This window comes from Staphylococcus durrellii (genome assembly GCF_015594545.1).
GTDB lineage: Bacteria > Bacillota > Bacilli > Staphylococcales > Staphylococcaceae > Staphylococcus > Staphylococcus durrellii.
Genome location: NZ_JADIIO010000001.1, coordinates 403700 through 519042, shown reverse-complemented (window position 1 = coordinate 519042; position 115343 = coordinate 403700). Strand labels below are relative to the sequence as shown.

The window sequence follows — 115343 nt, the reverse complement described above, 5'->3', positions numbered from 1 at the left end:
ATCATTCGATTAAGAATATATTTAACGACTACTAAGCCATTAAAAGATAGTAATACGCTTATATTCATACAATTATTGACGCCCTTTGCGACATATTTAATAGCAGAACAATTTCATGCTTCAGGTATTATTGCCGTCGTTATTGCTGGCTTAATACATGGTTTTGAACGTGATCGTTTAATTCGTGCTCAAACAGAATTACAAATGAACTACAATCAAATATGGAATACTTTAAGTTATGTGCTTAATGGTTTTGTCTTTGTTGTGTTAGGTTACATCATTCCAAAAGTTGTCTCAGAAATAATTGCTCATGAACGAAATAACATTTCCTTTTTAATTATCACTACATTACTTATCGCCTTAGCAATCTATACCTTCCGTTTCATATGGGTATTTGCATTATATAAAGTATTTTATTATCCAAACAACATACAATCATACTTAGACGATGGAGAAGAACTACCAATTAGTAGGACTAAATATGCATTTACTATGACATTGTGTGGTATTCACGGCACGATTTCATTATCAATGGCATTGACTTTACCCACACTATTAGCAAATCATACACCATTTTATTATAAAAATGATTTGCTCTTTATTGCATCACTAATGGTCTTAATTAGTTTAGTATTAGCTCAAGTCGTTTTACCTTTAGTAACGCCATCAGAAATCAAATCAACCTCTTCATCTATGAGTTATCAAGCAGCTAAAATTTTTATTGTACAAAAAGTTATTTATCATTTTAAAAAAATGGCTAAAGCGCAAAACAATCAAAATTATCAAGCCATCCTTTCCGATTATTATGAAGAATTGTTCTTTTTATTAAACTTAGATCCTGATAATAAAAATAGTCAGGAGGTTCAACGACTAGAAAATATAGCTAGTCAGGTAGAAACTAAAACGCTAGAACAACTTATCGAGCAAGATAAATTAGATAAACAGACATTGTTAAACTATCGTGTTCTTCTTGAAAATACCAGTCAATTTAGAGAAGCGTCAACGACACACAAAGTAAAAACAGTGATTAAAATTTTAATCTTACGCTTCCGTGCAAAACGCCACAGTGACGATAATGAAATAGAACAATTTAAATCACATTATCAAGAAGTTAAAAATGTGATACGTACGATTAATCATCAAGTTACTATTCGCTTGAAGCAAGAACAAAATGATGATAATTATATAGAAATTAGTATTGTTTTAAATAATTATCAACAACGCTTATCTAATATTAGAGCTAAAAGTAAAATCAAAAAAGGACTGATTCCTACCCAAACTTCCGCACAAAAATTAGAAGGTCTCTATTTGCAAAGACAATTTTTAGATCAATTAATAGAACAGCAGAAGATTGACGACAAGGTGGCATCTCAAGTCCGTGAAAACATTAATTATAATGAAATCTTTATGTCTTCACATTAATATATCTCATCCCCTTATTATGAAACTTTTCTAGTTACATAATAAGGGGATTTTTGTATTATTTAGTTAAATTAATACATACTTCATTTATAGTTTTTTCAATTTTTTTATTAATATAAAAATGCTATAATTGTGTAAATTTAACTAATAAGGAGGGGCTGGTTATGGAATTTACAATTAGAGAAATGCGCGAAGAAGATAAGCATGGTAAAGCCATCGTCCATTATGAAAGTTGGATGGAAACATATACACCGCTCTCAGTAGATAACTATTTAGAAAATCTAGATCGACATCAATTTATACAAAAATCTTCTTCTCAAAATACGCCTACTCTTGTCGCTATTATCAATGATGAAGTCGTTGGATTTATATCTTTCGGTAAAACACAAAAAGAAAATGACAATGATGACTGGAGCGAAATTTTCGCAATTTATTTGCTCGAAGAGTATCAAAATCACATGATTGGTTTTGCTTTAACACAGCGCGCCCTTGAGTTATCATATCCAGACAATGTGACTTTGTGGGTTGTTGAAGAAAATGAAAATGCCATCGCTTTCTATGAACAGATTGGCTTCAAACGTACTAACAATACCGCTCCAGTATTTTTTGGAAAAACTTACAATGAAATTAGAATGGATTACTATCGTACAGAACATGACAACTAATAAAAAGCACCGTAGCTCACTTCTCTTGTGAGCTACGGTGCTTTTATTTAGCTATATTTATTATAGCCACTTTAGTTTACTTTCTTTTACATCCTTCGACGGTAGCAAGGCAATAATTACTAACATTAGTGTACAGATAAACGTTACTAAATTTAAAAATATAGCTATACCATTTGCTTGCACAACATCAAATGAAATATCTAAGACAAGTGATAATATAATTAAAATTAATGCTGTAGTTCTTTTACGTCCTGCATCATAAAATCTACGCATCGTTATGGCAACCATTGGGATAATATTAGCTAAAATAAAAGCCCCTACGAGTACGGACAATATAGCTCCAATAATAAAAGAGCCTGCAACAAAAGATGCCATACCAATAATCGCTACGACAAAAATAATTATTATATGCGTTAGTACAGGGATCCAAAAAGCTTGTCTATTAGATTTATTAGTAAAATCTACATACCTTTTCCAAAAATCTATGTATGCATTAACCATTTACAACACTCCATAAATTCATCTTAAGATAAATATAACTTAAATATTTTTTTGCGCAACTATTTACAAAAATATTGTTTTATAATTGTTTCTAACACAATAGGTAATTCTGTAAAAGCACTCGTCTTACTTAAACGTTCACTCACTTTATGCGCATCATTACCTCTAGGACCACACAAAATAATAGGTGCACTTATATTTTTAATAGTATCAAATGGTATATTATATGTATGATTGAAGCTAGGTGTATTATCAGCATATACTTCCATTTTATCTATACTAGCATTTAAGTTTAAATAGCTAGAATCGCTAATACCGTTAAAATAATTAATACGGTGCGTTGCACGATTGAATTGGCTATTATTAATCTCAGATACTGTTTCTATTATATCATTCACTATTGGTTCTTGAGAGGAATTGACCGCCGGATAATATGGTGGCGCAAAAAATGTCACTACAGCAGGTGTGATGTCGCGACAAATTTTCATTAGTTCATCAGCAATTTTTACACTCTGTAAATGTAATTCTGGTGTACTTTGTAGAACGCTATTGATTAAATCATCGATATGCTTTTGTCCATATTGCTTAACCGCATATGTTTTAAGTTGTTCGTATGTAACTACATTTATTTTAGAATCAAATTGCAAATTCTCTTGTTCTAATATATTGAGCCAATCACTTTCACAACGTTCTACAGCTTTTATAACCGTATCTAAAAATTGTCGATATAATGCCTGTGGGGTTTTATTAAATAAAAACATATTATATAATGCAAAAGTTCTAAATGGTGTCTGTACATCATATGCTTCTTTAATATCTTTATTAACTATAGATACTGGTAGTGGAGTGAACTCTCCCTCATATTGTTCTTTAAATTGACGATTATACTCAATAGCTTGAGTAATATAGCTATTCATATAATTTGAACTTAAACCACTCAAAGGATTACCCACATGTGTCTCTATACCATAACAAAGAACGCCTGGCATAATTTTACCTATTGATCCGCTATAAATAGAATGACTAGGATCTCCCGACTCTTGTTGGAATGTTGGCTCACTATTTAAATGTAACGCAATATCGAGATTATAAGCTTGTTGGTAATGTTCGATCATTTCTACTGCCTTCCGCATACCTGAAGAATTGACTTCTTCATCTGGCACCGTAACAAGTAATAAATTTACATTCCATTGTTCTGCGCTCGCTTTTTCAATCAATGATAAGTGCAACATTAAACCAGCTTTCATATCCATAATGCCACGACCGAATAAATAATCTCCTGAATTAAGGTCTTTAACTGCGGCGTCACTTAAATTACCACTATTTTGAGTAAATAATACTGATAACTTATCAGGGTCACACGCTGCCTCTTTATATGCTGTATAATCATCTATGCCTACAGTATCGAAGTGGCTAATTAACACTACGGTTTTGCTAGCCGACGCCCCTTTATAAAATGCCGTAACAAGTTCCTTATTATCCTCTGTCGTTGTTAATTTAATATATTCTTTATGTTGTTGAAAGTAGTCCAAATTTAACAATTTTCGTTCTACTAATTTAGGAAATGCTAACTCACCCGGAGAATTTGTAATCGTTTCTTGATTAACTAATTCCTTTAATAATTGTTCTCTATCCTCGTATGTTTGCCATAGTAGTCCCATAGCTTAATCCACCCCTTAGAAAGCGTTTTAATATGAGTATAATATTTTCTCCAATCATATAGCAACCAATAGCAAAAAGAGTTTAAGTAATATTAAAATGATGATAACTTTATAAGTCACAACATATTGCATTACTTAAACTCTCAATAAATTATTTAGATGTTACTTTGGTTTTTAGGAACAAATATAAAGACAGCAATGAAACCTAATATAGCTAATAAGGCATCAAAAAAGAAGCCATACATGGCACCAAGGTGCACATTATAGTGTGCAGCCATTACACTAAATACCGTAGCAGAAATTGCTACACCAAAAGAGTTACCTAGCGAAGAAGCCATTTTATAAATACCTGAAGCCACGCCCACTTTGTCTTCAGGCGCCGTAGTAACTGCTGTATCTGTCGAAGGTGTTGCATATATTCCTAAACCAATACCATATAATAAATACCCAATAATACATATTACGATATATACTAATGATGGTAGGAAAGTAAGGGAAATTAAAATTATTCCTATTGCATTTAATGCAGCACCCCATAACATTGGCTTTTTAGGTCCAACAGCCTGCATTAGTTTTTCACCAACTGGTATCATAACTAACACTGAAATTAAATAAGTGATAGACATTGCACCGGATTGGAATGAAGTAAAATGTAATCCAGATTGGAAGTACGTATTAGCTACAATAAGCGTACCCGCTACAGCGTTTAACATAAAATTGGAAATCGTTGCACCACTAAAGCCTTTATGTTTAAAGACTTGAAAATCTATGAGTGGATTAGTAATTTTACGCTCTACAATAATAAATATAATTAACGCTATGATAAATAATGCAATTAAACTTAAAATTAAAGGTGATGTGATTCCATAATGAGATGATTGTGTAATAATTAAATTGACACTTAACATAGTAATAATTAAAATCACTAAACCACTAAAATCGAATTTGGCATTTTTAGCCTTTTCAGTTAACGGTGCTTTCGTTTCTGGCGTATGTCTAATTAATACCATTGCAATGATTGTAACAATTATTGAAACGATAAAAATCGATCTCCATCCTAAATAAGTAGCCATGATGCCACCGAAAAATGAAGTAATACCACTACCGCCCCATGAAGCAATTGACCAATAAGTTAATGCTCTTTGGCGATCTTTGCCAACATAATATTCATTAATGACTGCTAATGTAGCAGGCATAATAAAGGCAGCAGATAATCCTTGTACACCTCTTCCAATAACTAATAACGAAGCTAAGCCATTACCAGGTATCACAATTAATATAGAACCGATTATGTTTAACACTAAACCGATATACATCATTTTCATTCTACCGTATCTATCTGCTAAGCCTCCAGTCCCAACGACGAACAAACCACATAACAGTGCAGTTAAACTCACAGCAGTACTTATCATGCCATCATTAGTATCGTATGACTTATGTAAGTCAGGCACGATATTAACTAATGATTGTGCAAATAACCAAAAAGTGATGACTGCTAAAAATATACCTAAAAGAAGTCTATTATCTCCTTTAAAGGTTCGAGACGTATCCATTCCATGTTTCCTCCTAAAGCTACTTATCACTTTACTCTAATTTAAAATAGTTATACACCTTTCTAAAACGGTGCTAATAAGCGCTCTAAAAAAGTCTACCGCTATTTCAAAATGCAATAAATAACTTATAAATTTTTCATAGAACTTTTTAAATAAGGTGTTACTTACCCTTCATTTAAAAAAGCTCATTTAAAAATAGTAACACTTTGGAAACTAAAAAGCTAAAATAAAAACTTTAAACATAATAAATTTATATAATTTAATTAAACAAAGTGTAATAATAGTTAATTTCAAATAAAATTACATATAATAACCTTTAAACTTCGTAAAATATAATTTAAAATCATCAAAAAGCCTATCAGATAACTACTCTGATAGGCTTTGCTTTAAATTTTATAATATTAAATTTTATATGAAATAAATATTTAAGCAGTCTTTAATCTTCGGTACACCATTCAATAACTTTTTTAATAGCTTTATCCCAATAAGCATAATCGTGTTGACCACTTTCACTCTCAAAATGATATGGAATACCTTTATTACCTAAATAATTAATAAATTGCTTATTATCATCATATAGAAAATCTTCCTTGCCACACATAATAAGTAGCTTTGGTATAGGATTTCGTTTGGCGACAGCTGCATCTACAAGGTGATAAATGTCTAAATCAGTTCCAGTTATATCACCTTGTTCACCCACAATGGCTTGTCGAGAAAAGTCATACCACTCAATATTTAATAATTGGTTAATATCAAAAACTGCAGATAAAGGGCATGCTTTACTAAATTTATCTCCTTCATTTAATGCAAATTTAATTGTGCCATAACCACCCATTGAGTGACCTGCAATATAATTATTAGCTCTGTCTTTGGACAATGGTAATATTTGATGGACATAATCATATACTTCTAAAATATAGTCGTAATAATTATGACCAAATGCCATATTACTATAAGCACTATGATCTGCACGAGGCATAATGATTGCTAATTGATGTTCATTAGCATACCTTTCAATACTTGTATAACGGATATACGTCGTTTCATCACTCGATAGACCATGTAATAACATTAAAGTTTTTAATGGTTTCGCTTCATCCTTAAAATTAAAAAAACTCTCATCTTCAGGTAAAATAATTGTGATATTTTGATGCATACCAATCGTTTTCGAATTATAATTTAGCGTCATAACTGCCAATATTAATCAACTCCCTTATATGTTTGATTCTGGTGTTGTAGGTGCGGGTTGTTTTTTACTTTTTTTGTTCGATGGATCTAAATTTTTTTCTAAGACTCTTAAAACAATATCAATAATTATAGCAATTAAAGCAATTGGAATCGCACCAGCAAGTATAAATGTCGTACCGTCAGTAGCATTTGTTCCTCGAATGACAATGTCACCTAAAGTAGGCGCACCAATAAATGAACCTACTGCTACAACACCTATTGCAACCACTAGTGCAATACGCAAACCACCTAATATGACTGACATTGATAACGGAATCTCAATCATTCTTAGAACTTGGTTTTTCGTCATACCCATTCCTTTACCGGCATCTTTAATGTTCACGTCAACGTTACTAATGCCAGTGTAAGTATTTTTAATTATAGGTAGTAAGGCATATAAAAATACCGTAACGACTACTGTCGTAGGACCTAAGCCCATAACAAGCATCAAAATTGCTAACATCGCAATAACTGGTACAGTTTGAATAATATTGGCTATCGAAATAACAGCCCAAGATAGCTTACTATACCTTGCAATAAATATCCCTATCGGTATACCTATAATAGCAGCGAATAATACACCGTATACAGACATTAGCAAATGTTTAATAAATAGTTCCCATAGGTAGCCAAAGTTAACAGAATAATATTCAATTAATTGATGTAATAAATTTCCACTCATTGATTATTGACCACCTTTCTTATTTTTTTCAAAGTAATTATGTTTCTTTAAAAATTCTTCTGCCACGACTGCGGGTTCTTGACCTTTACCGTCAGCTTTGTAGTTTAATTCTTGCATTTGTTTCGTTGAAATTTTACCTTCTAATTTCTCAATAGAAGGTTTAATTTCCGGATGTTTTTTTATTAGTTTATCTGTCACAACTGCACTCGCATCATAAGGTGGGAAGAATTTCCTATCATCTTTTAATACTTTCAAATCATATGCTGCAATGCGTCCGTCAGTAGAATATCCCACTGCGACGTCTAAATTTTTAGATTGAAGTGCATCATACACTAAACCGATTTGCATCGGTCTTACAGTTTTAAAAGAAAACCCATAATCCTTAGTAAATCCAGGATAACCATCTCCAGCACGACTTGCCCATGAACTATCGACACCTAATCGCAATTTATTACGATACTTTTCCAAGTCTGACACTGTTTTTAAATTATATTTTTTAGCTGTTTCCTTCGTTACCATAAATGCGTAAGTATTAGCAAAGCCATACGAGTTGAAGAATTTCTGATGGAATTTCTTTTTAAATCCTTCTTGTGTAACTTGCATAGCTTTTTTAGGATCTTTAATAGGATCTTCTTTTAAGGCGCCCGTTAAATCTGTACCCGTGTATCGTGCACCCGAAATATTGGCATCTCCATTAACTAATGCATTATGTTGAATTGTACTTGATCCTAAATTATTAATTAGTGTTGGTTGGATTTTACCTTTTGTATCATGTTCAATTTGTAACCTCACCATATGCGCCATGATTTGAGATTCACTATTTGCAACCGCAGTAATTTTCACGTCATCATTTGACTTACTATCTCCCAATCCAGGCAAGCCACATCCAGATAATAAAACTAGACATATGATGAGAATAAATAACTTGCTTTTTAAGTATTTCATAATGTCCTCCTTCAATTATCTAGATACTCTTAATCCTTTTGGTACTGCCCATTTTTCTATGAAAGACAGTATAAAATCTACGAAAAGTGCTAATGCCGTAACTAATACTGCCGCACTTACAATCATCAATGGATCATATAAATTTAGTCCATTGAACACAAAGTCACCTAATCCACCAGCGCCTACGTAACTTGCTAATGTAGCCCAACTAATTACGTATACTGAAGATAATCGTATGCCACCTAAAATGAGTGGTAATGCGAGAGGCAACTCAATATCTTTCATTAATTGAAAGCGCGTCATTCCCATACTTGTACCAGCTTCTTTTATATTTTTATCGATGTTTTGTACACCAAGTACAGTATTGTTCAAAATGGGTAATAGTACATAGATAAATAGTGCTACAATAGCTGGTGTTTTTCCTACACCAAATATTGGAATCATAATTGCTAATACTGCTAATGTTGGTATCGTTTGTAGTACACCAGCAATCATTAATACGATATTAGAAGTACGTTTTAATTTTGATAACAACACCCCTATAGGGACAGCAACAACAATTGCAATCAGTAAAGCAATGATAGAAATATAAAAATGTTCTATCGTTTTAGAAACTAACTGACTGCCGTTTTTAGCTAGAAAGTCCATCATTTCTTATCATCTCCCACATCTGCAGGTTCAATAATAGCATCTTTATTTTCCTCCGTAGCTATATCGCCCCATAAACTGTCATAAACGATATCAACTAAGTTTGCTCTTGTCACAAGACCGATTAACGTGTGATTATCTTTATCGACTACAGGTACATTACGCACATTTCTTTTTAAAATAGTGCGGACTGAATCTTGTAACTTACTATCGATACGCACTCTATAAATGTCTCGTTGCATCATATCGATAAGTTCTTTATTGTTTCTTAATCCTTGGTTTATGTCTTCGATATCTAAATAGCCTAATAAGCGATTCTTTTCACCGACTACAAAGATAGTATCCACACGTCTGTCACGCATTATTTCAACGGCGTCATTTAACGTACGGTCTACATTTACAGTAACCGGTTTAATCATTGCTTCTTCAACAGATTTCATATTCGGACGATCTTGTATTAATCTATTTTGACCAATAAAGTCACGAACGAAATCATTTGCAGGCTTACGTAAAATATTATCAGGCGTATCAAATTGTATGATTTTACCTTCAGACATGATACAAATTTTATCAGCCAATTTAATAGCTTCATCCATATCATGTGTAACAAAGATAAAGGTTTTACCTAGTTTTTGTTGTAATTCCTTAACTAAATCTTGCAATGTATCACGCGTAATTGGGTCTAAGGCGCCGAAAGGTTCATCCATTAAGATGATATCTTGTTCGGCAGCTAAAGCCCTTACAACACCTATACGTTGTTGTTGACCACCGGATAGTTGAGATGGATATCTATCTAAAAATTCTTCTGGTAAATCCACTAGTTTAATTAATTCTTTTGCCTTTGCTTCTTTTTTTTCTTGTGACCATTTTAATAATTTAGGTACGAGCACAATATTATCTTTGATTGTCATATGTGGCATTAGACCAATTTGTTGAATCACATAACCAATACTTCTACGTAGCTCAACACCATTCATTTTACTTATGTCTTTACCATTTATTTTAATTTGACCCTCTGTTGATTCAATCATGCGGTTAATCATTCTTAAAGCAGTTGTTTTCCCACTACCACTCGTACCAATAAAAGCTATAAACTCTCCAGCATCTATATCTAAAGAGATATTATCTACTGCTTTTTTTCCTCCAGCATAAACTTTTGATAAGTTTTTAATACTTAACATTGACTAGTTCCTTTCTATATGTAATTTGTCCCCTTAATAAGCAAAGAGTCATTGGTAGATGCATTACAAATTCAAGAATAAGTATAAACAAGATACGAATGACCCTTTTCTCGTTTTATGTGTCTGAGACAGTTATTACTATTTCTAACAATAATTATGTCTATATCAGATGAATTTTTATGTCGTTTAAATTTGCAAGATTAATTCATATTTGTATTTAATGTTATACTGTTCAATTAAAAAACTTTTTTATTACAACATTTAAATACATTATTATCATAGCCTTATTTCCTTTTAATTTCAATTTTATGCCCGAGTTCTGACGCAGAATCACTATCGCAAACTATATTTGCATAGTCATTTATAGCTGTTTTAATTTTTTTAGGGAATTCACTCGGTCTTTGTTTATTAGTATCCATCCCCATCAACATCACCTCATAAGTTGCACACTTCACTTCATCTTTATTTAGCAATGTCATAAAACAGTGAAGTCTTTTTTCGTCGTAATCTATCAAACTAACGTTCACCGTTACTTGGTCATATACTTTTAATTCTTTCAAAAACATAACATGATTTTCTAACGTAAAAACCGTATATGCTAAGTTTTCAATAGTATCTTTATCTAAACCTAAATACGCTAACCAACCATCTGTCGCGTCACTAAACACACGGTTATATGCTGCATCGTTCATATGATTGTTGTGATCTACCCAATCAACTTTTACATTTGTTTGATACTGATATAAAGCATGAGTCATATTAATACACCGACTGTCCGTTTGTTTTTTTCATTTTTGGAGTCTCTTCCGGCCAATATGCTTCTGCGAGTTTTTTTACTTTAACTAAAAACTCATTACGCTTCTTATCTAAATCTGACATTGAATAATCTTGGGATGTTGCTTCACAACCTTCGACAACACTGTCATATAAACTTTGAGTTAACTCTGGGGCAACTAATTTAGTCCACGGTTTTTTCAATGCAGGACCAAATTGTTTAAGCATATGGCGCATGCCTCCTTCACCACCTGCTAAATGGAATGTCATAAACGGTCCGTATTGCGCATATCTTAATCCTGCAGCATGGGTAAATGCTTTGTCTACCTCTTCAGTCGTTGCAATGCCATCATTAACAATATGCAATGCTTCTCTCCACAATGCTTCCATTAATCTATCTGCAATGTGACCTTCAATTTCATTTCTAACATGTAATACATCCATACCAATACTTTCATAAATCTTTTCAGCGATGATAGACGTTTCTTCCGATGTGTATTGTCCTGCCACAATTTCTACTAGTGGTAAAATATAGACTGGATGAAAAGGATGGGCCACGATAAAGCGTTCGGGATGTCTCAAATTTTGTTGTAATTCTGATGGCATAATACCTGACGTACTTGATCCTATCGTTGCTTCTGGACGTGCATAGAAGTCGATTTGTGTTAAAACTTTTTCTTTAAGTTCTTCAATTTCAGGCACATTTTCTTGTATATGGTCTACATCTTTAACCGCTTCTGATAAGGATTCAGTAAACGTCAGATTATCAATAGAAGCATTGTCATATACGCCTAATTCCTGTGCGTATGGCCAATTTTGTTTTACTTGTTCCAACATGCGTTCATAAGCACCTTCACTAGGATCTGTTGCTATAACTTCATGGCCATGTGCTAACATACGTGTTATCCATCCGCTACCTATTACTCCCGTTCCAACTACAGCAAATTTCATTTATAAATCTCCTTTTGGGTTTCTTAAGTTATAGTATTCTCTAGCCTCTTGAGGCGTCATTGGTTCGATATTCAACTCGCTTAATAATTTTTTGGCATGTTCCACGAGTTGTTCATTAGTAGCCTTAACGCCTTTTGATAGATATAAATTATCTTCTAAACCTACACGCACATTGCCGCCACGTTTCGCAGCTTCTTCTACTGTTGGTAATTGCAAGCGACCTATACCAAAGGCTGACCAAGATGCATTGTCTGGTATACGTGTTTTTAAATATTCAATCGTTTCTGAATCATTTTCTAGGCCCCACGGAATCCCTAAGCAAAATTGGAATAATGGTTGTCCATCAATCAGGCCTTCTTTAATTAATTGTTTAGCAAAGCTTACATGACCAGTGTCGAAACATTCTAATTCAGGTTTAACACCTGCTTGTTGTATAAGTGCTGCTTGTTTACGCAGCCAATTTGTAGGGCTTAAATAAACATCATCGCCCATATTGACACTACCGCAATCTAATGTACACATTTCGGGTAACAACTTACCTACTGGCTCGTGTCGTTGTTCTGGTGTTTGCATGTCCGTACCTTTACCACCCATTTCAGGATTTTCTAAATTTGGTATAAAGTCACCGCCACCGCCTGAAGTTATATTAATGATAATGTCTTCCTCAGCCACTCTTATTAATTCAACAACTTTTGTAAAAAAATCGATATTATGACTTAATTTTCCAGTTTGTGGATCTCTCACATGAATATGTGCTACCGTTGCACCAGCTTTAGCACATTTAATAGCCGAATCTGCAATTTCCTCTGGTGTGACAGGTACATTACTATTTTTATCTACTGTATCTCCTGCTCCTGTTAAAGCAACCGTTAGCATTACTTTGTTCATAATTTTACCTCCAAATTTGAATTAACATTGATTAGTGTACCAACCAGACGGTTAAGTTTCAACTTTACTTCAACAAAAAAAAAAGAGATAGTAAGCTACAATACTTACTATCCCCAAGTTTATAAAATTTAAATATTTATTAATCATTTTGCTTATGATACGAATATTCTGTCAATCGATTGAGTACGTCTTGACGCATTGACTCATCAATCGCATCGATACCGAAGATTTCCGACAGCCATAAACCATCCACTGCTAATCTATAAATCGTTGCATCGACATCATCCAAACCATCATGCTCGATTTTATATTGCCAGTCTTTATATGTTTTTTGCAATGGCGCCAATAGGTTACTATTAGTACCTTGCGCAGCTAACATACCGGATGTAATAGAAGCATTTTTCTTTTGGTGTTCTCTGGTTGCCTCTATAAAAGCACGTATCAATTTACCTTCTCCTACTTCCTCATCCATATGGCCATTCACATTCGTGCGATATAACTCATCTGCATAGTCAACGAGCCCTTGTATTAACGCCAATTTATTATTGAAATGATATAATAAACCACCTTTACTCACCCCAGCTCGTTTAGCAACAGCATCTAAAGTTAAATATTCAATCCCTTGTTCGTTCACAATCTCGGCCGCTGCTTCTAATAACTGAATGCGTTTAGATGTTCTTGCCATTTGCGTCCCTTCTTTCAGTGATATTTCATATTGTTCTAGTCATTCATACCTTTACCATTTAATATATGTTTCACGTATTTCTCAACGCGCTGTATTCTAGTCGCTGATTTTTTCCCTTGTCCAATATGATACATATATTGACGTTGTCTACCTGGAGTTAATTTATCGAAAGCAGTTTTTAATTCAGGCATGCTGTCAAATTTAGCTTGCAATTCTTCTGGCATCTCATAGTCTTCTGTTTTCTTCATAGGTACTTTTTTACCAGATTTTTCTACTTTTATGGCTTCTTCGATATACCACACAATTTCATCTTTACGTTCTTTTACTTCTTCTAAGCTTTCAAACCTTAATTGTCTAGCGGCTTGAACATTTTTTGTTTGTTGTATTAAGCTACTATATTTATCTTCCATAATTACGCCTTTTTCAAATAGTAACGCACAGTAATGTTTAAAGTCTTGTACGATAATAACGTTTTTATCATTTAATGTGTAACATGGGTGCATCCACTTGTAGTCTTCAGTAAGTTCAGATTCTAGTAGTAACTCTCTGAAAAATTTAAATTCATCCTGCCACTGTTTTAATTTATCAATAAACTTATCCACTTTATCGTTTGTCATTTTATCGCTCATGGTTTCCCTCCAACTGTCACGTAATTATAAGTTATTTATATCATACTACAGTATTAATTTATTGTTCCATTTAAAGTTATTTTACTTTAAAAATAAAATTTGCTTCATAATCAAATATAATCATTTTAAAAGCTATAATATAATCAAACTATATGAAAAAACCAAACGTCATCTTTAACGTTTGGTTCGATAAGCTATTTTTCTTAAGTTTATTTTAATCATTATTTACTACTTTATTAGCATATTTAGCTCTTGGCTTTAAGCTAATAATTATAATTAGTGCTAAAAATGCGATAATGGCTGTTACATATGTCGTCGCATGGATGCTTATTTTAGAAACAACCAATCCTCCGACAATACCCCCAATGCCTATGCCTGCATTTAAACTAGACATGTTCCAACTCATAACTTGGCTCGTGTCACCATCAACATGTTCAATGACACCACTTTGAACCGCTGGATTAGTACTCCATTGCATTACATTCCAAATAAATATAGTGAATAGTAACAAGATAGTTCCTGGTAGTACTAAATTTAACAATAACATCATGACAATAAATATTGTTGTCGCAATCGTCAACCAATATTTACTAGTCAATTTATCGGATAAAAATCCTCCCATTGACGTTCCCATAACGCCAGCAATACCATTAATCAATAATACAATCGACACAAAAGATAGAGTATGTCCATTTGATAGCATCAATGGATTAATGTAAATAAATGTTACTGAATTTGCTACTAATAATAAGAATGTAATACATAAATACTTCGTTATTTCAGACAAACTTAAAATACGTGATTGAGTTTGATGATGATTTGATGATGTAGCTTGAGTTACGTCTTCATTATGTTTACTTACAGGAATATAAATATACATTAATATTCCTACAATAACGCTAATAACAACAATAAAAACAAAAGTAAAACGCCATCCTACCCAATCACCAATAATCGTACCAATTGGCACCCCTAAAACATTCGCACCACTAAAGCCCGAATAAACAATACCAATCATCTTACCTCTATTTTGAGGTGAAGTCAGTAATGCCGTAAGTGCGAGAGTTTTAACAACAATAAGTGATGCAGCTGCTGAAGATAATATACGTCCTATTACTAATATCGAAAAATTAGGCGCTATAGCTATAATTAAATTCCCTATAATAAATATTAATAAAGTTATTAGTAATAACGGTCTCGCCGCAAATTTATTTGTTAACTTCACTAAAATAGGCCCTGCTATAGCAAAAGTAATAGCATATAATGTCACAAGTTGTCCTACAATTGGCTCAGAAACATTTAAATCATTACTCATTAAATTCATTATTCCAGCAACCATCATTTCAACCATGCCTACAATGAAGATGCTAAATATAAAAGTTGTCGTACGCATTATGGTCATACGGTTCCTCCTTTCAATTGTCATTTTTTCACATAACTCTTCCATTATAAACCATGCGTCAACAATTTTTGCAGTTACTTTAAAAGCCTAAAGAATAACATGCATAATTATATTTAGCGTTAATCTCAACATTAGTAATCTATATAAATAAAGACTAAAACACTCCTCCTGTTTCAGCCTTAATGAATATTATTTTGTTAAAAACTTAACGCTTAGTGACATGCATTGTTCTAGCAATAAGTTGATCGCGATAATTAAAGAATTGTCGATAACTAATATATGTAGCGATAAGTGCCGACATAATTGTTGCCGTTGTATGAATAAAAATAACCATAAGTTGGAATTTTATTGCATCTAGTGGCGGCATACCACCAATAATAAGTCCCGTCATCATACCCGGAATAGAAACGATACCATACGTTTTAACAGAATCAATCGTTGGTACAATGGCAGTTTTAATACTTTCACGAACAGTGGCTTTGGAAGCCATTTTAGGGTCTGCCCCTAATGCTAACTTTGCTTCTATTTGTTCTAATTGTTTTACAAACTCTTTGTCCATATTTTGGTAGGCAAGATTAATCGCAATTAAACTATTACTAGCGACCATTCCAGCTACCGGAATGACTTCGTTGGGTTTAAGACTGATTGCACCTGTAAGTGTCACACCAACTAATGGCAACATCACACCTACAAATATCGCTACAAATGAAACTAAAAAGACATGATGCATAACTGGAGAGGCACGATGAATCGTATTCCAAGAAGCATTAATGATAATAACTAATACAAATAAAAATAATATCCATATTTGATCCACATTAAATATGAAATGTAATAGAAAACCCAAAACTACAAGTTGCACGACCGCACGAACAGTAGCAATCAATAAATCTTTTGTAATATATAACTTCTCTTTAAAAGAGACAATTATTGGAAATAACAGTAGTAAGGCTGTTAAAGATAATGCTGTGACACTCATGATAAATTCTCCTCACTTTCTATTTTTCCATTTACTATTTTGATACGTTTACTAAAATGACGCATGCTTTGATCGTCATTATGCGTAATCCACATAATTGTAACGCCATCATTGGCTAGGTCAAAAATCATTTTTTCAATTATATCTCTATTTTTAGCGTCAAGTGCACTTGTCGCTTCATCAAGTAATAATATTTGTGGTATGTACATTAACTGTCTGGCGATAGTAATACGCTGACGTTCACCACCAGATAAATGTTCGACACTTGCGTTTAAATCATAATGCCCTAAACCTACATGCTTTAAAAGTTTTTTAGCACGCTTTTTATCAAACTTGTCATTTCGTACTCGTGCAGGAAAAGATAAATTTAAACCTATTGTTGGCTCAAATAGATCGCTTTGCTGTAATAAATAACTAACTTTCATTCTTAATTCTTCAGGTTTAATTTGTTCATAAGGTGTGCCATTTAATGTTATTGAACCTTTAGTAGGACTAATTAAATTACTCATAAGTCTAAACAACGTACTTTTACCACTACCTGATGGACCGATAACTGCAATAGTTTCACCTTTGTTAATTGTAAAACTTATATCATCAATAATTGTACGGTCATCCACTATGTATGAAACGTCTTCAATTTTTAACAATGTTTTTTCCTCCATATTCAAAAATGTTTCAACGTAACTTTCAATATTTTTCTATCAAAAAAGTCTATCAGTAACATTTAGTTTATTACTTAGTAATAACACTTTTTAAACCTGTTGAAACCTCTAACCATCATATATTAGAACTTCTATAGTTTATCTTATTAGTCGATAATTGTGCTTTACACTATTAAGTTTATAAACGCCATCTTTTAATTGTAAAAATTTATATATAATGTAATATTAAAATCGATGGGGAGGAATGACTATGACACTTTTAACAATTTTACAATTTATTGTAAATATTATTATTGTATTTTTTATACTTGGAGGAATTATTACTGCAGCTTTATTAGTTTTTAAAGATAAACGTCAAACCCAACATAGTGTGTTACGTAATTATCCTTTATTAGCAAGAATAAGATATTTCTTTGAGAAAATCGGACCTGAAATGCGTCAATATTTTTTCTTAGAAGATAAGGAAGGTAAACCTTTTTCAAGAAATGATTACAAAAATATTGTTTTAGCTGGTAAATATAATTCTAGAATGGCGAGTTTTGGGACTGAGAGAAACTATCAAGAAGGTTTCTATATTAAAAATACAATGTTCCCACACCAAACCTCAGAATTACGCATTGACCAAAGTGTACTAATCTCTAGTTTCATTTATAAAATAGATAACGAACGTCTTTTCGAGAGAGAGGAGCACCGAGAAGAATCACAAATAAATCCTTATTTTTTAGACGATTCAGATGAAATTATCATTGGACCTAAGTTGGCTCATCCGTTTAGATTAAAACGTTTGATCGGGCAATCTGGTATGAGCTATGGTGCTCTAGGTGGCAATGCTATCACTGCCTTATCTAAAGGTTTAGGTCAGGCAGGTACATGGATGAACACGGGTGAAGGTGGTTTATCAAAATATCATCTTGCTGGTAATACGAATATTATTTTCCAAATCGGGCCCGGTTTATTTGGAGTAAGAGATAAAGATGACAATTTCAACTTAGATTTATTCAAGAAATTAGCCGACTCTGAAGCGATTAAAGCATTTGAAGTAAAACTCGCTCAAGGCGCCAAAACACGTGGCGGGCATATGCAAGGCAATAAAGTAACAGAAGAAATTGCTAAAATTAGAAATGTAAAACCATGGGTAACGATTAATTCCCCGAACCGTTTCGATTTTATAAACAATACGTATGACCTTTTATCATGGATCGAACATTTACAAACAGTTGGTCAAAAACCAGTCGGCTTTAAAATTGTAGTAAGTTCTACTTCTGAAATCGAAACACTCGTTAAAACTATGGTAGAAACTAATATTTACCCTAACTTTATCACCGTAGATGGTGGTGAAGGCGGTACTGGTGCAACCTTCCAAGAATTACAAGACGGCGTAGGCTTACCATTATTTACTGCGCTACCTATCGTTTCAGGTATGTTAGAAAAGTATAAAGTCCGTGATAAAATTAAAATATTCGCTTCAGGCAAACTGATCACGCCTGACAAAATTGCGATTGCTTTAGGCCTGGGTGCAGATTTAGTTAACATTGCACGTGGTATGATGATCAGTGTTGGATGTATTATGAGCCAACAATGTCATTTAAATACTTGTCCAGTAGGCGTAGCCACTACAGATGCTAAAAAAGAAAAAGCGCTTATTGTAGAAGAAAAGAAATATCGTGTGACTAACTATATTACTAGTTTACATGAAGGTTTATTTAATATAGCTGCTGCCGTTGGGGTTAGTAGCCCTACTCAAATTAATAAAGACCACATCATTATTAAGAAACAAGACGGAACCGTTCAATCAATTAACGATTATAAGCTTAAATTAATAGATTCATAATTGATTTCATCATACAGAGACACTATCATCTCGCTTTATAAATTATATACAAGCTGATAATCATAACATCGTACTCGTCATACTATATGAACATTAATGGTTTTCAAAAAATTTAGTGCTACAATATAATTACATTAAAATATGGGGGGATTTCATGAAAAGCACAATAGAATTATTAAAAAATTTGACTGATGTAGATGGGATTGCAGGTCATGAAATGCAAGTTAAATCATTGATGCACGACTACTTAAAACCACTAAGTGATGAAATTATTGAAGATAACTTGGGTGGTATTTTTGGTAAAAAGAGTGCTACGAAAGGTAGCAAATCAATTATGGTGGCCGGCCATTTAGATGAGATAGGTTTTATCGTTACTCAAATTGATACAAATGGTTTTATTAAATTTACGCCAGTTGGTGGTTGGTGGAATCAAGTTATGCTTTCACAAAAAGTAACTATTACAACTGATAATGGCCAAAAAATCCGAGGTATTATAGGCTCTAAACCACCTCATGCCCTATCACAAGAAGCTCGCAAAAAAACAATAGACATTAAGGACATGTTTATAGATATAGGCGTCAAAAGTAAAAAAGAAGCGGAACAATTTGGCGTCGATATTGGTAATATGATTACACCCTATAGTGAATTCGAAACACTTGCTAACAATAAATATTTAACTGCGAAAGCTTTCGATAATCGTTATGGTTGTGCTTTAGCAGTCGATGTTTTAGATAACTTAAAAAATGAAGACATTAATATTAATTTATATTCTGGTGCAAACGTTCAAGAAGAAGTTGGATTACGCGGTGCCAAAGTAGCAACCAACAAAATTAAACCAGATTTAGCCATCGCTGTAGATGTTGCCGTAGCGTATGATACACCAGATATGTCACAATTAAGTGATACGTCTCTTGGCGATGGTCCAGTTGTTATTATTATGGATAGCAGTAATATTGGACATGTAGGTTTAAGCAAATATGTAAAACAAGTTGCGAAAAAACATAATATCTCGATACAATTAGACACTACTATAGGTGGAGGTACAGATGCCGGAAGTATCCACGTTTCAAACGAAGGTGTGCCTACATTAGCGATTGGTGTCGCTTTGCGTTATATGCATTCAAATGTTTCAGTCTTGCACACTGATGACTATAAAAACTCAGTTAATTTGATTACTGAAATCGTTAAATCATTAGATGATGAAACTGTTGAACACATTAAATGGTAAGTTAAGTTTTAATATCCAATATAGTCTGGAACATTAATTCTATATTCATAGCCTTTAAATGACTTTTAATTTGAAAGCACTTAAGGGCTACTTTTATTTCAATACTTCTTATGATATAGCTCGCTTTTCTAACGATATAACGGCTATTTTATGATTTCATTCGAATGGCAGCTCGGCGAATAAATACATGAAAATGCGTTTGTCGTAATGATATTAAACATAATACATAGTAGCTTAATGAGTTACAAAATTTCACAAAGACGAAATAAACGTCAATTTCTATAGAAATTGACGTTTATTTTTTAGTTCGAGTTGTTACTGTCATAGACTGTTTTTCATTATTTTATAGATTGCTTCCAACTATCGTCGCTTAACATCTCGCCAGGCCAAGTATAAGACATTACACCACCATCAATGGTAATTGTTTCTCCGGTAATAAATGAACTATCATCGGAAGCTAGAAATGTAACTAACTTACCTACCTCGCTAGGTTTACCTAGACGTCCTAGTGGTGTTACCCATTTTTGGTTGTCTCTAAAATCTTGCCCTGCTTTGTCTTCCTCAGAACCTACTAATTTATCTACTAAAGGTGTTTCGATCGTACCTGGAGCGATAGCGTTAGCACGTATATTTTCACGTCCATATTCTATAGCTGTAGAACGTGTAAAGTTGATAACCCCACCTTTAGCTGCATTGTAGCCAGAACGATTTAAATCTGCGGCTTGTCCAGAAAATGATGCCGTATTAATAATAGAACCACCGTTATCTAACATCAGCGGAATAAAGAATTTCGTCATTAAAAATGTCCCTCTTAAATCCACATTGATAATTTTATCGAATACTTCTATAGGGTATTCATGTATACGTCCTGCAGCATTATCAACGCCAGCATTGTTAAACAAAACATCAATGGCGCCATAATTTTCTTTAATACTCTTAGCAGCTCTTTCCACTGCGTGTTCGTCTGAAATATCTATATGATATGCCTTCACTTTACCGCCAGCATTTTTAATTGCATTTACTGTATCATCAAGATCGTCGGAAATATCAAATGCTAATACTTCTGCACCTTCTTCTGCCAAAGCTTCAGCAGACGCCCTGCCTATGCCAGTACTTGCGCCTGTAATAATTGCTATTTTATTATCTAATCTCCCCATCTAGATTCACTCCTTAAATTATGTCAGATATTATAGTCACTTATTTTAAAATTGCCTTTTTAACTTGTGAATAAACATTTGATACTTATAACCTCGTCTGTGCTTACTGATTTTTACTTTTAAATACTTAATATTCTAATAGATAGTATTTAAAAAGATAGATTTTTTAGAAAATTTTGTTTTTTTAACTTACGCTCTGATATACTTTCGATAAGTTTCAAAGGGGGAGGGGTTTTTTGAATTCTGATGTAAAGCAAAAAAAGTCACTTATGAATAATTTTTTGAATATCGTTGAGGGCGTTGGCAACCGTTTGCCAGATCCTAGCATTCTCTTCTTTTTAATGTGTCTTAGTTTAGCAATTCTTACATGGATCGTATCATTATTCCATATTTCAGTTAAGCATCCAGGCACTGGTAAAGTTGTAGAAATTAAAAATATTTTAAGTAGTGATGGTTTACAAATGATTTTAAATGATGCCATCAAAAACTTCTCAGAATTTCCTGCTTTAGGGTTAGTATTAGCAGTAATGTTAGGTATTGGCGTGGCTGAAAAAACAGGTTACTTTGATAAGTTAATGATACAAATTGTACATAAGGCACCCAAAAAACTTATCGTGCCTAGTATTATTCTTATAGGCATTTTAGGCAATGCAGCTGGTGATGCAGCACCTATCGTCCTACCACCTATTACCGCGATGGTATTTATTAAATTAGGCTATCATCCTATTGCTGGTTTAGCAATGGCATATGCATCAGCTATAGGCGGTTTCTCTGCCAATTTAATTTTGGGTATGACGGATGCTTTAATGTATTCATTTACAGAGCCAGCAACAAAAATCGTGTCAGATACAATACATATTAATGTTGCTATGAACTGGTATTTCATTGCAGCGAGCGTCGTCGTATTATTACCAGCCGTCTATTGGGTAACGATGAAATTAGTTATACCGAGATTAGGTACATATGATGATTCAAATTCAGATATTAGTACCGATGACTCTAATAATTCGATCACTCCTACACAGCAGCGTGCTGTATTTTGGGCAAATATGAGTTTTGTCGCATCAATTATTGTTTTGATTATTTTAGCCATACCTGAAAATAGTTTCTTACGTAATGCCAAAACAGGTAGTTTACTCAATGACGCCCCTATTTTAAATGGTGTTGGTTTAATTTTATTAATTATATTTTTAATACCTGGCATTGTTTACGGCGTAATTACTAAAGAAATAAGTAATTCAAAAGATTTAGGAAAGATGTTTACCGATTCTATGTCATCTATGGGGTCATTTATAGTTATCGTATTTTTCGCCGCACAATTATTGGCATTTTTGGAATGGAGTAATCTAGGTATTATTGTAGCAGTTAAAGGCGCAGACTTACTAAAAGGTCAGAACGGTGTTGTGTTAATAATCGGTATTATTATTCTTAGTGCATTGATTAATTTACTCATTGGTAGTGCCTCTGCAAAATGGGGTATATTAGCACCAATATTTATTCCAATGCTTATAATCGTAGGATTCCACCCAGCATTCACACAAATGTTATACCGAATTGGAGACTCAATCTCTAATCCAATCACTCCTATGATGCCATATTTACCATTATTGTTATCATATGCACAAAAGTATGATAAAAACATGCAACTTGGTTCATTAATCTCAAGTTTAATGCCGTACTCCATCGTACTCAGTATCGTTTGGCCAGTATTTATGATTATTTGGTATTTATGTGGATTGCCATTGGGCCCTGGAGGCCCTTTGCTTACCAAATAAAATGAAAACATTATATGATTAAACTTTGTTATAAATTAACTTATGATGATATATCAGTAACAGACATTAGTTTAGGCGGACAAACAGATGCTGGAGGCATAGCCGTTTCTAGAACTTCTAAATTAGTAAGTAAAATAATAATATCACCTATTTTATATGGTACTTAGACAGTACACGATAAATCTATGTACAACTATCTATATTTACTAGCCAATAGCGTACAAAATTTCGTTGAACCTTCAGCCGCTTCAGGATTTGAGAGGATAACTCAAACAGTACATCACGAACCTCATTTAAACGATAAAAGTACAACATAAATAGTTCGGACCACAAATGGTAACACGGCACCGGATAGTGACATGACTGATTATGCCACTTACAGCAAAACATTATTCTAAACTTTATGTAACTGTACCTATAATATTCTGAAAATTTATTGAATTTAAATAATAGTTGTGTTAAAGTGTAACTTATCATTTAACACTTTACTTCGGTAGAGAGTAAAAGTAAACGCAAAGGATGGTTTTATGACAAATTCGACAACTTTAATCGCAAACAAAGAAAAAGAACTTGCCTTTTTAAAGCATTTTGAAGTAGCAAATTTTGAACTTGTTGATTTCAGCTTTATTGAGTCATTAAAGTGGCCTACGCTCACTCAAGATGATTTACATCAAATGACAGAACGTAGCTTTTGGCAACATAACCATCAAATTTTTGCGTTACGTAATGACTTTACTGATCAACTATTACGCTATTACAGTCAATACCCAGCTGACTATGATAAAGTGGCGTATTCTGGGCCTATAATAAGAGATAATATCGTCAACACTCAACTTGGCATTGAGCATTACAATCCAACAGTCACTCAAATGCACAATGATTTTAATGTGTTTTACAACTATATTAAAACAAATTTAGACGATGACATTGAATTTATTATTTTAGGTCATTATCAACTTATAGATTTATTATTGAATGAGCAATATCAAGATGCAACGACTTTAAAATATATACAAGAGCGCAATATTTCAGCACTATCACAACTTTTAGGTACGGCGCACCCTATCATTCAATTGTTAACGACAAATACAACTGAACAATTAAATTTATTAAATCAGCTTTTCACGCCTGATCACACAACAATACAAGCATTGACGCGATGGGAGCAATTTTTTAAATCATTAGGCATTGTTAATATCCATCTAGATATTACACCTCAGCCACCACGTTCTTATTATAAAGGCGCATTTATGAGTTGTACGTTACAACGTAATAAAAACCAACAATTAACTGGTGGTTACTATAAAGGGACTCTAGAGGGGTTCGGATTAGGATTTATAATTTAATTTCGAGGGAGAGAAGACATTATGTTGACAGTTGCATTAGCCAAGGGCAGACTTTTAAAAAGCTTTATTCAATATTTACACGATAAACAAGAAACTAAAATCGTCGAAGCACTAGAAAATCGACAGCGCCAATTATTAATATCTGTGGAAGATATTCAATTTATTTTGGTTAAAGGTAGCGATGTACCTATATATGTTGAGCAAGGTGTAGCAGATGTCGGTATTGTGGGTAGTGATATTTTAGAAGAAGGCCAATACAATATTAATAATTTATTAGACTTACCTTTTGGAGACTGCCATTTTGCTTTAGCAGCTAAACCAGAAACTACGACATTTAATAAAGTTGCGACGTCATATGTTCAAACAGCCCAAAATTATTTTGAAAAGCAAGGTGTTGATGTCGAGTTAGTAAAACTATCAGGATCTATTGAGCTTGCATGTCTAGTTGACATGGTCGATGGTATCGTTGATATTGTTCAAACAGGTACAACACTTAAATCTAATGGATTAGTTGAAAAAGACGAAATATCCTCTATCAATGCAAAGTTAATTACGAATAAGCATTCATATTTTCAAAAGTCTAAGCATATAGACAGTTTTATAGAAACATTGGAGGTGTCTCTCATTGATTTTAAATAAAACTTCTTTTCTAAACTCAACAAAAGATACACCTGCATTAAATGAAGACTTATATCCATTAGTCAAAGAAATTTGTGATACTGTTAAACATTCTGGAGATGCTGCAATACGTAGTTATAATAAACAGTTTGATCAAGTCGACACACCACAACTTGCAATTTCGGTTGATACTATTAAGCAAGCATATAACCGTATAGATAGTAAACTTAAAAATTCATTAATACAAAGTTATGAACGTATTAAAGCCTACCAACAATCTATTAAATGGGAATCAAAGCGTGGACAAGAAGAGTGTTATGAATTATATCACCCACTGGATAGTGTAGGTATTTATGTGCCAGGTGGTAAAGCAAGCTATCCCTCTACCGTATTAATGACTGCAACACTTGCCCAAGTTGCCGGAGTTAAAAACATCATCGTTGTTACGCCTCCACAACAACAAGGCGTCCCAGACATAGTGCTTGCTGCATGTTACATTGCAGGCGTAAATTCAGTATACCAAGTTGGCGGTGCACAAAGTATCGCAGCTTTAACTTATGGTACAGAAACAATACCAAAGGTAGATAAAATCGTTGGTCCAGGTAACCAATTTGTTGCATATGCGAAAAAATATCTATTTGGGACAGTTGGTATCGACCAAATTGCAGGACCAAGTGAAATTGCCCTTATCATAGATAATACTGCAGATTTAGAAGCGATAACATATGATGTTTTTGCTCAAGCTGAACATGACGAATTAGCACGCACTTTCGTTATTAGCGAAGACTTAGCTGTACTTCAAACATTAGAACAGAAAATAAACGAAGCCTTATCAACAATAGAACGTCACGACATTGTAAAGGCAAGCATCGATAACAATCACTATCTTGTTCATGTTGATAATTTCGACGATGCCTGTGATGTAATGAATAACATTGCACCAGAACATGCATCTATTCAGACTAAAAATCCTGAAGATTTTTTAAATCATGTGCGTGATGTTGGCGCCTTGTTCTTAGGTTATTACTCTCCTGAAGTTATTGGTGATTACGTTGCTGGCCCTAGTCATGTGTTACCGACTAACCAAAATGCACGTTTTGCAAATGGCTTATCAGTAAATGACTTTTTAACGAGACATTCTGTTATTAATTTGTCTCAACAGACGTTTAATCAAATTCAACAATCTGCGCAAAACATAGCACATAATGAACAGCTTTTTAACCACGAACAATCTATCAAGGTACGTATTAATAAAGGAGAATCATGATGATTAGAATTAACAAAAATGAAAGCCCTCTAAAACCTTTATCGCAAGAATTATTAGCTTCAATCATCAGTGAATCTTCCTTTAACTTTTACCCAGATGATGAATATGAGCGTTTTAAACAAGCCTATGCTAAATTTTATGGTTTTGAAGCAGAACAAATTATTGCTGGTAACGGTTCAGATGAATTAATACAAAAGTTGATGCTCATTATGCCCGAAGGTCCCGTATTAACCTTAAATCCTGACTTCTTTATGTATCAAGCCTATGCAAATCAAGTTAAGCGTTCTATTCATTTTGTGAATGCTGAAGAAGATTTAACATTTAATTTAAATAAAATCATGACTGCCATCGATAATTACCAACCGTCATTTTTCATTATGAGCAATCCACATAATCCTTCTGGAAAACAATACGACGTTACTTTTTTAACTACTATTGCAGACAAAATGAAGTCAATCGGTGGATATTTCATTATTGATGAAGCTTATTTAGACTTTGGTGAAGCTTATGACGTCACATTCGCTGACCATGTATTACAAATGCGGACGTTGTCGAAAGCTTTTGCAATTGCTGGTTTACGCTTAGGGGTTTTAATCGGTACACCTACAACTATAGATAAAATTAAACAAATAGAACATCCATATCCGTTAAATACCATTACTTTAAATATTGCTATTTATATGTTCGAGCATACAACAGAGACACGTCAGTTTATTGAACATCAACGCTATTTAGCACAGCGACTTAAAGCTATATTCAATAATAATGTCGGAGATATTGTTCGCATTTTTCCATCTGCCACTAACTTTGTCTTAACAAAAGGAACTTTGGCACAACAATTAGGTCAATTTATTGCCGATAGAGGCTTTCAACCTAGAATTTATGATGAACCAGAAATGAGTGAATATGTAAGATATTCCATCGCAACTGATGAGCAATTAGATGAATTAACTCGAATTGTTCAAGATTGGAGGAAACAATATGAAATTTCAAAAAACGCGTAATACAGCCGAAACTAAACTTGATATTGCCTTATCAGAGGATGGTACTCAAAGTGATATCCAAACTGGTGTAGGATTTTTAGATCATATGTTAACGCTCTTCTCTTTCCATAGTAAATTATCACTTACAATACATGCCAACGGTGATTTAGAAGTTGACGATCACCACGTAACTGAAGATATCGGTATTGTTTTGGGCCAATTACTTCTAGAAATGATTAAAGAAAAGCAATCATTTAGTAGATACGCTACAAGCTACATTCCGATGGACGAAACTTTAGCTCGTACGGTTATGGATATTAGTGGTAGACCTTATTTATCATTTAATTGTGACCTTAGTAGAGAAAAAGTCGGTACCTTTGATACGGAATTAACAGAAGAATTTTTTAGGGCATTAGTTATTAATGCACGTCTAACTACGCATATTGATTTAATTAGAGGTGGGAATACACACCATGAAATTGAAGCCATTTTCAAATCATTTGCTAGAGCTTTAAAAGAGGCATTAGCAGATAACGACGTTCAAGGCGTTCCTTCTTCTAAAGGAGTGATCGAATGATTGCTATTGTTGATTATGGATTGGGCAATATTAAAAATATTCAACGCGCGGTTGAACATTTGGGTTATGACGCACAATTAACACAAGACGCTGAGATTATAAATCAGGCAGATGCCATTATATTACCGGGGGTCGGTCACTTTAAAGACGCTATGCGCGCGATTAATCAACGTCAATTATTGCCAATTTTACAAAATATAAATAATAAGCCAATGTTAGGCATTTGTTTAGGGATGCAATTACTGTTTGAACATAGTGCTGAAGGAGATGTCGATGGCCTACAATTAGTACCGGGTCAAATAGTACCAATCCAGTCACCCTATCCAGTACCTCACTTAGGTTGGAATAATTTGATTAGTGACAATAAACAATTAGAGCATGATGTTTATTTTGTACATTCTTATCAAGCAGAAATGTCAGCTAACGTTATAGCTTATGCAGATTATGGCACTAATATTCCTGGCATCATTCAATATGATAATTATATTGGTATTCAGTTTCACCCAGAAAAAAGTGGCGAATATGGTTTAGCTATTCTAAATCAAGCTTTACAAGGAGGATTTTAAATGATCAAGCTTTGGCCAGCAATTGATTTAATTAACGCAACAAGTGTAAGGCTTACAGAGGGCAAATATGACTCTGAAGAAAAAATGGCCCGTAGTGCTGAAGAAAGTATAATGTATTATAGTCAATTTGAATGTGTCGACAGAGTTCACATCGTCGATCTAATAGGTGCAAAACAACGAACGTCAGTCGAACAAGACTATATTAAGACGTTGCGTCAATTGACGTCGAAACCTATTGAAGTCGGTGGTGGTATTCGAACAGTTGAAACTATAGAGGCTTATTTCAAACACGGCATAGAATATTGTATTGTTGGCACAAAAGCTATTCAAGACTTAGATTGGTTAGCCAAAATTGCAAAACAATTTCCTAATCGTATTTATTTATCCGTCGATGCCTATAAACGAGCTATTAAAATTAATGGCTGGGAACAAGATGCACAGTTAGACCTCTTTGAACTAGTCGATAAGATTAATCATTTGCCTTTAGGCGGCTTAATTTACACAGATATATCTAAAGATGGACGTCTATCGGGACCAAATTTCGAAATTACTGGTAAGTTAGTACAACAAACAAATATTCCTATTATCGCTTCAGGCGGAATTAGGAACAAAGACGATATTAAGCAACTTGATGCGTTAAATGTTTATGCGGCAATCGTAGGTAAGGCTGCACACAATCCTCAATTTTGGGAGGGCTTATCTTGATTAAAAAAAGAATCATTCCATGCTTAGACGTCAAAGACGGCAGAGTCGTAAAAGGAATTCAATTCAAAGGATTACGCGATATCGGTAATCCAGTGGATTACGCACTTTATTATAATGAACAAGGCGCTGATGAATTAGTCTTTTTAGATATTTCTAAGACTGAAGCGGGTCATGATTTAGTACTAGACGTCATTGAAGAAACAGCAGCAAAACTTTTTATTCCGTTAACCGTTGGCGGTGGTATCGCTACTTTAGATGATATCTCTCAATTACTGAACCATGGTGCTGATAAAGTTTCGCTTAATTCTAGCGCATTAAAAAACCCTCAATTCATTAAAGAAGCCAGCGATAAATTTGGTAGACAATGTATTTGCATCGCTATCGATAGTAACTACGATTCAACATTAGATGATTATTTTTGTTACACACATGGTGGAAAAAAACGCACAGACAAACGTGTTTATGACTGGGTACAAGAAGTCGAGTCATTAGGTGCGGGCGAATTACTCATTACGAGTATGACACATGATGGTATGAAACAAGGATTTGATGTCACACATTTACATGAAATTGAACAACGCGTGAATATCCCTGTTATTGCATCAGGTGGTGGCGGAGAACCTAATCATTTCGTTGATTTGTTTAAGCAAACCGGTGTTTCTGCTGGACTTGCCGCGAGTATTTTACATGATAAAGAGACCACTGTTAATGAAATTAAATCATTTATGTCTGAAGGAGGTATTCCTGTAAGATGACACAACAACCTGATTTTAGCAAAGGATTATTGCCCGCAATTTTACAAGATGTAACTACAAAACAAGTACTAATGCTAGGTTATATGAATGAAGAAGCCTACCAAAAAACATTACAGGATAATGTCGTTTGTTTTTATTCTCGTTCTAAGCAACGCTTATGGACTAAAGGTGAAACTTCTGGTCACACACAAGAAGTAAAGAATATTTATTTAGATTGTGATCAAGATACGATTCTTATAGAAGTGATACCTAATGGACCAACATGCCACACTGGAAGCCAAAGTTGTTTTAATACTGATATTCCGTTCAGTGTGCAAGATTTAGGACAAACGATTACTACCAGCGCTAAATCTAACAAAGAAAATTCATATACTAAATATTTATTAGCAGAAGGCATCGAGAAAATTACTAAAAAGTTTGGTGAAGAAGCATTTGAAGTTGTTATCGGTGCAATGAAAAATGACCGTGAAGAAGTGACAAGTGAAACGGCAGACTTACTGTACCACTTATTTGTTTTACTACATGATTTAGATATAAACTTTGCAGAAGTAGAAAACGTATTAGCAGAGCGTCACAAACAGACTAACAATTTTAAAGGTGAACGTTCCGATATTAATAATTGGTAACGATAAAAAACGTTGAGCATATGCTCAACGTTTTTTATACTGGTCGTACAGTAACTTCATTTATATTAACATGTGCGGGTTGTTGTAGCGCATATATTGCTGCTTCGGCAATATCTTTAGGTTCTAATTTTTTACGTCCGCCCCAATCTGTACTTTCAGTCATTGAAGTTTCTACCATACCTGGTGAAATGCTTGTAGCTCTAACGCCTGTCTTAGCTAGTTCTTTTTCTAACCCTTGTGTTAACGTGTGCACAGCAGTTTTCGTCATGCTGTATAACGTGCTTTGCTTAGTCACTTCAAAACCTGAAATAGAGGCAATATTAATAATATGACCTGAAGATTGTTCTAAAAATTTTGGTAACACAGCATTTATGCCGTATAACATACCTTTAACATTAACGTCTAACATCGTATCCCAAGCGTCGACATCGCCATCTGTAACTGCAGATGACAACATTTGGCCAGCACTATTCACTAAAACATCAATTTTACCAAATTGTTCTTGAGCAAAATTCACTAAATTATTTACCTCTTCATTTTTAGTAACATCAACGACAAATGTACTCACTTGTACTTGTGTTTCCTCTTGGATGCTTGATGCCACTTCGTTGAGACGTTGTTCGTTTCGTCCACCTAATACGACATTCATATGTTGCTGTGCAAATGCTTGAGCAATGCCAGCACCAATGCCACTACTAGCACCAGTAATCACCGCTACTTTACCGTTTAAATTCATCATTTTACCTCCCTATTATACTTTACTAATTTAACACTACCACATATTCACTGCTGCAATCATTAATGAAGAATCAGCAGCAATAACTCTATTTGTAAATTACACAATTTAGTAATAAAGTAATAATTAGGATACTAAAATAAGGGGGTATGCTTATGAACTTTGAAGATAGAATTGCTGAATTGCGTGAACAAAAAGGCCGTACATCATTTGAATTTCATTTCAACGCACTTTTCACTGAACAAGAATGGATTAATTTACCACTAGAACAACGTAAATCACTTGAACGTGAATTTCGTATATTTGTAGATAAAAACGACCATATCCGTATTCCATTTGCTTCTGAAGACCATATCCGTATGCGCATGTATAATTCTTTATATGAATATAATGAAGTTAAACCCAATTTTAAAGCCTATGTATAAATGCACAAAACGTCAATTTCTATCGATATAGAAATTGACGTTTATGCTTTAGTCAGAAATATTTATGTCTCAGATTATTATTTTTTATCTTTTGTGCAAACGCGTTTTACCTTTTATAACCGAAATCTGGAATATTTTCCCAACGTTTTTTGAAGTAATGAGCAACTGCCTTAGGTCGACGTTCACGAGTAAAAATACCTTTTCTATTACCTTGAACACGAATTAAACCATTACTTGTTTCAAAATCTGCAAAGTTCCATGTATGCTCACCGATAAATTGAGGATATTTATCTACAACTTCATGGTTTGCTTCATAATAACGTACCTGATATTCCTCTGTGAACAAAATATCATCCGTAGCATGAAGCCCAACAACTGTATCTGCTCCATATTCTGTAAACATAATTGGTTTGTTAGGTTGTTTACGTCCCCACTCATCCAATTCATTTGCTAAGGCTGTCTTAGCGGCATCTAAATCTGCTGTTTGTGTATACCAACCATAATAACGATTAAGACAAAGTACATCTACTAAATCTTGTACTAGACAATTATTTGGTTGAGCCGTCAATAACGTCACGATAGTTACTGGTCTATTTTGTGGATCACACTCACGCGCTAAATTAACAAGTGGTTTGAAATACTCTTTAGCACCTTCTTCCATTGATGCTGGTTCATTAGCTACTGACCACATAACGACACAAGCGTAATTTTTATCTCTAGCTATCAATTCTTTAATAACACTTTCATGTGCTTCTTGGGTACCAATTTCTTTAAAAGTATTACGTTCACTAACACCTTCTAACACGGCATTAAAGTTCAAATGTACACCTACTGCTGTTGTCTCATCTATAACGACAAGGCCTTGTTCATCGGCCAAACGCATCATTTCTTCTGAGTAAGGATAATGTGATGTTCTAAATGAATTACCACCAATCCATTTTATTAAGTTGAAGTCCATCACATTTGCTACTTCATTCATACCTCGTCCATTGTAGTAAGTATCCTCATGTTTACCAAACCCTTTGAAGTAAAACGGCTCGTTATTTATTAAAAATTGTCCATCTTTGACTTCGACTGAACGAATACCAAATCTTTCAGTGTATTGATCCACAACTTCACCATTATTTATTAAACTTACTTCTAAGTTATAAAGATAAGCGTTTAATGGTTGCCATAAATGTGGAGATTGAACTTCGATTGTGCCTTTAGCACCAGTTGTTTCTGCAACGACATTTTGTTCCGCGTCTAATAATCTTACTTGTACATCGCTTTGTGTATTCGTTTCTACAGTGTAGTTCACGTTGGCATATGAAGGAAATACTTCAGGTACAACTGTAATATCTTCAATATACGTTTGAGGTGTTGTGTAGATTTTGACCGGTCGATGTAGTCCGGCATAATTAAAGAAGTCAAAGTTCGGCTCGTTTTTTCTCACTGTGTCACCATTTTTATTAGTTGATTCAGAATAAAAACCAACAGGCAATGTAGTTTCGTCTAAAATATTATTCACACAAACAGTTAAACGGTGCGTACCATGTGAGAATTGTTCATCTAATGCTACTTCAAATGGTAAAAAGCCGCCTTTATGTGAAGTAACTTCAACACCATCAATGTATACAGTAGCTTGGTGTGTCGCTGAACCAAAACGTAAAACCACACGTTCATCTTTCAATACTTTAGGAATTGTAAATTCACGTTCATACCATACATTACCCACGTGATTTCGAATTTCTTTAGTAACGCCTTGTTCGTTATAAGAACCTGGTACAGCCATCACTTTATTTGTGACTAAAGGCTTCGTCACATTTATAACCTCGCCAGCTTGCTCTAATTTAAAATTCCACATCCCATTTAAATCTATAATACTTCTATGTTCATTTGTAATTGGATATAACATAATAAATCCCCTTTCAATTTTTCAGATTAAATTTCTTCACGTAAAGCTAACTCTTTAACAATTTGGTTATGACGTTTGTCTGTTAAAGGATAAAATATTAAGAATACTACCATGCCAATAAGCGTAGCTATTCCAGGAACTGCAAAGAAGATAAATTTCATACCAAATAGTGTAGATGCAGTTTGTTGCACATTAGGCTGGTATCCTACTAGTGTTAAAGCTGAACCTGAAATCAATCCTGCTAAGGCTTGGGTGATTTTCCTTGTGAAACTATAGCTAGAATAGATGATACCTTCAGAGCGAATTCCAGTTTTCCATTGTTGATACTCAACTACGTCAGCTATAAATGCCCATGACACTGTAGTTGGTATTACTAGGCTCATATTAGACAAAGTATTGATCACTAAAAATGATTTTAAGTTACTTCCAAATACGGCTAAGTTCAGAAATTCAAAAATAAAGAATGCCGTTACACCAATTATAGCTGTCATTTTTTTACCAAATTTTTTACTTAAAATAGTCGTTAAAATTAATGCAGGTATTAACATTATAAAATTTAATGTACTAACGATACTTACTAAATTTGGTGAATCTAGTACGTATTGGAAATAATATAATTGCACTTGTTGTTTTAAAAATTGTGCCGTAATCGTTAACAATGTATAAATAACTAAAATAATAAATGGCAAATTTTTAAACAATGCCTTGAAAGCTTTTCTTCCCATGTTTTTAGTTTTAGGTTGTTCAATAACGTGTCGCTCTTTAGTTCCTTTATAACAAATCATATGAAATATAACGCCCGCTATACCTAATAGGCCTACTGCTATCGGGTAACCTATAGCATGATTAGGGAAGGCATTAACCATTGGAATAACTACGATACCGGCGATAAACAACGCACCTTGTGAACCTAAATTACGAAATACCGACAATTGTGTACGATCATCAGCGTTAAGTGTCATAGTAGCTGAAAGTGAACCATATGGAATATTAACTACAGAATAGGCAAAATTAAACAATATGTATGTCGTAAATGCCCAAACTACTTTTCCCGTATAGCTTAAATCTGGTGAAATAAAGGTTAATACCGTAAACATGGCTAACGGTATTGACCCATATAAAATAAATGGACGGAACTTTCCTTTACTCCCAATATGCCTTCTATTATCAACATAAGCACCCACACCAGTATCAAAGAAAGCATCAAAGATTTTAGAAAGGAAAAATACTAACCCCCCATAAACGCTAGATATACCTAAAATATCAGTGAAAAATTTAAGCAGGTAAATCTGACCCATATCAAACATCATGCCGTTTCCTAAATCACCAAAACCATATGAAAGTTTTTCTCTAAATTTTAATTTAGGCGCTTGAATTTCTTTGAAAGTACTTAATCTTCTGTTTTCAGATTTCAACTTTGCGACAACCATAACCTCACCCCTCATTAGCATTAAAGCATACTCTAAAAAAATGAATCGACATTTGGAAGCGGTTTCTTTAATGGTGAAAATTTTTTGTTTTAGAGTATCTTTATTTCTTCATCTCCCTTTAAATACCATTATATTTTGAAAATTGAGACAGTCAATCATAAAATAACAACGTTGTTATTTTATGATTTAAGATTTTATCTAAAAATGGCCACTCATTTACGTAGAAAATGCATGATGCACACACTTGTTCATAAATTATTTAGCTATTACAATAATTGTCTAAAAATGTTTCTCTTACTACTTTTTCACAATCGAAATATATCTATAAGATAATTTTTATGGCTTTTTTTATGACTTTATTGACTAAAATGATAAATTTTTTACATATTTAACGTAAAACGATTATTATCACATAAAATATTCATTTGGCGTTATAAATATTTTTGAAATTTAGCTCTATATTGCGTTGGTGCAAGATGATAATGTTGTTTAAATTTCTTACTAAAATAACTTGTTTGGTTAAAACCTACTTGTTTCGCTATGGATTCTATATTCGATGAAGTTCTTATTAATAAATCACTTGCCTTAGACATGCGCATATTAGTTATAAATTGTATTAATGAAGTACCAAGTTCATTGTTGAATACACGCGATAAATAAGCAGGGGCTAAGCCAACATAAGTAGCTAATTGCTCTAACTTTAATTCGTTCTTTATATTCAATTCAATATATTGCACTACTTTATTGACCTTTGGACTAAATGCGGTTGTTTTTACTTTCATTGCAGCTTCTGCATAATCCGTAATCATCGATTGAACCGTTTCATACATATTTCATAACTCGTTGTATCATCAATTAGAGCAGCATATTTTGTTGATAAGGCATCAATAGTTACCAATGCCACACCTGCACTTTCGACTGCTTTACGACATAATACATTAATAACAAATGCCTTGTATTTTGCATTTAATACTTCATCTCGTATACGCTTTAAACCTATTACTTTTGTATACAGCGTGCCCAAAAGTTCGTTTGCTTCATTTGTATTACCATTTTCAATAGCTATAAGCAAGCTGTTTTCAATATCATAGCGTCGCTTAATATCATCCACAATATATTGTTTTTGTAAGGTTTTAGATGCATAATCATCTTGATCTAGATGAAAATGAAAATCTATAGGGGCTACATCATAAATAAAATTTTTGTCTTTTATAAATTTGATTGCTAATCTGCACATTTTTTTCACTTTTATATAGCTACATAAGGGTATCTTCATAAAGTATTGTTTCAATACGTTTAGTTTACTCAAATTGATACTGTTATCACTCAACATTTCTCTACATTTTTGCTCATTAGGTCTTTGTTCCAAATATGGGCCCAATATATATAGCTCTTGTGCTTTATTATATTTAAAGATTAAATAGTTAACCCCAAATTGATTACAATAATGATATATTTTTTCACTCGACATATTTCCTAGGAAATTGTTTAATTCACTATTAAACTTTTTACTTTTAATATTAGTAAAAGGGGAAATTAATGTATGTGCAATATCTGATAAATTTGTAATTGATGTCCCCTCAAGCATTATTCCTAACAATTCTTGAGCATGTGCTTTTAATATTGGTAACTGTTCACTTCCCATTTAATTCACCTACCTTAATTAAGTCAATTATAACGAAAATAATTTATGAGGTGTTATTATAAATAAAAGCCCTAACTCAATGTTAGGGCTCTGTACTATAGCTACGCATAATACAATATTTATAAGACTAATAGATTTGCACTTACGCATAATAAGTGTGTTTCTATTCTACAATTAATTTCTATATTTTTGCAATAAAATTTCAAAATTTTATTATAGCATTACCCATTCTAAACGAATAAACTTAAGAATAATATAAATATAATGCCTGATACAGAGATAACTGTTTCTAATAAAGACCAAGTTAAAAATGTTTCTTTTACAGTTAAACCAAAATACTCTTTGAACATCCAAAATCCTGCATCATTAACGTGTGATAAGATAACACTTCCGGCCCCAATAGCTAATACGACTAATGCAATATTAACATCTGAATGTTGTAACAATGGCAATACAATACCAGTAGTTGAAATTGCTGCAACTGTCGCTGAACCTAAAGCAATACGTAATACAGAAGAGACTATCCACGCCAATAATATTGGTGACATTTCTGTACCTTTGAATAAATGTGCAATTGTATCTCCTACGCCACCATCAATAAGTACTTCTTTAAATGTGCCACCACCACCAATGATTAAGATCATCATACCGATTGGGTAAATGGCATTTGATACTGAATCCATAATTTCTGAATTTTTTCGCCCTTGCTTAACGCCCATTGAGAACATAGCAAAGATTACCGCAATAAGCATTGCAGTCCCTGCTGTTCCTATAAAGTAAATAAATCCTTCAAAACCATTTGTGGCCTTTTCATGTCCTGTGACTAATTGAACTATAGTTGAAATTAGCATTAAGATAACAGGTAAAATTGCAGTGATCAAACTCATTAAAAATCCAGGCATTTCACTCTCTTTGAATTCTTGTTGCGCGCCTAAAGATGAGATATCCCCTTCTCTTGTATAAGCTTTAGGTGTGAGTTTTTGTGCCATTTTGTTAAAAATTGGACCCGCAATTATAGTTACCGGTATAGCAATGATAATTCCATATAAAAGTACGTGTCCTAAGTTTGCATGTAATTCTTTTGCAATTACGACTGGTCCTGGGTGTGGTGGTAAGAAACCATGTGTAACAGATAATGCTGTAACCATTGGCAACCCAAGTTTTAGTTGTGAAACGTTAGCTCGTTTGGCAATCGTAAACACTAATGGTATTAATAACACTAAACCAACTTCGAAGAATAATGCTATACCTACGATAAATGCTGCAATGAGCATTGCCCACTGTACGTGCTTTTGTCCGAATTTATTTATTAAGGTATCCGCGATTCGAGTAGCACCACCACCGTCGGCAAGCAATTTACCTAAAATAGCACCCAAACCAAAGATTAAAGCAATGTGCCCCAGTGTACTACCCATTCCTGATTCAACGGTATCAATTATTTTATCTAATGGCATTCCTAATAGTATTGCCGTTACAATGGATGTAATGATTAAAGAAATAAATGTATTTAATTTCAAAAAGATAATAAGTGCAAGTAAAAATACAATACCAATTACCACTGTAATAAGTGGCCATATAGTTTCAAACATAAGTTAATCCCCTCTCGAAAAGTGTTTCATTAATTGTTAACGCTTTCTTTAGTTTTCAAAAATTTTTGCTTTAATTTGTTAAACAATAGCGAGGCGACACTGTTATTGTGCCACCTATGCTTCTCAAAACTTTTATTTCTCTGTTGTCATATTGTTACGTTGGAAATCCGCTATTTCAGCATAACGCTCTTCTAATGAACGACTTAAATTAATAAATATAGCAACCAACTGCTGATACGTTTGTACTTGCTCTTGATCAGGTTCGTGTTCATTAGTGGTACCGACCATATCTTCAATAATTGAAAAATCTTCAACTTCTCCCAATGCTTTCATACCTAGTACACAAGCGCCTAAACAAGAACTTTCATAACTTTCAGGGACACTTAAATGCGTATCAAAAATATCAGCCATCATTTGACGCCACACTTCACTTTTAGCAAATCCACCTGTAGCTTTAATTGATTTTGGTGTTTCATTCATAACTTCAATTAGTGCCAGATAAACAGTGTAAAGGTTATATAACACCCCTTCTAATGCAGCGCGTATCATATGTTCCTTTTTATGAGATAAAGTTAACCCAAAGAAAGATCCACGTGCGTCAGCATTCCATAATGGTGCACGTTCACCTGCTAAGTAAGGATGGAATATTAACCCTTCAGCACCTGGTTTAACTCTGCTTGCAATTCGAGTTAATACATCATAAGTATCAACACCTAATCGTTTTGCAGTTTCTACTTCACTAGCTAATAATTCATCTCGTAACCAACGTAAAATTACGCCACCATTATTTACAGGACCACCGATAACATAATGGTCTTCGGTTAAGACATAACAGAAAATGCGCCCTTTATAATCAGTACGTGGTTTATCAATGACCGTACGTATGGCTCCAGAAGTTCCTATCGTCACTGCGACTTCGCCTTTTTTAAAGGCATTTACGCCTAAATTTGATAACACACCATCACTCGCACCTACTACAAATGGCGTATCTTCATTCAATCCCATAAGTGTCGCATAGCGTTTTTTCATTCCCGTTAAAATATGTGTTGTTGGCACAACTTCAGGTAGTTGATTTTCATTAATCTCTAATAATTGCATTGCTTCTTTATCCCATTGCAACGTTTCTAGGTTTAATATTCCAGTAGCAGAAGCCATGGATTGATCAATCACATATTGTTCAAATAACTGATAAAATATATATGTTTTAATATCAATGAACTTCGCTGTATCATTATAAGTTTGTTGTTGCTCATGTTTCATCCAGAAAATTTTAGATAATGGCGACATTGGATGTATTGGTGTACCAGTTCTTTGATAAATATCAAAACCATTATGGTCTTGATTTATTTTCTCAGCATACTTACTCGCTCTATTGTCTGCCCAAGTTAGATTTTCTGTTAATCGTTTATGGTTATTATCCATGGCAATTAAACTATGCATTTGAGCACTAAACGATACTAATTTAATGTCATCTTTATTAATGCCTGACTCTCTAATCACATATTTAATCGTCATTATCACGGCATCGAATAATTCATCCGGATTTTCTTCGGATACATCTACATTCGGTGTATTAAGGGGGTAACCAATATTATGCTTTAATATAAAATTACCTTGCTCATCGTATAACACGGATTTAGTACTCGTAGTACCTATGTCGACACCAATCATATATTTCATTTTGTCATTTCATCTCCTAAATTACTTACTCTGTTCTATTTCAACCAAAAACTTTCAATATCTTCGCCTACATCATCAAAATTTAAGTGGAAAGCATGTCTTAACCTCGTTGTATCTTGTGTAGCAATCGCATCGATAAACACTTGATGATTATAATGAATACGCTCAAAATCTTTTTTATCATGTTGCATTCTATGACGCATCGATAGCAATATAAGAGCTTCCATTACCGGCCTCAAATTATTCCAATAAGTTTTTAAATATTGATGTTTGGAAGCTAAGATGGCTACTTCATGGAATTTAATATCATGTTGAGTGAATGATTCAGCATCTTCAAATTGTACGGCTACTTTCATCATTTCTAATTGTTTGCTTAACTCTTTAACGACTAACTCAATTTGTTGCTCTTTTAATCTAGAGAAAGCAAAAGATTCTAACATAATACGTAAATCGTATAGCTCCTTTTTCTCCTTATCTTCAAAAGGTAACACTTCCGCACCCATGCGTTCTAAATGGATCAATTGATCTTGTTTTAACAATTTAAACGCGTCTCGTACTGGCGATCGACTAACATTATAAGTTTTAGCAACTTGATTTTCCGTTAATAATGTATCAGGTTCTATCGTACCTTTAACTATGTTTAAACGAATTTCAGCTGCTATCATTTCACCTTTTGAAGCACCTTCTAACCATTGCTCTGGATATTCAAATTCCAAAATAATCACCTCGCCAGCATCTAATATACTTGTATACAAGTATATTAGTACAAAATAACCGAAAATGCAAACGCTTCCAGTTGTATAAAAAAATTATTTTTGAATTTCGTTATGCAATTCTTTAAATTATTTTCACCTAAATAGTTCTTAATTACGTTTTCATTGGTTTTTACCGCATAAAAAAACTACCTAATCTCCGCATTAAGCGTTAACTAGATAGTTTTACTGATTATTAATTTTATTTATATGAATGCTGTTCAAATACTTCGGAATGAATATCTTGCATTGTATGCTCTACGTCAGTAATCTGTGTAGCACATTGCTTCAATAAACTACGATATTTTTCTGTATTTGCTTCGTTTTTATATCTTATTTGATGTTCCAAACTCGCCCACATATCCATGCCAATCGTGCGGATTTGAATTTCTACAGGTACATATTCTACAAATTCTGCGAGAAATACAGGCACTGTTACGACTATATGTAGACTTCTATAGCCATTGCTTTTAGGATATTCTATATAATCTTTACGTTTTAATAACTCTATATCTCCTTGATTTAATAATAATTTTTCTATCGCATAAATATCTTCTATATAATTACATATCACTCGTATACCAGCAATGTCTTGCAAGTTATCTTTTGCAGATTCGGCCGATACTTCATACCCCTTGCGTTGTAATTTAGAAATAACACTACTTAATTGTTTTACTCGACGTTCCATATGATGTATTGGATTGTGTTTATATATATGTTCGAAATTATCATCTAAAATATCTAATTTTGTACTGATTTCTTTTAGAGCAGAACTATAAATCTGATCCAAACTAACGAAATCTACAAGAGTCGAAAAAGCTTCGTCTGAGTCGTTAAAATCACTAAAACTATGCTTAAAATCTTCTTTTAATTCCTCTAAATGTAGTGAGGGCTTGCGTTCAACATACATCCTTTATTCCCCCTGGTTTTATCTTTGTTAATGTAAGTATACTTTATTTTAAGTGATTTTTTAAGTAATACACTTGTATTTTCTGTTTGTACAATAACAATTATACGCTAAAATTCCTTTATACCAACAAAAAAAGCACGAATCTTTTTTGATTCGCACTTCGCTTATCTTTTATATCATTTTATTGTTTTTCTATTTCATCAGCTAAAATATGATCCATAGGGTTATCACTGTTATTTAACTGTGATGTTATATTCCGTTTCTCTTGTTCACTACGTGTTTGACTTAGTTTATAAGCCGCTTCAATATCTGTTACTTTAATTTTAAACCCTACTATACCTTTAATTTGTTTTTTTGTTTGGCCCGATAAATTGTCCCAAGTTGCACCATTTTCACGATGCTTTTCGTATTGCTTTAATAGTTTTGTTAAATCTGCAGCCAATTGTTCCTCATCAAGCAACTGTCCTTCACCATATGTATGAATACTTTCATAATCCCACGTTGGAACGTCTTCTTGTTCATACCAAGTAGAAGAAACATAGCCATGCGGACCATGAAATATAATTAATATATTGTCATTATTATTTATCGTCTGCCACTGTTTATTACCTTTAGCAAAATGTCCTGAAATATATAAAACATTACTGTGTTCTTCAATATTCACTGGTAAATGTGTTGCTATTGGCTTTTCCCCTTCAGTAGTAATTATAGTGACAAAGTTATTGTTGCGCATAAACTGTTTAATTTCTTCGTAATCGTGCAATTGATAATATTTTGGGATATACATGATACACGCCCCCTTTAATTACTTACATCTTACTTACCCATTCATATAAATATTATAACTATATATGCTAAAAGACAGAGTCTAGGACATAATATTGTCTCCAGACTCTGTCTTTAAATTATTCATCTTTTTTATGTTCTATTATTTCTACATCTCTATTATCTGCGATATTACGAGCTCTTTTCATCGCATCTTCCTTTTTATCAAAACGATCTGACGCTTGTTTGGCTCTGTCCGTTTTCACTTTCCAATTATCGTCTTCGAAGTATACATGTACGTCACGTTCGTTAAGTTCCGGATTGGCTTCGCTATCTTTTTGATGTTGCGTAATCTTTTTATTTTTTAGTTCGTCTAGTTCTTGTTGCGAAGCATCTTTATACCAAGATTCGGCTTGTTTCGTCGCAATTGGAATTGTGTCACTTTCACTGTAACCATCTTTGAGCATGGCATTACCAATATCAATTGCTTTTTTGCGTTCTAGTTCATCAAAGTTTTTCCAACTTTGTGGGTAGTCCTCCATTGTCCAAGGCATTTAACATGACACTCTCCTTTTCTAATAAATTACCACGTACTAGCTATCTGAAACTTTTTATTATTTATGGCTTTGTACATTATTTGTGTGTATGCAATTATGCTGAATATTCATTAAAGCTTCTTTAATGTAAACATACTGAGGTAACGATGATAATTCTTTAATAACAATATAATTATTATGGTCAAAATGTTTTGCAATATTTTCAAATACCAGTAAATATTCTCCCATTTGCTCATCATTTATGTGCATGTGATTGCTATTGTTTAAAGCTCGAGTTAGCATAAAACTAATTTCTTCTAAAGCATAAATCGTTGGATAATAATTTTGTATTGAAACTTTATGATTAAAAATTTCTCCATTGGCACTGTCATATACGCGTGACATATTACTTAACTTAACGCTTAATAAGAGCATTTCCTTTTTGCCTTCTTCTTGTTTGGCATAGCTATTAGCTGAAAAAAGGTAATGGAATATTTTTGCTTCTGCTCTTACTACTTCTCCGATTGAACTTGGTAACATGGACGAAGCAGTCTTACGACCCAATATAACGAGCCCTATTGCACCTATAATGACGCCGACCATTACATCTGTAATACGTGGTAACGCTATCGATAGCGTTAAATGTTGCGATGCGAGGCCGTTTAATAATAACACTTGAATCGTAATAAATATAACTGCGAATGAATAGTTAGCCCCTACAAACGTTTCTGTTATGCCAGCGGTCAACGCGAGTAATGCGATAGCTACCGGTACTGATGGATTACTAATCAAAATAACGGATAATGCTATAACGCCTAATACAGTACCCACACCTCTGGCTCCTGCTCTTTCGAGACTGTGCATCGTGTGCCTACCAACTAATACTGTGTGTGCAGATAGCGGTATCCAATATGCTTTGTCAAAGTGAAACATTAGCGCTACAAAAATCGAAATCCCCATTATAACAATATATCTTAGAGTATTTTTAAAGATAATAGAATCTAAAGTTAAATTTTGATACATATGTTGTCCATATATTGGCACACGAATATCTATTTCGCGTGCTATTTTTTCATCGTTCGCATGCATAATTTCATCAACTCTAAAAATATAGTCAATTAAATTTTGATACACGGGACTAACATCAACTTCTTTACGCCACATCGTGTTATTTTTCTCTTTATTAGTTATCATATCACTAATATAATTGACCATTTCTATAATTTCAGTATCTAATGGTCTATTATTCTCTGAATTTAATTCCAATAGTTCAGCATGAATCCCTTGTGCCAAATTATGTAAGATTAATAGTTTTTGAAATTTAATCGACCTTTTACCTTTAGGTAAGCTAGCCGTTATAAATTGATGATCAGCATTTTTAAAAGCACTTACTGCTTTTCTAGAAATTGAAGAGAATGCTGTTTCATCATTGAATTGTTCTACCAATTGTTTAATTATAGTATAGTCATTTTTTACAGCTTTAAATTCCGCACTTTCTTTTGCTATTAAAATATTAACAATAACGACTAACGTTGCAAACAACCCACCTGCAAACATGGTTAATCCTCTTGTTAAAGCTTCTTCAGGTGCTACGGGTAAATTAATAGGTAAACTGAAAGCTACAATAAAGAAAGTTGAAGAAGGTCCAGGAATATTTAACGCACTAAATATAAAGTAAGGCACGACAGTTACTACAAGTAACAACATTCCAAACATAAGTGGTTGAGTAACTGTAAGTGACCCTAAAATAATCGCAATTGATAAACCAATTGTTGTATATAAAATAATACGTAGTTTAGAGCGAGCAGAACCCCCAAAAACATAAACATGCGCTAATGTACCGGTAGACATTAACAACCCAAGCTGTAATTGATCAGTGAGGTAACCAATTATAAGTGGTATAAACATTAATATAGCTTGTCTCGTCCCTTTTAATGGATCAATTTTTATTTTATCGAACTTTACTAATGACTTTAAATAATTAATCACCTTTTGTTCATCTCCTAATTATAATTTTCTATGTAGTCAAAACAGTAATAAAATTTAGTGATTTGCTAATTATTTCAAAATGGTAATTTATTGTGACAGGAATTAAACCCTAAAGTAAAAAGGTAGTTAAATGTATGATAGTTGCAAGGAGATATGTAAAAAAAGCGTTGAAACTTACACATTTTTATTTCAGATTAAAATTCAAATACTGTTTTTACAGCAATTTTTTATAATTACAAAATCACACCTGACATACACCCACACTGCAATAAGAAAACAACCTGACAGAGCTCTAAACTCTATGAGGCTGTTTAATATTTATAGGCATAATTTCTTGATTACTTAATTATATTTATTGCACTAAAAGTTTATTCATCTATTAGCTTCATTATTATTTAACACTCTTTTATAACTAGTGTGATAGAAATTTAATATATTTAAGTTTTATTCTGCTTCAGAAATATCTTCACTGATATTAGAATAATCGATATCTGCTTCTAAAAATTCTTTGTTATCGGTAGGAAAATGTTGTTCTAATGTTTCTATCTTACTTACCTCAACACTACCACTATTCATTTCGAAGTCTAAAACATGTCCTCCGAAAGTATGTGCATCATCTACAAAATGTAAATGGAATCCTCCTGCTGCAATACCGTGAAATAATTGCGGTGAAAAGAACCCGACGACGGTACCATAAATTTGTTCTTTTGTGTATTCTGGTTGACGTTTTGCTGATTCGATTAGTCTTGTATATGGTTTTTCTTGTTTTGGCATCATACGTACGTGCATCGTTTCGAACTTACCAGTAATCTTTACTGCGATAAAAATATTTTTACTGTTTACTTGATGTAAAACTTCGTCTAAAACTGCCTCTTGATCACTAATAACACGTACATCAAATTGTAAATCTGGATTAAATGGTGTCACAGTAGCGAATGGTGTCATCTCTCTACCGTTTAACTGTTTAAATTCATTGTGTTCATTAGCATGATAAGCCTGCCCATCTACAATAATAACTTCTCCATCGGAACCAGTTAATGTACCAATACCTAAATCACCATGCGTTAGTATGTCTTTAATTTGAGCCGTGCCATCTAACATGCCTGCCATTAAAGTCCCTAAAGTACCATGTTGATATAACATATAACCACTCCTTAAATTATTAAGATTTATATGAGGTAATTAGTTTTGATTAACTTAATATAAACTGCATTATATATAATTATACATCGTTAAAAGTCTTTATGATAATTTCATGTTTATATTTACTATTTTAAGCATAACAAAAAGACTCCTTTAAGATTTTACTTTCTTAAAGAAGTCTTTGCTTATTTTTTATTTACTAGTACTAATTGTAATGTTTGGCTCTGCTACTAATAATTCAGGGACATTAGCAAAAAAGTGTTTAAAATGATCGGAGTTATTATGAGCTTGAACAGCTTCCTCATCTTTATAACGTTCGATCATTGCAAATGTATTAGGTTCATCCGTTTTTTCAAAGTGTTCATAATATAAAGAACCTTCTTCTTTGTTTGCTGCTTCAATTAATGGACTCACTAATTCTAAATATTGTTCACGTTTATTTGGGTTCACTTTCATAATAGCGTTTACGGTAATCATAAAACGTTCCTCCTTAGCAGGTTTTAAATTATTACACTAGCTTATTATCAAAGAGCAAAATAATCAATTATTGAGTCTTATCTTGAACCAATGATCTATCCGGTTTAACAAAGAACCACATTATTATAGCGAATACTACAGGAACCATGATAAGCATTAATGTGTTATTCCAACCAATTCTATCGGCGAAGAAACCTGCTAGTAGTGGGCTTAGTAAAGCACCTATATTGCCCCACATGTTCATCCAACCAGATACTGTCCCGGCAAAGTTACGTCCTAAGTCTGTAGCTGCAGCCCAGCTCATACCCATTGAAATACCAATTCCGCCTAAACATAATGATAACCATATAACGTTAGCTACAAGATTATCTGTTTTAAGCGCGAAGAATAAAGCAATACAAAATACAACGAAACCAATAATTGCTATTACGCCTCGAGCCATAAATTTAGATTTACCTTGTTGTAAAATTTTATCTGACACAGTTCCAGCAGTTAATATCAAGATAAACATTACTAACCAAGGCGCACCCGAAGCAAACCCTAAATCTTTAAGTTGAACTCCATGCTGTTCTGTTAAATAAGTAGGTAACCAAATTAAGAATAATGAGATTACGAACTGAACTACAAAGTATTGTGCAGCTAATGCATAAAAACTAAATCTTCTTAAGAAGTTATTCCAAGGTGCAACTGATTTTTCAGTAGAAACAATGTCACGATTGTTCATAATGTATTCTTTTTCCGCTTCATTCACCATTTTGTGTTGCTCTGGTAAATCTTTAGCAATGATTGTCCACAACACAGCAATTATTAATCCAACCGCACCGAATATGTAGAATACTGCTTGCCAACCAAAAGCATTATAAATTGCGATTGTAATGAGCGGTGCAATTACTGGACCAAAATAGGAGCCAGCTAACAGCATACTTGAGGCACGGCCTTTTTCACCCTTAGCAAACCAAAATGAGTTAAATACCGCATTTGAAGGATACATTGGTGCTTCCCCTACACCAAATAAGAAACGAACTGTATATAGCATACCGTGATTTTTTACCGCACCAGTCAAAATTGTAAATGCGCTCCACCAAACTAATGCAATCGTCAACATTTTTTTAGGGCCGTATTTTTCTGCTAAAAACCCAGAAGGAACTTGCATTAATGCATAACCTAATGAGAATAATGATGCAAGTAATCCAAAATGTGTTTTATTCATATTTAAATCTTCCATCATTGGTTTTGCTATAACTGAGATATTAGATCTATCCATGTAAGCAATAATCCCTATAATAAAGAATGTGATAGCAAAATACCATCTAACGTTACTTCTTTTTTCTTTCATTGTTACCCAACTTTCTTTTAAGCCAACTCATCATATGACCTATTGTTTATTCTTTTTAATGATATTATCATAATGTGTAAGCGTTTACAATGCTTTTTTCAATAAAAATTACTATTATCGATAAAATTTCTTTCATTTTTTAATATAGCCTTGGCGAACTATTATAAATGCGCTTCTTCAATTTCATAACAATAATATTATACATTTTATATTAAAATAGCTTATAATTAGTGAATAGTTGGCAAAAGTTGACTGTTTTCGTTTATGTATTATTAAAAGGAGATTTTTATTAAGGTATGGAACAAATAATAACTGAATTCATTCGCTCATGGGGTTATGTTGCCATAGCGATATTAATTTTATTAGAAAACATATTACCATTTATACCATCGGAAATTATTTTGACATTTGCAGGTCTATTATCTGAAAAATCCGATTTATCTATTCCAGTATTATTTATTATTTCTACAGTTGCCTCTTTCGTAGGTTTATTAATATTGTATTATATAAGCAGACTTGTTTCCGAACAACGTTTGTACCGATTTGTTGATAAGTATGGTAAATGGATTAAACTTAGAGGTAAGGATGTAGCAAAAGCCAATGATTGGTTTAAGCATTACGGCTCTTTTGCGGTATTCATTTGTAGATTCATTCCCGTATTAAGAGTGTTAATTACTATTCCTGCCGGCATTAACAGAATGAATATAGTGAAATTTATGCTTTTATCACTTATAGGTACTACTATTTGGAATTTCCTACTTATATACTTAGGTAAATTATTAAGTAGTAGTTGGGATGTCTTAATGAACGCTTTACACACTTATTCATTCATTATGTATATCATTATATTTATCATTATTGTTTACATTATTTATCATCTACTGAAACGTCGTAGAGTTGAATAACAATATTTAAGACTATAAAAGGCAATTTCTATTATATCCAAATAGAAATTGCCTTTTTTCTTTATTTTAAAGTTATAAAACAACTGAATTTAGCCTATCTATAAAATAATACCAACGTACCTTGTTCCGACATAAATATGAAGTATAGTTAACGATAATACTGGAAAAACAGGACAAACCGAAAAGTACATGATGGAGCTGTACATATGAAAGCGAGCCTTACAATATATAGCTTTATAATATAAATAAATTAATATCGCTATATTTTTTCAAAAATTATTAAACAAAAACAACCTAACAGATTATATATCTGCTAGGTTGTTTTGATTTCGGTATTGTTTGTGATTTATAATGATTGTTCTGCACTATAAAACACTACTAACAATTAGACCGATAGTTGTTATAAATTGCTATCATGCCCCTTACATTTTAGCAACATAAACGTTCTTAAAATCACATAAGTTATAATAATTTCTCCATAATAGTGTTAAAAGCTTTAAACCCCTTTAATTCGATTAACACCATTTGCAACAAAATTAAGTATTTTTAATTATTTGTTTAACATCATTTATATCAGCTTCAACATCAAGATCTGGTTTTTTAGTTAATTTACTAATTACAACTGTCACGATTAAACTAGTCAAGAAACCTGGAATAATTTCGTATAAATTAAAGAAATCATTTATAGTTCCTAATGGTTTGACAAAAGCAATCCATAATACAACGACAATTGCGCCAGATAACATGCCACTGACAGCCCCAGTACGACTTAGTCCTTTCCAATACAATGATAATAATACTAATGGACCAAAGGCTGCACCAAAACCAGCCCAAGCGTTACCCACTAAATTTAAAATTGTATCGTTTGGGGACCATGCAATAATAATTGATACGATTGAAACTAAAACTACTGATAAACGACCCACCAACACAAATTCCTTTTCATGCTCTTTTGCCGCTTGTTCACCTCTGAACAACTTATAAAAGTCTTCTGTTAATGAACTCGAAGTTACAAGTAATTGTGATGAAATCGTACTCATAATTGCCGCTAAAATGGCTGCAAGTAAGAACCCACCAACTAATGGATGGAATAATATTTGTCCCATTAAAATAAATAAAGTTTCAGGATCTTTTAATTCTACACTTCTCTCGTTCACGAAACTTATTCCTACTAAACCTACTATTACAGCACCTAATAAACTAATTGCCATCCAACCTATACCAAATCGGCGAGCGGTTGGTAATTGTTTAACTGATTTAATAGACATAAAACGTACGATAATATGAGGTTGGCCAAAGTATCCTAACCCCCATGAGAAGAAAGAAATAATTCCTATTATTGTCGTACCTTTAAATAAATCTAAATTTGTTGGTTTTAAATCGGCAGCATTTGATAAAGTATCTAATCCACTTAATTGCATCATCGCAACTATTGGTACCATTATCATTGCAATTAACATAATTACACCTTGGAAAAAGTCAGTTATTGAAACAGCTAAATAACCACCAAAGAAAGTATAAGCAATTACAATTACTGCAACTAAAACAAGACCAAAATGATAATCTAAACCAAACGCACTATCAAATAATTTACCACCAGATACCATGCCTGAATGTGTATATAAAGTAAAGAATATTACGATGATAGCACCTGAAATTATTTTAATGACATTTGATTTATCGTTTAAACGATTTCTAAAAAAGTCAGGTAGGGTGATTGAATCTCCTGCTTTTTCAGTGTATACACGTAGCCTAGGTGCAACTACTATATAATTTATGTATGCGCCTATCGTTAGACCAATTGCTAACCATGCAGCAGAAAGACCTGTCGTATAAACTTCTCCCGGCAACCCCATAATCATCCAACCACTCATGTCAGATGCACCGGCGGAAAGCGCAGTAACATATGGACCTATGCTTCTGCCACCAAGCATGTATTCACTAATATTACTAGTTGATTGTTTATAACCATAATAACCAATAACTAGTAAAATGATAAAGTACACTGATAACATAATGTAAGTACGCCAATCAGGATTTACCTGACTTGCTAATGTACTTCCCAATGTAAACATAGCAACATCCCCCTTTTCACTATAATTTTGTTACATGACATTATTATACAAAAGCATACAGCATTTTAAAACACCTTTCGGGAAATTAAGTGTAAAATTCTCTTTTTAAGAGCTGCTAAAATACGCTATAAACACTCATATAAAGGCGTTTATATACAATTATTTTCATTATTTTATTTATACTTTTATTAAAATTTAATTGCATAAATTTTCCTTATTTTGAAGTTCAATTAATAAAATACTATGTTAATTCAGTGTTTTTTATATTTGAGTAACATAATGAAGATGAGCTACTTATCCTATAAATAAAAGGAAATGTATCATTATTTCCACGTTTTTTGATATATAAATTCTTTTCTTAGAAAATAACATCTATTCGTCCTATAATGATTATATGAGTTAGCAAATTAAACATGTAAGCGTTTAATAAACATGTTAAAATGAATTGAATTAAGTAAATGGAGTGACGACAATGCAAAATTCGAGCGAAAAAAGCATAAAGAGTAGATATTTAGATCTGTTAGCGACGAATTATAATAATAAAGAGGCGTTAGCGACTGAAATTATAAATTTAGAATCTATTTTAGAATTACCTAAAGGTACTGAACATTTTGTTAGCGATTTGCATGGAGAATTCCATTCATTTCAACACGTATTGCGTAACGGTTCTGGTAATGTACGTTCAAAAATTCATGATATTTTTCAAGATACGTTAACAAGAAATGAGATTAATGACTTTGCTGCTTTAGTATATTATCCTGAAGAAAAGCTCAAGCTTATTAAAAATTCATTCGCTTCCAAATATGAACTTAATGAATGGTATATTACGACAATCCATAGACTAATAAAATTAGTTACATATGCCTCATCGAAATATACACGTACCAAAGTACGTAAGTCTTTACCAACAAATTTCGTCTTTATTATTGAAGAACTATTGTATAAAAGTAACAAATACAATAATAAAAAATCTTATTACGATACATTGATTAACCAAATTATTGAATTAGAACAATCAGACGATTTAATAATTGGTTTATCTTTTACTGTGCAACATCTCGTAGTTGATCATTTACATGTAGTCGGAGATATTTATGATCGTGGACCAGAACCTGATAAAATCATGGAAACATTAATCAATTATCCATCTGTTGATATTCAATGGGGCAACCACGATGTGTTATGGATTGGTGCATATGCAGGCTCTAAAGTTTGTTTAGCTAACTTATTACGCATTTGTGCTCGTTACGACAACCTTGATATTATCGAAGACGCTTACGGCATAAATTTACGTCCATTACTGACTTTTGCAGAAAAGCATTATAGTGGAGATAATAAAGCCTTTAAGCCTAAAAATAAAACCGGAGAAGATAGACAAACATCGACTGGTGAAATAGAACAAATTACTAAAATTCATCAAGCAATAGCAATTATTCAATTTAAATTAGAAGCACCTATTATAAAACGCCGCCCTTGTTTTGATATGGAAGAACGTCTTGTATTAGAAAATATAGATTACGATAACAATCGTGCTACATTATATGGTAAAACATATGAATTAGAAAACACTTGCTTCCAAACGATCGATACGACAAATCCGAATGAGTTAACGGATGAGGAAGCAGAAGTCATTGATAAATTATTGCTATCTGTACAACAGTCAGAAAAATTAAAACGTCATATGACATTCTTAATGCAAAAAGGTAACTTATACCTTCCCTACAACGGCAATTTATTAATTCATGGTTGTATCCCTGTCGATAAAAATGGTGAAATGGAATCTATGACTATTGATGGCGTGAAACATTATGGTCGTGATTTATTAGATCATTTTGAAAAATATGTCCGTAAAGCATTTGATGACAAAGAAACGCAAGATGATTTAGCTACAGATTTAGTGTGGTACCTTTGGACAGGAAAATATTCTTCATTATTTGGAAAACGAGCTATGACAACATTTGAACGTTATTTCATTGCTGACAAAGAAGCTCATAAAGAAACTAAAAATCCATACTATCATTTACGGGAAGACGTAGAAATGTGTAAAAAAATGTTAAAAAACTTCGGATTAAATCCTGAAGAAGCTCATATAATTAACGGACATACACCAGTTAAAGAAATCGACGGCGAAAACCCTATTAAAGCCGATGGTAAAATGATCGTAATTGATGGTGGGTTCTCTAAAGCATATCAATCAACTACTGGTATCGCAGGCTACACGCTCCTATATAATTCATTTGGTATGCAACTAGTAGCACACCAACATTTTAACTCGAAGAAACATGTATTGTTGAATGGTGCAGATGAATTATCTACACGTCGTGTCGTCGATAAAGAATTAAATCGCAAACAAATTAGAGACACAAATACTGGTCAACAAATACAAGAAAAAATTAAAATTTTAAAAGAATTAATGCATGATCGCTTTTTAAATTAATCTGTGATTTTAATAAAATAGTGATTAAAAAGTTTTCTTTTATTATCTTACTTTTTATTTTAATATTATTTGAAGATATTAATCGCCTTGCTATTATCAAAATTTATCTGTAATTCACATACAAATAAAGGCTGAGACATATAATTATATGTCTCAGCCTTTTATTTATGACCATTTTTCAACGTCTGTTATTGTTGCATAACGTGGTAAGATTCGTTCTACAAGAAATTCATGTTTGTCTTGTTCTTTATCGCCTATAGCATCTTCTAAAATAGTAATGTCAAAATCTTTATCTGCCGCTTCTACTGAAGTAGATAATACAACACCGCTTGTAGCCACACCAGTTAACACAATATGACGTACTTCTAATCCTCTTAATAACACTTCTAAATTACTTCCTGTAAATGCACTTAATCGATGTTTTGTAACAATAGGCTCATGCTCTTGTCTGTTTAAATCTGCATGAATTTGCGTTGCTTCACTGTCTTTTTCCATTGGTGCTTGTTTCTCGCGCATAGGTCCAAACATTTTATTGTTTGGTGCAATTTCTAGTAAACCTTGTGAAAATGCAACTCTGACAAATATTACTGAAATATCTTGTTGGCGCGCTTTCTCTATCGCACGTCGATTTGCCTCGATAACTTTATCTTTGCCGTCTAGTCCATTAACAATGCCATTTTGCATGTCCATAACTAATAATGCTGTATTTTGTGTCATACTGCACATCCCTTTTCATGAATTCAAAAACCTTAATAGATTATAGAGCAACTAATAGCTTTTTCCAAATCAACGGCACACTAATATTATTTATCTAAAACTTCTTTACCGAAATAAATCCCTTCCGGCGTTAATTCATGACTATTTACCCACACTGTTTTTACATCTGCGCCTAAATTTGTAAATACAGTTTCCAATCTTTCACTTTGTTCAACTGGAACAATCGGATCATTTTTACCCATAGATAATAATAGTGATACACCTTTAAAGTCATAGTCACTACCAATATCTAATGGATAAAGTGGCGCATAAAGTAAGGCTTTTTTGAAAAAGATTTTACCACTAAGCATCATGCTAATAATTATATTTGAACCATTAGAGAATCCTACAGGTATAATTTCATCTACATTAAAATTGTATTTTCCTGCAGCTTCTTTAATAAAATCTATTAATTGTTGTGTACGGTATTTTAAATCTGCTACATCATATTGGCCTTCTCCATGACGTTTAAAAAATCTATTCATACCCCCTTCAGATACTTCTCCTCTGACACTTAATACATTATAATCAGCGTTGAGTGATTCTGCTAAAGGCAATAAATCTTTTTCATTTCCGCCAGTACCATGGAGCAATAATAAAGTCGGTACGCCTTCTCGTCCTTTTCTAAAAATGTGTTCCATTAAAAATCAACTCCTCTAATAAAATTATACATTTATATTTGGTAATTGCTGTATTAACTCTTCTCGCCGTTCTTCAAGCTGTGGTGGTAACATTAAGTTTTGTCCTAACTTTTCAATCGGTTCATCTATTGTAAATCCAGGTCCATCTGTAGCAAATTCAAATATAATGTTACCTGGTTCTGCCATATATACGGATTTAAAATAAAAACGTTCTTTCACTTCTGTTAATCTATAGTCTTTATTTGCTAATCTGGATCTCCATTCTAATTGTGTTTCTTGATCTGGCACGGACCATGCAATATGATGCACAACACCTACGCCCCATCTACTGGGCACATTAGGGAATATTTTTTTAACTAAAACGTGATGTTGCCAGTCACCTAAAGTAGCGAGATGTGTTTCATTGCTTTTATCGTTAAGCTTTTTTAAACCCATTTCTTCAGTAAGCAGTTTAATAGTTTGTTCTGGGTTTTCAGATAACATAGTCACACCGTGGAATCCAATGATATCATCAGTATCTCTTGCTTCAGAATCTTCCACAAGCGCTAATGATAAGCCGTGTGTGTCTTTAAACATAAGTGCATTACTATCAAAAAGACTCATCCGAGTCACTTTGATATTGTGACTTGTTAAATGTTGTTCCCAAATCTCATTTGAACCTTTAGGGATACGAAAGGCAATAGTACTCACTTGACCAGCACCAACTCTACCTTTGTAAGCATTAGGCCAATTGAAAAAAGTCAAAATTGTACCATTCTCTACTGAATCATTAGAAAAATATAAATGATAAGTTGAGGGATCATCATAATTTACGGTTTTTTTGATTAATTTTAGCTTTAAAACATCTCTGTAAAATTTGATATTTTCTTCTGGATCACCAACAATAGCTGAAATGTGGTGAATGTTTTGAATTGCTCTCATATTATTACTCACCTCTTATTCATTATTACGTGATGTGTCGAATGGTCTGATTTGAGCTTCAATATATTCACGTTGTTCTTCTAAAAATGGTGGCAATGATAATCCTTCACCTAGTGTTTCATATGGTTCATCACCCATAAATCCTGGACCATCAGTCGAAACTTCTAATAATATATGGCCGATTCTTGCATAAAGTGCTTCAAAATAAAAACGATCAACGAGTCCTGAGTTACCAATATGTTGTTCTTGGTATTTGTGCAACCATGATTCAATAGCATCATGATCTTTCACTCTAAATGATACATGATGAACTTCGCCATAACCTTGTTTAGCACTGTCACTTTCTTTATCTTGTCTTAAAATGACTTGGCCACCATTGCCTCCTTCGCCAACATTAAGTAAAGCGATATTATCCTCTTCATTTATAGTTACCATACCGTAAAGACCTTCTAAAATTTGTTTGAATTCATCGAAATAACTCACTGTAATTTCAATAGGACCTAAACCATAAATAGCTTTATCAGTTGGTACAGGTCCTTCTAGCCATGGTTTACCTGGATCTACGCCAGTATTATGTTCATCAGAAACAAGTTGATAATTTTGGCCATCTGCTTCTTCAAATGGCAAGACCTTTTTACCAAATAGCGTTTGAATTCCATCATGTTTTACATCAAATTCATCGAAACGTTGTTTATAATAAGCTAATGCGCTATCATTTGGAACTCTAAATGATGGTCTAGTTATAGAATTTGTTCCACTTTCCCCTTTTGGAACATTTGGGAAATCAAAGAATGTCATGTCTGTACCTGGTGAACCTACGTCATCGGCAAAAAAAGTATGATACGTATAAATATCATCTTGGTTAACAGTTTTTTTTACTAATCTCATACCTAATACTTTAGTAAAAAAATTATAATTTCGCTCTGCATCATCTGTAATTGCAGTTACGTGATGTATTCCTAATAATTGATTGTTTGTCATAATAAAACCTTCTTCCATAAATTTATCTCGATTTAGAGATATAAATAATTATTTTTTAAGTGCTTCGAAACTACTAAGTTTGAGCACTTAACTTCTTTAAAATATATTGTAATGATTCCAACTCTTTTTCAGATAACACTGAAAACGTAGATGTTAACGTTTGAGCATGTTGTGGGAATATTTGAGCCATTAAAGTTCGACCTTCTTCAGTCAAAGTTGCATTATAAATCCGCTTATCTTGGAGGTCTTTTACACGAGTTACATAGCCTTTTTCTTCCAATTTATCAACCACATAGCTAATGCTGCTGCTGGCGATTAATACCCTTTGACGTATACGTTGGATAGGTTGATCACCTTTATTATACAACAACTCTAGGACTGCAAATTCGGTAACATTTAGACCATATTGCTTTATATCTTCACGAACTATCTGCTCCAAATAATCTAAAGTACGGTTTAAACCAACAAATGAATTTAGTGATGCCTTCGTTCGGTCCATTGTTTTATTAACCTCCTATTTATTTCGAATTCGAGATAATTATATAATGGTTCTTTCTACATGTCAATAACTTAAGTATAAAAAATATATCACTGAGTTTACAATTGTTGGTCATAACTTATTGTTTGGGTTTCTAAAATGTCTTTTTGTGGTATTTATACAATGTGGAGGTGTCATAAATGAACCAATTATTTATTAACAATGAATTTATCGAAAGTAAATCAACTGAAACTATGAATGTTATTAATCCAGCTACTGGAGAAACATTTGATACGATAACACTTGCAACTGCTGAAGAAGTAAATGTTGCAGTAGAAAAATCTAAACACGCACAACAAGAATGGGAAAAAGTTACCCAACCGAATCGTGCAGAACACGTTAAAATGTTAATTCCATTGCTTGAACAAAATAAAAATGAAATCGCAGAATTTTACGTAAAAGAACAAGGAAAAATCTTATCTTCAGCAATTGGCGAGATTGATAAATCAATACAGTTCATCGATTATATGACTGGTTTAAGTATGTCTAATAAAGGCGAAGTATTACAGAACACACGTGAGAATGAAACAATTCAATTAACAAAAAAACCTGTCGGTGTTACAGCAGGCATAGTTCCTTGGAATGCACCTATCTTGGTACTAATGCGTAAAGTTATTCCGGCATTAATTACTGGCTGTTCGGTCGTAATTAAACCAAGTGAAGAAACTACCTTACTAACTTTAAAATTGGCTCAGTTATTTAAACAATCTACAATTCCTGCAGGTTTAGTCCAAATATTACCTGGTACAGGAGAAACTGTAGGAACACAATTAGCACAACATCCCGATATACAACTTATTTCTTTAACCGGAAGTATGAAAGCCGGTAAATCGGTATTAGAAAATAGTGCTAGCAATATAAAAAAAGCTAATTTAGAATTAGGTGGCAATGCGCCTGCACTCGTCACTGCAAATGCCAATCTAGATAAAGCGGTCGACTACATTGTCACTGCACGTATAAATAACGCAGGTCAGGTATGTACTTGTCCAGAAAGAATAATTGTCCACGACGATGTACATGATGAATTCCTCTCTAAATTATCTGCAAAAATGCAAGGTTTGAATGTTGGAGACCCGTTTGATGAAAATACCGATTATGGAGCTATAATCAATCAAAAACAACTAGAAAGCATTGATAACAAAGTTAAACAAGCTGTCAATAATGGGGCTAAGTTAGTACTTGGAGGCAACATAATAGATAGAAATGGTTATTATTATGCACCTACAATTTTAGATAACGTGCAACCAGAAGACGAAGCTTTCAAAAATGAAATCTTTGGTCCAGTTATTCCTATTGTAACTTATAGTGATTTGAACGAAGCGATAAATCTTGCTAATGACACAACTGCCGGTCTATCTTCTTATATTTTCTCCGAAAATTTAAAAGAAGTTATGACTGCTACTGAACAGCTTAAATTTGGCGAGGTTTATGCTAACTGTGAAGCTGAAGAAGTAGTCAATGGTTATCACGCAGGTTGGAGAGAATCGGGCTTAGGCGGTGCAGATGGTATACATGGATTTGAAGAATATTACAATACAACAGTATCTTATATTCGTTATGACTAATAGTCAGTTACAATAATGAAATTGACAAAAAATAACGCTGTTCATATTGATAATTTATTCAATATGAACAGCGTTATTTTTAACTACTTATTTAATGCGGTATCTAAAGTTTTAATATTTTTCTGCATTATTTTTTGATATTGGACATTGTCACTATCACCTTTATTGCGCGTAGCTAAATTATTAAAACTTAATGGTTTTGTATTCGTTTCTTTTTTTATTATATCGGTTAGTTTAGATGAAATATTTTGTTCATATAGCACATAGGGTTGGTGCGTTTGTTTAATATTGTTCATGATTGTTATTATTTCTTGTTGACTTGGATCTTCATTGTTCATGCCGGTAACACCTACTTGGTTAAAATGATAACGATGCGCTAAATACCCTAATGAATCATGCGAAATAACGACTGTTTTCCTTTTTGGATTGCGTGTAATGTCATCCAAACGTTTATCCATGTTTTTTAAATCTTTATCAAGTTTACGATAGTTTTGTTCATAGTACATTTTATGTTGAGAATCTTTTTTATTAATTCATTTTTTATTTTCAAAGCAAATTTTCGATCTAAGACTGGGTCTAACCATACATGTGGGTCATTATTTTCTTCACCATGATGGTGAGACGAATGTTCCTCTTCATGTCCATCATCTTCATCACTTGGTAATAAGTTTGATTGGCCGAGGCCTTGTGCAACAGGCAATTTAATGTCGTTATTTTTGATAGATACCGCGATTTTATGTGCTACTGGATCCATATTATCACTAGTATATATAAATAAATCACTTTTCGCTATATCTATCATGTTACGCTGCGTAGGCTCGTAAGAATGCGTATCAACCCCAGGTGGATAGATAGATTGTGCATTGACATATTTTCCACCTATTTGTTGCGTAAAGCTTTGGAAAGCAAAAACTGTCGTATATATATTTAATTTATTGTCTTCGCTTATTTTTTTATGATGTTTACTCTGAGAACTACAGCTACTTAATATTAAACATATGAGTGCTATAGCAAAGAGTGGTACTGCTTTCCTCAAAATGTGCCCCTCCATAATCGCTATTATTCCGTTAAAACTATAAACCTCTTTTAGAATAATATCAATTGTAACAATTATATGTACTATGCTCATATACGCCTCAGTGTTTGAAAATATGCCAACGGTGATATACTTATAGTAGTAATTATAATAAGGAGGTAATTTGATGGCTGAAATTAAACAAGGTAACAATAAATTTTATATTGGCGAGAACGAAAATAACCCTCAAGCACAAATCACTTATGTAACAGTTAACGATAACCAAATCAATATAGACCATACTGGTGTGCCTGAAGAATTTGGCGGACAAGGTATTGGTTCTCAGTTAGTAGAAGCAGTAGTCAATTATGCTCGCGATAATAATTTAAAAGTCAGTGCTTCATGCCCATTTGCTAAAAAGGTAATTGAAAAGCATGACGAATACCAAGATGTTTACGCAGGATAAAACATACTACGGTATGTTACGAAACATCTTTAATCAACTTACAAATGACAATATCTAGTTTATTCTACTAGATATTGTCATTTGTTTTTTGATATAGAGTTGCATTGCTGCCTATACGTTTGAGGTTAAAAATTAAAACAATAAATATTAAACTAAATATGCAAGCTGCACATCAAAGAGAAATATCATCTATTATATAAGCAGAAATATTATCGCTTTAAACATAAAGAAATACTTTTATAGTGAGCAAAGTTTATAATAATATTGATCTTTTTAATAAAAAAAGCCAAGCAAAGTGCCTGAAGTGCTAACACATTGATTGGCTATTCATTAAGGTTTTCGTCCTTTTCAACTTTTAAAGCGTGCTCATTGCTTTAACCATTTTGTAATTTATACATATTATTATATATACCATCTTGAATGACTAATTGTTCGTGCGTACCTCTTTCAACTATTTCACCATGATTTAGCACTAATATTTGATCTGCGTCTTGTATTGTTGATAGTCTATGTGCGATAGCGATTGTAGTTCTTCCACGACGCATCTGGCTCAATGATTGTTGTATTTGTTCTTCAGTTTCCGAGTCTATATTTGCCGTAGCTTCATCCAAAATCAATATTTTAGGATTCATAGCCATAGTACGTGCAAAAGCTATTAATTGTCTTTCTCCACTAGAAAATGCGCTACCTTTTTCAATTACAGCATGTTCATATTGATTTTCAAGTCGTTCTATAAATTGATTTGCTCTAACAAAGTTCGCTGCTTCTTTAACTTGTTCAAATGTCATCGTTGGATGATATAATTTAATGTTTGAAGTCACCGTGCCATAAAAAATAAAAGCATCTTGTAGCACCAATCCAATTTTATTTTTCATTTCATTTTTATTAATTTTTTTTATGGATTGATTATCTATCAAGATTTGTCCCTGCTCAAATTCATAAAAACGCATAAACAAGTTAATGATAGAGCTTTTGCCAGATCCGGTATGCCCAACCAATGCTACGGTCTCACCTGGATTAACAGTGAAACTAATATCTTTAAGTACCTCAGTTTCACCATCATAACTAAAAGTTACATCTCTAAATTCAACTTTACCATCCGTGATTGCATATTTAGGTTGTTCATCTTGCACTGGTTCATAGGTATCATCATCAATAAGTTTAAATACTCGATTAGCAGATACGAGTGCTTGTTGCAATACATTTAAATTTTGACTCACTTGGTTAACCGGTTCAAAAAAACGTTCCATATACTGAATAAAAGCAAAAACGATACCAGCAGTAATAGAAGTATTAAAACTAATAATGCCAAAATAACCTAAAATAACTATTGTCGCTATAATTGAAATCATGCTGATTGCTGGTCGTAATAAGATACTATCTAATTTAACAGTTTTAAGCATATAGTTATAATGCTCATCATTAATATTATTAAATTCACGATTTAATCTGCGTTCTTGATTAAAAGCTTGAATTATTTTCATACCTTCAATAGATTCTGCTAATTTTGAATTCAAATCAGACAATAACTGTCTAGATTTATTAAATAGCATTGCAGAATATTTACGATAAACCGCCAGAAGCACGAAAATAACTGGCATAAATACCAATGAGATTAGTGCTAGTTTAACATCTAAAATAAACATCATAATATAACTTGATATCATCATAAATAAGGCCATTAAAACAGATGAAAATACATTAATAAACATGTCTACTATTGTTTCAGTATCGTTAGTTAAGCGAGAAACAATACTGCCACCTGGCACCTTATCATAATATCTCATCCCTAATTTTCCAAGCTTGTTAAATGCATCTATTCTCAACTGTTGAATTACTTTAAAAGATAAATATTGAAACATATAGCTATTTAAATATGTAGCTATAGCGCCCAATATTTGGACGATAACAAATACTGCTATCAATAAAGTTAATTTATTACCTGGGAAATGTCTGGGTGTTAAAAAATCATCTAAAAATATTTTAATCAAATACGGCGCTATCATACTAGCTATTGTAGAAATCGTTAACATAATAAAAGCCAAAGCGATAGTACCTTTATAAGGGATGGTATATTTAAAAAGGCGTTTAATTGTAGCACTTTGTTGTTTGGCAGATAACTTAATCATCTCACTCATCTTGACCATCCCCTTTCGTCAAGTCATCTAAGTTTTGAAAATACTTTGATTGTAATGCTTGTGCAGTATAAGTATCATAATACCAGCCTTGATTACGCATTAATTGTTCATGCGTGCCTCTCTCAACAATTGTACCTTGGTCCATAACTAAAATTAGGTCTGCGTCTTTCACTGCACTCATCCGATGCGCAGTAATAATATTTGTTTTGTCATTTCTTAGTTCTTGCAAATTATTTAATATAGCCTCTTCTGTTTGTGCATCCACTGCAGATAATGAATCATCTAAAATTAATACTTCTGGATTTAATAATAATGCGCGAGCTATAGAAATACGTTGCTTTTGACCTCCTGACAATGAAACGCCACGTTCACCAACGACTGTATCATATCCTTTAGGAAATTGAATTATATCCTTATGAATATGACTCATCTTACTCACATGATATATTTGATTGTCATCGATTTCGATATTTCCAAAAGCTATATTATTACGAATCGTAGAAGAAAACAAAAAATGTTCCTGTGGAACGTAACCAAATTGGGCTCTCAAAGCATTACGACTATAAAATGAAATAGGCGTACCATTATAAGTAATATCGTCAGAGTTCAATGTATCAAATTCTCTTAATAACAATTTAATTAACGTACTTTTACCGGAACCCGTTCTACCTACGATCCCTAATGTATTACCACTTTCTATTGTAAAGTGAACCTCATTTAAACCTCTAGATTCGTATCCTGGGTAATGGAACACGGATATATTAAATTGAATATTACCTTGAGGTCTTTCATTAAAAGAATATGAAGTATCAATACCGTTTGAACTATTTAAAATATTATCTATTCGTTCATAAGATGCTTTAGCTCTTTGCACAATATTAAAAAATAAACCTAAAGCAAGTAATGGCCAAACCAGCATACCTAAATAAGTTGAGAAGGTAATTAATTGACCAAGCGTAATCGTTTCGGCAAATACCATATGAGAACCGAAGGCAATGGCTAAAAATTCACTAGTCCCAAAAACTAACATGATTGTAGGATCGAATAGCGAATCAATTTTAGCTACAGTTAAATTTTTCTCAACCACATCATCACTAAGTTTGCTAAAATCAGACTGATCTTCTTTCTCATAGCCAAAAGTTTTGGTTACTTTGATTCCAGCTACACTTTCTTGCGTCTTATCATTAAGTCTGCTAAAGGCAGCTTGTGATTTTTTAAATCCTTTACTGAGTAAACGACCGTAATAACGTGTTAATAAAACCATGATAGGTAATGGTATTAAAACGATTAACGTTAATTGCCAACTTATTGTAATTGCCATAGTAATAATAACCATCCCACCTGTTATTAAAGAATCGGCTATCATTAAAATACCTGCACCGGCTGCATTTTGTACTGCATTAATATCATTAGTAGCATGTGCCATTAAATCGCCAGTTCGTCTTCTTTGGAAAAATTGGGAACTCATTTCCGTATATTTATGATATAAATAACGCCTTAAAATATTACCTAGCTTTTGGCTCGTTCCAAAAATCGAAACACGCCATATATATCTAAATATGTAAATTAATATTGCGGCTACCGCTAAAACAATTAAGTATAACGATAACTGCTCGGGCGTCAATGTTTTTTTAGTGATACTATCTATTGTCTTACCAATTATTTGAGGTGGTAAAAGTTCTAATAGCGCTATTAAGAGCAACATAATAAGTCCTAAAATATAATACTTCCTTTGAGCTTTAAAAAACCATGATAGTCTATAAAACACATTCATGCTCCCACCCCTTTACTCATTATTACGTTATATAATAACACAATAATAATCACTACAGTTAAAACACTCATATAATTAAATTTAGTACTTAAATGATATGCTAATATATTTACCTGAAAATTTTATCGCTTCAAACTTATTTGTTGACTAAACTTTATCAGTGCTATAAATTTTACTTGTATCAAAATTAAATACAAGCAAACAGATAAGAGGTAATCATATGACATTTCATGACAAAACTGCTACTCAAGTAACGGGCATTACACTAAATGTCCAAAACCTAGAACAAATGACCCAATTTTATACAAATTTATTGGGACTAAAAATAGTAACTGCGAATAGTGATCATAATGTCTTAGCAATAGGTACTAGAGGGCATACATTAACACTTAATCAAATCGACAACCCACGTAGACCTGACTTATCAGAAGCTGGTTTATTTCATATAGCCATTTTACTACCTAGTAAAGCCGACTTAGCAAATTTCTTAAAATTTGCCTCTTTACACAGGGTACAAATTAGTGGTGGAGATCACCTCGTTAGTGAAGCACTATATTTTAATGATATTGAAGGCAATGGAATTGAAATATATTATGACCGTAACCCTGAAATATGGCAGTGGAAAGATAACTTTGTATCAATGGATACTTTACAAGTAGAGGTAGACAATTTATTAGCACAACAAACAGCTAAAGGTTGGACTGGCATGCCCGATCAAGCTCAAATAGGTCATTTACATTTAAAAACCGCAAACCTTGATAACGCGCGCCAATTTTATATTAATAAGTTAAATTTCCAACATGTATCTAAATTTCCACAAGCTTTGTTTATGTCTACAAATTATTATCACCATCACATTGCAGTAAATACATGGCAATCTAATAAAAAGCGCATCGATAATGACCAAAGTTTAGGTCTATCTCATATAGATATATATATACCGGATACTATTAGCAAGAATATTATAAGCCCCGAAGGAATAGCCGTTACGCTTCATAGCAATACAACCGTAGTGCCAAACTAATATCAAAAATATAAAAAGCGCCAGCAAGTTATCATTAAAGTTGGTAACTTGCTGGCACTTTTATTGTTTTACTTATTTACTACAAACTCAGAATTTCCTTTTTGTATGATAGCTTTCGTACTGTTCAAACTACATTCGACTAAATTTTTAACTGATTCATTAGTGTAAAAAGCTATATGTGGAGATAACAATACATCATCACGTTCCATTAATGATTTTAATAGATCATCTTCAATTTGTTTATCTCTGAAATCTTTTCTAAAATAAGTTGCCTCATTTTCGTAGGTATCAATAACCGCACCACTTAATTTGCGTGAATCTAAAGCATTTATCAACGCTTTGGTATTAACAAGTATGCCTCGAGCACAATTAATAAAAATAGCGCTATCTTTAAAATGACTAAACAATTTATCATTAAACATCATTATATTATCCGTTGTCGCAGGTGTATGGACTGTTACAATGTCGGCATCTTTAACCGCTTCTTCTACTGTATCTTTATACGTTATGAACTTTTCGGCTTTGGGATTAGGCTGAATATCATATCCGATAACGTTACATCCCATATGATAAAATAATTCAGCTGTGATATATCCAATTCTACCAGTACCTATCACCGCAACAGTTAACCCTTTTATAGGACGTGCCATTATTGGAGGTTGCCATCTAAAGTCTTGCTTGGCGACGTAGTGTTGTACTGTGGGTACTTTTCTAACAAAATATAGTGCGCCCATAATAGCATACTCTGCTATTGAATTCGGTGAATAACTAGGTACATTAGTTATTTTAATATTATTTTTTGTAGCTTGTTCTAAATCATACATATCAAATCCAGCACTTCTTTGTGCAATTTGTTTAATACCCATGTTTTTTAAATCTTTAAATAAACTATTGTCAAATGGACCATTATGACTTACACATATTCCATCATAACCGAATACCTCGCTAATATTCTCACGCGTTAGTGAGTTTCGGACATAATCGACTTCTATATTATTATAATTTGCCCATTTTTCAACAAATGGTGCTTCATCATTACCAACATCAAATAACTTTAATTTCATATTTATTACTCCTTTTGATGTTTGCTAATAATGTTATACCCTATATTTCATTTTTAAAAAACTGACCTATTTCTAGGCCAGCCACTTTTTAATTATACCATTCAACTATATCTTCTTGAGGTTGACGTACTTTAGCTTTAGGTTCAGTTTCTCTATAACCAAACGCTACCATTGTGGCAGGAACAAAATGCTCATTATCCAAAATACCTTCATTTATTAGCAATTCAGTTACGCCATCGTAGTCGAATCCTTCGATTGGGCATGAATCGACGCCTAAAAACGCTGCAGTAGTCATCATGTTACCTAAAGCAATATAAGATTGTTTGCTTGCCCAGTCTACTAATGTACGCTCGTTATCGTTAATATGGGCACTGGTTTGGAAACTGTCATATTTTTCCTCTACGGCTGGTATTGTAGCAGGGTCATATTGTTTAATATCGTGAATCATATGCTGAACATAGTCTGATTTAGATGTCACATTTTTACGCGCTAATATCAATACAAAGTGGCTAGCAGTGTCTAATTGACCTTGAGCCCCCCAACTGATTTCTCGTAATTTATTTCGTAAGTCACGATTTTGAATCACTAAAAATTTCCAAGGTTCTAATCCTAAAGAACTTGGAGATAATCTACCTGTTTCAAGTATCGTATTAAAATCGTCCTCATTTATTTTCTTGCTCGCATCAAAGCGTTTAGTTGCATGTCTAAAATTAAATGCATCTAAAATATTTTCTTTTATATCCGACATTACTATGTTGCCATCCTTTCTTGTTAAAATTTCACTAACGTTAGTATAATGGATAAATTGCATCAACTAAAAACAATATGCGTATCTATATAATTAGTCGTTTATATGTACTTGCTCTTCTATAACTGACAACACGCCTTGGTTATCATTTGAAGGTGCAATATGATTAGCTACATCAAACAAAGCTTGGTCTTCGCTATTTTGCATTACATAACTATATTCAGCAAGCTCTAACATATCGTAATCATTGTTAGCATCTCCAAATGCCATAAGTTGTGATGGTAATAAACCCCATTTATCAAGTAACCGTTTTAATGCGTTACCCTTTGTCATATTAGGAATAATAATATCGACACTATCGCGACCGCTAGAAACTAATCCAATATCGTTATGAAACTTTTTTAAGAGTTCATCATCTAGATCAGGATGGGTTTGACGATTTATGTTAAATGCAACTTTCACAAATTCGTCTTGTGGCAACATATCAAAGGAATCTACCTCTTGTAATTGTCTATAATAAAAGTGCGCATTTTTTTTAAAGTCATCACTCGTATTTTTTAATATATAAGCACTTTGTAAACCACAAATAATAATATCCGACATACCTCGTTCTTTATGAATATAGTCGATTAATTTTTTATAAACGTCATAATCAAAGGCTTTATAATCATATAATTCACTTCCGTTATAAATTACTGAACCATTTTCAGCAATAAAATACATATCTCGTTCACCAAATATTGATACTAATTTAGCATATTGATTACCACTTGCTGCAATAAATTTTACACCTTGCTGCTGTAACTGTTTAAAAATATGATTGAATCTACGCTCATCATAGTTTTTATTACTGTCTAAGAAAGTTCCATCCATATCAACTGCGATTGCTTTTATCATATTTACCCCTCAAACCTTTTTTGTATTTACTTTTATTATATATATTTCGAATATGCATTAAAAGTAACTATATACATAATAAAAATGTCTAGATTATGTAAATTACCAACATAGTAATGTACATAGCCTAGACACCTCTGTTATTTGCTTAATTGTTGAACAAAAGAAACATAGTCAAGCTGATTAGTTTCAAGTAAATCTGATTTAATATTCAAAGTGCTATATAGTGTATGCGTAGCAACATATTGTGCACCTACAAATCTTGATGTTGCTTTTAAAGGCGTTAACAATGTGTCGATAGTATATTGTACATAGCCATCTATAGTATAAGCCGATTCAGGAGATCCGATTGAAACTGCAGCTGCAAACTTTTTGTCCTTCAATGCATTACCTGCTGAACCATACGCCCAACCATAAGTAAATACTTCATCAAAGTATTGTTTTAATAGTGGTGGATAACTATACCAATATAATGGAAATTGGAATATCACATTATCATGTTTAGCTAAACGTTCTTGTTCTTTAGCTATATCAATTTTAGCATCTGGATATGCAGGATATAATTCATGAATTGTTGCTAATTCTCCCTTTTCAGTAAGTATTTCCTTCCACGCTTTGTTTACTGTTGAATGATCAATATCAGGGTGAGCTATGATGACTAAGGTTGACATTAATTTCTTCCTTTCTATGTTAATTAATACCAACCTATATTACATAACCACACAATTTTTGCATAATAGTTTGCTTGAAAATTTTAACTTAAGCATTTTATTCCACATTTTTAACTTTAGAAATATATGTTGAAGGTTTATTTTTCTCATAGATTGTAAGTCCAGTAATATCTTTATTATATTTTGGTGCCAAGAAACTAGCAAAATATGATGCACCAAATGCGATAACAAATGATAATATTGAAACGATGAATGGAGAATTATCTCCACCAAATTTATTCATTATATATGCAACTATCGCACCCAAAATTAGACCAATGATAATACCAAAGCTGTTTGCACGTTTAGTGAAAATACCAACAGCAAATACACCCGCTAAAGGTACACCAAATAATCCAGTTATTAATAAGAATAAGTCCCATAAATCATTAGAATTTGAAGCGATTAAATAAAGCGACATGGCATAACCAAAAATACCGGCTATAATAATGACCCATCTGGCAAATTTAACTTCTGATTTTTCACTTCTTTTACTAAAGAATCTATGCTTAATATCAACAGATATACAAGCTGAAATTGAATTCAAGCTTGATGAAATCGTAGACTGCGCGGCAGCAAATATGGCTGCGATTAATATTCCACCTACAAATGGAGGCATTTGTGTCAATACGAAGTACGGTACGATTGAAGATGTATTAAAACCTTCTGGAAGACTATCAGCATGACGATAGAAAGAATACAACATCGTTCCCATACCATAGAAAATTGGTGCAGAGATTATTACTAATGCACCGTTTGTCCATAAAGATTTAACCGTTTCTTTGAATGAAGATGATGCTTGATAACGTTGCACAACGTCTTGACTCGCCGTATATTGGTGTAAATTATTAAAAATATTCCCAATAAAGATAACAGGTATGGCTGCAGCGGCGCTGTTAATTTTCCAGTTATCGGCACTAATTACTTTCTTATGTTCGATTGCATCGTTAGCTAATGTATGGAAACCGCCAGGCATGTAAATAATACCTAGAATGATAATTAAAATTGCTCCGCCTAATAAAATAACACCTTGGATAAAGTCACTCCATACGACCCCTTCAAAACCACCAAGGAATGTATAAACAATACATAGTAACCCTACTAAAGTGACTACAAGATATGGATTCATATCAGATACTGAAGTAATAGCTAAAGTTGGTAAATAAATTACGATAGCTATTCGACCTAAATGGAAAAGTACAAATAGTAGCGATCCAATAACACGTATACTTGGTCCAAAACGTGCTTCTAAATATTCATATGCCGAAGTGATTTTAAGTTTTTTGAAGAATGGTACATAAAAATAAATTAATAATGGAATAATAGCAATAATAGCTACATTACCTGCGATATAAGACCAGTCTGTTAAAAATGCTTTTTCTGGCGTAGACATGTAAGTAATCGCACTTAACGTTGTTGCGTAAATAGAAAAACCTACTGCCCAAGATGGTAATCTTCCACTTGCAGTAAAGAAACTTTCGGTATTTTTACCTGCTCGTTTAGTAAAATAAGCACCAACTAATAACATTACAATTAGATAGATGAATAACGCGACCCAATTCCATGCGCCAAATCCCACTTGTTGCATAAAAGCTCATCCCCTTTGTTACGCTCTATAGATTATATTGTTTAATTAATTTTTCTAATTTTTGTCTGTTGTCTTCATTAAATGGTCTAAATGGACGTTTTGGTAAACCACTTTCTAATCCTCTTGAAGCAAGAATTTCTTTTAGTGAACCATGAAGACCCATTTCTAATACAGGTGCGATAATGTCGTTTGTTTCGTGTTGTAGTTCGTAAGCTTTTTCGATATTACCTTGTTGAGCATTTTCAAAAATTGCTCGTGCACGTTTACCATTAACGTTATAAGTAGAGCCGATAGCACCATCAACACCTGATATAGCTGCTTGAACTAACATTTCATCGAAACCAGAAAGGATTAATTTACCTGGGAAATTTTTACGAATTCTTTCAAGCAAGAAGAAATCAGGGGCTGTATATTTAACACCAATAACTCTCTCGTTCGAGAATAACTCTTCGAATTGATCCATTGAAATATCAACACCAGTCAATCCAGGAATCGCATAAATAATTAAGTCATTTTGAGTTTCTTTAATAAGTTCAAAATAGTAATCTTTAATTTCTTCGAATGAGAAAGGATAATAGAATGGTGTTACTGCAGAAATTGCATCGTAACCTAATTCAGTAGCATATTTACCTAACTCAATTGCTTCATTTAAATCCAAAGAACCAACTTGTGCGATTAGTTGTGCTTTATCTCCAATTACTTCTTTAACAACTTTGAAGATTTGCTTTTTCTGAGCTGTACTAATTAAAAAATTCTCACCTGAACTTCCGTTTACGTACAAGCCGTCTAATCCTTCATTATCTATAGCATTTAATGCAAATTCTTTTAAAGCTTCTTCTTTAACTTGACCTTGTTCATCATAAGGAACTAATAAAGCTGCATATAAACCTTTCATTTCTTCACGCATAATATAAAACCCTCCGCTTTCATAATGTCGAAACGTAACTATATAATAAATAGTTCGTTTAAATTTTTACTTTACAGGTTGAATTGTAAACGCTAACATTTAACTTATCAATAGATTTTTGAAAATATTAATCAATAAACCGTTATGTTTATGAAAAATATTTTCAAAAATTCACAAAAAATCCTTTAAGGAGGAGCACAATGAGTAATTATAAAGTAGCAATTGATATTGGAGGAACAAATATTAAATCCGCCATCATTAATGCTAAGGACTTATCAATCGTAGAAATTAATAGTGTACCTACACCTAACAACGTAACAAACTTGATTATTGATGAAGTGTATCGTATAGCGGAATATTATAAAGAAAAATATGGTATTAATAAATTAGAACTCGGTATTTCAAGCGCTGGTGTTATTGATGATCAATCAGGTACGGTAATATATAGCGGGCCTACAATACCTAATTATAAAGGGACAAACTTTAAATCATATTTAGCTCCTATATGTTCAGACATTGTCGTGCTTAATGATGTTAATGCCGCCTTACTTGGCGAATTAACGTATTATAACTATAAACAAAATAATATTTTTTGTTTAACTATAGGTACCGGAATTGGTGGTGCATTTTACAATAGTACACTGGGCATTCACATTGGTTCTAGACACCGTGCTAATCAAATTGGCTACTTGCTATATGACAGTGCTAGTGAAACCACATTCGAAACACGCGCCTCTACTTCTGGATTAAAAAAACTTATGAACAGCTATAATTACGATCACGATTCCAATGTAAAACAACTTTTTAAAGATGCTAAAAATGGTAAAGCTATTGCTAAAGATATTTTGAATGACTGGAGTTTCCATTTAGCTGAGGGTATTGCTCAAATTCAAATTATTTATGATCCCGATATCATACTTATTGGCGGTGCAATTTCTGCCCAAGGTGATGATCTTTTAAATTATATTATTCCAAAAATCAAATTCTTTTTACCGCATAATTATGGTCATGCCAAAATACAAACGACGCTTTCATTAAATAATGCGGCACTTATTGGTGCAATCACTAAACTGCTTTAATTTGTGAAACTTTCTTTCACTTTTTAAGGGAAGCTATTTAGTTATTTAAATATCAATAATATTAAAAGAAACTTTGACTCAAGATACAAAAAAGCCAAGCAACGTATTTAGAATACAAGCGCGTTGCTTGGCCTTTTTTATTTTAATCCTTAGTTTGATTGCCTCTTTTTACTTAGGAAAAGTAGCATTTAAATCTACAGATAACCGTTTTCTTATAATGTTACAACTTCAATACTATCTGTATACATGGCAATTTCTATCTCATATCAATAAAAATTACCATTTTGAAAATGTATGTGTAGCTAAACTAAGCATAAAACGCTTCCCCTATTCACCTTTTAAATTCACCTAGTCTTATTGCTGTTGTAACTTGGTCCTTATCTATTAAAAAACTTCTTCAATCTTTTTAATATTATTTTAGTTTATTATATATTACATCATCTACATATACGTCTACATTTTTATGCTGATGTAAAATAGATGCTGGTAACTCTGGAGAAACGTCTCCTTGCAACAATCGTTTTACAGCATTTATTTTATTTTCACCAAAAGCAAGTAATATAATGTGATTGGCTCTCATAATAGATGAAAGCCCCATTGAAACAGCTTGTATTGGAACATCATTAATATCATCAAAATGTTTACTGTTGGCTTGAATGGTAGAGGGGGTTAAATTAACTACACGTGTTTGGCTATTAAAAGGAGTGCCCGGCTCATTAAACCCTATATGCCCATTTTCGCCTATCCCCAACAATTGTAAATCTATAGGTCCACATTGTTCTAATTGATTTTCATAATTAAATGCCTCTACTTGTAAATTTGGTCCCACACCATTGGGTATATGAATATTATTGTCATTCCAGCTATCATTATATTTAAACAAACGTTCTTGCATATATTCATGATAGCTTCGCTTATCTTCTGAACTTAACCCTACATATTCATCTAAATTAAACGTTACAACATCCTTTAAATCTAAATTATTAGCATTTATCAAATCTACCAAATATTGATATAAATTAATCATTGTACCGCCTGTAGCTAAGCCTAATACCAAATTGGGTTTTGAAATAATTAGTTTCACAATTTCTGTAGCAACATGTTCACTTGCTGACTGTTTATCTTTTAAATTAATAACTCTCATATTCATACCACCTATTTTATATAACTTCATCTCTTATACATTATATATATTATACTTCTTAATATTATTTATTATTATGCTCGAGTAATTCTTCGATTTCATTTTTAATGACTGTGACATGTGGACCATAAATAACTTGTACGCCATTCCCTTTTTGTACAACGCCCCTTGCATCAGTCGACTCAAGTTTTTCCTTATCTACTAAATCGTTACTTTTTAATGTTACACGTAAACGTGTCGCACAACAGTCAACAACTTCTATATTTTGTTCCCCACCTAAACCTTCAACAATTGTTCTAGCACGGTCTGTAGTATCGACTTGTTGCACTGACGCTTTGTCTTCTCTACCTGGTGTCTTAAAGTTGAACTTCACAATTAACACTCTAAAAATAATATAATAGAGGATAAACCATATTATACCTATAGGTATAACGAGTAAATAATTCGTCTTGCTATTACCTTGTAAAACTCCAAATAATAAGTAATCGATAAAGCCACCACTGAATGTTTGTCCAATGGTAATATTAAAAATATCTGCCATCATAAAAGCTAATCCATCTAAAAATGCGTGGACGATATACAATACTGGTGCAACGAATAAGAAACTAAATTCTAAAGGTTCTGTAATACCAGTTAAAAATGAAGTTAAAGCACCTGATAACATAAGCCCGCCTACTACCTTTTTATGCTCTGGTTTTGCAGTATGATAAATTGCTAATGCTGCTCCACATAAACCAAACATCATTGTAATAAAACGGCCCGACATATATCGAGAAACGCCTGAATAGTATTGTGTTACATGAGAATCTCCGAGTTGTGCAAAGAAAATATTTTGTGTTCCTTGGAAAAGATGACCTTTGACCTCCATACTACCCCCAAGCGCAGTTTGCCAAAATGGCAGATAAAAAATATGATGTAACCCAAATGGCCCTAACAACCTCAAAATAAAACCGAAGAAGAACGTTCCAATTACACCTGTTTTATTAACTAACCCGCCAACATTAAATATCCACTGTTGAACTGTTGGCCAAATAAAGAACATTACTACACCTAATACAATAGCAGCTACAGCAGTTATAATTGGTACAAAACGAGAACCACCGAAGAACCCAAGATACGTTGGTAATTCTATCTTATGAAACTTATTATGTAGCCCAGCCGTCATTATACCGGTAATAATCCCACCAAAGACGCCCGTTTCTACAGATTGAATCCCTAGCACCATACTTTGTCCGTGTGTAGCTAAGTTACTCTTTGCTAACGTATCTGTAATTGTTAACAGACCATTCATCGATGCGTTCATAATTAAGAAACCTAGCATTGCTGCTAAACCTGCAGTTCCTTTATCACTTTTTGCTAACCCAATAGCTACTCCTACTGCAAATATAACAGCTAGATTTTGAAAGACAATATTACCTGCCGAAGACATTAACGTAAATATGTTTTGTAGCATTCCAATATCTAACAATGGATATGCTTTTATTGTGTTTGGATTACTCAATGCCCCACCTATGCCTAACAATAAACCTGCCGCAGGTAAAATAGCTATAGGTAACATAAATGATTTCCCAAATTGTTGTGCTTTTTCGAATAATTTTTTCATATCGTCACCCCCCTGATTACTATAATATAGCTTTCATAAAAATCATTATCAATATATTTTTAAAACATGAAAAACATTTTCACTTTCAGTTAATAGCAAGCACACACATATATATGTTTACTTTAATACTTATAGCTAATTTTTATCATTTAAAATGACATCTGTCGTCTTGTTATAAACTTTATGTAAATGTGAATCATCTAATAATAAATAGCTAACTATATCTATTAAAAATAAAGTAGCTATCTGTGTATTAACAAATCTACTATCATTATTTCTTGATTGATCAGTCGTAATTAATACTAAATCTGCACATTCAGTTAAAGGACTACCTTGATAATTTGTAATCGCTACTACGAATGCGCCTTTTTCATGTGCAATATTAGCAGCGGTAATAAGTTCGTCTGTTTCGCCACTATTAGAAATAGCTACAAATGTATCTGAGGCTGTTAATAAAGAAGCGAATATCTTCATTTGGTGTGAATCGGTAGAAACATTTCCTTTTAAGCCCATACGCATCATTCGATAATAAAACTCTGTAGCCGATAAACCTGAGCTACCTATGCCGGCAAAGATGATTTGTCGACTTCTCATAATTTGATTTACAAAGCTCTTAATACTACTATCTGAAATAAATTCTCCTGTTTGTTGTATCGTATTTTGATGATAGTTATGTATTTTTTGAATTAATGGACTATTTTCAATTTCATTATTAGTCATTTCTTGTAGTAAATTAAATTTCATATCTTGGAAGTTTTCATATTTTAATTTATTAGAGAAACGCGTAACTGTTGCTGGTGATGCACCAACCGCATGTGCTAATGAATTTATAGTAGAAAAATTATCATTAAGTTCATTACTTTTTATATATTCAACTATTTGCTTATCTGTCTTAGTAAATAAATGTTTATAACGTTGTACTCTATTATCAAATTTCATTTTAAAATCCCCTTTACTTTTATATATATTGTAATACAAAAGAAAAACTTTTTCATTATAGTTTTAATTATTGATTATTTTTTTCTTAATGTTATATTGTATTTATTGCAAAAGCACAATAAATTCTAAGTAATGGAGCGTGTATATTATGTTACCTCAGGGGCTTATAGTTTCTTGCCAAGCTCTACCTGAAGAGCCACTACATTCGTCATTCATCATGTCAAGAATGGCATTAGCCGCATATGAAGGTGGCGCAGTGGGGATTAGAGCGAATACTAAAGAAGACATTACTGAAATTAAATCAGTTGTTGATTTACCAGTTATCGGTATCGTGAAACGAGACTATGATCATTCAAAAGTATTTATTACGGCGACATCTAAAGAAGTCGATGAATTAATCGAAAGTGAATGTGAAGTGATAGCACTTGAAGCTACTGATCAAGAACGGCCTAAAGAAACATTAGCTGAATTAGTTGACTATATCAGAGCTAAGGCTCCAAATGTAGAAATAATGGCAGATATTTCTACAATAGATGAAGCAAAATATGCAGAAGAGTTAGGTTTTGATTACATAGGCACTACACTCAGAGGTTATACTTCATATACAAAAAGTCATAAACTTTATGACAATGACTTTGAATTTTTAAAAACAGTGCTTGAGACTGTAAAGACAAAAGTAATCGCCGAAGGAAACGTAATTACACCTGAAATGTTTGCTAGAGTTACAGAACTGGGTATTCACTGCGCAGTTGTAGGTGGCGCAATCACCAGACCTAAAGAAATTACAAAACGCTTTGTCGATGAACTGAATAAATAAAACACAAAAAGACTAGGACTTAAGTTTGTTACTACTCATCGTAGCTTACTCATTTTGTCCTAGTCTTTTTTAGATGGCCTGTGCAATAAATATCTTTCTATTTTCCCATTTGCCTGTTTGCTTATTATAGTTATCACAAGTTATTAGTGTTAATTGATTTTTTTGACCTTCATGTTCATCTAATACATGCACATCAGAAGGTTTCACATCATAAATTTTTACTATTTTATATTTTCTTGCTGTAGTGCCCACTTTAAAATATACCTTACTATTTACTTTCGCCGCGGGTAAATTTGTAAATTGATAATGCGCCCTATCAGTATAAGTATGACCTGCAATAGCAATGTTTTGTTCATCGAGTGATTCATCCGCTTCAGCGAAACTAACACCACGATTTAGCTGCTCTGGTGTAGCTGGTCCTGGATAGACAGGTGTTTTGATCTTTGCGTCAGGTACAGATAGTACGCCAGCTACTTGTGATTTATCTTTAGGTATTGTCGCCTTTGAATTGTGTGTATGCTTTTTATCATACTGTGTTATTTGTTGCTGATCATGCCGTTCATGTAAATAATTGGCTATATATGGTTTTACGAAAATAGCGATAGCAGCTACTATTAGCAACACTCCTATAACGGTCATTGCTCGATTGGTCCATCGTTTCATATGCAACTTCCTTTATCGAATTAGTTATTATTAAATATAGCACGATAAAGAAAATTTTTTAACCTACAATCCAATGTTTTAGATGTTAAGTATCCTTACAATAACTTGCAATTATAGTAAATTCATCGTAAAAAGAAAGCAGTGACAAATAAATAAAAGGAATGATGGTATGCTACGCTTTGCAACAAAGGAAGATTTACCTGCAATTTTAGACATATATAATGATGCCATAATAAATACGACTGCAGTTTATACTTATGAGGCTCAAACGCTTGAAAATAGATTACGCTGGTTTGAAGCTAAAGCTAATAATAATGAACCTATTTGGGTGTATGAATCAGCCAATAAAACGATTGGTTTTGCCACATATGGTTCATTTAGAGATTGGCCAGCCTATCAATATACGATAGAACATTCGATTTATGTGGCCAAAGCTTATCGAGGAAATGGTATCGCCCAAGCACTATTATCTGAGCTTATAAAAGATACTAAAGATAAAGGTTACAAAACAATAGTCGCTGGTATAGATGCTACGAATGACAACAGTATTCATTTACATAGAAAGTTCAACTTCACTTATTCAGGTACTATTACAGATGTGGGCTACAAATTTAATAAATGGCTAGACTTAGCTTTTTATCAATTAGATTTAACTAAATAATATCTTTCGTCCGACCAGCACTTAACCATATCAAGACTGTAAATTAAACTTCATGTTTGTCAGTTAAACGATATTGTGCTGGTCAATTTTCTTTTTAGCTTTTCAACTCTAACCATTTCACTAATTCATTTACGTTATTCACTGTAATCGTCGGCTTCGCACCATTTTCATCAAATATTTCGTTATTTCTATTAACCCACGCAGTATCGAATCCAAAGTTAGCAGCACCATTTACGTCCCATGTATTAGTGGAAACAAATAGTATCTCACTTCTTTTAACTTGATAATATTTTAATACTAGCGCATAGCTTGCCGGACTTGGTTTATACTGTTTTACTTCATCTACACTCATAATGGCATCGATGTGTTCTGAAATTGCGGAATTATCAACTAACGTCCTTAACATATTATCATTACCATTGGACAATATAGCTAACTCTAAATTTTTATTTTTTAATTCTATAAAGGCTTTGGGAATTTCTTTAAAGTAATCTAAATTTAAATAACCGTCAAAGAGTTTATTAATATCCTCTCTACTGTATTTAACTTCGTAAACGTCTAACGCATAACGCAATGCATTTTTTGTTAAATCATCATAACGTATATATCGTTGCATAACTTGTCTTAAGGCAGCGTGATGTAACTGCGTTTTTCTCCATAAACTGGCAATCTCTCCTGCATTTTCTTTATTATATTGGTCAAAGTTAGCTTTAATAGAGTTCACATCAAACATCGTTCCATATACATCAAATACAATTACTTTATACATATACTTACCCCCTCATAAAACCGCATATCTATTATCTATTTAGCCAAAAATAATAATTTAAAACAATATATATCCTACAATACAAAACTATTATTATTAATTTTGTATGCAACTTTAAATTTAATAACGCAATTGATAAATTAAGCTTCTATTAATCAATGATTCAAGTCACTAAATTTATTAATTTAACGTACGTTTTTATTACTTTATTGGATAATAATTTCAATATATACAAAACTGACCTGTTATTTTATTACTTTTGCACCTTACTCGAATAAATTTATACCGTAGACCTCCATAATTATTAACGTAAAAGTTAAACTATATAAAATAACTAAAGTACATGAGGTTTTATTATGACGAGTACTCTTTCAATACTTAATAATGTTACTACGCCTCTAAAGCGGTGCATTAATGAAATCATCGTTTTAATACCACTTTCAGATACGAATGTAGTTAACTTAAATGGTACAGTCCATAATGTACAATCAGGACTTATTATTAATAATTGCGATTTATATCAGTATCTTCACGTGAATGACCTTATAGAATTAAAAATGCCATTAACTCTTTTTGTAGAACGTGAATCATCACTTGCTAATTGTTATTTTGATTTCGCTCTACTTAAAAACTACAAAACTTTGTATGGCATCCTGACACGTAATCTTCGTATTGAGCATAGTAATACAACAATAACGACTACCGATATCTCTAATATCATTTCATTATTACTAAAAGAGGCCAAAACAGAATTATCATGTCAATATTTGCCACAGTTTATGTCAAAGCACAAATTATTAAATGACATATTAGATTATATTAATTCACATTTAAATGAAACGATTCATACCAAAACAGTCGCACAGCATTTCTTTATTTCTCAATCCTATATTTCTATCTTGTTTTCTAATGTGATGCATATGCACTTTAAAAATTATGTTATTAGCTTAAAAATTGCGCTATCTTTAAATGACTTGTTATCGCCTAACGAAAGTATACAAAGTGTAGCACGAAGATATAACTTTATGAATTTAAGTACCTTCACTAAACATTTCAAAACATATTTAAACGTGCCACCTAAAGTATATGTACATCAATTTAACAGGCAAATGTCTATTTGCCATAGTTCATTAAAAATAAACACTATTGCACAAGATTATAATACCTTGTTGGTGACTAATCATGCTAATACAACAACACCTTTAGCCTATACATTGGACTTAAACCATCCTAAAGAATCCATATATTTACCCATACCCAAAACGCTTATAAAAGTTAAAGATATAGCAACTTTAAGTAAGTTAATGCATATTCAAGACGAGTATTTTAATTTGACTCATTTTCCTAATCCTCATATTTATATTCAACAATTCAAAGAAAATGATCTTACGCATTTTAACGTACAATTGTTATTAGCGATCATGCCGAAACTTATTAGCAAAGGTTGCTATTTAATGCTTCCTTTATATTCAAAGGACTTTTATCGATTGTTAGACCAATATTTATTTAAAGTCATAAATGATGAGTTGGTATATCATTTATATTTTAGCCATATTAAACTTATTTTTCAGGACGAACATCTCTCAACTATACAAATTAACGCATTAAAACAACTTATTAACAACCATTATCCTAATATCAGTTTGGGCTTCTTACTTGATAACTATATTAGCCAATCGGCAATAACAATACAGTCAATCATTGACTACATAAACAATTTAAATATGGATTTTTATATCATCAATCAGAACATTAATTTATTAGCAAATAAATTAATATATACTACAAATAAGATGGCCGAAAACAAACCTATCTTGGATTTCATTGAGGCTCTGGGCCATTGCGCTAACAAAGTTATTTTCACACATATTACTAGGAATGATATTAACCTTTATTTCAAATCATATACCGACACAACCTCAGTAAAATTCATTCACTTCCTTGTCGATTTAATACCGCGAGTTGGTGGCTTTGGTTTTCCCTTACTAATAAATACTAACGACGATATTGCTTTATTAAATTCACATACTACCGGCTTATCTATCGTTCATATATACAGTATGTTATTACCATTTATGGGACAAACCGTGCAACTACATGATTTAGGGTTATTAATAAATAGAAATAATCATTACGAAATTATAATTTATGATACATGTGATTATACTGACAATTTAACGAAGCATACCATTTTAATAAAACATAATTTTAAGCACAGGTGCCAAGCACTTAATCAAATTTTAAAATCGCCACAAATAGTCAAAAATAATTCTACACTTAACAATAATAGTTTGAACATGTTACACCTAGATAAACTTCTGTTAGATAATTTAAATAAAATTAGTCAGCCTATCACTAGCATAACAATACATGATGCATCAATCCCACTAGAAATTAGTTTAGATAAGGATTCAATTTATTATTTGAAGTTATACATATAACACAAGTTATTTTACAATCGTAGTTAAATATAAATAAAAGATGGCTTCTACAAGTCTTGTGTAGAAACCATCTTTTTATCGTTATAATTTATGGGTCAATGTTTTAGTTAAAATTTAATGTTACTTGTGGTGCCTCTATTTTCAAAGGTCCTTTTAATAATTTTGTTTTAACTTTATCATTTAATGTTATTTCGTATTTAAATCCATCTTTATTAGTAATCTTACTTAAATAGCCATAAGTAAAGTCATCTTTCATAATAACCGACGTTAAACCTTGAGATAAAATATAGTTAAACTCTTTACAAGTCAATTGTAATTTATTTTTATTTCTATTAGTCACCGTAAACATATCATCGACTTGTATCGGCGTAACATAGAATGATAAATTATCATAGTTTTTAGTAAAGAATGGTGTGAATCTAAAATAATTTTTGCCATATTGTGCAACAGTACTAGTTTCTGACTCATATTTATATTGGTTACGGTTGCTGCCGATACGCATATCAATTGTCATATCACCAAACGTAATTTCAAGAATTACATCCCAAACTTTTTCTTTTGTTAAAAATGTCATCATTTCCTTCAGATTAGCTACAAATTTAAAACAATTTTGATTGTTTACTGTCATCGGAAGATAAATTACTTCTCTTTTATTACGAGATAGCAATTTAATTCTCATTGCAGATGAACTGTCGTTAGGATCAATTATTGTTCTTAAAAGTTGTAGTTCAATAGTGATATATTGTTCATCAAAATCAAATTGTGTCATCTTAACGTCTGGCTTTGTAACATTTTCAAAGTTGAAAAACGGTTCGTTTTCAGCAAACTGTATTTTCATCGCATTGCCTTCAAACTCTGAATTATAAAATTCGCCATTTAAATAGCTTTGCTCGACGATTTTATAGTGTTTAAAGTCTTTATTACGTCCGTAATATAATAACGGACGAATTTCTTCTTTGACAAACGTGTCTGCTTCTCTAGGCACTATTTGCACGAAGTCACCCAATGCTTCCATCCACAAAGCTGTTTGATTAGCTTTCACATTAAGTGAAAAATTGCGTGTACGTGAAAATGAAAAATGACGATTTATAAACTGTCCAATAATTTCATTTTTATTCTCTAAGTCACTATTTAACACTTCTTCAACAATTAACGTCATAATTTTATAAAAATCTACAGGCTTCACATAAGCAGAACTCATGTGTTCACCTTCACGCTTTGTGGCGTAGTAATAAGATTTATATGCTAAAGTTGCTATGTTATCCGCATGAATATACGCCTTCATCGTAAACAACTGGTCTTCTGCACTTTTTAAATCCTCTGGAAAATAAATATTATGTTCTTTTAACAGCGACGTACGATAAAACTTAGTTGGACTTAGCGTATAAATAATACGTGAATGCGCTAAAGTTAAGCCGTCTTCTGTTTTTTTAAACATTGAGCGTGGTGCGCCTCTACCATTTACGCCTTCCATTTTGACTAACACTACATCTGAATTATTTTCATCCACAAAATCTGATACATCTTGTAATGTATCTACGTTAATATAATCATCTGAATCGACGAAGAATACATATTCCCCACTTGCTATAGCTAATGCAGTATTTCTTGGTTTACCAGGTCCTCCGGAATTAGCATCTAACTTTTTGACAATTAAATTTAAATATTTCTTATATTGCTTAACCTTTTTCAAAGTATCATCTGAGGAACAATCATCCACCACGATAACCTCAAAATCATTATTGTCATAGGTTTGGTTTTTAAGACTATTCATTAGTTCTTCTATATATGTTTCAGAGTTGTATGTTGGCACAATAATCGAAAACTTCATACTTGCTATTTCACCCCTAAAAAATGAACTGAGTTTCAAAATAAATATACCCATCAAAAGCTCAATTTAAATCTCTAAACTTTATATTAATTTATATTAATTATTACTCAGTTCATATTTATATAACACTATTTTTATTAGCTACCAAATAATATTCTAACTAATCTTTCACTTGAACGGCCATCTTGATATTTAAAGTGTTTATCTAAGAATTCAGGTACTTTTTCTTGTTCAAAGTCTTCGTTATCAAGCGCAGTGATTAATTCATTAAATGATTGCACTATTTTACCAGGTACAAAAGTTTCATACGGCTCATAAAAATCTCTAGAAGTAATATAATCTTCAAGATCAAATGCATAAAATATCATCGGTCTCTTGAATACAGCAAATTCGTATACAAGTGATGAGTAATCACTGATTAAAATATCAGTAATGAATAAAATGTCATTTACTTCACGAATATCAGAAACATCGACAAAATATTGTTCATATTCATGTGGAATATTTAACTTATTAGTAACGAATGGGTGCATTTTAAATAACACAACTGCATTATTATCTTCACAATATTTTGCAAGTCTAGCAAAATCGATTTTGAAGAATGGATAATGCGCTGTATGATGACCATGTCCTCTAAAAGTTGGTGCAAATAAAATAACTTTTTTACCTTTAATAATCGGTAATTCTTCTTCCATTTCCTCAGTTATTTTACGTTCATAATCTTTATCGAATAAAATATCTGTTCTAGGTACGCCTGTTGGTATAATATTACGTTCTTTAATACCAAACGCTTCACCATAAAATGGTATATCATTTTCCGACGATACAAATGCTTTCGTGTAATTTCTATGGTTTACAGAATTAAAGAATGGCCCGCCGCTTTTACCTGCACGACTAAATCCTACAGTTTTAAATGCTCCAACCGCATGCCAAACTTGTATAATTTCCTGGCTCTTTCTAAAATTCACTGTATAAAGTAATGGATGAAAATCATCTACGAAAATATAGTCTGCTTTCCCTAACAAATAAGGAAATCTAAATTTATCAATAAAGTTACGTCGTGCAGAAATATTATGCTTAAATAGCGAACGTATATCGTATGTTTCATCAAGATTTTGACGTAACATTTCATTATAGATGTACTCGAAATTCCCTGACATTTCAGCTCTTGAATCTGATGTGAAAAGTACTAAATTACCTTTTCTCATGTGAAAGAATTTCGTCACACTAAATATTGTTTTGAACGTATAATTACGAATATTATACGTAAACTTATTAAATCTTACTTGATAATCCATGATTTTCTTTTTCACTGGATTTAATTTTTCAGCTGGTTTTTTGAAAATTATCTTTAAAACGAATTCATTTACTTCGCTAGAAATCATGGGCTTCACAGTATAATTTGTTTTTTTAGAGTTCCCACCTCTTTTAAATACATGCTTATAATAGTCCAATAAAAAGTTGTTTTTACCATTTTTTGTTTCGGTTAATTCGTATCTTTCAAGTTGTTCTTCATCTAATTCATAATTAGAAGGATCTAAAAGTGCTTCGTTGATATTTGCAATGTAGTCAAAATCGTCTTTATAGACGAGTAAATACTCCCCACTAGGTAAATAATTACCGTCATCTAAAATTGCCACATTAAAACGTGCCGTAAATTTATTTCCGTCAATTTTTACATCATTTGCATATAATTCTTTAGTTTCAGTTAAATTTCTTAACATGAAATCTTTGTTACTTATCTCAAGTGCTTCAACATGACCTTCAATAAATAATTGAATGCGTTCCCAGTATATGTCATCAATTATTATTTTCGTATTACTCAATTTTAAATTCCTCTCTTCTACCTTACATGTTCGTTTATAATTACATAGTCCATTTAATTACGGTTTTTCCCCACGAAGTGGATAAATCTGCTTCAAATGCTTTAACTGCATCGTTGATTGTTTTAACTTCAAATTCATTGCCCTTAAGTAACGATAATTTTTCAACAACATCAGGATTTTCTTTATAAAAATTGGCAATATCTTGGAAATCTTGTGCACCACTACGGCTACTTCCAATCATCGTTAATCCTTTTTCTAATACTAAACGTGTATTAATCTCTACTTGGTATTCACTTACGCCAAGTAATCCAATACTACCTTCAGGCGAAACTAAATCGATAATTTGATTAATAGCTGACTGACTACCTTTGCCACCAACACATTCGAAACCGTGATCAAAAGTTATGCCTTCGGGTACATTATGAATATGGTAAACATTTTCAACAAATGAAAAGTGACTTAATTTATAATCTGTCTTACCGAAAACATAAATTTTAGCTTCAGGATATAATTTGTGCAGCAATATCGCAGTAATATATCCTAAATTCCCGTCTCCCCATATACCAAAACTATTTTTATTTGAAATAGATTTACGCTCAAAACGTTGAATAGCATGCCAACTGACTGTAACAAGTTCTGAAAAAGCAATTGTACTTAAATCAATACCTTCGTCAACTTCAACAATACGATCATGATCTAAAAAGACATAGTCTTGCATAAAACCATCAAAACCACTTGATCTAAATTTACTAGAAGGCAAATAATTTTCTGCGATAACATCATCTGTTTCTGTTGGTGTATTAGGCACCATGATGACTTTAGTTCCAATTTTGTACTGACCTTTACTGTCATATACGACTTCACCAACGCCTTCATGAATTAAAGACATTGGCAATTTCTTTTCTAATACCGCTTCATTTCTACTACCAGTATAATATCTTTGATCAGCGGCACAAATTGAAAGATATAAAGGCCGCACAACAACTTTATCGCTTTTAATATTCTCATTATTGTATGTCACTTCAATTTGTCTTGGTGCTACAAGTTGATAGACTTGATTAATCACTCAACATCCCACCTTTTATAATTGAGTTAGCGACTTTAAGATCATAAGGTGTTGTAACTTTAATGTTATATAGTTCGCCAAGTACGAGCTTTACTTTCTTATCTGAAACGACTAGAATTTTACAGGCATCTGTAAGTACCTTTTTATCATCTTCTGATAAAGCATAGTAACTATCTCTTAATAGATTAATATTGAAAGATTGTGGCGTTTGACCTTGATACATTTCGTCACGCACTGGAATTGAATCAATTGCCTCGCCATCTTTAGATGTAATAATCGTATCAGTTGCCGTAATTACTGTATCAACAGCACCATGTTTAACGACTTCATCGATGTTTTCTTTAATAATACGGCGAGTTAAGAATGGTCTTACTGCATCATGAGTTACAATTACGTCTTCATCAGTAATTTTATTTGCCGCTTCGATGGCACTTATAATGTTCATAATTGTTTCATTACGATCAGCACCGCCTTGTACTACGACTACTCTCTCATCTGTAATATTATATTTACGCAACGTATCTTTCGTATGTGATATCCATTTTTGAGGAGTAGCGATATAAATTTTGTCAAATTCACTTGTTAATAAAAATTTTTCTACCGTGTGAACTAGTATTGGTTTCCCATCTAAGTCTAAAAATTGTTTTGGTAATGGAACATTGCCCATTCTAGATCCAACACCACCAGCTAAAATTCCAGCATATATCATTTATTCGTCCTCCTGAGTATAAAATCTGTTGTCATGTTCTCTATATATTCAAATTAATTAATAATCTCTTAAGTGTAAGTTGTCTTCATTTTTTAATTGAAAAGTTTATATTTTTTTGAAAGTTTGGTTATTCACGAATATTATAATAGCAATTTTCATATCTCATTTCTAGTTATATCTATTAAACTAGCCATTTCAGAAACGCAGTTTATCGTGTCATTCTATATTACTAAGATTTTATGCATCATTTTATTATATATCAATTTGTGTATTTTGTTTTAATTGAATCCAGTCAATAATATCCTCAAAAATAGTGCTATTATATTTACTCTCATTTAAAATTTCGTGTTCCAATGTATCATAGATACGTAGTGATTTGTTAGTAGAACCAATTTCTTTGAACAATTGCAATGAATCTTCGTAGCTTACCAAACCATCATTTAATCCATGCATAATTAATACATCATCTACAAAACGATCGGCATGTGCTTTTAATTTTTCAACACCATCTGCAAGACTATAAATTAAACCACGCGAGATGTGTTTGGCTACTAAGTCATCTAATTCATATTTTGCTTGCACTTCTTCGTCGGAACAAACCCCCTTACCTAAATCATTGTCGATATAACTGTCTTTAGGTAATGTGCGATCTTTAAGCGTTTCACTAAACAAGCCTTTATTATCTCTCGTCAATGCACCAGAAGTGATAATACCACGCACTTGGTTAGGATAAAATGTACCATACAATGCCACTGAATAGCACCCATACTGTGGCCAATCAAGAATATGTTGTTTCCGTAGTTAGTCCGCACAAAAGTGATAACGGCTTGCAAGTCTTCTACAATTTCACTGTCACTATTATAATAAGTTTGTGAACCTCCAGAACGACCATGCCCTCTTTGGTCATATCTAATAACATTGAAATGATGAGTTTGTAATGTATCAGCTAAATAATCATAACGATCCAGATGTTCGGCAAGACCATGTACGATAATGATATTTACTGGCTCGTGGGCTTCGCCTTCATAACCTTCATTTACTTTAGTATACAAACTAGTGCCATCAGACGATGTAATATGTTTGATGTAATTCATTGTTACCGCCTCCTAAATTAACTGAAAGTGCATTAAGTTAACCTAATTGTATAACTTTAAATTCGATATTAAAAATATTAACCACGATTGGGAATCTTGCATACATATATAATAATTGCTTATAACATTGGCTATTTCGCAACAATAAATATTAAACTTTCATAATTTATACTGTTTTATCAAAATTTTACTTACAGTTTACATTCACTTAATAATCGCGTGGTATCTTGAAAGTGTACAAAGACACACCCCACATAGGAGGTTGTAAGTTATGCGCAAACCTGTAAAATTAGCAATCAGCATCTACTTAGGGACAATTTTAATTATATGTTGTAGCTATTTAATCCTGATATTAATAGGCAGTATGCAAGGCAACGATATGAAAGGTGCTGTAACTGACGTTAGAAGTACTGAACACATTAAAAGCACTTCTACGAGTACATCAAATACTGATTCACAATTATATAAACTCTCTCAAAACTTACAAATACAAACGATATCGACTTCTAACAATCAACAAATCATACACTCCCTAGTTGAAGCCTCTGTTAAAATTCCATCTATTAATTGACTATAAAGATTGCTATAAACCCTTTTATTTCATTTAATGGTACGCTTTTAGTTACAATTAAAGTGAAATAATAAAAGGGGGATTTTTTATGAGTAAATTTTCAAAAGATGAAAAGATTCAGATTTTAAGCGATTTAGTAAATATCCAATCTGTTAACGACAATGAACTAGATGTATGTAACTATTTGCATCAATTGTTTAAGGCTCATAATATTTACTCAGAAATTATTAAAATTAGCGACACCAGAGCTAATTTAGTCGCAGAAATTGGTTCTGGCAAACCTGTTTTAAGTGTGTCAGGACATATGGATGTCGTATCTGCAGGAAATATTGACAATTGGACTTACGATCCCTTCAAATTAACCGAAGTATCTGGGAAACTTTATGGACGTGGCTCTGCAGATATGAAATCTGGTTTAGCTTCATTTGTTATTAGTCTTATTGATATTCATGAACAAGGTTTATTACAACATGGCACAATTCGTTTGCTAGCTACCGCTGGTGAAGAAATCGTCGGTGAGGGTGCAAAGCTTTATAATAGTTATGGATACATGGACGACGTCGACGCACTTGTCATTGCCGAACCTTCTCAGGACAGAATTATTTATGCTCACAAAGGTTCTATGGATATACGTGTTAGTTCAACAGGAAAAGCAGCACATAGTTCAATGCCAACTTTAGGATTTAATGCGATTTCACCATTAGTAGAATTTATCTACAAAGCAGATGAAAATTTTAAAAAATTTGATAAAACAAATGATTTATTAGGCGAACCAGTATTGAATGCTACATTATTTAATGGAGGTACCCAAGTTAATTCAATTCCTGAATATGCCCAATCTGAATTTAATATTAGAACGATTCCTGAACACGATAATGAACAATTTGTTTCTTATTTCAATGAAATTTTAAAAGAAGTCGAAACTGAAAAAACTGATATCGAAGTAGACACTTATATGTCTCGTGATCCTGTATATACTACTGGTAAAAATAGTTTGGTCACATTAGCTCAGGAAATGGGTCGAAAATATTTAAATACTGAGTTAGAATCGCTTGCTTCTCCTGGCGTTACAGACGCTTCGGATTTATTAGAAAATAAAGATGAGAATTTCCCATTTATTATGTTTGGTCCAGGCCTCGTTAGCCAAGCCCACCAAGTAGATGAATACGTCGACAAAGACACTTACCTTACATTTATCGATTTATTCACTGAAATGTTGCCTAAATATCTTTATAATTTAAAATAAGTTTATGCTTCAAAAAGTAAAAATAAAGCTATTTATAGCGTCTAAATAAAAAGCTAATCAAAGAGTTTGAAATAGAGAAACATTGATATGCTTATTATATTAGTTGGTATTGTTTGTTCGTTTGTTTAAAGGCACTATCTTTATCATGTAGTCTTCAAATGGTATTGTTCACACCAGTATAGTCATCATAAGTACAGCGAAAGTTTAGTTTAAAGGCAGAATTCATATCAAATTGAAAATGGCAAATACTATCTTTTTAGTAGAATTTGCCATTTTTCGTTATCCTCAAATATCTATTACAAGCACCAATATTATATTACCTCACTATATTCCTTTTTAGTGTCTACTAATAATTTGTTTTAATTGTTCAATAATGTGCTGTCTTTCTGGTATTGGAAAGATTGGAAAGATATGAAATAAATTATACCCAGGTATAAATTCATGTTTAATATTTTTACTATTAAGTATTTTAGATAGTTTCAAGCTATCTGGATAAATTGTTTCTTTTGTACCAATAACAATAGTAATATGGCCTAAATTTTCAAAATCTCCATTTATAGGCGATACTCTCCAATCGGTTAAAGGTAATTCATTAGCCCATAGTTCAGTAAAGTATTTGCTGCCCTCTATACCCAACATGGGATCTACTTTTTCATATATCGGTGCTTCTGTATTGCTAAATGTCGCATCTAATACTGGTGATATCAACACAATATTACTCGGTTGAGTCAACTGTTCTTGCCTTAAATATTGAGCAAAGGATAATGAAATTTGTCCACCAGCGGAGTCACCCATAATAGTAATTTGATGTGCACTTTCAACTGTAGAAATAATTTGTTTATAAATTTTGTTGAGTAAATCAAAAGTTTGTTGATAATATGCATGAGGTACTTTCGGATAAATAGGCATAATTACTTTGGCATTCATTGTCGATGCTAATAAATCAATAAATTCAAAATGATGTTTTAGTGGATCTTGATACCATGCTCCTCCATGAACATATAATATAACTTGTTGACGTCTATTTTCTTGAGAATTAACGACATACACACTAGAATCATCAATATTATATACGTTTACATCGTTTTTAAAATTATAATTTGTACCTTTATATTCCCCTTTAGTCGATTCTTTAGTATTTTCCAAAGATGCTTGAGCAGCTTCCATACTAGAGAAAGATTTTTTCATTCCACTTAGTTTAAACATCGTTTCGAATAAAAAACTAGGGTAACTTCTCTTTGCTTTTACTTTCGTATAAACATAAGAAGCTAAAACACTTGCACTGGCTATTGTTAAAATTTTTCGTATCATTGTTATTCCTCCAAATTGCTATTACGTCTATTTTAAATGAAAGATTAACAAATTTTTAGTAAAAACAATTCTTTATTAAGATCAGTATCTTTACCAAATATTCATTTGCCCTTCTTTGTTCAACATTTTCGCCATGTATAATTCATCATGATATAATCCATCCATATAAATCGATTCTCTTTTAATGCCTTCAATCATAAAACCTATTTTCTCATATAATCCAATTGCTGGATTATTATGCGTAAGCACAGTTAATTCTAAGCGCCGTAAACCTTGACTCTTTGCCCATTTCATCATTTCATCAAACATTTTAGTAGCAAAACCTTGTTGCTGATAATCTTCCATTAATCCTGTCGTAATATAACCTATATGTTTCACTTTTTCTATTTTACTTATGTGTAATGATATATAACCCACAATAGTACCATCATTCTTTTTTACGCCAATATAATAATTTTGTTGAATATCCTCATATAACTTTAAAGTTTCAAATGATCTTTCATCTGGTAAATAAAGCATGAACTGCGTTTCTTTATCGATTTGTGTCATGCATTGATATAAATTGATAGCTTCATCCGCATTGATGCGCTCAACCCTCATTACTAATCCCACCTATTATTTAATTAACATTTCATAACCGCATTATACAATAAGATTGTAAGATAGATAATATATTTATAATTATACCTACCCACGCACAAAATTAAACCCATTTAATATCCCGAAGTAAATAAAGGCGAGGAAAATTTGAAATTTCCTCACCTTTATATATATAAATTTTCTATATAATTATGAATTTAAACTTTCGTGAATAAGAAATAATTGTTTTTCCAATTGTTGCATATCAATGAATCTACCTTGACGATGCATCTCCTTACCGTCCAGATATATAATCTCCACTGGTACTGTAAAAATCGAAAGCTCTCCAGCAATATCTTCAACTTCACTTTGATTAATAACACCAAAAGCAACACCGGCATACTCTTTTACTAAATCTTCTACTTGAGGCAAAACGGCATGACAAACACTACAATTATCTCTCATAACATGTAATACTGCTAAGCGATTCTCTTGAATAAAATCTTGAAATGCATTTAGGGAATATAATTCCTGTCCCATATTTACACCTTCTTTTTGGACTCTTACACATATTTAAACACCGCGATAGACTTTTACTTCATGTATGACTGCTGTTTATTTTAAAATATTTTGGAAAATGTCAGGTACTCGCTCTATTGCTTGTTTTTGTAAATTATAAAATGTACCACTTTGTTTTCCTGTGCAATGCATTTTATGCTCTGAAATTATTTCAAATTCAAACTCCCAACTCAACCGACCCGCTTTGACTAGGTAACAGCGACCAATCGGCTTGTCATGAATCGTGATAGCCATTTGATACTCCGCTTCAGTCTTCATCAAAATTGGTGAGATATTATTTTTCATCATTTCAGAGTAACTCATATATTGATTTATAAAATCTGTTCTTAAATCTTCAAACCATCTTATATAAACGATATTACTAACTATCCCCATTGCATCAATATCATAACCATTCACTTCTAATTCTCTTTCAGCTACTAAAATTCTCTCAGCCATGTTTCTCTCTCCTCAATACCAACATTTATATACCCTATTATAAAAATTACATATAACGTTTTCATATACATAATTCAACAATGACAACTCATTATTTATCATCACGTTCAGGTGTAAAAACCTTACTTTCACTGTTATCAGGATAATAAAATCCATTAGGAATTGTCTGTAATTCTAGCAAGCTCCCCCATGGTGTTCTAATGTAAACTGTAGCATTACCTTTTGTATCTTCGTATCGCGTATTTTCGTGAGGTTCAGATAATGGCACACCTCCTGCTTTTTTCACCCGTTTCACCGCATTATCAAAATCATCTACATAAAATGATATGTGTGTATAACCTATATCTTGTAAGTTTTCAGCTCCTGACTGATGTGCATTTTCAAATTCAAACATCTCCACGTTAGGTCCGTTGCCAAACACCAGCATTCTTTTTTTGATTATTTTGGCGCCTTGTTCCAGTCCTAAAACATGTTCCACAAACGTACCAGCCCGAGGATCATCTCCTTTTGTTTGACTATCATATGCTATTTTAGCATCTAATGCTTCTTTGAAAAATTTAGTTGCCTCTTCTATATTAGGAACTGTTAAACCGATATGATTTATCCCTCTAGTAATAGACATGCATTTCACCTCTAAAAAATAATCTATTTTTTTTATTCCCTAAAACGTTATTTAGTAAAGATATATCGGTTATAGTCATAAAATACAATGTCAATTTAAATATCAATAGTCTACCAACTTAAAACGTAAATTTTAAGTTATATTCAATAAATATTACTGGTGAAATTCCTAGAGGCACAGGATAAGCTTCAGTCTGCAGTCATCAGCTTAACCTTCTTGGAAAGCAAGACCAATGATACAAACAATAAAATAAAAACCAATCAACGCTTTTTTCTTTCAAACGCGCTGATTGGTTTATAATATAAACTTTATATTCAAAATCTTGTATATTGAAAATATTTTATACATATATCTATTTTAAAATGGTCCTGATTTAGTAAATTACACTTTGCTGCAATGTACCTATAAGGCAACCATTTCAATATTTTACTTTTTAATCTTTATGTTAATTATTGTATCGCCTTCCTCAACCTCATCAGTAGTTAAAAGCTCTACATTTTGTTGATTTAAATTGGTAAATATTAAAGGCGTGATGATACTTGATGCGTACTTTTCTATGTAATCCAAGTCAAGTTTAATTAAAGGTTGACCTTGTTCAATTACTTGGTCTACTTCTACTAATGTTTCAAATCCTTGCCCTTTTAATTTTACAGTATCAATACCTATATGAATGAGTATCTCTAATCCTTCATCTGATTCTAATCCAATAGCGTGTTTTGTAGGGAAAACTGTTTTGACTATACCATTAAAAGGAGCTGTCACGATATCACTTTGAGGAACAAATCCAATCCCATCACCCATCATCTTTGCAGCAAAGGCTTTGTCAGGCACATCTGCTAAAGGTATTGGTTTACCTTTAAATGGCGCAGAAATTAATATACTATCACTTTTAATAATTGAACTATGCATTTCTTCCTTATTTTCATCGTAGGCAGTTTCAGTTGTATCTATAATTTCGCCCTTAATTATACGATTCATATCATGTTTAAGTTGATCAGACATCGGTCCAAAAATAGCTTGGATATTATTCCCAACCATTAATACGCCAGATGCACCTAATGATTTTAGTGTCTCTACGTCGACATTAGTCTTATTGTTCACTTCTACACGTAGTCGCGTAATACATGCATCTAAATGAGCTATATTACTTTGTCCGCCCATAGCATTTAATACTTTTGATGGCAAACTAGACAATGCATTTTTCTCTTTTTTCACTTCTACATCTTCTCTACCCGGCGTTTGTAAATTGAATTTTTTAATAACTATACTAAATAAGAAGTAATAGATTATCGCGTAAACTAATCCAACTGGTATAACTATTAGTGCATTTGTACGATCCCAGTGAAGTAAACCGTATAATATATAATCTATAAATCCTCCAGAGAATGTCATACCAATCTTTACATCTAATAAATGCATAATTAAAAATGAGCTTCCTGCCAATAATACATGAACAATATAAAGAACTGGCGCTACAAATAAGAAAGAAAATTCTAGAGGTTCAGTAATACCAGTTAAAAATGAAGTAAGTCCAGCTGATAACATTAAACCAGCGACTAATTTTTTATTCTCTGGACGAGCACTGCGGTAAATAGCAAAAGCTGCAGCAGGTAAACCGAACATCATAAATGGATATTTACCTGTCGTAAATGCCCCAGCAGTAAAATCAACTCCATCATTCATTTGAGCTATCCAAATACGTTGATCTCCACGCACAACATCACCCGCTAAATTTACATATTGGCCAAATTCGAACCAAAACGGCGCATAAAATATATGATGTAGTCCAAATGGAATTAAGGAACGTTCAATGATTCCGAATATAAAAGTTGTTAAAGTTAAATTTTTATTTAATAAGAAATTGGAAAGATTATTTAAGCCATCTTGAATAGGTGGCCATACAAAAGTTAGAGCAACACCCGTAAAGATAGCAACAACAGACGTAACAATTGGCACAAAACGTTTTCCTGCAAAAAAGCCTAAAAATGGAGGTAATGATATATTATAAAATCGATTATAACACCATGCTGCTAAAGCTCCCATAATAATTCCACCAAATACACCACTTTGTAAAGTCGGTATACCTAGAATAAGTGCGTGCGATTGTTCTTTATTCGCTTGACTTAATGTTTTAGCACCATCTGCATAACTATATATATCATCTATTGAAATATGCAATATCTTACCCATAGTAGCATTCATAATTAAAAAACCTACGAGCGCTGCTAATGCTGCAACACCGTCTCCACCTGCTAAACCTAGCGCAGTTCCTACTGCGAATAGTAATGGTAAGTTATCAAATATAATTTGCCCAGCTGATTCCATGATTGAAGAAATAATTGTAAATATTTCATATTTCAACCAAGGTGCTAACGATACAAGTTGTTCATTATGCATTGCATTCCCAATAGCTAATAAGATACCAGCAGCTGGTAATATTGCTACTGGTAACATTAAAGCTTTACCAATACGTTGCAAATGACCAAAAAAACGTTTAAACATGTTTCTAACATCCCTTCATAAATTTATTATCATCAATGCACGCAAAAAAGGCATGAGCAAAAAAACTATTAACAGTAATAGTCTCGTTTGCTCATGCCTGCCTAACCAGTAACACGCATATTCGATAATTTCATCAATATTATATATGAAAGAGACGTGCCAAACAACTGACACTCCAGCTTTTTAACTTTGCTAATAATATAAAATTAAAGCTATTGCCATAGCGCCGACGATTATAAGCATTAGAAGTGCATATGTATATGCGTTTTGATCTTAAAAACTTATAATAATTTTTTCATAACATGAACCCCTTTAGTCAATGTTGTAATTATTAAGATTATAAACTAGTACTTAAAAATTAATCTAAGTATATTAATATTGCTCAAAATATTATTATGTTAGCTATTTGATCAGATAAAAAAAGACAATCGCTTAAACGATTGTCTCTGTAAATTCAAACCATATTATGCTTAGAAGAAACGTTTAGCCGCTGTTGAAAGTGGTGGAATTTCATCTAAGTCTAATTTTTTATCTTCAGTAATTGATCTATAAGCCCATTTACCATAGTTAAGTGCTTCATCTTTAACAATTTTACCTGGTAATGGTGCAGCATTTGGATCAACATAAACGTTAACGATTGTAGGTCTATTTTGTGACATAGCTTCTTCTACAACTTCATCAATACGTTTTGGATCTTTTAACGTATATCCTACGCCGCCAGCACTCTCAGCAAATTTAGCGAGATCCATATCAGTAAAGTCGATGGCATACTCTAATTCGCCTGCAGCTTGTTGTTCATATTTAATGAATGAAAGTTCTTCGTTGTTCATAACGAATATTGTCATTGGCATATCATATTGCACAGCAGTTGCGAAGTCTTGCATTACCATTTGGAATGCACCGTCGCCAGCAATACCAACAACTTGTCTATTTGGATAAGCACGTTTAGCGGCAATTGCACCTGGTAAAGCACAACCCATAGTACCTAACCAACTAGATACGATGAATTTGTTATTAACAGTTAAATCAAGATAACGCGTTGACCAAACAGTTGAAGTACCTACATCAATAGAAAAGATAGCATCATCGTCTCTAACTTTGTTAATTGCATCCATTACACGTTCTGGACGAATTGGATTACTTTCATCAGCTTTATCTTTATCCATCCAAGAATCCCATGTAGCTTTACGTTCTAGTGTTTTAGTCATAAAGTCTCTGTTTGAAACGTGTTTAATTGAATCAGTAAGTTGTTGTAAAGCATATTTACTATCTCCTACGATACCAACATTGACGTCAAAACGGTGTCCGATAGCTTCTGGGTTAGTGTCTATTTGAATAGCTTTAATATTTTTCTTAGGTAAATAATTAACATAAGGATAGTTAGTACCTAACATAATTAGTAAATCTGCATCTTGAATTGTTTGATAAGATACTTTCGTACCAATCTTACCTAAGTTACCTAAATTATAAGGATGTGAATCTGGTAAAATACCTTTCGCTGGTAAAGTTATAATTGAAGGTATTTTAGCCGCTTCAATAAATTCTCTAACTTCGTCTTTAGCATGTTTAGCACCAGTACCGATAATCATCACTGGACGTTTACTTTTATCGATTAATTTCGCTGCTTTTTTAACGCTACGTTGTTTCGGAGCTACACGAGCTGGAGGTGCAGTATCTACTTTAGTATTAGTAGTATCTTTAACTTTTTGTGATAATAAGTTATTTGGTAATATTAATACTGCTACACCTTTTTTCTCATAAGCTGTTCGAATAGCTTCATTGACTATACCAAAAATGTCTTTATCTTTTTCAGTAATTTGACGTCTATAAACTGCTACATCTTCAACCATGTTGTAAATATCAGTTTCTTGGAACGCTTTAGTTCCAAGTTCAGTTGAATTAGTTTGGCCGGCTAAGACTAACTGAGGTACATTATCCATCTTAGCATCGTACATACCATTTAATAAGTGAACTACACCTGGTCCGCCTATACTAAGTGCTACACCAATTTTACCTGTTAATTTTGTGTAACTAGCTGCTGCTAAGCTTCCAACTTCCTCATGTCTTACATGTAGAAAATCAATATTATTTCTTTCTGTTCTCAAGCTATCAACGACTGCATCGATTGAATCTCCAGGGATACCATAAATATGATCTATATCCCAAGCTTGTAACGCTTTTACTAATGCATGATTTCCTTTAATTTTTGCCAATGTAAAAAGCTCCTTTCAAAAACTCAATGTTTAAAATTATACGATTCAGATTTTTTTCTTTCAAAACAAATGCTTAATTCATATTTTAATAAAGTAATAACAATAATATAGGTATGAGGATAGAACTTAATATAGCATTTAAAATCATACCAATCGAGCTAAATGCACCAGATTCAATATCAAGTTCAAGTGCTTTAGCTGTTCCGAATGCATGCGATGAATTCCCATACGTTAATCCACGGGCAATGGATGTTTGAAATTTAGCAAGTTTTAACAAGTATGCCCCAAGTATACTGCCAATTAATCCTGTACATATAATAAACATGACAGTAATTGTGTCTGTACCACCTAGTTGGTGTGATAATTCAATGCCTACCGCAGCTGTGATTGATCTTGGAAGTAATGTTACTATAACTTCTTTTGAGTAACCCATTAGCTTTAAAGTGATAAAAAGAAGAAAGAAATTAATTACTACTGCTGCAATAACGCTCGTAAATATAATGTTAGCATGTTGTAAAATCATTTTCCTATTTTTATATAATGGATACGCCAAACAGACGACCGTTGAATTTAACAAGTAATTAATCCATTTTCCTCCTGCCATATAATCATTATAGTCTTTACTAAATATTAATAAGATAATAATAATAAATAGTGAAGATATTAACGCTGGATTTAATAATGGATGTTTAAACTTTAATTGCAATTTTCTTGCAATTAGATAAGTTATAACTGTTAAAACAATCATGATTAATGTTTTTAAAACTAACATCTAATCACTCCCGTTACTGCCATTTGACGTTTTAAACATTTTTTCAGCGATATATCCCGAAATTAATGCCACGCTACAAGTGCCAGCAATAACTAATAAGAAAAATACAATGTAATTTAAATTAATATTAGAAGCAATATCCATTATACCAACGACTGATGGCACAAAGAAAAAGACCATTGTTGCGAGCAAGAAGTTTGCACCTTCTTTAACCCATTTTTCCGGGATTACTTTAAATTGTAATAATAAGAAAAATAAAGCTAGACCGACAATACTACCTGCAATAGGTATATGCAAAACTTGTTGTAATACATTACCTAAGTACGTTATTCCTGAAATTACAGCAATTTGAATTATAATTTTTATAACTTTTAAAGCTAACTGCATTCAATAATCACCCTTTTCCTAATGGTTCTATTCAGTGGTTGTTTTGATTACAGTTATTATTGTAAGCTTAAATGTCCCATAATAAAAATATTGATTTTACATACTATCTATTACTTTTTTCTATGAAAACGATTGCTTACATTATGCACCATAATAAAAAGAGACGCTTTCGTAAGCCACAAACCTTATTTAAAATCCATAATAGCTTAACGTTAGTGAGCTCATTGCATCTCTTTAGACATGTTAGTTCAAATGTTATATCAAGTTTTATAATCTTTGTTCCATAAAATTAATCCATTTTCGCGTCGCGTGGCTTAAGTATTTATCCTTTTTCCAAATAACCCCTAGTTGCCATTTCATTGCTGGATCATCAATTTTGATAACTTTAAAATTACTATCTAGCATTTGGACAATACTTTCCGGTAAAATACTTACACCTAAGTGTGCGTTTAATAGATTATCAATAAAATTCCATTGCGAAATTTTAGAAATCGTTTTAGGTATAAACCCAGCATTTTTTGCCGCTTCTCTTATTTTATCATTCAGATAAAAATCTTCATTAAATAAAATAAAATCTTCTTCTGTTAATTCTGACATTGCGATGGTAGAATTGTTGGCTAACCTGTGTTCCTTATTAAGTACTAGCCTCAAGTCTTCTTGGTATAAAGGAATAGAATTAAAGATGGTACTATCAACAGGTATGGTTGTTATTCCAATATCAATTTCGTCATTATAAAGTTGAGATTCAATCATCTTCCCGCCATTTTCAACCATGTTATACGTCACATTAGGATACAATTGATGAAATTCGCCTAATAATTTTATAAATTGATTCATGTTCATCACTGCTGATAAACCAATACTTATATGCCCGGTTTCAAGGCCAAGCAAACTATTTATTTCTGTAGGCAGATTATTATATAACGCTAAAATTTCCTTACTTTTCTTATAGAAGATTTCGCCCGCATCTGTTAATACTATTTGTCTTTTACTACGATCAAATAACGGCATTGCCAATTCATTTTCCAGATCTTTAATTGCTTTACTAATCGTCGGTTGTGCTATATATAGTGCTTTTGAAGCATTAGTCATACCACCATGGTTTACGACCTCTACAAAATAGTTCATTTGTTTAATATCCACAGAGCTTTACACCTGCCTATTCTATTATCTATATTATGTAAATTTTATCATGAATATCCTGTTACTCGTTAAAACAAATAATGATTTTAAATTTAATCTTAGTTTTATATTACAGTAATATTTATTATGTCGCTATTATATTAATTGTTGTTGTTAAGACAACTTATATTGTTCAACCTTAATTAGCCTTTTAGTAAAAAAAGTCTTAAGAAAAAATACTATGTCGCATTGCTGTCGCTTTTACTTTGCTATTTACGACTAATGTTACCTTTTAAGCACTCAACAACTCCAATATTTCCTATGCCGTCAAATATTATTATGCCAAGTATATAAACCTATTCCTAATTGCTGGAGAAATGCGAACCATTGGTACAAAAATGCCAAACGGTCAGGTCATCGTGTAGGAACAAGGCCTGTTCCTCGAGCTATTCTACAATCAACTGCTGGTTATTTTGGTCACGTCTCCTACGTTGAAACTGTATATAAAAGCAGTAGTATAAAAATTTCATACTATAATTACAGTCGCGCACGCGCATATGGTATATGAACATTAAGTAAAGTTTTACCAAAAAATATCATTACATTTATTAATTAAAGAGACAGTTATAAGTCACATATTATGTCTTATAACTGTCTCTTTTTGATTATTTGTTACTATAACGGTAATCTTGTAATATGCGTTTTGCAGCATCTGTATTAGCCTGTATTTCTTGCTTTAAGGCGTTTGCTACGTAACTTATCTCTTCACCTTGAGCACCTACAACAATTGCTAAAGATTTATATTGTAATGACATGTGACCTTGTTGTATGCCTTCAGATACTAATGCGCGACAAGCAGAAAAGTTTTGTGCCAAACCAACCGAAGCAACGACATGCCCTAATTCTTGGGCACTTTCTACATTTAATATATTTAATGCAGCTTGCGCAATTGGTAAAACTTTGGTACCACCACCTACCGTTGCTAGCGTCATCGGCACTTCTATTGTACCAATTAAACGTTGTCTTTCTCGATCGTATTTCCATGTTGCAAGTCCTTGATATCGCCCATCTTTACTTGCATAAGCATGTGCGCTCGCTTCAGCACCACGCGTATCATTACCTGTTGCAAGCACAACCGCATGTATACCATTCATTACACCTTTATTATGCGTTGCAGCACGATGAATATCTACTTGAGCTAATACTGAAGCTCTCTCCATACGGTGAGCAACTGTTTTTCCATCATAATTACCTTTTGCTAGATCCGATACTTGAATTTCACCTTCAACTTTTACTACAGATGCTGTAGCATGGTTAGATAAAATACTCATTAAAACATTACTATCATTGAGTTCAAGTTTTAAATGCGACGCTATACCTTCCAAAATAGTGTTTAACATATTGGCACCCATTGCATCTTTGGTGTCTACAAAGACTTTAAGAGACAATAAATTTTCTGTTGGAAAAGTATCTATTTCAATACGTCGATAGCCTCCCCCACGATTAATAATAGATGGATAAACTTCATCAGCAATTGATTTTAATTGGTCTTCCAACTGATAAATTTTAGTAGCTAATGCTTCTGTGTCTTGTACATCATCAAATACAATTTGTCCTATCATTAGTCGTTCGCTCGTCACAACTTTAAAACCACCAGTGTTATTTACGAGTTTGGCACCGTAACTCGCTGCAGCAACAACTGAAGGTTCTTCAACCATCATAGGAACCGCATAACTTTTTTTATCGACAATGATATTAGGTAAGATACCTACAGGAATAGCTCCCTGACCAATAACATTTTCTATTAGACTATTCGCTATGTCTTCATCGATAACTTGATTTTTTAGCAGATGATTTTTGTACTCCTCAGTCAGTAGGCCCTGTGCTTCTAATTCATTTAACTTTTCTTCTCTTGATAAATGTCTAAATGATTTATCTAATGCACTCATAATACTTAACGTCCTTTCTCTATAAGTAATGCTATACCTAAGCCACCACCTATACATGCGGTAGCAATTCCTGTAGTCTTATTTTCTTGTGCTAATATATTTACTAGCGTAGTAACCAAACGCGTACCACTAGCACCTATAGGGTGTCCTAATGCAATTGCGCCGCCGTATAAATTTAGCTGGTCATCTGTAATGCCTAAGTTTGCTTTAACTGGTATACTTTGAGCCGCAAATGCCTCTGTCATTTCAACAACATCTATATCTGAAATTGCATTGCCACTTTTTTCTAAAAGCTGTGAAACTGCGTAATATGGTGCATAGCCCATATACTGTGGATCGCAGCCAACTTCAGCATAATCTCCTACAAAACCTAAAATATCATAGTTATGCTCTTTAGCGTATTGTTCATCCATTAAAATCACCGCTGCAGCGCCGTCATTAATACTCGAAGCATTACCACCTGTTACCGTACCGTTCTCATCAAAGATAGTCTTTAAAGTGCTTAATTTTTCAACGCTACTATTTGCTCTAATACCCTCGTCTGCGGTCATCATGACACCTTCATTATCTTCTAAAGGTACAATTTCATTATTAAATTTACCTTGTTGAGTAGCTTTAGCTGCTTTTTGTTGAGATATGTTCGCAAATTCATCTTGTTGTTCACGCGTTACGTTATATTTTTGAGCAATTTTTTCTGCCGTTACACCCATTGGTACATTGTGAAATGCATCAGTTAATCCATCATGCATAAAACTATCTACCGGTGTTTCTTGTTCATTTAAAAGTAGCTTAGGCGCATTTGTCATGCTTTCGACGCCACCCACTGCCACGACTTTTGCTTCTCCTAATTGGATTAATTGTTTACCTAGTATTATGGATTTAAGACCAGAACCACAAACTTCATTAATTGTCATGGCAGGGGTAGTATTAGCTAATCCAGCATTAATGCCTATTTGACGAGCTGGATTTTGACCACTACCACTTTGTAAGACATTACCAAAAATCACTTGTTCAACATCATTGGGATTAATATCAACAGCGTCTAACGCTGCTTTTAACGCAGTGGTGCCTAATTCGACAGCTGTGTAATTACTTAATTTTCCTCTAAATCTTCCGATTGGTGTTCTTTTAACACTAACTATTGCTATTTTATTCATTGTTATTCCTCTTTTCTTAAACCTTAAAATAATTGTATTTATGAAGTCTATTTTGGTATGATACAGTTGCTTATTTATAAATAGAAAGGTGTCGATACATAATGACTATCGGTATAGATCAACTCGATTTTTACGTTCCACAATTTTATGTAGATATGGCTAAACTAGCTGAAGCACGTAATGTAGAACCCAATAAATTTTTACTTGGAATCGGCCAAACAGAAATGTCTGTGAGCCCAGTAAGCCAAGATATTGTTTCAATGGGTGCTAACGCTGCTCAAAATATTGTCTCTGATGATGATAAAAAAAATATTTCAATGGTTATAGTTGCTACTGAATCAGCAATAGATTCTGCAAAAGCATCAGCTGTTCAAATACATAATCTACTAGGTATTCAACCCTTTGCACGCTGCTTTGAAATGAAGGAAGCATGTTACGCTGCTACACCTGCTATTCAACTTGCAAAAGATTATTTAGCAAACCGTCCAAATGAAAAAGTATTAGTTATCGCAAGTGATACTGCACGATACGGCTTAAATTCTGGTGGTGAACCAACTCAAGGCGCTGGTGCAGTTGCCATGCTAATCTCACACAACCCACGTATTCTTGAATTAAATGATGATGCAGTGGCATACACTCAAGACGTTTATGATTTCTGGAGACCTTCTGGACTATCTTACCCATTAGTTGCTGGTGCTTTATCAAAAGACGCCTATATCCAGTCGTTCCAAGAAAGTTGGAATGAATACGCTAAACGTTACAATAAGTCACTTTCAGATTTTGCTTCTTTATGTTTCCATGTACCATTTACAAAAATGGGTAAAAAAGCACTTGATTCAATTTTAACAGATGATATTGATTCTGAAACACATCATCGCTTAACATCTGGCTATGATGCAGCAACATATTACAACAAATATGTAGGCAATATCTATACTGGTTCATTGTATTTAAGTTTAATTTCTTTATTAGAAACATACGACATAGAAGCTGACCAAAATATTGGCTTGTTTAGTTATGGCTCAGGTTCTGTAGGTGAATTCTTTAGTGGTAAACTCGTTGACGGATATAAAGATGCGCTAAATGTAGAGCATCATAAAGCACTATTAAACGCTCGTACTGAATTATCAGTAGAGGAATATGAACATTTCTTCAACCGTTTCGATAACCTTGAATTCGATCATGAAACTGAATTAACAAATAATGAACATGGCATTTTTTACTTAAATGAAATTAATGACCATATCCGTAATTATGATACCTTAAAATAAAACTTAAATCACTGGAAAAGATATGTAATATTGTAATCAATTTTCTAAATTTAAATAAATTGAGGCTAAGTATATACATTAATTATTTAATGAATATGCTTAGCCTTTTTATTATCTTATGGTTTCGTACTATGGCTAGGAACATGAAATGCCGACATATTTACTTCTTCGATGTTTAATAATTTAACTTTTCTTTCAATACCGCCACCAAATCCCGTAAGACTACCATTGGCACCTACCACTCTGTGACATGGAATAATAATCGATATGGGATTACTACCTACTGCACCTCCAACTGCTTGTGCAGACATCTTCGTTTGTCCACGTTCATTGGCAATTTGTTGTGCAACTTCACCATAAGTAACTGTTTTGCCATAAGGAATTGCTTGTAACTTCGACCATACTGTCATACGAAAATCAGTTCCAGTTGGCTTAAGCGGGAAATTGATTGCTGGCTTATTTCCTGAGAAATATTCATCTAACCAATGCGTTACTTTATCAAATATAGGTTGGTATTGTTCTTTTACAGTATCGTTTAACAAAGACTCATAGTTTTGTTGATTTTCAAACCATAACCCCGTTACGTTTTGACCATCCGTAGTAATCGTTAAATCCCCAACTGGTGACTTATATGTCATTTTATATTGCATTTATGTTGCCTTCTTTCTTTATAAATATCAGTATCTTTATTTGCTATAAGTGTTAGTTATCACACGTTTTTAGAACTATTAGGTATTACGAATGCACTTATGATGACGGCGCTAAAAATTAATACAACGCCAGCTAAGAACGCGATACTTGCAGCTAAATGAATACTAAAACCACTTAAGGATAATGCCGTATAAATCGAAGTAATAATAGCGATACCGAATGCACCACCTAAAGTAGAGCCCATTTTAAAAATGCCAGATGCCACACCAATTTTCTCAGGTGGTGTCGTTGAAACTGCAGTACTTAAAGCAGGTGTGGCGAAAAATCCTGTACCCGCACCGAAGCAAGTAGTTGCGATTAACATTAAACCAATATACATACCCGTATGCAAAAACGTGACAGACATTAACAATACACCTATTCCTGTTATTATCGGTCCTATAACCATTGCTCGCTTAGCACCAAACTTATTAATACTTTTCTCGCCTAATCTAACAACGATTAATAAAGCGATGAGGTATGGCAACGTAATTAATCCTGCCTTAAACCCACTAAGACTATGCCCCGCTTGTGCATATATATTTATTAATGCAATAACCCCTACGCCAGTATTTAATAAACAATTGGCTAAAACTGCTCCTGTATACGAATGATTTTTAAATAAGCTTAAATCTATAAATGGTGTATTCATATGTCGTTCATATTTAATGAACACTATACTAAATACTACAAATACTATAAAAAGTGCTATCGTAATATTACTTAACCAGCCTATTTTATAACCTTGCGTAATAATAAAACTAATACTACCAATCATTATAATAAATATCACTAGACCTATGTAATCAAAGCTTGTTTGTCTATTACTCTCATAATTACTCTCTGGTATATTTTTAAGTAAGAATAATGAAATTAGTGCTACTATAATCGAAATGATAAAAATCGTTTGCCAAGTAGCTGCAGTAGCAATTGATCCAGCAAAAAATGATGCTAGACCGGTACCACCAAAAGAGCCTATAGACCAAAAACTTAACGCCTTTTGTCGTTCTTCACCTTTGAAAAAGTCATTTATCATGGCAATCGTCGCCGGCATAATAATAGCTGCTGAAAAACCTTGTAACACTCTCCCTAATAATAATAAAACCATATGATTAGAAACAATCAGTGATAAAGAACCTAAAATACTTAATATAAGTCCCAACTTGGTCATCTTTACTTTTCCGATACGATCCGAAATTTTACCTGCTACAACCATAAATACGCCTGTTACAAACGATGTTAGACTTACTGATATATTAATGATATCAGGACTTACTGGATATGTTTGTTGAACCATGGGCCCTATATTTAAAAACGCCTGCGCAAACAACCAATATGTCAAAATTGATAACATTATCCCTGTGATTAATTGACCCTTTGAGAAATGTGTCTCAGTATCTTTCATTTTGCTCCCTCCCAATTTACAATCCCCAAAGTAAAACAACATCATTGTTAGAATAGTCTGATAATTGATGATAAATGTTTCACTTCTTTTATGTATAAACCTATCTTGGACGATAATAATACATGTTGCAATATTTTAAATTTACAATTAAAACAAAAATAAGACTATGACACCGCGTCACAGCCTTATTGTAATATTATGTTATTTATTTTGATTAGCAAATACCTGACTAATGCTTCTTAGTTTTTCAGGCGCATCACCTTGCGCCATTTTAACTTCTACGAAATGCATTTTATTGCCTTGCGCTTTTATGTTTTCGAAAGTATGTTTTAAATCTTGCGCATTGGCTACTTCATGTATACCTACATTATCGCCGCCAAATACTTGTGGTAAAGCTTTGTAATCCCACATATGAATATCGTTGTATGGTTGATGTTCTCCGTGTATTAGTCGTTCTACCGTATACCCATCATTGTTAATGACAAAAATAATAGGGTTAATTTGTTGGCGAATCATAGTTGATAATTCTTGTACAGTTAATTGTAATGATCCATCACCAATTAATAAGATATTTCTACGTTGTTGGTCTGCCATTTGTGTACCTAATAATGACGGTAAAGTGTAACCGATTGAGCCCCAAAGTGGTTGCCCAATAAATTTATTATTTTTATATAACACTAAATCATATGCGCCAAAGAAAGAAGTCCCTTGTTCAGCTAAAATGACATCATCTAAACCAATAAATTGTTGCATCATTTTGAAGTAAGTTTCTTGTTCTAATGGCTCACTCGTTAACTCAATATTGTCATCAAGTTCACGGTTTATTTCAAGGAATGTAGCGTCATTATGATAATCAATTGCCAATAAGCTATCTAGTATAGTCGGTAAATCAATATCATCACGTCTTGTTTCATTCATTTTGAAATTACGATGATTTAACATCACTACATCATCGATATCAAATTCGTATGAGAAGCCAGCAGATGCTGAATCAGTAATTTTAGCACCTATATTTAAAATAGCATCACTTTGATCTACATATTTTCTAACATTTTCTTCTGCCACACTACCATCATATATACCAAGATAATGTTTATTCTCTTCATTAAAAGCGCCTTTACCTAAAGACAGTTGGGCTACTGGTATATTTGTTTTATTAACAAATGCTTCTAACTTTTCATGTAAATCAAAGCTATTTATTTCATGTCCAGTAATTATAACCGGCTGTGATGCACTGTTTAATTTTTGAGTGATCATTTCAACGATTTGGTCATCAATCGTAGATTCTTTCACAGTCGGTTGAAATGCTTTGTCTACTTCAATTTCAGTCATTGCAACATCAATTGGTAGGTGTACATGTACTGGACGGCGTTCGTTAATAGCAGCATTGATTAATCTAGGGATTTCTTCTACAGCATTATTTGTAGTGATATAACCTTGTGCCGTCGTAATATGTTCAAACATTTTTCTATAATCATCAAAAGTGCCTTCTCCTAATGAGTGATGCACAAATTTACGCTCTTGTTCTACTTTAGTTGTTGGTGCACCTGTTATAGCAATTACTGGTACGCGTTCTGCATATGATCCAGCTATACCATTTACTGCACTCAATTCTCCTACGCCAAATGTGGTAATCATTGCAGCTAGTCCATTCATTCTTGCATATCCGTCAGCAGCGTAACTTGCATTAAGTTCATTTGTATTACCTATCCATTTTACATCCTTATGCTCAATAACGTCATCTAAAAATGCTAAGTTAAAATCTCCTGGAACACCAAAAATCTCGTTTACTCCTGCGTTGTGAATAGCATCAATTAAATACTGTCCTACTCTCATTTTCATAATTCATTCCACCTTTCACAATTGGCCTTACAATTAATATGATATACATATAACGTAAATAGGTCAACTATATTGACTTAATTATGATAACTTCCCTTTTTTTGCTATAATGGATAAAACTATTTATTTTAAAGGAAGTTACATTAATGACAAACCATCGCGATTATGAACATATGTTGTTTTATTTTGCCTATAAAACTTTTATCAATAGAGCCGACGAAATCATTGAACAATCAGGGATGAATCGTCAACATCACCGTTTTTTATTTTTCATCAATAAATTACCAGGTATTACGATTAAGCAACTTTTAGCAGTGCTAGATATTTCTAAACAAGGCTCTCACGCCACATTAAAAACGTTAAAAGAGAAAAAATTAATCGTCGAACATCCTAATCCTGATGATATGCGTGTCAAACAACTATTTATCACTGACGAGGGACATGAGTTAGTTGAACAACTTAACAGTGCTCAAAACGATCTATTACGTCAAATTTTTAGCGACGGCGATAATGATTGGTATCGCATCATGGAAGAACTAGCCGACCATCGTGATGGCTTTAGAGATATTAAACATTTAATCAAAGAAGACTATCATTAATTTTCATACAAAAACTACCTATTAGCCTTTTAAGCTAATAGGTAGTTTTAATTTTGCTTATTAAAACATTTCTGAAACGACTTTTTGTTCTAAGAAGTTCAATAAGTAGTCAGGACTTCCTGTTTTGGCATCTGTCCCAGACATTTTAAAGCCACCAAATGGGTGGTAGCCCATTACCGCTGCAGTACAACCACGATTTAGGTATAAGTTACCTACATCGTAATCACGCACAGCTCTAATCCAATGTTCACGATTATTAGTGATTACCGCGCCTGTTAAACCATAATCAGTGTCGTTAGCAATTTCTAACAATTCGTCAAAGTTTGAACCTTTAACGAAACCTACTACCGGTCCGAATATTTCTTCTTGCATTACACGATCTTTTGATTTCAATCCTGAAATAATAGTTGGTTCGATGAAATAGCCTGTGCCATCATCAGCACCGCCACCTTGTTCAATCTTGCCTTCTTTACCTCCAATTTCGATATAATTTTTAATTTTATCGAATTGTTTTTTATTAATAACAGGTCCCATGTAAGTGTTATTTACAGTGTTACCTAATTCTAGTTCTTTAGTTAATTTGATAGCTTTTTCTAACACTTCATCATGTACATCTTTGTGCACGATTGCTCTTGAACACGCTGAACATTTTTGTCCAGAGAATCCAAATGCAGATGTCACAATAGATTCAGCAGCTAAATCAGTATCGCAATCTTTATCAACGATAATGGCATCTTTACCGCCCATTTCAACGATAACGCGTTTTAAGAATTGTTGCCCTTTTTGAACTATAGCTGCTCTCTCAAAAATACGCACACCTGTTGCTCTTGAACCAGTAAATGTAACAAAATGCGTATGCTTGCTATCAACTAAATAGTCTCCAATTTCTTTAGGGTCACCAGGTACGAAGTTAACTACACCTTTAGGTAATCCAGCTTCTTCTAAAATTTCCATTAATTTATAAGCAGTCAATGGTGTATCTTCTGCTGGTTTTAATAATACAGTGTTACCTGCAACCACTGGCGCTAAAGTTGTACCAGCCATGATAGCAAATGGGAAATTCCAAGGTGGAATAGTGACACCAGTACCGATTGGTTTATAGAAGTACTTATTATGTTCTCCTTCTCTATCTAACACTGGTTTACCGTCTGCTAAGTCCATCATAGATCTAGCATAGTATTCAATGAAATCAATACCTTCACTTGCATCACCTACAGCTTCATCCCATGGTTTACCTGCTTCATAAACCATTACTGCCGCGATTTCTTCTTTTTTTCTGCGAATAATTGCTGCGATACGTAATAATAATTCTGCACGATCTCTATGAGACCATTTTCTCCATGATTCGTACGCCTTGTTTGCAGCATCAAAAGCTTTATCTACTTCTTTTTTAGATGCCTTTGATACTTCTGCAATTACTTCACTCGTTTTTGCTGGATTAATAGACGTATACGTATCTTTCGTATAAGACTCTTCTCCATTTATTACTAAAGGAATTTTTGTACTCAATTCACCTTTTACTTTATTTAAGGCCTCCTTGAATGACTCTACATTTTTTTGATCTGTAAAATCAATCCCAGGTTCATAACTATACTTTACTACCATCTTTTCTACCCCCATGTCATTTGTAAATAGAAAACTAAAAAATGGATTAATCCATTCACTATATATTCTATCTACTTCTAAGTATAATTGCAAACGCTTCCAGCAAACTTTTCTTACCTGTATTGTCCACAATTATTTTAAGTGGCTTAAAATATCAAAAAAACTGTGCTAAACCTTTATGTGATAACGTTTTGCGACATTGTAATCAAAATTTAATCATCCTTAAATATATATTATTATTGTATTTAATTTACATATGTTATGATTCCTTTTTGAATATTTATGAAATAAAAAAACATTTTTATATTACACACAATATTTTACGAAAGGTACAATTATAACTATGAAAACATATACATCAGTAATATTTTGGATGCGCACTATCGCATGTTTAAGTATTGTGCTGATCCATTCTATAACTACGACCTTTATCCAAAGTGATAATTTAGGCCAAGGCACATTAATCCGCATTATCCAACTGCTATTGATGTTCAGTACGCCATTATTTGTATTTATATCAGAATTTTTATTAGCTAAAAATTATCACACTACTATTAAAAAAGGCTTTTTTAAAGATAAATTAATTTATTTAGGTATACCTTACATATGCATAAATATTGGTATTTCTTATTTCTATTTTAAACCAGATTCTTTTAAATCCTTTTTAGGACATTTAAATGACACTATGTTTCATGGTGCAGCTATAACCTATTTTATAATTATAATCATGCAATTCTACTTATTACATTTCTTTTTTGCTAAATATTTAGTGAGATGGAAACCTATACCTATTATTATAGGTGCTACTGTTTTCGCCACTTTATACTGGGCATTTAGAGAATTTGTTCCTCCAGCACATGGCGACATCGTTTCTATGTTTTGGGGGCGCGAAGGTTGGATGTTATTCCTAGGTTGGCTTAGTTATTTTATACTCGGTTTTTATATGGGAGTATATTATGAAACCCTAATGAAAAATATTAAAAATTATACATTATCAATCATTATAGGTACGATACTTGCTGCAAGCTTATTAATATTTAATTATGTGTTTGGCGTTAGTACATGGGTCGAATCAAAACGATTTGATATTCCTATTTACGTAACAATGGTAATTTTAATGTTTTTCTTATTTTCATCATATATTAAATACGTTCCAAAATTCATTTTATTTATAAGTAATTATTCTTTTTGCATATATTTGTTGCATTACTTTTTCGTAAACCAGCTTGGTATGCTTAGAGAAGACAGTGCTATAAGAAATATCTTTTTCACATTTGTTATTACTTTAACTGTGGCTGTTTGCTTAGCATATTTACTTAACTTATTTAAATTTGGTAAATATATAATAGGTGGTATTGGTCATATAAAACATGAAAAAGTCTATGAGAGTTATAAACTAGGCAAAATGGATTAATACAACAATCAACACATATTAAAAGAGAGCGCTAAATTTAGCGCTCTCTTTTTGTTCCAAAAATATATTACTGGTGTACAGAATCTAATTTTCATCACATGTAATAACGTAAAATTATTTTCTACTACTACGTTTATATTGTTGGCTATTTTGCGAATTTTTATTAGTCGCTTTGTTTTTAACTTGCTTAGCTTGTTTTTTAGTATATTGCTTTGCCTTATCGCTACGTGCCATTAACATTATACCGGCTATTAACCATAGTAATGAAGTGATTAAATTACCTGTCAATAGGTTAACAATAGCCATTAGTATTAATAGCACACCTATTGTCTTAGGTATACGACGCATTAATTGAGTCATAATTATAGCTAAAATAAAGCATACAATTGCTATTATAACGATAATTATCACACCGTGTTTTACAAGATCAAATAACGCTGAAGGTGTGACTTGTGATAAAGATTGATTCAAACTTCCATTAGCTTTCATCGATTGAATTCGATTAATCGCTTCATTTTTAATACTAGGATCATTTAAAAATGGTAATGCCAACGCCATTAATGCAATCATTAATATTTGGAATAGTATACCTATCCAAGTTAAAACCTTCTCAGCTGTACGTTTCATGTTTGTACCTCCTCAAACAAAATTCTTTGCTCATAGTTAATTATAACTGTTGATATACAAATAACGCAAAATAACTTATGTTCCTTATATTTATTATTTAAACCTTCGCTTACGTTTCCAAACTATTAATTTCACTACTTTTATTATTAATTATAATCATTATGTATATGTTTATATTGTGCAGGGTAATGAACATAAAACGATAAAAAATACTTAAAGGAATGAATAGTAAATATGAACGATAGAGCAAGGAAACATAAATATATAGTTTATTCAATTTCAGTAGCTATTATTTTGATAGTCACTTTAATTGCCGGTATATTTCCAAAACCATTTGGTAGTTATGCTCAAACTCTATATTCTGTTATTACGAACACGTTTGGTTGGCTATTTTTAGTCATTATTTTTATTTTAGATATTTTCCTAATTAGTTTAGCTGTTTCTCGCTATGGAAGGTTTAAATTAGGTGATGATAATGAGGAACCGGAATTTTCACTTATGTCATGGATTGGCATGTTGTTCTCAGCTGGTTTAGGTGTTGGTATTGTCTTTTGGGGTGTGGCAGAACCACTTTCTCATTATTTACATTCTCCCTTCCCAAGCAAAGCACCAGGGGAATCTGCCGCTTCTGCACGTTTAGCTATGGGTTACACATTTTTCCATTGGGGCATTTCACAATGGTCTATATTTGCTATAGCTGGTTTGACTGTAGCCTTTTTCCAATTTAGAAAAAAGCGAGATGGTTTAATTTCGACTGCAATGGAACCTGTATTTGGTGAAAGCTATAAACGACCTATACGTAATATTATTGATATTTTGGCAATTATTGCCACGGTTATGGGGATTGCAACATCAATAGGTTTAGGCATTATGCAAATCAGTGGTGGTTTACATCACGTTTATGGTGTCCCTAATAATAATTTTACAAAAATCGCCATAACACTATTAATGGTTATAATATTTTTAGGGTCTGCCATTACAGGCTTAAACAGAGGAGTAAAATGGCTTAGTAATATTAACATTGGTTTAGGTGCTATTTTACTTATTTTCATACTTATTTTTGGTGATTTGAGATTTATTTTAGAATCTTATACTTTAGCTATTGGAGATTATTTGCGTCACTTTGTCGAATATAGTCTACGTATTAGTCCATACACCGGTCACAATGCTTGGATTCAACAATGGACTGTATTCTACTGGGCATGGGTAATTTCTTGGTCTCCATTTATTGGTGGCTTTGTAGCAAGAGTTTCTAGAGGTAGAACAATACGAGAATTTGTAATTTGCGTACTTATTGTCCCTCCTTTAATCTCATTTACTTGGATCGCGGCATTTGGTGGTACTGCCTTAAAAATAGCATTAACACAAAATGATAATATTGCTCAACTTGTCGATAAAGATTATACGATAGCTTTATTTGAACTTTTATCTAAGTTTCCAATGGCAGATATTACAAGTGCATTAGCAATAGCTCTAATATATATATTCATTATTACAAGTGCAGATTCTACGACGCATATAGTAGCAAGTATGGCTACTGGTGGTCTTACACATCCTAAGACTATTCATAAAGTTATTTGGGGGGTATTGATTGGTGCCGTGTCTATTGCAATGACATTAGCTGGTGGTTTAACAAGTCTACAAACCGCTTCAGTTGTCACTGGTTTACCTTTCTCAATTATATTGTTACTCATGGTGTTCTCAATTATGAAAGCATTAAGACGTGAGCCTATAGAACATTTCGAAATGACTTATATTGAAGACGATAAGGATTACTCTATCCCGTTAGAAAAACGTGAAATGGAAGAAAACAAAGATAGTAATAAAGATTAACTCCCTTAACGCACATAGCATCATATGGATTTGATATAATAATATTATACAATTAAGGGGATGGTAACATGGATTTAAGTCAGGCGTCGCCTAGCAAAATTAGACAATATATTCGTGAAGGACAACTTCATGGACATACAAGTGGTTTAGCAAAAGGCTATGTACAAGCAAATGTTGTGATATTACCTTCTGCATATGCATACGATTTTTTAAGATTTTGTTTTAAAAACCCTAAAACATGTCCATTATTGGATGTATCTGAAGTAGGTGATCCATCATTTCCAACCTTTGGTAATTCGGCGGATATTAGAACAGATGTAGCCAAGTATAACGTTTATGAAAATGGCACTTTAGTCTCTTCACCTAGTGATATCACACATCTTTATAATGACGATTTGGTAAGTTTTTTAATCGGCTGCAGCTTTACATTTGAACATGCCTTATTAGAAGCTAATATTCCAGTACGTCATATAGAAGAGCAGCACAATGTACCTATGTATGTCACAAATATAACTGCAGCTTCTAGTGGCGTATTTAATGGTCCGATCACCGTAAGTATGCGCCCTATGACAATGCAAGAAGCTATTAAGGCAACTGAGATTACGACTCAATTTAAAA

At 32.7% G+C, this 115343-nt stretch carries 105 protein-coding genes and 2 pseudogenes (2 of these 107 running past the window's edge); 33 read left to right on the top strand and 74 right to left on the bottom strand.

Going from position 1 to position 115343, the window contains the following annotated elements; genetic code table 11:
• Both ISP02_RS02255 and ISP02_RS02250 read left to right on the top strand, forming a co-directional pair.
• On the top strand, nucleotides 1-1422 hold the 3' portion of the coding sequence (locus tag ISP02_RS02255) for a cation:proton antiporter (protein WP_195720053.1). It extends 600 nt beyond the left edge of the window; 1422 of the gene's 2022 nt are visible here — the last part of the coding sequence; its start codon lies off the left edge, out of view; the stop codon is at nucleotides 1420-1422.
• 164 nt (nucleotides 1423-1586) lie between these two features.
• Nucleotides 1587-2087, top strand: a complete 501-nt coding sequence (locus ISP02_RS02250) for a GNAT family N-acetyltransferase (RefSeq protein ID WP_195720052.1) — start codon at nucleotides 1587-1589, stop codon at nucleotides 2085-2087.
• A gap of 60 nt (nucleotides 2088-2147) precedes the next feature.
• Here ISP02_RS02250 and ISP02_RS02245 read toward each other — a convergent pair whose 3' ends face one another.
• From ISP02_RS02245 to ISP02_RS02170, 16 genes are all read right to left on the bottom strand, one after another.
• Nucleotides 2148-2588: a DUF805 domain-containing protein gene (locus ISP02_RS02245; protein ID WP_195720051.1), complete on the bottom strand. Its 441-nt coding sequence runs from the start codon at nucleotides 2586-2588 to the stop codon at nucleotides 2148-2150.
• Nucleotides 2589-2647: 59 nt separating this feature from the next.
• The gene (locus ISP02_RS02240) at nucleotides 2648-4249 is read right to left on the bottom strand and encodes a M20/M25/M40 family metallo-hydrolase (protein WP_195720050.1); all 1602 of its coding nucleotides are present in this window, start codon (nucleotides 4247-4249) and stop codon (nucleotides 2648-2650) included.
• A gap of 155 nt (nucleotides 4250-4404) precedes the next feature.
• Complete coding sequence (locus ISP02_RS02235) at nucleotides 4405-5802, bottom strand: MFS transporter (protein WP_195720049.1); 1398 nt, start codon at nucleotides 5800-5802, stop codon at nucleotides 4405-4407.
• 436 nt (nucleotides 5803-6238) lie between these two features.
• Nucleotides 6239-7000: an alpha/beta hydrolase gene (locus tag ISP02_RS02230; RefSeq protein ID WP_195720048.1), complete on the bottom strand. Its 762-nt coding sequence runs from the start codon at nucleotides 6998-7000 to the stop codon at nucleotides 6239-6241.
• A gap of 15 nt (nucleotides 7001-7015) precedes the next feature.
• Nucleotides 7016-7711 (bottom strand): ABC transporter permease, encoded by a 696-nt coding sequence (locus ISP02_RS02225; protein WP_195720047.1) that lies wholly within the window; start codon nucleotides 7709-7711, stop codon nucleotides 7016-7018.
• A 3-nt stretch (nucleotides 7712-7714) separates the two neighbouring features.
• Nucleotides 7715-8656 carry an osmoprotectant ABC transporter substrate-binding protein gene (locus tag ISP02_RS02220; protein ID WP_195720046.1) on the bottom strand — a complete coding sequence of 314 codons (942 nt, stop codon included), beginning with the start codon at nucleotides 8654-8656 and terminating at the stop codon, nucleotides 7715-7717.
• A gap of 15 nt (nucleotides 8657-8671) precedes the next feature.
• A complete protein-coding gene (locus ISP02_RS02215) occupies nucleotides 8672-9307 on the bottom strand; it encodes an ABC transporter permease (protein WP_195720045.1) in 636 nt (211 codons plus the stop codon).
• Nucleotides 9304-10485, bottom strand: coding sequence for a betaine/proline/choline family ABC transporter ATP-binding protein (locus ISP02_RS02210; protein ID WP_195720044.1), 1182 nt, complete (start codon nucleotides 10483-10485; stop codon nucleotides 9304-9306). The genes ISP02_RS02215 and ISP02_RS02210 overlap by 4 nt, the downstream gene beginning before the upstream one ends.
• A 284-nt stretch (nucleotides 10486-10769) precedes the next feature.
• Nucleotides 10770-11243 (bottom strand): thioesterase family protein, encoded by a 474-nt coding sequence (locus ISP02_RS02205; protein ID WP_195720043.1) that lies wholly within the window; start codon nucleotides 11241-11243, stop codon nucleotides 10770-10772.
• Between the two features lies 1 nt (nucleotide 11244).
• The gene (locus ISP02_RS02200; RefSeq protein WP_195720042.1) at nucleotides 11245-12210 is read right to left on the bottom strand and encodes a 3-hydroxyacyl-CoA dehydrogenase NAD-binding domain-containing protein; all 966 of its coding nucleotides are present in this window, start codon (nucleotides 12208-12210) and stop codon (nucleotides 11245-11247) included.
• Nucleotides 12211-13098 (bottom strand): BKACE family enzyme, encoded by an 888-nt coding sequence (locus ISP02_RS02195; RefSeq protein ID WP_195720041.1) that lies wholly within the window; start codon nucleotides 13096-13098, stop codon nucleotides 12211-12213.
• A gap of 139 nt (nucleotides 13099-13237) precedes the next feature.
• Entirely contained in the window at nucleotides 13238-13783 is a 546-nt protein-coding gene (locus ISP02_RS02190) for a TetR/AcrR family transcriptional regulator (RefSeq protein ID WP_195720040.1), read from the bottom strand.
• Nucleotides 13784-13818: 35 nt separating this feature from the next.
• Nucleotides 13819-14412, bottom strand: coding sequence for a YdeI/OmpD-associated family protein (locus ISP02_RS02185; protein ID WP_195720039.1), 594 nt, complete (start codon nucleotides 14410-14412; stop codon nucleotides 13819-13821).
• A gap of 214 nt (nucleotides 14413-14626) precedes the next feature.
• Nucleotides 14627-15754 (bottom strand): MFS transporter, encoded by a 1128-nt coding sequence (locus tag ISP02_RS02180; RefSeq protein ID WP_408020143.1) that lies wholly within the window; start codon nucleotides 15752-15754, stop codon nucleotides 14627-14629.
• A gap of 265 nt (nucleotides 15755-16019) precedes the next feature.
• Nucleotides 16020-16793, bottom strand: coding sequence for an ABC transporter permease (locus ISP02_RS02175; protein WP_195720037.1), 774 nt, complete (start codon nucleotides 16791-16793; stop codon nucleotides 16020-16022).
• Nucleotides 16790-17455, bottom strand: a complete 666-nt coding sequence (locus tag ISP02_RS02170; RefSeq protein WP_235980487.1) for an ABC transporter ATP-binding protein — start codon at nucleotides 17453-17455, stop codon at nucleotides 16790-16792. The genes ISP02_RS02175 and ISP02_RS02170 overlap by 4 nt, the downstream gene beginning before the upstream one ends.
• A gap of 250 nt (nucleotides 17456-17705) precedes the next feature.
• On the opposite strand from ISP02_RS02170, the gene ISP02_RS02165 reads away from it, so the two are divergent.
• Both ISP02_RS02165 and ISP02_RS02160 read left to right on the top strand, forming a co-directional pair.
• Nucleotides 17706-19286: an FMN-binding glutamate synthase family protein gene (locus tag ISP02_RS02165; protein ID WP_195720035.1), complete on the top strand. Its 1581-nt coding sequence runs from the start codon at nucleotides 17706-17708 to the stop codon at nucleotides 19284-19286.
• A gap of 154 nt (nucleotides 19287-19440) precedes the next feature.
• Nucleotides 19441-20514, top strand: a complete 1074-nt coding sequence (locus ISP02_RS02160; protein ID WP_195720034.1) for a M42 family metallopeptidase — start codon at nucleotides 19441-19443, stop codon at nucleotides 20512-20514.
• A 338-nt stretch (nucleotides 20515-20852) separates the two neighbouring features.
• On the opposite strand, the gene ISP02_RS02155 is transcribed toward ISP02_RS02160, so the two are convergent.
• Nucleotides 20853-21671: an SDR family oxidoreductase gene (locus ISP02_RS02155; RefSeq protein WP_195720033.1), complete on the bottom strand. Its 819-nt coding sequence runs from the start codon at nucleotides 21669-21671 to the stop codon at nucleotides 20853-20855.
• Nucleotides 21672-21940: 269 nt separating this feature from the next.
• On the opposite strand from ISP02_RS02155, the gene ISP02_RS02150 reads away from it, so the two are divergent.
• The 11 genes from ISP02_RS02150 to hisIE all read left to right on the top strand — a co-directional run bounded on the left by ISP02_RS02150 (nucleotide 21941) and on the right by hisIE (nucleotide 30889).
• Nucleotides 21941-23446 (top strand): AbgT family transporter, encoded by a 1506-nt coding sequence (locus ISP02_RS02150; protein ID WP_408020142.1) that lies wholly within the window; start codon nucleotides 21941-21943, stop codon nucleotides 23444-23446.
• A 14-nt stretch (nucleotides 23447-23460) separates the two neighbouring features.
• The gene (locus ISP02_RS02145) at nucleotides 23461-23613 is read left to right on the top strand and encodes a hypothetical protein (protein WP_195720031.1); all 153 of its coding nucleotides are present in this window, start codon (nucleotides 23461-23463) and stop codon (nucleotides 23611-23613) included.
• A 360-nt stretch (nucleotides 23614-23973) separates the two neighbouring features.
• Entirely contained in the window at nucleotides 23974-24792 is an 819-nt protein-coding gene (locus ISP02_RS02140; RefSeq protein ID WP_195720030.1) for an ATP phosphoribosyltransferase regulatory subunit, read from the top strand.
• Nucleotides 24793-24813: 21 nt separating this feature from the next.
• Nucleotides 24814-25431, top strand: a complete 618-nt coding sequence (gene hisG, locus ISP02_RS02135) for an ATP phosphoribosyltransferase (protein ID WP_195720029.1) — start codon at nucleotides 24814-24816, stop codon at nucleotides 25429-25431.
• Nucleotides 25421-26677 carry a histidinol dehydrogenase gene (hisD, locus tag ISP02_RS02130; protein ID WP_408020141.1) on the top strand — a complete coding sequence of 419 codons (1257 nt, stop codon included), beginning with the start codon at nucleotides 25421-25423 and terminating at the stop codon, nucleotides 26675-26677. Before hisG ends, hisD begins: the two co-directional genes overlap by 11 nt.
• On the top strand, nucleotides 26677-27681 hold the full coding sequence (locus ISP02_RS02125) for a pyridoxal phosphate-dependent aminotransferase (protein WP_195720027.1): 1005 nt from the start codon (nucleotides 26677-26679) through the stop codon (nucleotides 27679-27681). Before hisD ends, ISP02_RS02125 begins: the two co-directional genes overlap by 1 nt.
• Nucleotides 27659-28237 carry an imidazoleglycerol-phosphate dehydratase HisB gene (gene hisB, locus ISP02_RS02120; RefSeq protein WP_195720026.1) on the top strand — a complete coding sequence of 193 codons (579 nt, stop codon included), beginning with the start codon at nucleotides 27659-27661 and terminating at the stop codon, nucleotides 28235-28237. The genes ISP02_RS02125 and hisB overlap by 23 nt, the downstream gene beginning before the upstream one ends.
• Entirely contained in the window at nucleotides 28234-28803 is a 570-nt protein-coding gene (gene hisH / locus ISP02_RS02115) for an imidazole glycerol phosphate synthase subunit HisH (RefSeq protein WP_195720025.1), read from the top strand. The genes hisB and hisH overlap by 4 nt, the downstream gene beginning before the upstream one ends.
• Entirely contained in the window at nucleotides 28804-29508 is a 705-nt protein-coding gene (gene hisA / locus ISP02_RS02110; protein ID WP_195720024.1) for a 1-(5-phosphoribosyl)-5-((5-phosphoribosylamino)methylideneamino)imidazole-4-carboxamide isomerase, read from the top strand.
• Complete coding sequence (gene hisF / locus ISP02_RS13185) at nucleotides 29505-30263, top strand: imidazole glycerol phosphate synthase subunit HisF (protein ID WP_195720023.1); 759 nt, start codon at nucleotides 29505-29507, stop codon at nucleotides 30261-30263. Before hisA ends, hisF begins: the two co-directional genes overlap by 4 nt.
• On the top strand, nucleotides 30260-30889 hold the full coding sequence (gene hisIE, locus ISP02_RS13180) for a bifunctional phosphoribosyl-AMP cyclohydrolase/phosphoribosyl-ATP diphosphatase HisIE (protein ID WP_195720022.1): 630 nt from the start codon (nucleotides 30260-30262) through the stop codon (nucleotides 30887-30889). The genes hisF and hisIE overlap by 4 nt, the downstream gene beginning before the upstream one ends.
• Nucleotides 30890-30923: 34 nt before the next feature.
• On the opposite strand, the gene ISP02_RS02095 is transcribed toward hisIE, so the two are convergent.
• Nucleotides 30924-31628: an SDR family oxidoreductase gene (locus ISP02_RS02095; protein WP_195720021.1), complete on the bottom strand. Its 705-nt coding sequence runs from the start codon at nucleotides 31626-31628 to the stop codon at nucleotides 30924-30926.
• A 152-nt stretch (nucleotides 31629-31780) separates the two neighbouring features.
• Here ISP02_RS02095 and ISP02_RS02090 point away from each other — a divergent pair, with 152 nt between their 5' ends.
• Nucleotides 31781-32050: a DUF1413 domain-containing protein gene (locus tag ISP02_RS02090; RefSeq protein ID WP_195720020.1), complete on the top strand. Its 270-nt coding sequence runs from the start codon at nucleotides 31781-31783 to the stop codon at nucleotides 32048-32050.
• 106 nt (nucleotides 32051-32156) lie between these two features.
• Here the strand turns inward: ISP02_RS02090 and uidA are convergent, their stop codons facing one another.
• The 14 genes from uidA to ISP02_RS02020 all read right to left on the bottom strand — a co-directional run bounded on the left by uidA (nucleotide 32157) and on the right by ISP02_RS02020 (nucleotide 48199).
• On the bottom strand, nucleotides 32157-33947 hold the full coding sequence (uidA, locus tag ISP02_RS02085) for a beta-glucuronidase (protein ID WP_195720019.1): 1791 nt from the start codon (nucleotides 33945-33947) through the stop codon (nucleotides 32157-32159).
• A 26-nt stretch (nucleotides 33948-33973) separates the two neighbouring features.
• Entirely contained in the window at nucleotides 33974-35377 is a 1404-nt protein-coding gene (locus ISP02_RS02080) for an MFS transporter (RefSeq protein ID WP_195720018.1), read from the bottom strand.
• A 431-nt stretch (nucleotides 35378-35808) separates the two neighbouring features.
• The gene (locus ISP02_RS02075) at nucleotides 35809-36207 is read right to left on the bottom strand and encodes a helix-turn-helix domain-containing protein (protein WP_195720017.1); all 399 of its coding nucleotides are present in this window, start codon (nucleotides 36205-36207) and stop codon (nucleotides 35809-35811) included.
• Entirely contained in the window at nucleotides 36183-37022 is an 840-nt protein-coding gene (locus tag ISP02_RS02070) for a hypothetical protein (RefSeq protein ID WP_195720016.1), read from the bottom strand. Before ISP02_RS02070 ends, ISP02_RS02075 begins: the two co-directional genes overlap by 25 nt.
• Before the next feature lie 230 nt (nucleotides 37023-37252).
• Entirely contained in the window at nucleotides 37253-38611 is a 1359-nt protein-coding gene (locus ISP02_RS02065) for a gluconate:H+ symporter (protein ID WP_195720015.1), read from the bottom strand.
• A gap of 132 nt (nucleotides 38612-38743) precedes the next feature.
• Nucleotides 38744-40291: a gluconokinase gene (gntK, locus tag ISP02_RS02060; protein WP_195720014.1), complete on the bottom strand. Its 1548-nt coding sequence runs from the start codon at nucleotides 40289-40291 to the stop codon at nucleotides 38744-38746.
• 35 nt (nucleotides 40292-40326) lie between these two features.
• The gene (locus ISP02_RS02055; protein WP_195720013.1) at nucleotides 40327-41007 is read right to left on the bottom strand and encodes a GntR family transcriptional regulator; all 681 of its coding nucleotides are present in this window, start codon (nucleotides 41005-41007) and stop codon (nucleotides 40327-40329) included.
• A gap of 238 nt (nucleotides 41008-41245) precedes the next feature.
• Nucleotides 41246-41953, bottom strand: a complete 708-nt coding sequence (locus ISP02_RS02050; protein ID WP_195720012.1) for a GTP pyrophosphokinase — start codon at nucleotides 41951-41953, stop codon at nucleotides 41246-41248.
• Between the two features lie 181 nt (nucleotides 41954-42134).
• Nucleotides 42135-42740 (bottom strand): FMN-binding negative transcriptional regulator, encoded by a 606-nt coding sequence (locus ISP02_RS02045; protein ID WP_195720011.1) that lies wholly within the window; start codon nucleotides 42738-42740, stop codon nucleotides 42135-42137.
• A gap of 118 nt (nucleotides 42741-42858) precedes the next feature.
• Complete coding sequence (locus ISP02_RS02040; RefSeq protein ID WP_195720010.1) at nucleotides 42859-43272, bottom strand: DUF2188 domain-containing protein; 414 nt, start codon at nucleotides 43270-43272, stop codon at nucleotides 42859-42861.
• A 60-nt stretch (nucleotides 43273-43332) separates the two neighbouring features.
• The gene (locus ISP02_RS02035; protein ID WP_195720009.1) at nucleotides 43333-45243 is read right to left on the bottom strand and encodes an FUSC family protein; all 1911 of its coding nucleotides are present in this window, start codon (nucleotides 45241-45243) and stop codon (nucleotides 43333-43335) included.
• A 444-nt stretch (nucleotides 45244-45687) separates the two neighbouring features.
• Nucleotides 45688-46386: an acetolactate decarboxylase gene (budA, locus tag ISP02_RS02030; protein WP_195720008.1), complete on the bottom strand. Its 699-nt coding sequence runs from the start codon at nucleotides 46384-46386 to the stop codon at nucleotides 45688-45690.
• 192 nt (nucleotides 46387-46578) lie between these two features.
• Nucleotides 46579-46863 carry a putative quinol monooxygenase gene (locus ISP02_RS02025; RefSeq protein WP_195720007.1) on the bottom strand — a complete coding sequence of 95 codons (285 nt, stop codon included), beginning with the start codon at nucleotides 46861-46863 and terminating at the stop codon, nucleotides 46579-46581.
• 67 nt (nucleotides 46864-46930) lie between these two features.
• On the bottom strand, nucleotides 46931-48199 hold the full coding sequence (locus tag ISP02_RS02020) for an MFS transporter (protein WP_195720006.1): 1269 nt from the start codon (nucleotides 48197-48199) through the stop codon (nucleotides 46931-46933).
• Nucleotides 48200-48495: 296 nt separating this feature from the next.
• Here ISP02_RS02020 and ISP02_RS02015 point away from each other — a divergent pair, with 296 nt between their 5' ends.
• The gene (locus ISP02_RS02015; RefSeq protein WP_195720005.1) at nucleotides 48496-49104 is read left to right on the top strand and encodes a DedA family protein; all 609 of its coding nucleotides are present in this window, start codon (nucleotides 48496-48498) and stop codon (nucleotides 49102-49104) included.
• A gap of 536 nt (nucleotides 49105-49640) precedes the next feature.
• On the opposite strand, the gene putP is transcribed toward ISP02_RS02015, so the two are convergent.
• On the bottom strand, nucleotides 49641-51179 hold the full coding sequence (gene putP, locus ISP02_RS02010) for a sodium/proline symporter PutP (protein ID WP_195720004.1): 1539 nt from the start codon (nucleotides 51177-51179) through the stop codon (nucleotides 49641-49643).
• Nucleotides 51180-51651: 472 nt separating this feature from the next.
• On the opposite strand from putP, the gene ISP02_RS02005 reads away from it, so the two are divergent.
• Nucleotides 51652-53616 (top strand): fructose-1,6-bisphosphatase, encoded by a 1965-nt coding sequence (locus ISP02_RS02005; RefSeq protein ID WP_195720003.1) that lies wholly within the window; start codon nucleotides 51652-51654, stop codon nucleotides 53614-53616.
• A gap of 165 nt (nucleotides 53617-53781) precedes the next feature.
• On the opposite strand, the gene ISP02_RS02000 is transcribed toward ISP02_RS02005, so the two are convergent.
• The 5 genes from ISP02_RS02000 to ISP02_RS01980 form a co-directional block, all read right to left on the bottom strand.
• Complete coding sequence (locus tag ISP02_RS02000; protein ID WP_195720002.1) at nucleotides 53782-54333, bottom strand: cysteine hydrolase family protein; 552 nt, start codon at nucleotides 54331-54333, stop codon at nucleotides 53782-53784.
• Nucleotides 54334-54419: 86 nt separating this feature from the next.
• The gene (locus tag ISP02_RS01995) at nucleotides 54420-55013 is read right to left on the bottom strand and encodes an alpha/beta hydrolase (protein WP_195720001.1); all 594 of its coding nucleotides are present in this window, start codon (nucleotides 55011-55013) and stop codon (nucleotides 54420-54422) included.
• 24 nt (nucleotides 55014-55037) lie between these two features.
• A complete protein-coding gene (locus ISP02_RS01990; protein WP_195720000.1) occupies nucleotides 55038-55934 on the bottom strand; it encodes a VOC family protein in 897 nt (298 codons plus the stop codon).
• Between the two features lie 15 nt (nucleotides 55935-55949).
• Nucleotides 55950-56915: a ring-cleaving dioxygenase MhqE gene (mhqE, locus tag ISP02_RS01985; RefSeq protein ID WP_195719999.1), complete on the bottom strand. Its 966-nt coding sequence runs from the start codon at nucleotides 56913-56915 to the stop codon at nucleotides 55950-55952.
• Nucleotides 56916-56988: 73 nt separating this feature from the next.
• A complete protein-coding gene (locus tag ISP02_RS01980; RefSeq protein WP_195719998.1) occupies nucleotides 56989-57414 on the bottom strand; it encodes a MarR family winged helix-turn-helix transcriptional regulator in 426 nt (141 codons plus the stop codon).
• Between the two features lie 179 nt (nucleotides 57415-57593).
• Here ISP02_RS01980 and aldA point away from each other — a divergent pair, with 179 nt between their 5' ends.
• Nucleotides 57594-59018, top strand: coding sequence for an aldehyde dehydrogenase (aldA, locus tag ISP02_RS01975; RefSeq protein ID WP_195719997.1), 1425 nt, complete (start codon nucleotides 57594-57596; stop codon nucleotides 59016-59018).
• An 83-nt stretch (nucleotides 59019-59101) separates the two neighbouring features.
• Here the strand turns inward: aldA and ISP02_RS01970 are convergent.
• Nucleotides 59102-60069 (bottom strand): annotated as a pseudogene (locus ISP02_RS01970) (metal ABC transporter solute-binding protein, Zn/Mn family).
• Between the two features lie 151 nt (nucleotides 60070-60220).
• Between ISP02_RS01970 and ISP02_RS01965 the strand changes: the two are divergent.
• Nucleotides 60221-60499, top strand: coding sequence for a GNAT family N-acetyltransferase (locus ISP02_RS01965; protein ID WP_195719996.1), 279 nt, complete (start codon nucleotides 60221-60223; stop codon nucleotides 60497-60499).
• A 374-nt stretch (nucleotides 60500-60873) separates the two neighbouring features.
• On the opposite strand, the gene ISP02_RS01960 is transcribed toward ISP02_RS01965, so the two are convergent.
• Entirely contained in the window at nucleotides 60874-62637 is a 1764-nt protein-coding gene (locus ISP02_RS01960) for an ABC transporter ATP-binding protein (RefSeq protein ID WP_195719995.1), read from the bottom strand.
• Nucleotides 62630-64411, bottom strand: coding sequence for an ABC transporter transmembrane domain-containing protein (locus ISP02_RS01955; protein WP_195719994.1), 1782 nt, complete (start codon nucleotides 64409-64411; stop codon nucleotides 62630-62632). Before ISP02_RS01955 ends, ISP02_RS01960 begins: the two co-directional genes overlap by 8 nt.
• A 220-nt stretch (nucleotides 64412-64631) precedes the next feature.
• Between ISP02_RS01955 and ISP02_RS01950 the strand changes: the two genes are divergently transcribed.
• Nucleotides 64632-65435 carry a VOC family protein gene (locus ISP02_RS01950; RefSeq protein ID WP_195719993.1) on the top strand — a complete coding sequence of 268 codons (804 nt, stop codon included), beginning with the start codon at nucleotides 64632-64634 and terminating at the stop codon, nucleotides 65433-65435.
• Nucleotides 65436-65503: 68 nt separating this feature from the next.
• On the opposite strand, the gene ISP02_RS01945 is transcribed toward ISP02_RS01950, so the two are convergent.
• The 6 genes from ISP02_RS01945 to ISP02_RS01920 form a co-directional block, all read right to left on the bottom strand.
• Nucleotides 65504-66499, bottom strand: a complete 996-nt coding sequence (locus ISP02_RS01945; protein ID WP_195719992.1) for a D-2-hydroxyacid dehydrogenase — start codon at nucleotides 66497-66499, stop codon at nucleotides 65504-65506.
• An 88-nt stretch (nucleotides 66500-66587) separates the two neighbouring features.
• Nucleotides 66588-67247, bottom strand: a complete 660-nt coding sequence (locus ISP02_RS01940) for an NAD(P)H-dependent oxidoreductase (protein WP_195719991.1) — start codon at nucleotides 67245-67247, stop codon at nucleotides 66588-66590.
• Between the two features lie 93 nt (nucleotides 67248-67340).
• Entirely contained in the window at nucleotides 67341-68144 is an 804-nt protein-coding gene (locus tag ISP02_RS01935; RefSeq protein WP_195719990.1) for a Cof-type HAD-IIB family hydrolase, read from the bottom strand.
• 140 nt (nucleotides 68145-68284) lie between these two features.
• A complete protein-coding gene (locus ISP02_RS01930) occupies nucleotides 68285-68815 on the bottom strand; it encodes an NAD(P)H-dependent oxidoreductase (protein WP_195719989.1) in 531 nt (176 codons plus the stop codon).
• 97 nt (nucleotides 68816-68912) lie between these two features.
• A complete protein-coding gene (locus ISP02_RS01925) occupies nucleotides 68913-70442 on the bottom strand; it encodes a sodium:solute symporter (protein WP_195719988.1) in 1530 nt (509 codons plus the stop codon).
• A gap of 25 nt (nucleotides 70443-70467) precedes the next feature.
• Nucleotides 70468-71349, bottom strand: a complete 882-nt coding sequence (locus tag ISP02_RS01920; protein ID WP_195719987.1) for an N-acetylneuraminate lyase — start codon at nucleotides 71347-71349, stop codon at nucleotides 70468-70470.
• A gap of 200 nt (nucleotides 71350-71549) precedes the next feature.
• On the opposite strand from ISP02_RS01920, the gene ISP02_RS01915 reads away from it, so the two are divergent.
• Nucleotides 71550-72428 (top strand): ROK family protein, encoded by an 879-nt coding sequence (locus tag ISP02_RS01915; RefSeq protein ID WP_195719986.1) that lies wholly within the window; start codon nucleotides 71550-71552, stop codon nucleotides 72426-72428.
• 412 nt (nucleotides 72429-72840) lie between these two features.
• Here ISP02_RS01915 and nagB read toward each other — a convergent pair whose 3' ends face one another.
• The 3 genes from nagB to ISP02_RS01900 form a co-directional block, all read right to left on the bottom strand.
• A complete protein-coding gene (nagB, locus tag ISP02_RS01910; protein ID WP_195719985.1) occupies nucleotides 72841-73572 on the bottom strand; it encodes a glucosamine-6-phosphate deaminase in 732 nt (243 codons plus the stop codon).
• 64 nt (nucleotides 73573-73636) lie between these two features.
• Nucleotides 73637-75175 carry a glucose-specific PTS transporter subunit IIBC gene (ptsG, locus tag ISP02_RS01905; RefSeq protein ID WP_195719984.1) on the bottom strand — a complete coding sequence of 513 codons (1539 nt, stop codon included), beginning with the start codon at nucleotides 75173-75175 and terminating at the stop codon, nucleotides 73637-73639.
• Nucleotides 75176-75310: 135 nt separating this feature from the next.
• The gene (locus ISP02_RS01900) at nucleotides 75311-76114 is read right to left on the bottom strand and encodes a MurR/RpiR family transcriptional regulator (protein ID WP_195719983.1); all 804 of its coding nucleotides are present in this window, start codon (nucleotides 76112-76114) and stop codon (nucleotides 75311-75313) included.
• Between the two features lie 148 nt (nucleotides 76115-76262).
• Between ISP02_RS01900 and ISP02_RS01895 the strand changes: the two genes are divergently transcribed.
• Nucleotides 76263-76931: an N-acetylmannosamine-6-phosphate 2-epimerase gene (locus ISP02_RS01895; RefSeq protein WP_195719982.1), complete on the top strand. Its 669-nt coding sequence runs from the start codon at nucleotides 76263-76265 to the stop codon at nucleotides 76929-76931.
• Nucleotides 76932-77000: 69 nt separating this feature from the next.
• Here ISP02_RS01895 and srtA read toward each other — a convergent pair whose 3' ends face one another.
• Nucleotides 77001-77594, bottom strand: coding sequence for a class A sortase SrtA (gene srtA / locus ISP02_RS01890; RefSeq protein ID WP_195719981.1), 594 nt, complete (start codon nucleotides 77592-77594; stop codon nucleotides 77001-77003).
• 169 nt (nucleotides 77595-77763) lie between these two features.
• Here srtA and ISP02_RS01885 point away from each other — a divergent pair, with 169 nt between their 5' ends.
• Nucleotides 77764-78255 (top strand): GNAT family N-acetyltransferase, encoded by a 492-nt coding sequence (locus ISP02_RS01885; RefSeq protein ID WP_195719980.1) that lies wholly within the window; start codon nucleotides 77764-77766, stop codon nucleotides 78253-78255.
• 94 nt (nucleotides 78256-78349) lie between these two features.
• Here ISP02_RS01885 and ISP02_RS01880 read toward each other — a convergent pair whose 3' ends face one another.
• Entirely contained in the window at nucleotides 78350-79024 is a 675-nt protein-coding gene (locus ISP02_RS01880; protein ID WP_195719979.1) for a haloacid dehalogenase type II, read from the bottom strand.
• Between the two features lie 356 nt (nucleotides 79025-79380).
• Here ISP02_RS01880 and ISP02_RS01875 point away from each other — a divergent pair, with 356 nt between their 5' ends.
• Complete coding sequence (locus ISP02_RS01875) at nucleotides 79381-81465, top strand: helix-turn-helix transcriptional regulator (protein ID WP_195719978.1); 2085 nt, start codon at nucleotides 79381-79383, stop codon at nucleotides 81463-81465.
• A gap of 103 nt (nucleotides 81466-81568) precedes the next feature.
• Here ISP02_RS01875 and ISP02_RS01870 read toward each other — a convergent pair whose 3' ends face one another.
• From ISP02_RS01870 to ISP02_RS01850, 5 genes and pseudogenes are all read right to left on the bottom strand, one after another.
• A complete protein-coding gene (locus tag ISP02_RS01870) occupies nucleotides 81569-83296 on the bottom strand; it encodes a glycosyltransferase family 2 protein (protein WP_195719977.1) in 1728 nt (575 codons plus the stop codon).
• Nucleotides 83297-83433: 137 nt separating this feature from the next.
• On the bottom strand, nucleotides 83434-85122 hold the full coding sequence (gene tarL, locus ISP02_RS01865) for a teichoic acid ribitol-phosphate polymerase TarL (protein ID WP_195719976.1): 1689 nt from the start codon (nucleotides 85120-85122) through the stop codon (nucleotides 83434-83436).
• Nucleotides 85123-85162: 40 nt separating this feature from the next.
• Nucleotides 85163-86188 carry a ribitol-5-phosphate dehydrogenase gene (locus tag ISP02_RS01860; protein WP_195719975.1) on the bottom strand — a complete coding sequence of 342 codons (1026 nt, stop codon included), beginning with the start codon at nucleotides 86186-86188 and terminating at the stop codon, nucleotides 85163-85165.
• Nucleotides 86181-86897: a D-ribitol-5-phosphate cytidylyltransferase gene (locus ISP02_RS01855; protein WP_195719974.1), complete on the bottom strand. Its 717-nt coding sequence runs from the start codon at nucleotides 86895-86897 to the stop codon at nucleotides 86181-86183. Before ISP02_RS01855 ends, ISP02_RS01860 begins: the two co-directional genes overlap by 8 nt.
• Nucleotides 86898-87149: 252 nt before the next feature.
• A pseudogene (locus ISP02_RS01850) lies at nucleotides 87150-87991 on the bottom strand (alpha/beta hydrolase).
• A gap of 271 nt (nucleotides 87992-88262) precedes the next feature.
• On the opposite strand from ISP02_RS01850, the gene ISP02_RS01845 reads away from it, so the two are divergent.
• The gene (locus ISP02_RS01845) at nucleotides 88263-88562 is read left to right on the top strand and encodes a hypothetical protein (RefSeq protein ID WP_195719973.1); all 300 of its coding nucleotides are present in this window, start codon (nucleotides 88263-88265) and stop codon (nucleotides 88560-88562) included.
• A gap of 88 nt (nucleotides 88563-88650) precedes the next feature.
• On the top strand, nucleotides 88651-89808 hold the full coding sequence (locus ISP02_RS01840; protein ID WP_195719972.1) for an ArgE/DapE family deacylase: 1158 nt from the start codon (nucleotides 88651-88653) through the stop codon (nucleotides 89806-89808).
• 336 nt (nucleotides 89809-90144) lie between these two features.
• Here the strand turns inward: ISP02_RS01840 and ISP02_RS01835 are convergent, their stop codons facing one another.
• The 10 genes from ISP02_RS01835 to cidR form a co-directional block, all read right to left on the bottom strand.
• The gene (locus ISP02_RS01835; protein ID WP_195719971.1) at nucleotides 90145-91119 is read right to left on the bottom strand and encodes an alpha/beta hydrolase fold domain-containing protein; all 975 of its coding nucleotides are present in this window, start codon (nucleotides 91117-91119) and stop codon (nucleotides 90145-90147) included.
• A gap of 90 nt (nucleotides 91120-91209) precedes the next feature.
• Nucleotides 91210-91719: a GNAT family N-acetyltransferase gene (locus ISP02_RS01830; protein WP_195719970.1), complete on the bottom strand. Its 510-nt coding sequence runs from the start codon at nucleotides 91717-91719 to the stop codon at nucleotides 91210-91212.
• Nucleotides 91720-91908: 189 nt separating this feature from the next.
• A complete protein-coding gene (locus ISP02_RS01825) occupies nucleotides 91909-92238 on the bottom strand; it encodes a thioredoxin family protein (RefSeq protein WP_195719969.1) in 330 nt (109 codons plus the stop codon).
• A 75-nt stretch (nucleotides 92239-92313) separates the two neighbouring features.
• Nucleotides 92314-92715, bottom strand: coding sequence for an acyl-CoA thioesterase (locus ISP02_RS01820; protein WP_195719968.1), 402 nt, complete (start codon nucleotides 92713-92715; stop codon nucleotides 92314-92316).
• 91 nt (nucleotides 92716-92806) lie between these two features.
• Nucleotides 92807-93337, bottom strand: a complete 531-nt coding sequence (locus ISP02_RS01815) for a VOC family protein (RefSeq protein WP_195719967.1) — start codon at nucleotides 93335-93337, stop codon at nucleotides 92807-92809.
• A 426-nt stretch (nucleotides 93338-93763) separates the two neighbouring features.
• Nucleotides 93764-95839, bottom strand: a complete 2076-nt coding sequence (ptsG, locus tag ISP02_RS01810; RefSeq protein WP_195719966.1) for a glucose-specific PTS transporter subunit IIBC — start codon at nucleotides 95837-95839, stop codon at nucleotides 93764-93766.
• A gap of 470 nt (nucleotides 95840-96309) precedes the next feature.
• Nucleotides 96310-98052, bottom strand: coding sequence for a pyruvate oxidase (locus tag ISP02_RS01805; protein ID WP_195719965.1), 1743 nt, complete (start codon nucleotides 98050-98052; stop codon nucleotides 96310-96312).
• Between the two features lie 85 nt (nucleotides 98053-98137).
• On the bottom strand, nucleotides 98138-98824 hold the full coding sequence (locus ISP02_RS01800; protein ID WP_195719964.1) for an LrgB family protein: 687 nt from the start codon (nucleotides 98822-98824) through the stop codon (nucleotides 98138-98140).
• Nucleotides 98825-99211 carry a CidA/LrgA family protein gene (locus tag ISP02_RS01795; protein ID WP_195719963.1) on the bottom strand — a complete coding sequence of 129 codons (387 nt, stop codon included), beginning with the start codon at nucleotides 99209-99211 and terminating at the stop codon, nucleotides 98825-98827.
• 267 nt (nucleotides 99212-99478) lie between these two features.
• The gene (cidR, locus tag ISP02_RS01790; protein WP_195719962.1) at nucleotides 99479-100354 is read right to left on the bottom strand and encodes a cidABC operon transcriptional activator CidR; all 876 of its coding nucleotides are present in this window, start codon (nucleotides 100352-100354) and stop codon (nucleotides 99479-99481) included.
• Between the two features lie 310 nt (nucleotides 100355-100664).
• Here cidR and ISP02_RS13175 point away from each other — a divergent pair, with 310 nt between their 5' ends.
• The gene (locus ISP02_RS13175) at nucleotides 100665-100901 is read left to right on the top strand and encodes a CHAP domain-containing protein (protein ID WP_328806061.1); all 237 of its coding nucleotides are present in this window, start codon (nucleotides 100665-100667) and stop codon (nucleotides 100899-100901) included.
• Between the two features lie 97 nt (nucleotides 100902-100998).
• Here the strand turns inward: ISP02_RS13175 and ISP02_RS01785 are convergent, their stop codons facing one another.
• Entirely contained in the window at nucleotides 100999-102282 is a 1284-nt protein-coding gene (locus ISP02_RS01785; protein WP_195719961.1) for a hydroxymethylglutaryl-CoA reductase, degradative, read from the bottom strand.
• A gap of 5 nt (nucleotides 102283-102287) precedes the next feature.
• Nucleotides 102288-103439: a thiolase family protein gene (locus tag ISP02_RS01780; protein WP_195719960.1), complete on the bottom strand. Its 1152-nt coding sequence runs from the start codon at nucleotides 103437-103439 to the stop codon at nucleotides 102288-102290.
• 101 nt (nucleotides 103440-103540) lie between these two features.
• Here ISP02_RS01780 and ISP02_RS01775 point away from each other — a divergent pair, with 101 nt between their 5' ends.
• On the top strand, nucleotides 103541-104710 hold the full coding sequence (locus ISP02_RS01775; RefSeq protein WP_195719959.1) for a hydroxymethylglutaryl-CoA synthase: 1170 nt from the start codon (nucleotides 103541-103543) through the stop codon (nucleotides 104708-104710).
• Nucleotides 104711-104826: 116 nt separating this feature from the next.
• On the opposite strand, the gene ISP02_RS01770 is transcribed toward ISP02_RS01775, so the two are convergent.
• From ISP02_RS01770 to ISP02_RS01760, 3 genes are all read right to left on the bottom strand, one after another.
• Entirely contained in the window at nucleotides 104827-105360 is a 534-nt protein-coding gene (locus tag ISP02_RS01770) for a methylated-DNA--[protein]-cysteine S-methyltransferase (RefSeq protein ID WP_195719958.1), read from the bottom strand.
• 59 nt (nucleotides 105361-105419) lie between these two features.
• Nucleotides 105420-106805 carry an MFS transporter gene (locus ISP02_RS01765; protein ID WP_195719957.1) on the bottom strand — a complete coding sequence of 462 codons (1386 nt, stop codon included), beginning with the start codon at nucleotides 106803-106805 and terminating at the stop codon, nucleotides 105420-105422.
• Between the two features lie 201 nt (nucleotides 106806-107006).
• Complete coding sequence (locus tag ISP02_RS01760) at nucleotides 107007-108647, bottom strand: alpha-keto acid decarboxylase family protein (RefSeq protein WP_195719956.1); 1641 nt, start codon at nucleotides 108645-108647, stop codon at nucleotides 107007-107009.
• Between the two features lie 146 nt (nucleotides 108648-108793).
• Here ISP02_RS01760 and ISP02_RS01755 point away from each other — a divergent pair, with 146 nt between their 5' ends.
• A complete protein-coding gene (locus tag ISP02_RS01755; RefSeq protein ID WP_195719955.1) occupies nucleotides 108794-109246 on the top strand; it encodes a MarR family winged helix-turn-helix transcriptional regulator in 453 nt (150 codons plus the stop codon).
• A gap of 60 nt (nucleotides 109247-109306) precedes the next feature.
• Here the strand turns inward: ISP02_RS01755 and pruA are convergent, their stop codons facing one another.
• A complete protein-coding gene (pruA, locus tag ISP02_RS01750) occupies nucleotides 109307-110851 on the bottom strand; it encodes an L-glutamate gamma-semialdehyde dehydrogenase (RefSeq protein ID WP_195719954.1) in 1545 nt (514 codons plus the stop codon).
• Nucleotides 110852-111194: 343 nt separating this feature from the next.
• Here pruA and ISP02_RS01745 point away from each other — a divergent pair, with 343 nt between their 5' ends.
• The gene (locus ISP02_RS01745) at nucleotides 111195-112265 is read left to right on the top strand and encodes an acyltransferase family protein (protein ID WP_195719953.1); all 1071 of its coding nucleotides are present in this window, start codon (nucleotides 111195-111197) and stop codon (nucleotides 112263-112265) included.
• Between the two features lie 114 nt (nucleotides 112266-112379).
• Here the strand turns inward: ISP02_RS01745 and ISP02_RS01740 are convergent, their stop codons facing one another.
• Complete coding sequence (locus ISP02_RS01740; RefSeq protein ID WP_195719952.1) at nucleotides 112380-112892, bottom strand: DUF4064 domain-containing protein; 513 nt, start codon at nucleotides 112890-112892, stop codon at nucleotides 112380-112382.
• A gap of 234 nt (nucleotides 112893-113126) precedes the next feature.
• Here ISP02_RS01740 and ISP02_RS01735 point away from each other — a divergent pair, with 234 nt between their 5' ends.
• Entirely contained in the window at nucleotides 113127-114725 is a 1599-nt protein-coding gene (locus tag ISP02_RS01735; protein ID WP_195719951.1) for a BCCT family transporter, read from the top strand.
• 68 nt (nucleotides 114726-114793) lie between these two features.
• Nucleotides 114794-115343, top strand: partial view of a putative hydro-lyase gene (locus tag ISP02_RS01730; RefSeq protein WP_195719950.1) — the 5' portion only. It continues 236 nt past the right edge of the window; 550 of the gene's 786 nt are visible here — the first part of the coding sequence; the start codon lies at nucleotides 114794-114796; its stop codon lies beyond the right edge, outside the window.

What these genes read in the sequence shown, in the direction of transcription:
- ISP02_RS02250 (WP_195720052.1), top strand. Translation starts at nt 1,587, where the DNA reads ATGGAATTTACAATTAGAGAAATGCGCGAAGAAGATAAGCATGGTAAA.
- ISP02_RS02245 (WP_195720051.1), bottom strand. Translation starts at nt 2,588, where the DNA reads ATGGTTAATGCATACATAGATTTTTGGAAAAGGTATGTAGATTTTACT.
- ISP02_RS02240 (WP_195720050.1), bottom strand. Translation starts at nt 4,249, where the DNA reads ATGGGACTACTATGGCAAACATACGAGGATAGAGAACAATTATTAAAG.
- ISP02_RS02235 (WP_195720049.1), bottom strand. Translation starts at nt 5,802, where the DNA reads ATGGATACGTCTCGAACCTTTAAAGGAGATAATAGACTTCTTTTAGGT.
- ISP02_RS02225 (WP_195720047.1), bottom strand. Translation starts at nt 7,711, where the DNA reads ATGAGTGGAAATTTATTACATCAATTAATTGAATATTATTCTGTTAAC.
- ISP02_RS02220 (WP_195720046.1), bottom strand. Translation starts at nt 8,656, where the DNA reads ATGAAATACTTAAAAAGCAAGTTATTTATTCTCATCATATGTCTAGTT.
- ISP02_RS02215 (WP_195720045.1), bottom strand. Translation starts at nt 9,307, where the DNA reads ATGATGGACTTTCTAGCTAAAAACGGCAGTCAGTTAGTTTCTAAAACG.
- ISP02_RS02210 (WP_195720044.1), bottom strand. Translation starts at nt 10,485, where the DNA reads ATGTTAAGTATTAAAAACTTATCAAAAGTTTATGCTGGAGGAAAAAAA.
- ISP02_RS02205 (WP_195720043.1), bottom strand. Translation starts at nt 11,243, where the DNA reads ATGACTCATGCTTTATATCAGTATCAAACAAATGTAAAAGTTGATTGG.
- ISP02_RS02200 (WP_195720042.1), bottom strand. Translation starts at nt 12,210, where the DNA reads ATGAAATTTGCTGTAGTTGGAACGGGAGTAATAGGTAGCGGATGGATA.
- ISP02_RS02195 (WP_195720041.1), bottom strand. Translation starts at nt 13,098, where the DNA reads ATGAACAAAGTAATGCTAACGGTTGCTTTAACAGGAGCAGGAGATACA.
- ISP02_RS02190 (WP_195720040.1), bottom strand. Translation starts at nt 13,783, where the DNA reads ATGGCAAGAACATCTAAACGCATTCAGTTATTAGAAGCAGCGGCCGAG.
- ISP02_RS02185 (WP_195720039.1), bottom strand. Translation starts at nt 14,412, where the DNA reads ATGAGCGATAAAATGACAAACGATAAAGTGGATAAGTTTATTGATAAA.
- ISP02_RS02180 (WP_408020143.1), bottom strand. Translation starts at nt 15,754, where the DNA reads ATGATGGTTGCTGGAATAATGAATTTAATGAGTAATGATTTAAATGTT.
- ISP02_RS02175 (WP_195720037.1), bottom strand. Translation starts at nt 16,793, where the DNA reads ATGAGTGTCACAGCATTATCTTTAACAGCCTTACTACTGTTATTTCCA.
- ISP02_RS02170 (WP_235980487.1), bottom strand. Translation starts at nt 17,455, where the DNA reads ATGGAGGAAAAAACATTGTTAAAAATTGAAGACGTTTCATACATAGTG.
- ISP02_RS02165 (WP_195720035.1), top strand. Translation starts at nt 17,706, where the DNA reads ATGACACTTTTAACAATTTTACAATTTATTGTAAATATTATTATTGTA.
- ISP02_RS02160 (WP_195720034.1), top strand. Translation starts at nt 19,441, where the DNA reads ATGAAAAGCACAATAGAATTATTAAAAAATTTGACTGATGTAGATGGG.
- ISP02_RS02155 (WP_195720033.1), bottom strand. Translation starts at nt 21,671, where the DNA reads ATGGGGAGATTAGATAATAAAATAGCAATTATTACAGGCGCAAGTACT.
- ISP02_RS02150 (WP_408020142.1), top strand. Translation starts at nt 21,941, where the DNA reads ATGAATAATTTTTTGAATATCGTTGAGGGCGTTGGCAACCGTTTGCCA.
- ISP02_RS02145 (WP_195720031.1), top strand. Translation starts at nt 23,461, where the DNA reads ATGATTAAACTTTGTTATAAATTAACTTATGATGATATATCAGTAACA.
- ISP02_RS02140 (WP_195720030.1), top strand. Translation starts at nt 23,974, where the DNA reads ATGACAAATTCGACAACTTTAATCGCAAACAAAGAAAAAGAACTTGCC.
- hisG (WP_195720029.1), top strand. Translation starts at nt 24,814, where the DNA reads ATGTTGACAGTTGCATTAGCCAAGGGCAGACTTTTAAAAAGCTTTATT.
- ISP02_RS02125 (WP_195720027.1), top strand. Translation starts at nt 26,677, where the DNA reads ATGATTAGAATTAACAAAAATGAAAGCCCTCTAAAACCTTTATCGCAA.
- hisB (WP_195720026.1), top strand. Translation starts at nt 27,659, where the DNA reads ATGAAATTTCAAAAAACGCGTAATACAGCCGAAACTAAACTTGATATT.
- hisH (WP_195720025.1), top strand. Translation starts at nt 28,234, where the DNA reads ATGATTGCTATTGTTGATTATGGATTGGGCAATATTAAAAATATTCAA.
- hisA (WP_195720024.1), top strand. Translation starts at nt 28,804, where the DNA reads ATGATCAAGCTTTGGCCAGCAATTGATTTAATTAACGCAACAAGTGTA.
- hisIE (WP_195720022.1), top strand. Translation starts at nt 30,260, where the DNA reads ATGACACAACAACCTGATTTTAGCAAAGGATTATTGCCCGCAATTTTA.
- ISP02_RS02095 (WP_195720021.1), bottom strand. Translation starts at nt 31,628, where the DNA reads ATGATGAATTTAAACGGTAAAGTAGCGGTGATTACTGGTGCTAGTAGT.
- ISP02_RS02090 (WP_195720020.1), top strand. Translation starts at nt 31,781, where the DNA reads ATGAACTTTGAAGATAGAATTGCTGAATTGCGTGAACAAAAAGGCCGT.
- uidA (WP_195720019.1), bottom strand. Translation starts at nt 33,947, where the DNA reads ATGTTATATCCAATTACAAATGAACATAGAAGTATTATAGATTTAAAT.
- ISP02_RS02080 (WP_195720018.1), bottom strand. Translation starts at nt 35,377, where the DNA reads ATGGTTGTCGCAAAGTTGAAATCTGAAAACAGAAGATTAAGTACTTTC.
- ISP02_RS02075 (WP_195720017.1), bottom strand. Translation starts at nt 36,207, where the DNA reads ATGTATGAAACGGTTCAATCGATGATTACGGATTATGCAGAAGCTGCA.
- ISP02_RS02070 (WP_195720016.1), bottom strand. Translation starts at nt 37,022, where the DNA reads ATGGGAAGTGAACAGTTACCAATATTAAAAGCACATGCTCAAGAATTG.
- ISP02_RS02065 (WP_195720015.1), bottom strand. Translation starts at nt 38,611, where the DNA reads ATGTTTGAAACTATATGGCCACTTATTACAGTGGTAATTGGTATTGTA.
- gntK (WP_195720014.1), bottom strand. Translation starts at nt 40,291, where the DNA reads ATGAAATATATGATTGGTGTCGACATAGGTACTACGAGTACTAAATCC.
- ISP02_RS02050 (WP_195720012.1), bottom strand. Translation starts at nt 41,953, where the DNA reads ATGTATGTTGAACGCAAGCCCTCACTACATTTAGAGGAATTAAAAGAA.
- ISP02_RS02045 (WP_195720011.1), bottom strand. Translation starts at nt 42,740, where the DNA reads ATGTATATCCCAAAATATTATCAATTGCACGATTACGAAGAAATTAAA.
- ISP02_RS02040 (WP_195720010.1), bottom strand. Translation starts at nt 43,272, where the DNA reads ATGCCTTGGACAATGGAGGACTACCCACAAAGTTGGAAAAACTTTGAT.
- budA (WP_195720008.1), bottom strand. Translation starts at nt 46,386, where the DNA reads ATGTTATATCAACATGGTACTTTAGGGACTTTAATGGCAGGCATGTTA.
- ISP02_RS02025 (WP_195720007.1), bottom strand. Translation starts at nt 46,863, where the DNA reads ATGATTACCGTAAACGCTATTATGAAAGTGAACCCAAATAAACGTGAA.
- ISP02_RS02020 (WP_195720006.1), bottom strand. Translation starts at nt 48,199, where the DNA reads ATGAAAGAAAAAAGAAGTAACGTTAGATGGTATTTTGCTATCACATTC.
- ISP02_RS02015 (WP_195720005.1), top strand. Translation starts at nt 48,496, where the DNA reads ATGGAACAAATAATAACTGAATTCATTCGCTCATGGGGTTATGTTGCC.
- putP (WP_195720004.1), bottom strand. Translation starts at nt 51,179, where the DNA reads ATGTTTACATTGGGAAGTACATTAGCAAGTCAGGTAAATCCTGATTGG.
- ISP02_RS02005 (WP_195720003.1), top strand. Translation starts at nt 51,652, where the DNA reads ATGCAAAATTCGAGCGAAAAAAGCATAAAGAGTAGATATTTAGATCTG.
- ISP02_RS02000 (WP_195720002.1), bottom strand. Translation starts at nt 54,333, where the DNA reads ATGACACAAAATACAGCATTATTAGTTATGGACATGCAAAATGGCATT.
- ISP02_RS01995 (WP_195720001.1), bottom strand. Translation starts at nt 55,013, where the DNA reads ATGGAACACATTTTTAGAAAAGGACGAGAAGGCGTACCGACTTTATTA.
- ISP02_RS01990 (WP_195720000.1), bottom strand. Translation starts at nt 55,934, where the DNA reads ATGAGAGCAATTCAAAACATTCACCACATTTCAGCTATTGTTGGTGAT.
- mhqE (WP_195719999.1), bottom strand. Translation starts at nt 56,915, where the DNA reads ATGACAAACAATCAATTATTAGGAATACATCACGTAACTGCAATTACA.
- ISP02_RS01980 (WP_195719998.1), bottom strand. Translation starts at nt 57,414, where the DNA reads ATGGACCGAACGAAGGCATCACTAAATTCATTTGTTGGTTTAAACCGT.
- aldA (WP_195719997.1), top strand. Translation starts at nt 57,594, where the DNA reads ATGAACCAATTATTTATTAACAATGAATTTATCGAAAGTAAATCAACT.
- ISP02_RS01965 (WP_195719996.1), top strand. Translation starts at nt 60,221, where the DNA reads ATGGCTGAAATTAAACAAGGTAACAATAAATTTTATATTGGCGAGAAC.
- ISP02_RS01960 (WP_195719995.1), bottom strand. Translation starts at nt 62,637, where the DNA reads ATGAGTGAGATGATTAAGTTATCTGCCAAACAACAAAGTGCTACAATT.
- ISP02_RS01955 (WP_195719994.1), bottom strand. Translation starts at nt 64,411, where the DNA reads ATGAATGTGTTTTATAGACTATCATGGTTTTTTAAAGCTCAAAGGAAG.
- ISP02_RS01950 (WP_195719993.1), top strand. Translation starts at nt 64,632, where the DNA reads ATGACATTTCATGACAAAACTGCTACTCAAGTAACGGGCATTACACTA.
- ISP02_RS01945 (WP_195719992.1), bottom strand. Translation starts at nt 66,499, where the DNA reads ATGAAATTAAAGTTATTTGATGTTGGTAATGATGAAGCACCATTTGTT.
- ISP02_RS01940 (WP_195719991.1), bottom strand. Translation starts at nt 67,247, where the DNA reads ATGTCGGATATAAAAGAAAATATTTTAGATGCATTTAATTTTAGACAT.
- ISP02_RS01935 (WP_195719990.1), bottom strand. Translation starts at nt 68,144, where the DNA reads ATGATAAAAGCAATCGCAGTTGATATGGATGGAACTTTCTTAGACAGT.
- ISP02_RS01930 (WP_195719989.1), bottom strand. Translation starts at nt 68,815, where the DNA reads ATGTCAACCTTAGTCATCATAGCTCACCCTGATATTGATCATTCAACA.
- ISP02_RS01925 (WP_195719988.1), bottom strand. Translation starts at nt 70,442, where the DNA reads ATGCAACAAGTGGGATTTGGCGCATGGAATTGGGTCGCGTTATTCATC.
- ISP02_RS01920 (WP_195719987.1), bottom strand. Translation starts at nt 71,349, where the DNA reads ATGCGTGAAGAAATGAAAGGTTTATATGCAGCTTTATTAGTTCCTTAT.
- ISP02_RS01915 (WP_195719986.1), top strand. Translation starts at nt 71,550, where the DNA reads ATGAGTAATTATAAAGTAGCAATTGATATTGGAGGAACAAATATTAAA.
- nagB (WP_195719985.1), bottom strand. Translation starts at nt 73,572, where the DNA reads ATGAGAGTTATTAATTTAAAAGATAAACAGTCAGCAAGTGAACATGTT.
- ptsG (WP_195719984.1), bottom strand. Translation starts at nt 75,175, where the DNA reads ATGAAAAAATTATTCGAAAAAGCACAACAATTTGGGAAATCATTTATG.
- ISP02_RS01900 (WP_195719983.1), bottom strand. Translation starts at nt 76,114, where the DNA reads ATGAAATTTGATAATAGAGTACAACGTTATAAACATTTATTTACTAAG.
- ISP02_RS01895 (WP_195719982.1), top strand. Translation starts at nt 76,263, where the DNA reads ATGTTACCTCAGGGGCTTATAGTTTCTTGCCAAGCTCTACCTGAAGAG.
- srtA (WP_195719981.1), bottom strand. Translation starts at nt 77,594, where the DNA reads ATGAAACGATGGACCAATCGAGCAATGACCGTTATAGGAGTGTTGCTA.
- ISP02_RS01885 (WP_195719980.1), top strand. Translation starts at nt 77,764, where the DNA reads ATGCTACGCTTTGCAACAAAGGAAGATTTACCTGCAATTTTAGACATA.
- ISP02_RS01880 (WP_195719979.1), bottom strand. Translation starts at nt 79,024, where the DNA reads ATGTATAAAGTAATTGTATTTGATGTATATGGAACGATGTTTGATGTG.
- ISP02_RS01875 (WP_195719978.1), top strand. Translation starts at nt 79,381, where the DNA reads ATGACGAGTACTCTTTCAATACTTAATAATGTTACTACGCCTCTAAAG.
- ISP02_RS01870 (WP_195719977.1), bottom strand. Translation starts at nt 83,296, where the DNA reads ATGAAGTTTTCGATTATTGTGCCAACATACAACTCTGAAACATATATA.
- ISP02_RS01855 (WP_195719974.1), bottom strand. Translation starts at nt 86,897, where the DNA reads ATGATATATGCTGGAATTTTAGCTGGTGGTGTTGGATCTAGAATGGGC.
- ISP02_RS01845 (WP_195719973.1), top strand. Translation starts at nt 88,263, where the DNA reads ATGCGCAAACCTGTAAAATTAGCAATCAGCATCTACTTAGGGACAATT.
- ISP02_RS01840 (WP_195719972.1), top strand. Translation starts at nt 88,651, where the DNA reads ATGAGTAAATTTTCAAAAGATGAAAAGATTCAGATTTTAAGCGATTTA.
- ISP02_RS01835 (WP_195719971.1), bottom strand. Translation starts at nt 91,119, where the DNA reads ATGATACGAAAAATTTTAACAATAGCCAGTGCAAGTGTTTTAGCTTCT.
- ISP02_RS01830 (WP_195719970.1), bottom strand. Translation starts at nt 91,719, where the DNA reads ATGAGGGTTGAGCGCATCAATGCGGATGAAGCTATCAATTTATATCAA.
- ISP02_RS01825 (WP_195719969.1), bottom strand. Translation starts at nt 92,238, where the DNA reads ATGGGACAGGAATTATATTCCCTAAATGCATTTCAAGATTTTATTCAA.
- ISP02_RS01820 (WP_195719968.1), bottom strand. Translation starts at nt 92,715, where the DNA reads ATGGCTGAGAGAATTTTAGTAGCTGAAAGAGAATTAGAAGTGAATGGT.
- ISP02_RS01815 (WP_195719967.1), bottom strand. Translation starts at nt 93,337, where the DNA reads ATGTCTATTACTAGAGGGATAAATCATATCGGTTTAACAGTTCCTAAT.
- ptsG (WP_195719966.1), bottom strand. Translation starts at nt 95,839, where the DNA reads ATGTTTAAACGTTTTTTTGGTCATTTGCAACGTATTGGTAAAGCTTTA.
- ISP02_RS01800 (WP_195719964.1), bottom strand. Translation starts at nt 98,824, where the DNA reads ATGTTAGTTTTAAAAACATTAATCATGATTGTTTTAACAGTTATAACT.
- ISP02_RS01795 (WP_195719963.1), bottom strand. Translation starts at nt 99,211, where the DNA reads ATGCAGTTAGCTTTAAAAGTTATAAAAATTATAATTCAAATTGCTGTA.
- ISP02_RS01785 (WP_195719961.1), bottom strand. Translation starts at nt 102,282, where the DNA reads ATGAGTGCATTAGATAAATCATTTAGACATTTATCAAGAGAAGAAAAG.
- ISP02_RS01780 (WP_195719960.1), bottom strand. Translation starts at nt 103,439, where the DNA reads ATGAATAAAATAGCAATAGTTAGTGTTAAAAGAACACCAATCGGAAGA.
- ISP02_RS01775 (WP_195719959.1), top strand. Translation starts at nt 103,541, where the DNA reads ATGACTATCGGTATAGATCAACTCGATTTTTACGTTCCACAATTTTAT.
- ISP02_RS01770 (WP_195719958.1), bottom strand. Translation starts at nt 105,360, where the DNA reads ATGCAATATAAAATGACATATAAGTCACCAGTTGGGGATTTAACGATT.
- ISP02_RS01765 (WP_195719957.1), bottom strand. Translation starts at nt 106,805, where the DNA reads ATGAAAGATACTGAGACACATTTCTCAAAGGGTCAATTAATCACAGGG.
- ISP02_RS01760 (WP_195719956.1), bottom strand. Translation starts at nt 108,647, where the DNA reads ATGAAAATGAGAGTAGGACAGTATTTAATTGATGCTATTCACAACGCA.
- ISP02_RS01755 (WP_195719955.1), top strand. Translation starts at nt 108,794, where the DNA reads ATGACAAACCATCGCGATTATGAACATATGTTGTTTTATTTTGCCTAT.
- pruA (WP_195719954.1), bottom strand. Translation starts at nt 110,851, where the DNA reads ATGGTAGTAAAGTATAGTTATGAACCTGGGATTGATTTTACAGATCAA.
- ISP02_RS01745 (WP_195719953.1), top strand. Translation starts at nt 111,195, where the DNA reads ATGAAAACATATACATCAGTAATATTTTGGATGCGCACTATCGCATGT.
- ISP02_RS01740 (WP_195719952.1), bottom strand. Translation starts at nt 112,892, where the DNA reads ATGAAACGTACAGCTGAGAAGGTTTTAACTTGGATAGGTATACTATTC.
- ISP02_RS01735 (WP_195719951.1), top strand. Translation starts at nt 113,127, where the DNA reads ATGAACGATAGAGCAAGGAAACATAAATATATAGTTTATTCAATTTCA.